The following is an 88049-nucleotide window of genomic DNA, read 5'->3' on the forward strand; positions in this document are numbered from 1 at the left end:
ACCGAAGCCCTTAACGAAGTGCGTCCGTTCCGCCGCCTGCACGGCATCGACCTCAAGAGCTACGAGTTCGGCAGCGTGTTCGTTGACCCGCCCCGCGCCGGCATGGACCCGGACACCTGCGAGTTGACCCGGCGCTTCGACAACATCCTGTACATCTCCTGCAATCCGGAGACCCTGGCAGCCAACATCGCCCAACTGCACGACACCCACCGCATCAGCCGGTGTGCGATGTTCGACCAGTTCCCGTGGACCCATCACATGGAATCCGGGGTGATGTTGACCCGGCGTTGATGGCAGCTGCCACGCACAAAAAAGCCGTCTTCACGACGGCTTTTTTGTGGGCACTTACACGACAACATCGACCTTGCGCGGGCGCCCGCCTTTCCTGCCGTTGGCCCGCGCGGCTTCAGACTTTGCGGCGCTGCTCTGGCGACCATTGCGCGAAGCGACGACCGAGGTCGCCATGGCCATCAGCGGCTTGCTCGCAGAAATCATCCCGGCGATAGACACATGCAGGTCCTTTCCTTCATGGCACAGTGCAGTCCCCGCATAGCCGACAGTCAGGCTGGCGTAGTCCTCCAGCTCAAAATCATCGAACTCCGGATAGTTGGCCACGGGCAACAGTACGCCGCTGCCATCTTCGAAGAGCACTGCCAGACAGGGAGCCAGGTAGGCAACCGCTGTCGCTTGCAGGCTATTTTTCCTACGTAACTCACCAAGTTCGATGGCCTTGTCCAGGCTACTTTCCGTTACGGGATTATCGGCCTGAACCTTGGCTTTTATCGTTTTCATAACTCGATCTCCACACCTTCCTGTGCACCGATCAGGGACAGCAATGTCTTGTTCGATTCAGGTACGTAGCAAGCCGATCCAATCATATTGGTCGTGCTGACAACCCTTTTCACCACAACGACTTCATTGCTTTGCCAGTCCCAGAGTTGATTATCAAGACAGGCCGTTTGTAGTTTTCGCCACCAGATGCCGCGGGCGCGTCGCAGATGGGCAGGTTGCTTGAGCGATTGGCGCAAACCCTCAAGCATCGCCAATGGTGGCCGACGCGATAGCGGAACGACATCCCAGAGTTCGACACCGTTGTGCCAAAAGCTGAACCTGAATCTTGCACTCCACGTACCCGCTTCCACATGCGCATGAGGCGGACAATGCTCGTCTCGCAACATGATCACTACCGACAGTCCTTTGAAACTGCATACCTTCATGCTAACCCATCCGTTAGGTTTTTAAATCCGAGAATCCGACATTCCCTGGAAAATCCGACCGCTGGCCTTGGCAGCCGAATCATTTCTTCTGTCCTCAGGCTAGCGTCCCGGCAATTCCCGGACCTGCGGAACACCACGCGAATTGGTAAGAAATCCTTTCTTTACAGCGCTGTCACCTGATAAATACTGATTCAGCTTCTTCATCTGATCCTTGGTGTAATCAATCATGCAGCGACAATTCGACGATCTTCAGTTGGGCAGCATCGAGCTTTTTTGCCTGGCCGCCGAGGCTGGCAGTTTTACTGCCGCGGCGCTGGTGGCAGGTGTCACGCCCGCTGCCGTGAGCCGATCGGTGTCGCGCATGGAAGAACGCCTGGGCGTGCGCCTGTTCGCGCGCACCACGCGTAGCGTGAAGCTCACTGACAGTGGTCGCCGTTATTACGAAGAATGTCGCCAGGCCCTTGCGCAACTGGTCGAGGCCCAGCGTGAGGTCATGGGCCAGCAGCAAGTGCCGTCCGGTACTTTGCGCATCAGTATTCCGACCACCTACGCGCATCATCGAATCCTGCCGCTGCTGCCTGAATTTCGGGCGCGCTATCCCGCGGTGAAAGTCGAATCGCATATCAGCAATCGCAACATCGATTTCGTCGGCGAAGGCTACGACATGGCGATTCGCGTGCGAGCCATCCCGGATTCCGGTCTGATCGCCCGACAGTTGGAGGATGCCGCCCTTGTGCTGATCGCCAGCCCTGATTACCTGAAACAGGCAGGCACTCCGCAAACCCTTGATGACCTCGAACACCACGAATGCATTCAGTATGAATTGCCCAGCAGCGGCCGGCGCATTGCCTGGTTGTTCAACGATGAAGGCGTGCCCCGTGAGATTCTGGCCGAGGGCAACCTCAGTTGTTCCGATGATGTACTGGGCGGGGTGACGCTAGCCAAACACGGGGCGGGGTTGTTTCAGACCTATCGTTTTATCGTGGAAAAGGAGCTGGCCGACGGTTCACTGGTGGAAGTGCTCAAGCCCTATGGCGGGCGCTCGCGACCATTCACCCTGCTGTACCCGCAAAGTCGACATGTACCGCTGCGCTTGAGGGCGTTCATTGATTTTCTGGTGGAGCATTTGCCGCGCTGAACACAGAAAGTGTCCGATCATCGCCCACAAACCGCCAGCGTACCCTCTCTTCAATTGACCGGATTAACTAGTTAGTACAATTTATCTCCACAGGCTGAAACCTGGCCGATTCCAACAATAAAAAGTGGAGAGATTCCGATGTCCCCTATCGTTCTGGTGCTCAACGGCCCGAACCTGAACCTGCTCGGCACCCGTGAACCGGCGACTTACGGCCACGAAACCCTGGCAGACATTTCGGCCCTGTGCGGACGAGCCGCCGATGAGTTCGGCCTGGCGGTGGAGTTTCGCCAGACCAACCATGAAGGCGAATTGCTCGACTGGATTCACGCGGCCCGCGGTCGCTGCACCGGGATCATCATCAATCCCGCCGCATGGACTCACACCTCGGTCGCCATCCGCGACGCCCTGGTCGCCAGCGAGCTGCCGGTCATCGAAGTCCACCTGTCCAACGTGCACGCCCGCGAGCCCTTCCGCCACCACTCGTTCGTATCCGCTATTGCAACGGCGGTGATGGCCGGTTTCGGCAGTCACGGCTATCGCCTGGCGCTGGAACACTTCAGTCATCGTTTGAAGGGGTGATCGCCGTGACTCAGAACAACGTGGTACTGGCCGGGCTGATCGGCGCCGGCATCCAGGCTTCCCGCACACCGGCCCTGCACGAGCATGAAGGCGATGCCCAAGGGCTGCGCTACCTCTATCGTCTGATTGACCTTGATCAGTTGAAACTCGACAGCAACGCCCTGCCCGACCTGTTGATGGCTGCCGAGCGCATGAACTTCACCGGCTTGAACATCACCTTTCCCTGCAAGCAGGCAATCATCCCGCTGCTGGACGAACTCTCACCGGAGGCCCGCGGTATCGGTGCGGTCAACACGGTGGTGCTCAAGGATGGCAAACGCATCGGCCACAACACCGATTGCCTGGGCTTTGCCGAAGGCTTCCGACGGGGTCTGAAAGGCGTTGCCGTTGAACGTGTCGTCCAGATGGGCGCTGGCGGCGCAGGGGCGGCGGTGGCCCACGCCCTGTTGAGCGAAGGCGTACAGCAACTGAGCATTTTTGACGTGGACATCCGCCGCGCCCAGGACCTGGCCGACAACCTCAATCAGCATTTCGGTGTCGCTCTGGCAGTGGCCGGGTATGACCTGCCAAGCGCCTTGGCCCAGGCTGACGGCCTGGTGAACACCACGCCGATGGGCATGAAAAAACTGCCGGGCATGCCGGTGCCGGTCGAGTTGCTTCGAGCCGAGTTGTGGGTGGCGGAGATCGTTTACTTCCCGCTGGAAACCGAACTGCTGCGCAATGCCCGCGCCCTCGGTTGCCGGACGCTGGACGGCGGCAACATGGCCGTGTTTCAGGCGGTGAAGGCATTCGAGTTGTTCAGCGGCGTGGTGCCGGATGCCCAGAGAATGCTTGAGCATTTCCAGGGCATGAATGACTGAAGATCAACAGATCGCAGCCTTCGGCAGCGCCTACAGATCAATGCGATGACGTAGGAGTTGCCGAAGGCTGCGATCTTTTCAAGCCTGCAAATAACGCAGCACCGACTCGCAAATCATCTCCCGATGACGCTGCTTGATGCGCTCATCCGGCAAGTCGATCTGAAAAATCTCACCCACGGTATGGCGGTTCGAGACGCGATAAAAGCAGAACGAACTGATCAGCAGATGCACATCCAGCGGCACCAGGCCGGTGCGGAATACACCCTCTTCAACGCCCCGACGCAGGATCACATCGAGGGAATCGAGAACGGTGTTGTTCATCGCCCTGATCGCATCGGAGCGCTTCACGTACTCGGCGTTGTGAATGTTCTCGATGCTGACGATGCGCACGAAATCGACGTTGCGATCGTGGTGATCGAATGTGAACTCAACCATCCGCCGAATCGCTTCCACCGGTGCCAGTTCAGTCAGGTGCAAACGGCTTTCAGTGCTGCGGATATCGCCGTAGAGTTTTTCCAGGACCTCGACGTAGAGCTGTTCCTTGCTGCCGAAGTAGTAGTAGATCATGCGCTTGGAGGTGTGGATGCGCTCGGCGATGGCATCGACGCGGGCCCCGGAAAGCCCCTGCTGGACGAATTCGACAATCGCCTCCTGCAGGATGTTTTCACGAGTCTTCTCCGGGTTGTTCTTGCGACTCTTGCGCGGCTCGGTACCGGGTTCTACGGAGACTGCGGGGAGTTCTGAAGTCATTGTCATTGCGGGCTCACGGCCATCACTGCACAGGCTGGCGATTATGGGCTGCGCGGCACGGTGAAGGAAGCCGCGTGGCCCACGTTTAATCCCGCGTTTACGAATTTCCTACAACTTGGCCTGACGGATGGCTCCGCTTCGGGATTTGGCCATGGCCGCCAGCCGCACCGCCACGTTGGCCGCGCCGTAGCCGGCATACCCGTTTTTGCGCTGGATGATTTCAAAGAAGAACCGCCCCTCGAACGGCTCGGTATACACGTGAAACAGCTCCCCGCCCTGGGCGTCGCGGTCGTACAACACGTTGTAGTAGGCCAGTTCGCTGAGGAACTCATCGTCGAAATCGAAGCGCGCCGCCAGATCATCGTAGTAGTTGAGCGGGATATCCAGCAGCGGCACGCCCGCCTCTTTTGCACGGCTGACCTGGGCAAAGATGTCATCACAATCAAAGGCGATGTGATGCACTCCGGAGCCGCGATAACTCGACAGCGCGTGTGAGATCGCGGTGTTGCGGTTCTCGGAAATGTTCAGCGGCAGGCGGATCGAACTGTCGCGACTGCGCAAGGCACGGCTCTTCACCAGACCATAAGGATCCGGCAGCACCACTTCATCGTCCGCCTCGAAATCCAGCAGGCTCTTGTAGAACAGCACCCAACTGTCGAGGCTGTCGGCCGGCAGCGCCATGGCCATGTGGTCAATGCGCTTGAGGCCGCCGCTGACCGGCGCTTGCGGGTACAGATTGAAGTCCGTGCCATAAACATCGGCGTGCTGATCCACCAGATAAATCAGGCTGCCATCCGGCGCACGCACCGCCGCCAGCTCCAGTTCGTTGGGACCGACCAGTCCGCGATAGGGCTGGCCCTTGTAGGCCACGGCGCGGGCCAGTGCGCTCGCGCTGTCCTTGACCCGCACGGCCGTAGCGCACAGCGAAGGGCCGTGGGCTTCGAAAAAGCTGTGGCCGAAGGAGTACGGTTCGGAGTTGAGGATCAGGTTGATATCGCCCTGACGCAGCAGGCTGACGCTCTTGGAGCGATGCTGCCCGGCCTTGACGAAACCCAGTCGCTCCAGCCAATGGGAGAGCTTGGCGCCGAGGCTTTCATCCACGGCGAATTCGAGAAACTCGATGCCGTTGTACTCGCTGGCCTTGGGTGTTTCGAACAGAATCTCAGGGCTGGCCATTGGCTTGGCTTCCTGAGCCAGACGCTCGCGGGTTTTCTCTTCCAGGTACAACAACGAGCGCAAGCCGTCGGCGGCATTGGCCCGTGGCGGCGCGGCGCGGAAGCCGTCGTTGAAGATCTCCAGCGACAATGGCCCGGTGTAGCCGCTCTGGATGATCGGCGCGAGGAACCCCGGCAAGTCGAACTCCCCCTGCCCCGGGAAGCATCGAAAATGCCGGCTCCACTCCAGCACGTCCATGGCCAGGATCGGCGCGTCGGCCATTTGCACGAAGAAAATCTTGTCGCCGGGAATCTCGGCGATAGCGCTCGGATCGCCCTTGAGCGACAGGGTGTGAAAGCTGTCCAGCAACACGCCGAGGCTTGGGTGATCGGCCTGACGCACGATGTTCCACACCTGTTGATACGTGTTCACATGCCGGCCCCAGGCCAGCGCTTCGTAACCGATGCGTAGACCACGGGCCCCGGCACGCTCAGCCAGCAGTCGCAAATCGTCGACCAGAATCTGTTCATCACCGATGGAGTCGGCCGAGGCGTTGCTGCATACCAGCACCAGGTCGGTGCCCAGTTCCTGCATCAGGTCGAGTTTGCGCTCGGCGCGTTCCAGGTTGCGCGACAACCGATCACGCCGGCAGCCTTCAAAATCACGGAAAGGTTGAAACAGGGTGATGGCGATCCCGAGATCGGCGCACATCTGTTTAATTTCCCGTGGGCTGCCGTCGTAGTAGAGAAGGTCGTTCTCGAAGATTTCCACACCGTCGAACCCGGCGGCGGCAATGGCTTCGAGTTTTTCCGGCAGGGTACCGCTCAAGGATACGGTGGCAATGGAACGCTGCATATTTCGACTCCCGGTAATGGGGACCATCTTGTTAGGGGGCATCGCACGCACGGATCCTTGTAGGAGCTGCCGAAGGCTGCGATCTTTTGATCTTGAAAAAGCAAAATCAAAAGATCGCAGCCTTCGGCAGCTCCTACAGGGGGTAGCGTTTGTCCTGGGTAAATTATTGGCTTGGCGATCCCGCACAGCAATTCAAAGTGTACTATCCGGTTAGTTTTGTGTTCGATTATCGAACAAAATGGTGGTTGGCGAATTGACGATTTTTTGTCCACTGCCCAACATCGACCCCACATTGAGTCCGGACTCGTAGCACCGGCCGCGATGTCCAAAACACCAAATAACAAATTCAAAAAACGGGTGGTACATATGCTTCCTTCCCAAAGCTCACGCATGGCTCCGGCCATGAGCGTCACTGCCGGTGGTATCGGCGACAAGATCCGCGGCGCCATGGCGGTCGGTAAAACCCGTTGGGGCATGCTGGCGCTGGTGTTTTTCGCCACTACCCTGAACTACATCGACCGCGCCGCACTGGGTGTGATGCAGCCCATCCTGGCCAAGGAAATGAGCTGGACGGCGATGGATTACGCCAACATCAACTTCTGGTTCCAGGTCGGTTACGCCATCGGCTTCGTGCTGCAAGGCCGCTTGATCGACCGGGTCGGCGTCAAGCGCGTGTTTTTCTGCGCCGTGTTGCTCTGGAGCCTGGCGACCGGCGCCCATGGCCTGGCCACTTCGGCGGCCGGCTTCATGGTCTGCCGTTTCATCCTCGGCCTGACCGAAGCCGCCAACTACCCGGCCTGCGTGAAAACCACCCGCCTGTGGTTCCCGGCCGGCGAGCGCGCCGTGGCCACCGGGATATTCAATGCCGGGACCAACGTCGGTGCGATGTTCACCCCTATGTTGCTGCCACTGATCCTCCACGCATGGGGCTGGCAGGCCGCGTTCCTGTGCATGTCGGCACTGGGCGGGATCTGGCTGGTGTGCTGGGCCTTGAAGTACTTCAACCCGGAAGAGCATCCGAGCGTCAAACAATCGGAACTGGACTACATCCAGAACGAAGTCGAGCCGGAACAAACCCGTGTGCCGTTCTCGAAGATCCTGCGCATGCGCGGCACCTGGGCCTTCGCCCTCGCCTACTCGATGACCGCGCCGGTGTTCTGGTTCTACCTGTACTGGCTGCCGCCGTTCCTCAATCAGCAATACAACCTGGGCATCAACGTCACCCAGATGGGTATCCCGCTGATCATCATCTACCTCACTGCCGACTTCGGCAGCGTCGGCGGCGGTATCCTCTCCTCGTTCCTGATCGGTCGCGGCGTCAATCCGATCAAGGCGCGGCTGATGTCCATGTTCCTGTTCGCCTGCTGCATCATCGGCGTCATCATGGCTGCCGGCTCCAGCAATCTGTGGGTCGCCGTAGCTGCCATCTCCTTGGCCATCGGCGCGCACCAGGCCTGGACCGCAAACATCTGGAGCCTGGTGATGGACTACACGCCCAAGCACATGATGAGTACGGTGTTCGGTTTCGGCGGCATGTGTGCGGCGATTGGCGGGATGTTCATGACCCAGTTGGTCGGCCATATCCTGACCGTCACCAACAACAACTACACCGTGCTGTTCACACTGATTCCGGCGATGTACTTCATTGCGCTGACCTGGATGTACTTCATGGCACCGCGCAAGATTCCGAAAGTAGAAGACTGATGTTCCCTCGGCGCAGGCCCGATCTCGGGTCTGCGCTTTTTTTTGCCTGCGTTTTACCGCAGCTTAGCGGCGGCTTTGCTGCCAGGCCGCTGCCAACCCGCTGCAGCAGATCACGGCAATGCCGAGCACGGTGGTCAGTGTCGGCGTGTGGGAAAACAGCAGCCAGCCCAGCAGGCCGGCGAAGATGATCTGGCAATAGCTGAACGGCGCCAGCAGCGCCGGTGCGGCGAGTCGGAACGCCTGGGTCAGGAACAGGTGCGCCGTCATCCCGCAGGCCCCCAGCGCCAGCATCATCGCGCCATGCACCAGGTTCGGCGTCTGCCAGAAGAACGGCACCAGCGCACTCATCACCAGCGTGTTGCACAAGCCTGCGAAGAAGTTGCTGGTGGTCGGGCTGTCGATCTCGCTGAGCTTGCGCGTCAGCAGTTGATAGAAGCAGAAAAACAACGCCGAGCAGAACGGCAGCAACACCGCCGGGGTAAACAGATCACCACCGGGGTGAACAATGATCAGTACCCCGCTGAAACCGAAAATCACCGCCAACCATTGCCCACGCGTCACCCGCTCGCCAAGCAGCGGTACCGACAATGCGGTGACCAGCACCGGAGCGAGGAAGTTGACCGACGTGGCCTCCGCCAACGGGATGTACATCAGCCCCGTGGTGAAAAACAGACTGGTGCCCAGCAGGCACAATGCCCGGATCAATTGCAGAAATGGCCGCTTGGTACGTAGCACTCGCAGCCCGGACTGCGGCAGGAAAATCCCGGCCATCAGCAAGGTGTGAACCACGTAACGCGCCCAGACCACCATGACAATGGGATAGAAACCGGAGAGGTATTTGGAAAAGGCGTCGTGGCTGGAAAACAGGAAAGTCGCGACAACGATCAGCAGGATCCCTTTGAAGGGCTGATTGACGCCGGAAAGCGGGGTACTGCTGGGCGACGTCAAGACAAAGTCCTTTTATGGGTTGAGGCGAGACATGAATAATTTAGAACCTGGTTCCATTTTATGAAATCTACGACTCAAGAAAGTGGGCGAATACCGCACACTGTTTATTCAAGCAGACTTCAGGTTCAACTGAACAACTCTGATGCCTGGCTCGCCAGTGAAAGCTCATCGGCATATTCCAACAAGGTCGGCGCCAATTCATGCAATCGCGCGCCGGGCATTCGCGCACTTGGCCCGGCAATACTGAGCACGCCGATGACCCGGCCATCCAGTGGATGACGCACCACGGAGGCAATCGCCGAGGTGCCCACCGCCGAACTTTCCTCGACCCAGGCATAACCCTGCTCCCGCGCCAGACGCAAGCGCTCCAGCAGTTCAATATTCGAACGCGGTGCATTAGGCCCGACGTCTTGAGGCAACTCGGTCCCTTGCCGCTCGACCAGCAACAGCGCCTCGGCATCGCTCATGCACGCCAGCCACGCGTGCCCGGAAGCCGTGTAGAACAAAGGCGCATCGCGCCCCATGTCCGGGTCGTAGCGCAGACCGGAACGGGCCCCCTGGGACTTGGCGATCCACACCTGGCGCTCCCCCTGGATCACCCCCAGACGCACCAGCTCACCGGTTTCCCCGGCCAGACGATCGAGCACCGGCTGGATGATATCCGCGCCGCTGCCGGACAAGTATCGAAAGCCCATGGCTACCAACTTGGTCGACAGGTGATAGCGCAGGTTGTCCGGATTCTGCCGCACGTACCCCAGGCGAATCAGTTCAGCGAGCAAACGATGAGTCGCGCTTTTAGGGATTTCCAGTTGCTCGGCCAACGTCTGCATCGGCAAACCCTGCGGTTCACCGGTCAGGCTTTCCAGCACGCTGAAGACACGTTCGATCTGACTGCCAGCCATGGTATGTCCCAAACAAAATTTGGCTGATTCTAGAAGAGAAGCCCCACGAAGCAAAATGTGGAACCAGTCGCTCAACCGGCAGTCTGACGACCGGACTGGCGCGGCTCCCACTTGGCAGCAACACTCATCGCACGGCTCGTGACCCGGAACAGAAGAGGATTCCCACATGCTATGGAAAAAAGGCCGACGCAGCGACAACGTGGTCGATGCCCGTGGTGATGATGTCGGCAGTGGCGGCGGCGGGATGCGCTTCGGCGGTGGCAAGGGCCTGAGCCTGACGGCGATCCTGCTGATCGTCGGCATCGGCTGGATCACCGGCCAGGATCCGCTGCAAATCCTCGGACAACTGACCGGGCAGATGGGCCAGCAATCGGCACCCGCCACCAACCAGAGCCGCAAGGCACCACCGGCCAATGACGAAGGCGCGGAGTTCGTGCGCTCGATCCTCGGCGACACTGAAGACACCTGGGGCGCGATATTCCAGCAGGCCGGCCGTCAGTACAAAGAACCGACCCTGGTGTTGTTCAGCAATCGCGTGAATTCGGCCTGCGGTCTGGCCACCTCCGCCACCGGGCCGTTCTATTGCCCGGCGGACCAGAAGGTCTATCTGGACATGGCGTTCTTCCAGGAAATGTCCCAACGTTTTTCCGCCGCGGGCGACTTCGCCCAGGCCTACGTCATCGCTCACGAAGTCGGACACCATGTGCAGACCCTGCTTGGAGTATCCGCAAAAATCCAGGCAGCCCGCCAACAAGGCCGGCAGATGGAAGGCGACGGCGGTTTACTGGTTCGTCAGGAACTGCAGGCCGATTGCCTGGCCGGTGTCTGGGCCAACAATGCGCAGAAGCGTCTGAACTGGCTGGAGCCGGGTGACATCGAAGAAGCACTGAACGCAGCGAACGCCATCGGTGACGATCGCTTGCAGCAACAAGGTCAGGGCCGCGTGGTCCCGGACTCGTTCACCCACGGTACGTCGGCGCAACGGGTGCGCTGGTTCAAAACCGGTTTCGCCCAAGGCCAGGTAAGCCAGTGCGATACCTTTGCGACGAAAAATCTGTAAATGAAGAAGTGGTTGTTAGTTGTTCTGTTTACTTGCGCAACGTCCCAGGCCGCCGAGCATGAGGTCAAGGAGCTCAGTCCCGGACGCCTGCTGTTGAAATCAGGTGAAATCGCGGTGGGCATCAGCCCCGCCCCGGCAAAAATCGAACGGGTGCTGATCATCCTCCACGGTCGCTTGCGCAACGCGCAAACCTATCTGCAGAGCGGTGAGCACTCGGCCGAACTGGCCGGGCAAAGCGCAACGACCCTGGTGATCGCCCCGCAATTCCTTAATGAAACCGATGTTGCGGCTCATCCGGTGGCCGACACCGTTTTGCGCTGGCAAGGCAATGAATGGATGGCCGGCGGCGAGTCCACGGCGCCGTTTCGGCTGAGCTCCTATGCGGCGCTCGACGAAATCATCGCTCGCTTGGGTGACCGCCAGCAGTTTCCGGATGTGAAGCAAATTGTCATCGCCGGTCACTCCGGTGGCGCGCAGGTGGTTCAGCGCTATGCAGTGCTCGGTCATGATCAGCCGGCCCTCGAGGCGGCCGGCGTACAGGTTCGATACGTGATTGCCAACCCGTCGTCCTACGCCTATTTCGATGAGCGCCGGCCCGTGGCGTTCAGCCACGCCGGTTGCCCGCAATTCAATCGCTGGAAGTATGGACTAGCGGATTTGCCCGCTTACGCCGAAGGACAAACGCCCACACAACTGCAGGAAAAGTACCTTAAGCGTGACATCGTTTACCTACTGGGCCAGCAGGACACCGACCCGAATCATCCGGCACTGGACAAGAGCTGTGAGGCCAGGGCGCAAGGACCGTATCGGTTGGCGCGGGGGCGTTTTTACTTTGATTATCTGAAGCGGCTGCAACCGCAAGGGTTGAAGCAGCAACTGATAGAAGTGCCCGGAGTCGGGCATAACGGGGACGGGATGTTTACGTCGTCGGAGGGGCAGAAGGCATTGTTTGGGCAGTAGGTGTTGCACTGTCTGATCTGACGCCTTCGCGGGCAAGCCCGCTCCCACAAGGTTCTCGGCAGTACACAATGTTCGTGTTCACTGAAGATCACTGTGGGAGCGGGCTTGCTCGCGAAGGCGTCAGATCAGCCAACCATTTCCTCAAGCCGACAGCATCTGCCGCAACTCGACACAATCCGCCGCATGCCAATCGGTCAATTCCGGCCACGGGTTATCCGGCAGGTTCACCAGCACCGTGCGCGCCCCCGCCGCCCGCCCGCAATCCAAATCAAAACGGTAATCACCGACCATCACCATCTCGCTTGCCGGCACCTTCCACGCTTCGGCCAGTTTCAGCAGCCCGCCCGGATGCGGTTTGGGCGGAGCATCATCGCGGCCCAATACATCTTCCAGCGCAAAGCAGTCGGCCAGGCCAATAGCCTCCAGCGTGACATGCGCCAGCTCCCGGGCATTGCGCGTGAGAATGCCCAGGCGATAACCGCGCCCGGCCAGCTCACGCACCAACTCCACCGCGCCCGGCGCCGGTTTCGAACCGAGGGCCAGGTCCCGTTCGTGCTCCAGCAGCCACGCATGCTTGGCAGCGGCTTCATCGGCCGGCAGGGCGGCGAGGTGGGTCAGGATGTCGGCTTCGGCAGGAATCGCCAAGGCTACGCGAATCGCGGCAAAGTCGTGCACGGCCACGGTCAGGGTGCCGTCCATGTCGAACACCCAGTGACGCAACTCGGCCAGGCTCACGCCCAATCCTTGCGGTGACGGATCAAGCCTTCCTGGGTGACCGAGGCCACCAGTTGCCCGGCGCGATTGAACACGCTGCCTCGGGAGAATCCGCGCGAGTTACCGGCCCAGGGGCTGTCCATCGCGTAGAGCAGCCAGTCATCGGCACGCAGATTCTGGTGGAACCACAGTGCGTGATCGAGGCTGGCGACCTGCATGTCCTTGTGCCAGACCGATTTGCCATGGGGCTGCATCGAAGTGACCAACAGACCGAAGTCCGATGCATAGGCGAGCAGGTATTTATGCAGCGCCGGCGAATCGGCCAAAGCCCCGTCGGCGCGGAACCAGACGTACTTGACCGGATCGGACGGCAGCGGGTTGTAGGGATCTTTTTCAGTCACCGGGCGGAATTCGATCGGCTTGGGGCACAACAGCTTTTCGCGCATTTTCTCGGGAATCAAGTGCGCGCGCTGCTGGGTCAGTTCCAGCTCCGAGGGCAGGTTTTCCGGGCCAACCACAACCGGCATTTTGCTCTGGTGCTCAAAGCCTTCCTCGTCGTACTGGAATGACGCACTGCACGTGAAGATCGGGTGGCCCTTCTGAATCGCCGTCACCCGGCGCGTGCTGAAACTGCCGCCGTCACGCACCCGGTCAACCTGATACACCACCGGCAACCCGGCATCACCCGGACGCAGGAAATAGCCGTGCATCGAATGCACATGGCGCGCCTCTTCTACCGTCTGACTCGCCGCCGACAGCGACTGGCCGAGTACCTGGCCACCGAACAGCTGACGAAAACCCAGGTCCTGGCTACGGCCGCGGAACAGGTTTTCTTCGATCGGTTCCAGGGTCAGCAAGTCGACCAGATCTTCCAACACTTGGCTCATTCAGACTCTCCTCACGCAAAACATTGCCGCGCAGTCTTGGCTGCAACGGTCGATTCAGTTTCCGGCCCGGGCCAGCATGGGGCCATTGTAAACGTCCGTGCCAGCTTATCCATGCAAGGTTTGCAGCCATTGTTCGCGGCTGATGCGATACAGAACATGCCGACTCAACGGATTATCGGCCTCGAGTCGCGGGTGATCGAAGTCATCCGCCGGGTCATGGTGCATGCCGATGGCCTGCATGACTTTCTCCGACGGCAGGTTGGTTTGCGTCGTGAAGGCCACCACCTCTTTCAGCGGCAAGCGGTCGAACCCGCAGCGCAGAGCGGTCCACGCCGCTTCACTGGCATATCCGAGGCCCCAGTGCTCGCGGGCCAGGCGCCAGCCGATTTCCGTCGCGGGAGTGAATGGCGCGTCGAATCCGACTACATTGAGCCCGGTAAACCCGATGAACTGGCCAGAATCCTTTCGCTGCAAGGCCCAGAGCCCATAACCATGCTCGGCGAAATGACCACGGATTCGCCCGATCAATGACGCACTTTCCAGGCGGCTCAAGGTGCCTGGAAAATAGCGCATCACCTGCGGATCGGCACACATCGCCGCAAAGTCCGCCAAATCTTCATCGCGCCACTGGCGCAACAGCAGCCGAGCGCTTTCAAGCTCCAGTATTGGCTCCATCGTGCCCCGCCCCTCCATTTCAATGTCGCCAGTCTACAACGCTGGTAGGATCCTTCTCTCATTCCTACATGAAATGACCATGCCACTGCCGCTGATTTATCACGAAGACTACAGTCCCGAGTTTCCGGCGGATCACCGCTTCCCCATGGACAAGTTTCGCCTGCTGCGCGATCACCTGGTGGACAGCGGCCTGACCCGTGACGTCGACTTGCTGCGCCCGGATCTGTGTCCGGCAGACATTCTCGCCCTCGCCCATGACCCTTCGTATATCGAACGCTACATGAGTGGCGAATTGTCCCGCGAAGACCAGCGCCGCCTCGGCCTGCCCTGGAGCGAAGCCCTGGCTCGGCGCACGGTGCGCGCAGTCGGCGGCTCGCTGCTGGCGGCCGAGCAGGCGCTGGAGCATGGCCTGGCCTGTCACCTGGCGGGCGGTACCCATCATGCGCACTACGACTACCCGGCCGGGTTCTGCATCTTCAATGACCTGGCGGTGATCAGCCACTACCTGCTGGAAAGTGGTCGGGTGAACCGGGTGCTGATCTTCGATTGCGACGTGCATCAAGGCGACGGGACCGCACGAATCCTGCACCACACGCCGGAAGCGATAACCGTTTCCCTACACTGCGAAAAGAACTTTCCTGCACGCAAAGCCGAAAGTGACTGGGACATTCCGCTGCCCAACGGCATGGGCGATGCCGACTACCTGAAGGTGGTGGACGATGCGCTCAACTACCTGCTGCCGCTCTACCAACCGGACCTGGTGCTGTATGACGCCGGGGTCGATGTGCACAAGGACGACGCCCTGGGTTATCTGAAGCTGACAGACGAAGGCGTCGCCGCCCGCGATGAAAGCGTGATGCGCCATTGCCTGGGCCGCGACATCCCTGTGGTCGGGGTGATCGGCGGCGGCTACAGCAAGGACCGCCAGGCCCTGGCCCGCCGCCACGGCATCCTCCATCACAGCGCGCAGCGCGTCTGGCAGTCATCAGGCTGTCACTGAGTTGTGGATGCTTTACCCACAATGCCTGTGGAGCTGCCTGTGGATAACCTGAGTGAAAGGGCCTGCAGCCCAGACGGCGTAAAGGCTACAGAGCGGTGGTTGTTTTTTAACCAGCACTGGCAAACACCACCGAACCCTGTGGGAGCGGGCTTGCCCGCGAAGGCGGTGCATCAGATTCATGGATTTCGACTGACACTCCGCTTTCGCGAGCAAGCCCGCTCCCACAGGGATTCTGGCTGGTAGAATGCCCGGCTTATCCCGCCAGACCGCAGTGCATCCCATGACTCAACCTTCACCAGCCCTCCTCCCTCACGTCGCCATCATCGGCGGTGGTCCTGCCGGTTTGATGGCCGCTGAAGTGCTGAGCCAGGCCGGGATCAAGGTCGACCTGTACGACGGCATGCCTTCGGTTGGACGAAAATTCCTCCTGGCCGGTGTCGGCGGCATGAACATCACTCACTCCGAAGCCTACCCGGCGTTTCTCTCGCGCTACGCCGAACGCGCCCCGCAAATCGCCCCACTGTTGCGCGGCTTCGGTGCCGATGCGTTGTGCCAGTGGATTCACAACCTGGGCATCGAAACCTTTATCGGCAGCTCCGGCCGGGTGTTCCCCACCGACATGAAAGCCGCTCCGCTTCTGCGCGCCTGGCTCAAGCGCCTGCGCGACAGCGGCGTAGTTATCCACACCCGCCACCGCTGGCTCGGCTGGGACGATCGTGGCGGTTTGCGCATCGACAGCCCGGACGGCGAAAAAACCGTTCAGGCCGATGCCACCCTGCTCGCCCTCGGTGGCGGCAGTTGGTCGCGACTGGGCTCGGACGGCGCCTGGATGCTGGCACTGGAGCAGCACGGCGTAGGACTGGCGCCGTTGCAACCGAGCAATTGCGGCTTCGAGGTGCAGGCCTGGAGCGAATTGATGGTCAGCAAATTCGCCGGCGCGCCGCTGAAAAATATCGCCATCGGTCTCAATGATGATGTGCCCCGGCTCGGCGAATGTGTGATCACTGCCACCGGGATCGAGGGCAGTTTGATCTACGCCCTGTCGGCGCCTATTCGCGAAGCGATCAATCAGCACGGTACGGCGACGATTCATCTGGACCTGTTACCGGGCCGGCCTGTGGATAAAGTGCTGGCGGCGTTGAGCAAACCGCGAGGTTCACGCTCGATGGCCAAGCACCTGCACAGTCAGTTGGGCATCGATGGGGTAAAAGCAGCGCTTTTGCGTGAACTGACCAGCGCCGATTGCTTTGCCGATATGGCCTTGCTGGCCAAGGCAATCAAGGCCTTGCCCCTGACACTGGTGAAAACCCGTCCACTGGACGAGGCTATCAGCAGCGCGGGCGGTGTGTTGTTCGAGGCGATGGATGAGCGCTTGATGCTCAAGCAAATGCCTGGCGTGTTTTGCGCCGGGGAAATGCTTGATTGGGAAGCGCCGACGGGCGGTTACCTGCTGACTGCGTGTTTTGCCAGTGGGCGAGCGGCTGGGTTGGGGATGGTGGAGTGGCTGAAGCGCCAGGCTTGAAGACCGAGGCGCGCCCTTCGCGAGCAAGCCCGCTCCCACAGGGGACTTGTGCACGACACAAATCCAGTGTGGGAGCGGGCTTGCTCGCGAAGGCGGCTTAATTAACGCTGCGTATCTTAAGGTTTGCGCTTACGCGGCCCGGTATTGAACACCGGCACCTTGCGCACTGGCTTGATCGAAGGCTCCGCCGGTGCAACCTCTCCGCTATCTACCCACTTGCCAAGATTGCGTTTACCACCGCCACCGCCGGAAGCCTTGGGCTTCTTCGGTTTTTTCGGTTTCTTGATCACCTGACCGCTGGCATCGGTGTCCGGCACGCGGTGCTCCGGTTCGAAGTCCGGCTCATTCTGACGCTTCAGCGTCTGGCGGGTCAGCATCTCGATCGCCGACAGCAGATTCACTTCATCGGCGCATACCAGGGAAATCGCCTCGCCGGTCGAGCCTGCGCGGCCGGTACGACCGATGCGGTGGATGTAGTCCTCGGCGACGATCGGCAAGTCGAAGTTGACCACCAGCGGCAAGTCTTCGATGTCCAGGCCACGGGCGGCCACGTCGGTGGCGACGAGGATCTGCACTTCACTCGCCTTGAAGCGGTCGAGCGCGCGTTGGCGGGTCGCCTGGGGTTTGTCGCCGTGGATGCCGTCGGCGTTGATGCCCAGGCCCTGGAGTTTTTCCACCAGCGCGTCCACGCCGTTGCGGGTCTTGGCGAACACCAGTACCTGCTTCCACTTGCCCTTGCGCATCAGGTGCACGAACAGTTCCGGCTTGCGCTTCTTGTCCACCGTCACGATCCATTGCTTGACCGTATTGGCCGCCACGTTGCGCGGGCTGACTTCGATGCTCAGCGGGTCATTGAGCATCTGCCCGGCCAGCAGGCGGATGTCATCGGAGAAGGTCGCGGAGAACAGCAGCGTCTGACGCTTCTTCGGCAGCGCGCGGTAAATGTTCGCCAGCTCCTCGGAAAAGCCCAGGTCGAGCATGCGGTCGGCTTCGTCCAGCACCAGGGTTTGCAACTGGTTGAACTTCAAAGCGTTCTGGCGGAACAGGTCGAGCAGACGGCCCGGGGTCGCCACCAGCAGGTCGACACCGCTGCGCAGCTTCATCATTTGCGGATTGATGCTGACGCCGCCGTACACCGCGTAAGTGCGCAACGGCAGGTTTTCGGCGTACTGGCGCACGGCTTCGTGAACCTGCTCGGCCAGTTCGCGGGTCGGTACCAGGATCAGCGCGCGGACCGAGTTGGCGGTGACTTTCGGCCCTTCCATGGCCAGCAGTTGCAAGAGCGGCAGGGCGAAACCGGCGGTCTTGCCGGTGCCGGTCTGGGCGGCGGCCATCAGGTCGCGACCGGCCAGCACCGCCGGAATGGCTTGCGCCTGAACCGGCGTCGGTGTCTGGTAGCCGAGCGTCTCGAGGGAGCGCAGCAAGGGTTCGATCAGGCCAAGGGTGGCGAAAGTCATGGGAATACCGTAGGAAAATTCAGCGCGGGTTGTTCAAAACAAGTGTGCAAAACAAGATGCAATGCCGCGCAGTTTACCCTAATTCACACGGGATTCTGTCGGCACAACCGTCACCCCAGGCTTAACCGGCGCCCGACGCCACTGCGGCAATCCGATCAGTACCACGGCGCTGATGATCACAGCCATCGCCAGGGCTTCTTCGATGCCGATGGTCTCGCCGACGAATACGATCCCCAGCAATACCGCCACCGCCGGATTGACGTAGGCATAACTGGTAGCTGCCGCCGGGCGCACGTGTTTCAACAGGTACATGTAGGCGTTGAAGGCGATGATCGAGCCGAACACGGTCAAGTACGCCAGGGCTGCCCAACCTTCGACGGGCGGCACCTGTTCCAGATGCTCACCGCTCACCGCGCTGCCGATCAGCAGCACGACGCCACCCACCAGCATTTCCACGGCACTGGCCATTGCCCCTTGTGGCAATGGCAAGTGTTTGCTCCATACCGAGCCGAACGCCCAGGTCGCCGCTGCAAAAACCAGCAACGCCGCGCCCAACGGGCTCGATTGCAGATTGGAGCCCAGGTTGAGCATGGCAATGCCGATCAGCCCGAGCACAATCCCGGCCCATTCAAGACGGGTATTACGTGCGCCCCAGAAATATCCGCACAGCAAGGTAAACAGCGGTACCGTCGCCACCGCCAAAGCCGCCACCCCGGAGGCCACGCCCGTGTGCTCGGCCACACTGACCGCACCGTTGCCACACGCCAGCAGCAAAATCCCGATGACCCCGGCGGCTTTCCACTGTGCCCAGGTCGGTGCCGGCGCCCCGCGCCAGCGCAGGAAGGCGTACATCAAGGTCCCGGCAATGACGAAACGGATGCCGGCGAGCAGCAGCGGTGGCCAATATTCCACACCGATACGAATCACCAGATAAGTCGAGCCCCAAATCACGTACAAGGCGAAAAAGGCAGCGATCAAAGGTAAGGGAAAGCGACGAAGGCCGGACATGGGGGCAGCTCACAGGCAAGGACAAGTGAACGGCTATTCTAGAAAGGCTGGTGACGGAAAATAAGTTACAAAACCTGTTTAAAGCGCCAGTACACTTTTCAAAACACGGAGTTCAGCGCTATAAACCGTGTTTTCGAAAGTCGACCACTTTCAGGAGTCGCACCATGGACAAATACGACCGCATGCTGCTCAGCGCCCTGCTGGAAAATGGTCGCGCGTCGTACGCCGACCTGGCGCGCAAGGTCAACCTGTCCGCCCCGGCGGTGGCCGAGCGCGTGGCCAAGCTTGAAGCCAATGGCGTGATCACCGGCTATCAGGCGAAGGTCGACATGGCCAAGCTCGGCCTGCCGATCCAGTGCGTGATCGAACTGCGCCTGAACCAGCACGGCAACCAGAAGGCCTACGACGACCTGATCAAAATCCCGCAATTGACCGAATGCCATCGGGTGACCGGCGATCCGTGCGTGATCATGCAAGCCGCGGTGGGCTCGATGCCGGAGCTGGAAGAACTGATCAACCGGATCGCCACGTTCGGGTTTAGCAAGACGTCGATCGTGTTGTCCAGTGCGATAGAGAAGCGGGTGCCGTTGGGGCATATCGAAGGCAACGGCAAATAACGCCCCCTGTAGGAGCTGTCGAGTGCAACGAGGCTGCGATCTTTTGATCTTGATCTTAAAAAATCAAAGTCAAAAGATCGCAGCCTCGTTGCACTCGACAGCTCCTACAGGGGATTTGTGGTGAATTCGGGATCAGCGATAGCGCTTGAGATGCTCACCCACCTTCGCCGCCGGGACCTTCTGCAACTTGCACAGCAAGTCATGGGACAGCTCGCGCAGGCCATGCTTCTGGAGCAACTCTTCCTCCAGGTGCGTCGTCAGGTTGGCCGCCATCTCGGCATCGGCCATGGCCCGGTGGGCCTTGCCGGTGTGCGGCAGGTTGGCAAACGTGGTGAGGGTGCCGAGTTTGTGGTTCGGCGCGGCGGGCATCAGGCGGCGGGCCAACAGCAGCGAACAGGCGAAGTTCTGCAAGCGGGTGCGCTTGATTCGCCCGAGTTCGAAGTCCCAGAATTTCTGGTCGAACGCCGCGTTATGCGCGAGCAAGGGTGTGGTGCCGACGAACTCATTCACTTCGTTCATCACCTGCTCCGCCGACGGTGCGGTGCGCAGCATGGCGTTGCTGATACCGGTGAGCTGCTCGATGAAAGCCGGGACGCGCACGCCGGCGTTCATCAGGCTTTGGTAACGCTCGACAATGCGCCCCTGTTCAAGGATCACCACGGCAATTTCCGTGGCCCGGCAGCTGCTGCTCGGGGAGATCCCGGTGGTTTCAAAGTCGATGACTGCGATGCGTTCCAAACCTGGTTCAACTCCGTAAAAATCAATTCTTGAGCAACAACGCGCCTTCGATCGGCACGTAGCGGCTGGCGGCGCGGATCAGCGAGTTGGCTGTCAGGCCCGGCACGCCGTAGGCCACGGCTTGCACGCCATGCTTGCTGATGATGCGTTCGAGCAGCATGTCGAAATCGCCATCGCCAGAGGCCAGCACGATCTCGTCGACATGGTCGGCGGCATCCATGATGTCGAGGGTGATGCCCACGTCCCAGTCACCCTTGGCCGAACCATCGCTGCGCTGGATGAACGGCTTGAGTTTCACGGTGAAACCGAGGTTACGCAGGATCTGCTGGAACTGCTGCTGTTTGCTGTCGCCACGGTCGATGGCGTAGGCATAGGCTTCGACAATCTCGCCCTGCTGGCTGATATCAGCCCACAGCGCGGCATAGTTGAAGTGGCAACCATAAGCCTGACGCACGGTGTAGTAGAGGTTCTGGACATCGGCGAACACTGCGATTTTTTTCACCGGCTTTCCTCAAGGCTGAATCAGGCACCAGGCCCGAAAGGTCGCCCAGTATGCCAGCCCAGAGGATGGTTCCGCGAATAATCGGCTATGTGGCGAGGGAGCTTGCCCCCTCGCCACTGGGTGTCAGACGAAGGAATCGTCGTCGCCGCCGAACAACGAGTCATCGCTGTAGTCAGCGTCGCTGAAGCCGCCCTGATCATTGCTCCAGGAATCATTGCCGGCCATGCGCTGGTCATCGCCCCAGCCATTGTTGCCCTGGTCATTGACCTGGGCCGGCTCTTCCTTGATGACTTCGACGACTTCCGGTTGCTGATTGTGATGGAACAGGCTGCTGATGCCTTGGGCCAGCATCACGCCACCCGCCACGCCAGCGGCAGTTTTCAGCGCACCACCGAGGAAACTGCTGCCGGCCGCTGCCGGTGCTTGCTGCTGCGGGGCATAGCCCTGTTGTGAAAAATTCTGTGGCGGGGCACCGAAGTTCTGCTGTGGCGCTTGCGAACCGAACGACGAGCGCCCCGGTTCACGCCAGCCACCGCTCGATGGCGCCGAGCTCTGGGTCGGTGCCGGTTGTGGATCACGGGAAGCGCCGCCAAAGATACTCGACAAAAAGCCACCGCCGCTCGACGCTGGAGCCGGGGTCGCCAGGGCCTTGGCCTGTTGCAGTTCGGCCTGCAATTGCTGGACTTGCCGGGTCAGTTGCTGGTTCTGCTCATCGAGGCTCTTGATCGCTGCCTCTTGCACCAGAATCGCCTGGGTCATGAAATATCCTGCCGCAGGCTGGCGCGTCAGGTGTTCCTTGATCCGCGCCTCGGCCTGGGCGTCGCGCGGGGCTGAGTCCGTTTCGGCCTGCTGCAGCCGGGAAAACAGTCCATCGATCAGGGTTTGTTCTTCGCTGTTCATGGCGACCTCGTAGATTGCCGGGAAAATCGTTGCCTTTATCCAACGAGGATAAGGTGCCCGACCTTAATGGAGGCTGAAACAAACTGTTTCAATGACCTTTACTGAACGTTTACGTTTGCGTCTCCCGGCACTTGATCGGTTAAAGTGGACCACTGCTTTCAATCTGCGATACCAACCGATGAATCCGTTAGATGTGCTGCGTGACTCCCTGTATTTCTTCAAGCGCAATCTGGGCCAGATCGTGCAGCTGTGCCTGCCGCTGGTCATTTTTGAGGCGCTGCTGCAACAAGTGGTCGACCACTCCACGGAGCCGGACAGTTTCCCCGGCATCAGCGTGATTGTCGGCTTGCTGGTGTACCCGCTGTACACCGCCGCGCTGATTCTGTTTCTCGACGCCCGCAGCCGGGGCGAATCGCCGCGCAACCGCGACCTGCTGGCGATGGCCGCGAGCCTGTGGCCACGCTTCGCCCTGCTGACGGCGCTCAATACCGTACTGATTCTGCTGGGCCTGTCGCTGTATTTCCTGCCGGGCATCTATCTGATGGTGACCCTGGCGTTTGGCGAATATCTGCTGGTGTTGCGCGGCATGGCGCCGCTGGCGGCCATGAAGGAAAGCCTGCGCATGACCCAAGGTCACTTCCTGCGCATCCTGCTGTGCATTCTGTGTGTGATGGGCCCGCTGTGGCTGCTCAAGGGGGCGACACTGGCGGTGTACCCTGAACCGCAGAACCCGGTGATCTCGTTGCTGATCGACAGCGCCCACAGTTTCCTGCAGCTGTTTACCAGCGTGGTGCTGTTCCGTTTGTTCATGCTGATCAACCCGTTGCCTGAGAGCAATGACAACTCGCTCTGACCTTGGGTGCGCCCATCGCTCTCGGGTATGCTCGGGAACAATTTTGCAACGCCAATAAGCCGAGCCATGACCCGTCTACTGCGCCACACCCTGCTGGGCCTGCTGATCGTGATCGGCCTGATCGCCGTGACGACCTACAGCCTGACCTGGCGCCCCGACGCCAAAGAGGAGTTGCCCGTCAGTTGCAGTCCCCAGGCACCCACCCTGGTTCCCGGGCAGGCACTGAAAGTGATGACCTGGAACGTCCAGTTCCTGGCCGGCAAGCGTTACGTGTTCTGGAATGACCTGGCCGCCGGTACCGACGAACGCCCCACAGCGGAAGACATGGCCTTCAGCCTCGACGAAGTGGCGCGGGTGATTCGCGACGAGCAACCGGACATCGTGCTGTTGCAGGAACTGGACGACGGCGCCAAGGCGAGCGATTACCAGCACCAGTTCAAACTGCTGCAGGAACGGCTCGCCGATTTGTACCCCTGCAACGTCAGCGCTTTCGACTGGAAGGCCGATTTCATCCCGGACCCGCATATCTTCGGCAGCGTCGGCCGGCAACTGGCAACCCTGAGCCGTTACCGGATCGAACATGCCCAGCGCCTGCAACTGCCCGTTGTCTCGGGCAATCTGCTCAGCCGCCAGTTCAAACCCAGAAACGCCTTGCTGGTGAGTTACTTGCCGTTGAGTGACGGTGGGCAGATGGCGGTGCTCAATACCCATCTGGAGCGTGCGACCCAAGCCGACAACACCTTGCAAAACCAGGTGAACGCCGTGGCCAGGACCCTCGATAAGCTCGAAGGCCGTGGCACGCCGTGGTTGATCGGTGGGGATTTCAACCTGTTGCCCCTGGGTCAGTATCGACGCCTGTCCGATGCGCAACGCGCACCCTACTCCGCCGACAGCCCGTTGCACCTGCTGTGGGACAAGTACCCGATGATCCCGACCAACAACGAAGCCAGCGGGATCGACCGCGACCGCTGGCTGACCCACTATCCGAACGACCCTGGGCTGAACGGCCCGGACCGGACCGTCGACTACCTGTTCTACAGTCCGCGGATCAAACGGGTGGAGGCCATGGTGCGGCAGGACGATACGTTGCGTATCTCCGATCACTTGCCGGTGATTGCGCGGTTCCTGTTGCCCGCTACGCCCTGACCCCGAATCAACACAAGACCTGTGGGAGCGAGCTTGCTCGCGATGACGTCGTGTCAGTCGACATCATTGTTGAATGACAAATCGCTATCGCGAGCAAGCTCGCTCCCACAGGGATGGTGCATCGGCTCGAATCAGGCTTAATGCACCTCCTCCAGATCATCATGCAGCAGCCCGAAGATCTCGCGCTTCATCTCGATGAAGGAGCGCTCCATGACCATGTCCAGGTTGCGCGGACGTTCGATCGGCACATCGAGGATCTGCTTGATCCGCCCCGGCCTGGCCCCCATGACGTAGACCCGGTCGCCGAGCAGAATCGCCTCGTCGATGTCGTGGGTCACGAACAACACGGTCTTCTTGCTGTTGCCCCACACCCGCAGCAACAACTGCTGCATTTGCAGACGCGTCTGGCTGTCGAGGGCGCCGAAGGGTTCGTCCATCAGCAGGATCTGCGGGTCGTTGGCCAAGGCGCGGGCAATGGCGACGCGCTGCATCATCCCGCCGGACAACTGCTTGGCGTAGTTGTCGGCAAAGCCGCTCAGGCCCACTTCATTGACGTAGTAGTCGACAATATCCTTGCGCTGCGCCGCCGGCATGCCGCGCCGCTTGAGGCCGAACTCGACGTTCTGCCGCACGGTCAGCCATGGGAACAGCGTGTAGCTCTGGAACACCATGCCGCGATCCGCGCCAGGGCCTTCCACCTGCTGGCCGCCGACGTAGATCTCCCCCGACGTCGGTTCCGCCAGGCCGGCGGTGAGGTACAGCAGGCTCGATTTGCCGCAACCCGACGGCCCCACCAGTACGGCAAATTGCTGGTCCGGCACCTCGAACGACACTTCTTCCAACGCGGTAAAGGTCCCGCCATCCGGCTTCTTGTAACGCAGGCTGACCTTGTCCACCTGCAGCCGAGGCGCGTTCACCGGGGCAGCCTGAGGGGCGACAAAACGATGAGTGGCGGCGGTTACTGAGCCCATGCGGTAATCCTCAGACGTAGGAAACGGAACAGTTGATCGGTGACCAGGCCCAGCAGGCCGATGATCGCGATAGCGAGGAAAATCACATCCACCTGGAAGCCGCGCATGGCCTTGAGGCTCAGGTAGCCCAGGCCACTGGAGGCGGCGACCAGTTCGGCCACCACCAGGTAAGTCCAGGCCCAGCCCATGGTCACCCGCAGGGTGTCGAGCACGCCTGGCAGCGAAGCCGGGGCGATCACATGCAGCACCGCGTCACGACGGTTCGAGCCGAGGGTGTAGGAGGCGTTGATCAGGTCCTTGGAGATGCCTTTGGACACGTCCGCGATCATCACCAATTGCTGGAAGAACACACCGAAAATGATCACCGAGACCCGCTGCTCCAGACCGATGCCGATCCACAGGATGAACAGCGGTACGAACGAAGTCACCGGCAGGTAGCGAATGAAATTGACCATCGGCTCCAGGAACGCCTGGACGATGCGGAAGCTGCCCATCAACAGCCCCAGCGGCACCGCCACCAGGGACGACACGATGAAGCCGACCATCACCACTTCGACGCTGGCCCACACGTGCTGGCCGAGAGTGCCGTCGCGCCCCAGGCGCACGGCGGCCTCGACCACCGCGCCCGGCGTCGGCAGGAACATGCCCGGCACCACACCGCCGTAGGACAACCCGGCCCACAGGCCGACCAACAGCACCCAGGCCAGGCCGCTCGCGCTCCAGATCACCGAGACCGGCAAACCGGTCTTGGGCGTGATGCAGCGGCTCAGCCACGAATTGCGCTTGAACATGCAGCCTCCTAGAGCGGGGTGACGAAACGGTTGTCGATCAGGTCGTCATTGCTGACGTTGTAGGGCTTGCCTTGCAGCTCGCTGGCGGTCTCGTTGGCCAGTTTGATCAGCGGTGCACTGTCACCCGGATTGCCCGGCGAACCCAGCAGCTTTTCGCTCATGGCCTGATCGTAGAAACGCACGCCCTGGGCGGCCGCTTCGAGCTCCTTCGGATCGGCCAGATACCCGCCGACACCCTTGGCCATGATCTTGTAGGCTTCCTGCGGATGATCCTTGGTGTACTGCACGGCTTTGTACAAACCGGCCACCAGCGCCTTGACGTCCTCCGGCTGTTTCTCGATGACGGTGCAGTTCAGCGCCACCACGTCGACGATCACCCCCGGTGTACTGCTGCTGTCGATCAGCACCTTGCCCTGCTGCTTGTCGCGCACCATCGACAGGTGCGGCTCCCAGGTCACGGCGGCGGGTACGCGACCGGCGATGAACGCGGTGGCGGCATCGTCGGCCGTCATGTTCTGCACGGTGATGTCGCTCATTTTCATGCCGTTCTTTTTCAGCAGATACGACAACCAGAACTGCGAGGTCGACCCTTCGTTGACCGCCACGGCCTTGCCTTTGAGCTCCTGCAGGCTCTTGACGTCCTTGCCTACCAGCACGCCGTCGCCACCATGGCTGTCGTCCAGCGCGGCCACGGCCTTGAAGCAGAATTGCGGACGGTACTTGAGCACCTCGTCGATGGTCGACGCCGAGCCGGACAACTCGCCGGACGCTTGTGCGGCCATGTACATCGCCGCTTCTTCGACCACCGGCAATTCGACGGTCAAACCGTTTTCCTTGAAGTAGCCCAGGTCCTGGGCCAGGTACAGGGTGCCGTAGCCGACCCAGGTGGTATGGCCGATGGACAGGGTGCCGGCCTGGGCGCTGGTGGCGACCGTCGCGGCGATGGCGGTGACCGCCAGTGGATGGACAACGCGCGTAAGCAAGGACTTGATCATGGAGCACTCCCAAAGCTGTTGATTTAGTTTTGTCATGGGCAGTACGGCGAGCCCTGAATCGGCTGCAACCTGTGGTCTCTGAGGGACCCTTCGGCGGGCAGCATTCGGCGGGCTGGCGAGATCGATGTTGGCTCAAGGGCGGGATTAGGAAAATGAGGAAATATGTGGATGCGAACGATGAAAAAACTCGTTAGCGCGCACCGCCAAAAGGCGGCAATGGCGAGGATGCACAAGCTCAGTGCAAGACATGAAAAATGTGTTGAATCGGCCATAGCATTCGCGGGCAAGCCCGCTCCCACAGGTTATGTGTCGTGCCCAAAACGTGCGGCCGACACAAATCCTGTGGGAGCGGGCTTGCCCGCGAAGAGGCCCGCTAGAGCACTACAAAGTCAGAGCCGGCCGTATTCCTGCGCCGTTCGATCCACCGCTTTCAAAGTCTTGGCGATCAGTTCGTCAATCTCCTCACGACTGGCAATCAACGCTGGCGCCATGATCATCCGCCCCAGTGTGGAGCGAATGATCACCCCCTCTTCAAAACCAATCGTACGGCAGCGCCACGCAATGTCGTTCTCGTTGGCAAAACGCTTGCGGCTGTTTTTGTCTTCGGCCAGCTGCAGCGCCGCGACCATGCCGGTACCCTGGATATCGCCCACCAACGGGTGCTTGCCGAACACTTCGCGCAAACACTGTTGCAGGTACGGGCCGATGTCGTCCTTGACCCGCGTCACGACGCCTTCATCGCGCAGGGCCTTGAGGTTGGCAATCGCCACCGCCGCCGCCACCGGGTGCCCGGAATAGGTCAGGCCGTGGGCAAACACACCGCCCTGCTCCACCAGCACCGAGGCTATTTTCTTCGACAGGATCAAGCCGCCCATGGGGATGTAACCCGAGGTCAGGCCCTTGGCGATGGACAGGGTGTCCGGCTCGAAACCGAAGTACTCGTGGGCGAACCATTCGCCGGTACGACCGAAGCCGCCGATCACTTCATCGGCACACAGCAGCACATCGTACTTGCGGCAGATGCGCTGGATTTCCGGCCAGTAACTTTCCGGCGGAAAGATCATCCCGCCGGCACCCTGGAAGGGTTCGGCGATGAAGCCTGCGACCTTGTCCGCACCCAGTTCGAGAATCTTCGCTTCCAGTTGCCGGGCCGCACGCAGACCGAATTCGGCTGGCGTCAGGTTGCCTTCGTGAGCGAAGAAGTACGGTTCGTCGATGTGCTCGATGTCCGGAATCATGCCGCCCATTTCGTGCATGAACTTCATGCCGCCCAGCGCCGTCGCAGCCAGGGTCGAACCGTGGTAGCCATTCCAGCGGCCGATCATGATCTTCTTCTCGGGTTTGCCGAGCACCTGCCAGTAACGCCGCACCGTGCGGATCAATACCTCGTTGGCCTCGGAGCCGGAGTTGGTGTAGATCGCGTGGCTGTAGTGACCCGGCAGCAGGCTGAACAGCAGCTCGGACAGCTCGATCACCTGCGGGTGGGTGGTGTGGAAAAACATGTTGTAGTACGGCAGCTGCTCCAGTTGCTGGCTCGCCGCGGCCGCCAGGTCCTTGCGCCCGTAACCGAGGTTGGTGCACCACAGCCCGGACATGCCGTCGAGGTAACGGCGGCCATCGTTGTCCCACAGGTGCAGGCGCTCGCCACGGACCATCACCCGTGGTCCCTCGTCATTGAGGGCTTTCTGATCGACGAACGCATGGATGTGGTGCGCAGCGTCAGCGGCCTGGTAGTCGCGGGTTTCACGTGGTGTGGTCATCGCCTGTTCTCCGTTTTGTTATCAGCGCAATTGAAACCAGGTGGTCTTCAACTGGGTGTATTTATCGAATGAATGCAGGGACAGGTCGCGGCCGAAACCGGACTGCTTGCCGCCGCCAAAAGGTACGGTCACGTCCAGTGCATCGACGCTGTTGACCGACACCGTGCCCGCTCGCAATTGTCGCGCCACGCGGTGGGCGCGGTTGAGGTCGTCGGTCCACAGCGAAGCCGCCAGGCCGTAGACGCTGTCGTTGGCCAGTTGCAACGCATGGGCCTCGTCGTCGAACGCGATGACGGCCAGAACCGGGCCGAATACTTCGTCACGAAACAGCGGCATGTCCGGCGTCACTCCGGTAAAGATCGTCGGCTGGATGAAGTTGTCGGAGCCATTGAAGATCGACTGCCGACCACCACAAACCTTGGTCGCACCTTGCTGCTCGGCCTGTTGGATGAACTTCATGATGTGCGCGGTCTGACGGCTGTCGACAATGGCACCGGCGGCGCTCGACGGGTCCAGCGGATCGCCCGGCAACCAGCGTTCAGCCTGGGCCTTGAGGCGTTCGACGAACGCGTCATGAATCGAGCGCTGTACCAGCAATCGCGAGTTGGCCGAGCAGACTTCACCCTGATTGAAAAAGATGCCGAACGCGGCTTTTTCGGCAGCCAGATCCAGGTCCTGACAATCGGCGAACACCAGGTTCGCGCTCTTGCCGCCGCACTCCAGCCACACCTGTTTCAGGTTCGACTGGGCTGAGTACTGCATGAAATATTTGCCGACCTCAGTGGAGCCGGTGAACACCAGGCAATCGACGTCCGGGTGCAGGCCGAGGGCCTTGCCGGTTTGCTCGCCCAGGCCCGGCAGTACGTTCAACACACCCGCAGGCACACCAGCCTCAAGCGCCAGCTCCGCCAGACGCAAGGCCGAAAACGGCGACTGCTCGGCCGGCTTGAGAATCACCGAGTTACCCGCGGCCAGGGCCGGGGCGAGTTTCCATGCGGCCATGTCCAACGGAAAATTCCACGGCACCACGGCAGCGACCACGCCGAGGGCTTCGCGGGTGATGGTCGCCAGCACGTTCTGCGCACTCGGTGCGACCTGATCGTAGAGTTTGTCGAGGCTCTCGGCGTACCAGCGGAACACCCCGGCGGCACCCGGCACATCAATGTTGTAGGCATCCGTGACGGGCTTGCCCATGTTCAGCGAATCGAGCAGCGCCAGTTCTTCACGGTTTTCGATGATCAGGTCGGCCAGACGCAGCAGCACTTGTTTACGTTCGGTCGGCGAACGTGCCGACCAGGTGCCGGCTTCAAACACTTGCCGCGCATTGCGTACCGCCGCGTTCACATCGTCCTCGCCACAGGCCGCGACATTGGCCAGGCATTGCCCGGTGGCGGGGTTGATCGCGGCGAAAGTCTGCCCCGATTGCGCCGCTCGGCGCTGGCCATCGATCACGGCCTGATCGGGAAACCGCAGGGAAGCGGCTTTGCGTTGCCAATACTCAAGCTCGAACACGTTCGGATGCTCCAGAGGACATTCTTGTGTATTGGATAGTCGCTCAGGCCCGAGCGGTGGAAAACCAGTAAAAATGTGTTCGCAGGCCAAGAAAAAACTACGTAGCCAATCTCCCTTCTGGCGCAGCATGTGGTTATTGTTCAACCACAACAAATCGCTACCCGAGCGGATAGGGGTGGCGCGCAAATTGCCTGGATGCCTGATTCGTTCTCCCCCGAGGTTTGCTGTGGCTGCCTACAATCTGCGTCAACTGAAATACTTCATCACCACCGTCGAGTGCGGCAGCGTCGCCGAGGCCTCGCGCAAGCTGTACATCGCCCAGCCGTCGATCTCCACGGCCATCAAAGGGCTGGAAGACAGCTTCGGTGTGCAACTGCTGATTCGCCATCACGCCCAGGGGGTGTCATTGACGCCCAGCGGTGCACGCTTCTACCGCAAGGCCCAGGAACTGCTGCGCATGGCCAAGGAGTTCGAACAGAACGCCCTGGCCGACAACGATGTGGTGTCCGGGCAGATCGATATCGGCTGCTTCGAAACCGTCGCACCGCTGTACCTGCCGCAATTGATCGCCGGGTTCTCGGCGTTGTACCCGGGGGTGGAAATCCGCATCCGCGACGGCGAGCAGCAAGAACTGGTACAGGGCCTGACCTCCGGCGCCTTCGATCTGGCAATCCTCTATGAGCATGATCTCGACGGCACCATCGCAACCGAACCCTTGATGCCGGCGCAACGGCCTTACGCGCTGCTGCCGGCCGATCACCGTTTTGCCCAGCAGGCACAAGTCTCACTGCGGGACCTGTGCCTGGAGCCGATGATTCTTTTGGACGTGCAGCCGAGCCGGACCTATTTCGTCAGCCTGTTCGAAGAGCTGGACCTGACCCCACGCATTGCCTTCAGCTCGCCATCGATCGAGATGGTGCGCGGCATGGTCGGACAAGGCTTTGGTTTCTCGATCCTGGTGACCAAACCACATTCGGAGTGCACCTACGACGGGCAGAAAGTGGTGTGCGTGGACATCGCCGAAGACGTCACCGGCTCCGGGCTGGTGGCGGCCTGGCTCAAGCGCGGGCAACTGACCAAACCGGCGCAACTGTTCGCCGACTATTGCCGCGAACAACTCACTGCGAAATCCGAACAATCACACCGCCCTCTGTAGGAGCTGCCGCAGGCTGCGATTTTTTGCTCTTGAAAAAATCAAAATCAAGATCAAGAGATCGCAGCCTGCGGCAGCTCCTACGTAATCGCGATGCGATTACCGCCTCGGTTTGATCCGCGCAGTCGCTTCGGCCACCAGCGGATCATCCGGCCAGTAATGCTTCGGATAACGCCCCTTCAAATCCTTCTTCACTTCGGCGTAGGTGCTGCGCCAGAAGTTCGCCAGGTCCTGCGTCACCTGCACCGGCCGCCGCGCCGGGGACAGCAGGTGCAGCTTGACCACTTGCCGCCCTCCGGCGATGCGCGGGGTTTCGGCCAGGCCGAACAACTCCTGCAGTCGCACCGCCAGAATCGGCGGCTGTTCGCTGTAGTCCAGGCGAATCGACGAGCCCGACGGCACGCTCAAATGATGCGGCGCCAACTCGTCCAGCCGCTGCGGCAGCGGCCACGGCAGCAGGTTGTGGACGATGCTCGACAGGTCCAGATTGGCGAAGTGACTGAGACGCGACACTTTGCCCAGATACGGCATCAGCCAGTGTTCCAGGCCTTTGAGCAACGCCGCATCGCTGACATCCGGCCATTCGCTCTCGCCTTTGCCGGCGAGGTCCAGTTGCCGCAACAACGCCACTCGTGCCTGCCACTGACGCAGCTCCGGCGTCCATGGCAACAGCTCCAGGCCTTTGCGCCGTACCAGATTCACCAGCGCCTGGCTGCGGGCGCTTTCGTCGAGGCCGGTGAGCGGTTCACGGCTGAGGATCAATTCGCCAACCTTGCGCTGACGCTCGGCCCGCAGCACGCCTTCGCGCTCATCCCAATCCAGTTGATCGACGCAACGCACCTGTTCGGCCAGCACTGAGTCGAACAGCGCCGGATCGAAATCCGTCGCCAGATAAATCCGCTCTTCGCGTTGCCCCTGACGACTGCCCAGATCCGCGATCACCAGCCACGGCTGCTTCATCAGGCTATCGGCCTCGGCGAACAGCGCGGCACGTCCGTTAGCCAAGCGATACTCCGCGCCACCGGCGCGCCGTTGCTGGGCGACGCGGTCGGGATAGGCCAGCGCCAGCAACGCACCGAGCCAGCGCGGATGATCAGGATCGCTGACCGGCTCCGAGGCTTTGCCGCGCAAGTAACCACGGTATTGCCGCGCCAGTTGCCGTGCGCGTTGCACGCCACCCTGTGCGCCACGTGCGGCGCGTTCTTCGCCAGACAGCAATACCAGTCGGCTGTGCAAGTCCGCCCCGGCGCCGCGCAGGATATCGCGTTCACCGAGCAGTGCGGCGACGTCGCAAGCCATTTCCGCCAGCCCCAGCGCCTGGCCGCGCAACAGCAAATGCGCGATACGCGGATGGACCGGCAGTTCGGCCATGGCCTGGCCGTGACGGGTCAGTGCTTCACCGTCCAGTGCACCCAGGCGTTCGAGCAAATCCTGAGCCTGTGCATAAGCGGCGGCCGGTGGCACGTCAAGCCACACCAGTTGCCCGGGCGTAACTCCCCAGCGCGCCAATTGCAGGGCCAGCCCGGCAAGGTCCGCCGAGAGGATTTCCGCGCTGCCATAAGCCGCCAGTTGCTCGTGCTGGTCCTGGGACCACAGGCGATAACAAACACCGGGTTCCAGACGCCCGGCCCGGCCCGCACGCTGGGTCGCACTGGCCTTGGAAATGCGCTGGGTGTCGAGACGGGTCATGCCGCTGCCCGGGTCGAAACGCGGCACCCGCGCCAGCCCGGCATCGATCACCACGCGCACGCCGTCGATGGTCAAACTGGTTTCGGCGATGTTGGTGGCCAGCACCACTTTGCGCTTGCCCGGCGGCGCCGGATCGATCGCCGCCCGTTGTGCTGTCAGGTCCAGTTCACCGTGCAACGGACACAACAGAACCTGTGGGTTGTCACCCAAGGCATCGGCCAATTGCTGATGCACGCGGCGGATTTCCGCTTGCCCCGGCAGAAACACCAGCACGCTGCCGGTCTCGTCGTTCAAGGCTTCAAGGATGGTCTGCACCAGGCGCGGCTCGATGAATTCACCGGCCTGGAACGGCCGACCCCAGCGCATCGTCACCGGGTACATGCGCCCTTCGCTGCGCAGGATCGGTGCGTCGTCGAGTAACCCAGCCAAACGTTCGCCTTCAAGCGTGGCGGACATCAAGAGGATTTTCAGCGGCTGGTCGTCACGGAACAGTTCGCGACCATTGAGGCTCAGGGCCAAGGCCAGGTCAGCATCGAGGCTACGCTCGTGGAATTCGTCGAAGATCAGCAGGCCAACACCTTCGAGCGCCGGGTCATCCTGCAGGCGCCGGGTGAGGATGCCTTCGGTGACCACTTCGATTCGGGTATTGGGGCCGACCTTGCTGTCGAGGCGAATGCGATAGCCCACGGTTTCACCGACCTTTTCCCCCAGCTCACTGGCCAGCCGCTCCGCCGCTGCGCGTGCGGCCAAGCGGCGGGGTTCGAGCATAAGGATGGTCTGCCCGGCGAGCCACGGCTCGTTGAGCAGGGCCAAAGGTACGCGGGTGGTTTTACCGGCGCCGGGCGGTGCTTCGAGCACGGCTTCGTGGCGTGCAGCGAGGGCTTCACGCAGGGCGGGTAAAACTTCATCGATTGGCAAAGAAATCATGCTGGCTCCCAAACAGAGGGCCGAGTATAACGGCGAACTGCAAGGCGTTCGTCAGGGTCTTAATTCATACCGACGACGTTTCGTTTCGAGATTACCCAGGAGATTTCATATGCGTGCTCCCTTTCGCCTGATTGGCGGCGTTCTGGTCGCAACCTTGCTGACTCAAGTGACCGCCTGCGGGTCGATTTTCTACCCCGACCGCCGTGGCCAGATCGAAGGCAAGATCGACCCGGCCATCGCCGCGCTCGATGCCGTGGGCCTGCTGTTCTACATCATCCCCGGCCTGATCGCGTTTGCCGTGGACTTCGCCACCGGCGCGATTTATTTCGAACCGGGCAAGACCGCCCAGGTCGATCCGCAAAAACTCAAGGACGCCATCGGCCCCGACGGCCAGGTCGATAACCGCAAGTTGCAGACTATTCTGGAAAACGAGCTGGGCCGCAGCTTCCCGCTGGACGATCCACGCCTGATCCAGAGCAAAGGCAGCGCCCAGCAACTGGCGATGTTCGGCCTGCAACCGGCCGCGTAATCCCTACACGCGAAAGGACTCTTCAAGGAACGATGGCCACTATGACCTCCAGCTCCGAACACGCCCGCCTGCTGCGGCTGGCGACCCGTGCCTCGGTGGCGGTGGCGTGCACATTGATTGTCGCCAAAGCCATCGCCTGGTGGCTGAGCGGCTCGGTGAGCATGCTCGCCGGGCTCACCGACTCGACACTCGACGGTGTCACGTCATTGCTCAACCTGCTGGCGGTGCATTACGCCCTGCGCCCAGCCGACAATGATCATCGCTACGGGCACGGCAAGGCCGAATCATTGGCGGGCATGGCCCAGGCGTTGTTCATCGGCGGCAGTGCGGTACTGATTGCGTTGCAGGCCTATGATCGGCTCAAACACCCCGAACCGGTCGGCGCGCCGTGGATCAGTATCGGCGTGATTGTGTTGTCCCTCGTACTGACCCTGGCGTTGTTGATGTTTCAACATCGGGTGGTCAAGGCCACCGGCTCCAACGCGGTGCGCGCCGACTCCCTGCACTACCGCTCGGACCTGCTGCTCAACGGCAGCATTCTGATCGCGCTGGTGTTGGCCGGGTTTGGCCTGCATCAGGTCGACCCCTGGTTCGGTCTGGGAATCGCCGCCTACATTCTGTGGAGCGCAGTGCAGATCGCCCGGGAGAGCTTTGCGGTATTGATGGATGAAGAACTGCCGCCGGAGGTCAGCCAGCACATGCTGGAATTGGCGTGCAGCGTGCCCGGCGTTCTGGGTGCCCATGACCTGCGCACGCGAATCTCCGGCAACCAGTGGTTTGTACAGTTGCATCTGGAGCTGCCGGGGGAACTGACGCTGTCAGTCGCCCACGGCATCAGCGATCAGGCGGCCGCCGCCATTCACACCGCCTACCCGCGAGCTGAAGTGCTGGTGCACGCAGACCCGCAGGAAGTGGTGAAAACCGCTCGGGCTCAGTAGTTCACCTGATAACCACGACTGCTCAGGCAACTGCCCTGGGCCTGTCGGTAGGCTTGCACCACCGACGGGGCTGGCTGGTAGGTGGCAGTGCGTGGATCGAAACCACTCTGCTGCACCGCGTATTGATAACACTCGTAACCATCGCGACTGACCTGCTCCGGCGACTGGCCGTTGGCCGGGTACGCTTCCACGTCATATCCATTGCTGGCGGCCGGTGGCGGCGACTGCGGCTGGCCAACCGGCGGCTCGACCACGACATAATCCCGGGTGCTCTCCTCATAGGCGTAATACGAACCGGCCGCGAGGAACAGCAGGGCCCCACCGATCCACACCTGCTCGGCATAATCTGGAAGGTAGCTGACGCGAATCCCGCGTGGTGGCTCTACCACCTCATAACGCGGACCCAGCGGGCGATACCAGTAGCCACCGGAATAGTAGTAATCCATGCCACGGTAAGGCACGCGGAAGTTACGTTCGGGGAAGCGGTCGATCACCTGGCCAGGGCGATACCTGGGACCTGGCCCCCAGCCGTTACCGTGTCCGCTCGGGCGTCCGTCCCAGTGATTGTCATTGGTCGGCGCACCGATATAGCCCTTCCAGCGCTGATTGTAATCGTTGCGATGCGGTTGATCCTGATAGTCACCGCGCCGCGGCGGCTGGGTCTGGCGCACGGTGTCGGGGCGCGGCTGAATCGGCATGTCAGTGGCCGGTGCCTGCGGTGGTGGCGGCGGTGAGCGAACCGGGCTGTTGAAATCAGGCGCTGGAGGGGGCTGCCTCTGGCTATTGTTCTGATGTTGATTCTGGCCGTTGTGCTCGTACTGGCGGCTGTCGTTGTTCTGCGCACGCGGCGGGTTCTGTGGCGGGCCGTTCTGCGGGCGTGGCTGGTTGTTGCCACCATGGCCCTGACCACCCCCCTGGTGACCACCCTGATGCCCATCCTGACCGTGCTGCCCGCCATCATGGCCACGGTTTTGCTGCTCATCGGCCAGCGATTGCGCAGTGACACTGACACACAGCAAACCAACACCGGCCAAACGCCAGATGCGCGATTTCATGCTTATCCTCATTGCGGGTTAGGGCCTGTACGTAAGACTGGGAAAGCAGTGGCCGGTTCTGCGACAGGTTATTAGTCACGCAACTTATTTATTGAGGCCAGGAGGGTCAAATTCCACGCAAGAAAAAGGGGAGACCCGTCGGCCTCCCCTTGGAGAACTTCGTCCTGGCTCAACGCTTGTGGCGCCGGCTCACCTCACGCCGTCTTCTGGACAGTGTGTAGCTCGGGGGCCGGCACATCCCCGGTGGGGGTGGCGACCGCGGCGGGCCTGATTGGGCGAGCCGCACTGGACTGTTTGTCCGAGCAGTGATTCTGGTGATAAGAATAGGCCGTGAGCGCCGACAGAGGATTGCGAAGATTGCTCAATTAAACATCACTTGCGCAATTTTTAACCCCGGATACATAATCTGCCGCAATAGTTACGACAAAGGACTGATTGATGAGCAAGCTCGATCGTTACGACCTGAGTATTTTGGCGGAATTGCAGCGCGACGCCCGCATCTCCAACCAGGAGTTGGCCGAGCGCATCGGTCTGTCGCCTTCGCCGTGTTCGCGGCGGGTCAAGCAACTGGAAGACGACGGCTACATTTCCCGTCAGGTCGCCCTGCTCGACCGCAAAATGCTCGGCCTGAGCCTGACGGCCTACGTGCTGATCGGTATGGACCGTCATACGCCGGAACGTTTCGAGAACTTCGAAGCGGCCATTCGCACCTTGCCCCAAGTGCTCGAATGCAGCCTGGTGACCGGGATGGATGCCGACTATCAACTCAAGGTCGTGGTGCCGGACATGGATCACTACCAGAAACTGCTGCTCGGGCATCTGACCCGGATTGAAGGCGTGACCAGCGTGCGTTCGAGTTTTGTGTTGAACCAGGTGCTCAACAGCACCGAACTGCCGTTGACTCATCTGCGCAGTTAAAACGCCCCACTCTGTAGGAGCTGCCGAAGGCTGCGATCTTTTGATCTTGATTTTTTAAGATCAAAAGATCGCAGCCTTCGGCAGCTCCTACAAGGGCGGGTCGGGCGACGAATGACTGCGACACACCGACGCAGGTCAATACTGCACGCAGCCAGCGAGGCGTATAATCTTCGCGCCCTTTTAGCCTCGCCCGCGCTGGAGATGTTCGATGGATCCTGCAGTCTTTGAAGAGTGGATGATGACCGGTCTGGTCACGATCCTGATCATTTTCATGGGTTTCATCGTCTGGGATCTGGCGAAGAAGTCCAAGGCCGGGCGCTTTGGCTCGTTCATCCTGTTCTTCGTCCTGGGCCTGGGCGTGGCCGCGTTCATCATCAAGAGCGTGGTGATCGGCCTGATCGAATCCGGCGCCTTATAAGCGCGCCGGTACTTCTTTCCACTGGCCCTGATCGAGCCCTTCGATCGTCCAGTCACCGATTCTGACCCGCACCAGGCGCAAGGTTGGCAAACCGACCGCAGCGGTCATGCGCCGCACCTGCCGGTTGCGCCCTTCGCGAATCACCAACTCCAGCCAACTGGTCGGCACGCTTTTGCGAAAGCGCACCGGCGGATTGCGCGGCCATAGCTCGGGCTCGTCCAGCTGCCGCGCCTCGGCGGGCAAGGTCATGCCGTCATTCAATTCGACGCCGTCACGCAGGCGCTGCAATTGCTCGGCGCTCGGCTCGCCTTCGACCTGTACCCAATAGGTCTTGGCCAGTTTGTGCTTCGGGTCCGCGATTCGCGCCTGAAGCTGGCCGTCGTTGGTCAGCAGCAACAAGCCTTCGCTGTCGCGATCCAGCCGTCCGGCCGGATAGATCCCCGGTACATCGATGTAGTCCTTGAGCGTCGCGCGCCCTTCGCCGTCACTGAATTGCGTCAGCACATCGAAAGGTTTGTTGAACAGGATCAGCTTCGGCTCGGCCGGCGGAGCCTTGGCGACACGGCGCGGGGCTGCAGGCAAGGGTTTCGTGCCAGGGCGGCGGGAAACGGGACGTTGAGGAGGACGAGACATGAGAAAGGAAACATCTAACGGTCAGGGCTGCCAATGCTAGTGCCCCAACCGTCAAATGACCATGACAACCGTTAGCGGAACGGCGGCTCGTCGAAGCTGCGCAGTTTGCGCGAGTGCAGTGAGTTGAGCTCGGTGCGCAACAGATCCACCGCTTCGATACCGATCTTCAAGTGCTGGCTGACCGCGCGCTCATAGAAGGCGTTGGCCGAGCCCGGCAACTTGATTTCGCTGTGCAGCGGTTTGTCCGAGACGCAAAGCAACGTGCCGTACGGCACCCGCAAACGATAACCCTGGGCGGCGATGGTGCCACTTTCCATGTCCACCGCCACGGCGCGGGACAGGTTGATCAGCGGCCTTTCCTGCGCCCAGCGCAGCTCCCAGTTGCGGTCGTCGTAGGTCAGCACGGTGCCGGTGCGCAGGCGTTTTTTCAGTTCGTCGCCCTTCTCACCGGTGATGTTGGCCGCCGCTTGCTGAAGCGCGAGTTGCACTTCGGCCAGGGCCGGAATCGGAATGTTCGGCGGCACGACCCGGTCGAGAATGCCGTCGCGGCGCATGTAGGCGTGGGCCAGCACGTAGTCGCCAATCGTCTGCGACTGACGCAGGCCGCCGCAGTGGCCGATCATCAGCCAGCAATGCGGGCGCAGAACGGCGAGGTGGTCGGTGATGTTCTTGGCGTTGGAAGGGCCGACACCGATGTTGATCAGGGTCACGCCATGGCCGTCACTGGCGATCAGGTGATAGGCCGGCATCTGGTAACGGTGCCAGACCACGCCAGCGGCAATCGCCGACGCTTCGCCGTGATCCATGCTCTTTTCGATGATCACGTTACCCGGCAGCACCATGCGCACGAAGCGCGGGTCCTGGCGCAATTGTTCCAGGCCGTGGACGATGAACTGGTCGACATAGCGGTGGTAGTTGGTCAGCAGAATCCACGGCTGCACATGGCGCCAGTCGCTGCCGGTGTAATGCACCAGTCGGCGCAGGGAGAAATCCACCCGTGCGGCATCGAACAGCGCCAGGGGCAGCGGATCGGTGTTTTCCCAGTCGTACAAACCGTCGGCAATGCCGTCGGTCGCGGCCGACAGGTCGGTACTCGGGAACACCCGCGCCAGCACGGCGGCGGTGACGCCGGAGCCTCCCAGTTCATCGCCCTGCTCGACCACATACGGATACGGGATGTTCTGCTGGCTGACACCGACTTCCACCGTCACGGTGAAGTCGTGCATCAACGGAACCAGTTGTTCCAGCAGGTACTTACGGAAAGCCGACGGATGGGTGACGGTGACGCTGTAGGTGCCCGGCAGCTGGACCTTGGCATAGGCACGGGTGGTCTGCGGGACTTCGCCCTGGCAGTGGTAGGTCAGACGCAGCTCGGGATAACGGAACAACGCCCGCTGCTCGGCATCAGGCTCGACGCGGTCCTTGAGGTAACGCTTGAGCGCCTGACTCAGCGCGGTGGTAGCACGATTGTGCAAGAGTGCGAGCCGATCCACGGCTTGCTCGGCGGTTTGAACGACAATAAAAGCTTCGGTCACGATCAGCATCCTGTGTTCTGACTTGCAGACCTTCATCTTGCCTGCATCGTCGCTTCACGGGAACAGCCAAAAAAGATCGCAGCCTGCGGCAGCTCCTACAAGGACTCGTCGTGCACTTGTAGGAGCTGCCGAAGGCTGCGATCTTCCAACCAATCAGAACCCTTGCGGGGTCGATCGGGCGACAATCGCTTCCACGTCCAGGCCGCGTGGCAACGCGCCGTACACTCGGCCACCACCGTCCAGGCGACTGGCGATGAAGGCATCACTGACCACCGAATTCCCGGCTTCCAGCAGCAACTTGGCCTGCAATCCCAAGGCAATGTCTTCGGTCAGTTGCCGGGCGCGGTACTGAATGTCGCTGGTGTCCTTGAAAGCGGCCTGCAATTGCTGGATGTGCGCGGCAAGGCGCTTGTCGCCATGGCCATCGCCCAACTCGCTGAACAGTGCATCGAGCACGCCCGGTTCTTTTGACAGGGCACGCAGCACGTCCAGGCACTGCACGTTGCCGGAACCTTCCCAGGTCGAATTCACCGGCGCCTCGCGGTAAAGCCGCGGCAGAATGCTGTCTTCGACATAACCCGCACCGCCCATGCATTCGGCCGCTTCGTTGATCATGGCCGGCGCCCGCTTGCAGATCCAGTACTTGCCCACCGCCGTTACCAACCGGGCGAACCTGGCTTCCTGCGAATCGTCCAGATGATCCAGCGCCCGGCCCATGCGCAGGCTCAAGGCCAGGGCGGCCTCGCTTTCCAGCGCCAGGTCCGCCAGCACGTTCTGCATCAACGGTTGCTCGCTGAGCAATTTGCCGCCGACCGAACGATGAGCACAATGATGGCTGGCCTGGGTCAACGCCTGACGCATCAGCGAACTGGAACCGACCATGCAATCGAAGCGGGTCATGGCGACCATCTCGATGATCGTCGGAACGCCACGCCCCTCTTCACCGATCATCCACGCCAGTGCGCCGCGAAACTCCACTTCGCTCGAAGCGTTGGAGCAATTGCCGAGCTTGTTCTTCAGGCGCTGGATGTAGAACTGATTGCGTGTGTCGTCCGGGCGATGGCGCGGCAGCAGGAAACAGGTCAGGCCCTTGTCGGTCTGCGCCAGTGTCAGGAAGGCGTCGCACATCGGCGCCGAGCAAAACCATTTGTGCCCCACCAACTCATAGGCCTGGCCCGGACCGCTGGCTCCAACCGGATACGCCTTGGTGGTATTGGCCCGCACATCGGTGCCACCCTGTTTCTCGGTCATGGCCATGCCGATGGTGACCCCGGCCTTGTGGGCCATGCCGACGTTGCGCGGGTCGTATTCGGTAGCGAGGATTTTCGGCAACCACTTTTGCGCCAGGTCCGGCTGCAGACGCATGGCCGGAACGCTGGCGAAGGTCATGGTCAACGGGCAGCCACTGCCGGCTTCGGCCTGGCTGTGCAGATACGACATGCTGGCGCGGGCCACATGAGCGCCGTCCTGCGGGTGCGCCCAGGGCAACGAGGTCAGGCCGTGCTCGACTGCCGTGCGCATCAGTTGGTGATAGGCCGGATGAAATTCCACCAGATCGATGCGATGACCAAAGCGGTCATGACTGTTGAACACCGGCTTGTTCTGATTGGCGAGGAACCCGGCTTCCATCAGCGGGCCACCGGCCAGTGCGCCGTAAGCGTCGATCCGCGATTCGGCCCAACCGGCCCCGAACCGCCGCGACCATTCCTGTAACGGCAAGTCGATGCGGTAGAGGTTGGCGCCGTCCAGTGACGGTGGCTGGTTGGTGACTTCGTGGGTTTCGGCAAACTGATGCAGGTTCATGACTGGGCTCCTTTGGTCGGCCAAGGGACTTCAGTTAAGCACCGCCCCTCAGTCGAACAAAGTGTCATATCCGCCTAACTGTCGGCGCTTTCGCCCTGTTGCGAGCAGAGCACCCGACGGTAGAGCGCGGCCTGCAAGTCTTCGAATTTTACCGGTTTGCTCAAGTAATCGATCAATGCGCCGGTCGGGCAGCGTTGACGGTCCCCCCCCAGGGCGATCATGAACAACGGCAGCTCGGCATAGCCCGGCAACGCGCGGATCTGGCAGCACAGCGACTCACCGTCCTGACGCGGCAACTGACAATCGACCAGCACCGCGTCAAACACTTCGCGTTGCAGGAGATCGAGCGCGACATCGGCTCCGTCGGCCGTACGCACGCGAAAACCCAGCTTGAGCAACATGCCGCGCATCACCAACTGGCTGATGCTGTTGTCATCCACCAACAGCACCGCACAATCCTGCGGCAGGCGCAGACGCGGAAAATCCCGGGGCATCAAGGGTGCCAGGGGGCGTTCGGCCACCGACAGCCCGACTTCCACATCCAGCTGAAACCGGCTGCCGCGTCCTGGCTCGGATCGATGCGTCAGGCGCCCACCGAGCAATTCGACCAACTGCCGGCAAATCGCCAGGCCAACACCCAGGCCACCGTATTCACGGGTCATCGAGCCGTCGAGCTGGAAGAACCGTTGATACATCGTGGCCTCTCCCAGATCGGTGAAGCCAATGCCCGTATCGATCACCGCGAAGGTCAACGCCAGCCGGTCGGGTTCAACGGCCTTGCCGGTCACCCGCAAGGCCAGGCCGCCGACCCGGGTGAACTTGATGGCGTTGTCCAGCAGACACTCCAGGCATTGCGCGATCTTGGTGTTGTCGCCGTGCAAGCGATCCGGCACGCCGGATGCGACGTCGACCTTGAAGTCCAGCGACTTGCTCGAAGCGTTGCCCTCGAACTGCGTGCGCAGTGCCTCGACCATGCGGCGCAAGCTGAAAGTGTCGGCCGAGGTCTGGAGTTTGCCGGCCTGCAGTTCGGTGAGGGTCAGGATACCGTTGACCATGCGCATCATGTCCCGCGCCGACCCCGAAGCCGTCTGCTGATACTGCTCAAGCTCCGGGTCCATTTCGACCGTCTGCATCAATTCCAGCGAACCGATCACACCGTTCATGGGCGTGCGCAGTTCGTGGGTCAGGGTGGCCAGAAATTCGTCCTTGAGCTTGTTACTGCGCGCCAGTTGCTGGTTGAGGATTTCAAGCTTCTGGCCGGCGTCGAATAGTGTCTGCGCCTGCTGCTCGCGCATGTCGTTAATGCGGTCGGCCAGTGCCAGGGACAACAACGCCACTTCGATGGCCGAGCCGATCTGACTGGAATACATGGTCAGGAACACGTTTGGCAGGTATCCCAGCACCATCAACGTATTGACGATACCGCCGAGCAAAAACGCCGACCAGGCAATGATGAAATACCGCGCGACGCGCAGCCCCCGCAGCCAGGCAAAGATCCCGGCGGCAAAAATCACCACCGTGAACGTCAGCGCCAGGGCCGTGGCCAGACGCAACGCCAGGGCGTAGCTGGTCATCAAAGACAGGCCGACCACCAGCGCACCGAAGGCAACCAACGCCAGCAACAAGCGGTCGAGCCAACGACTGTGGGTAGCCATTTGCAGGAAACTGCGGGCGAACTGACTGCCGAACAACCCCGCGCAGCCGATGAAAAACGGCGTCGCGGCGTTGGCCCACCAAGGGTTGTCCGGCCAGAAATACTGCACTGCCGCGCCGTTGACCGACAGCTGGTACAAGCCGAACGAGGCGATATAGAAGATGTAGTAGAGGTAGCTGGTATCGCGCACGCTGAGGTAGATGAACAGGTTGTAGACCAGCATCCCCAGCAACACGCCATAGATCAGCCCCAGTACGTAGAGGCGCACGGGCTGCTCTTCGAGGTAGGCGGTGCTCGACCACAAGGTAACCGGTGCCTGGATCGAGCCTTCGCTTTGCAAGCGCAGGAACAGGGTTTCGGCCTGGTCGGCTTTGAACGTCAGGTCGAACAGATAGTTGTTCTGACGAATCTCGCGGCTGGCGAAGGGCAAGGCATCGCCGGTCTGCCTGACCAACTGATAGTTGCCGGCCGCATCGGGCAAATAGAGATCGAGATGATCGAGGGGTGGATAGGCCAGTTCCAGCAACCAGGTCCGTTGCGCCGCCGGGTCGGTCGGTCGGTAATGCAGGTCGATTTTCAGCCAGAACACCGAGCGCGAGTAACCAGCGTTGAGTGTGTCTTTGTTGTGCGCCTTGAAGTTGCCGGCCGCCGCTTGCGCGCGGATATCCGCGATGGTCGCCTGACCACCCGCGTCCTCATAGACCTGCAGGGTTCGGCCCAAGGGGAGGCTTTGAGTAAACTCATCGAACTCGACGGCGCCTGCCAGGAGGGGCAAACACAACAGCAACATCAGCAAATAGCGCATTGAAGCCCCAGCGTGGCCTGTCCGGTTCTGTCAGGAAGCCCCCCATTCCTTTTGAGCAGACGTAAAACCGGTATCACCTGTTATTGGTTTGGATCCACTCTAGCATAGCCGTTGATGGCCATTAAACACCATTGAAATCTTTCATGAAAAGGCTCTAGGACGGGCGTTCCGGCGAAGGTTTTTTTGAGATAGAGCTGTTTGTTTTGGGCAAAAAATCAAAAGATCGCAACCTTCGGCAGCTCCTACAGGTTTGCGTCGATCCGCCCTTCTTGCAGGAGCTGGCGAAGGCTGCGATCTTTTGCCTTTTTCTGCGCCTCACACCGAAGTGCACGCACACCCGAAAAACGTTGTTTGGTGGTAAGCTCGCGCACCATGAATATCTACAGCTCTCGCCCCGTTGTCCTCTGTCTCTCCGGCCACGACCCAAGTGGTGGCGCCGGCTTGCAGGCAGATATCGAAGCCCTGCTCGCTCAGGGTTGCCATGCGGCTCCGGCCGTCACCGCCCTGACCGTGCAAGACACCGTCAATGTCACTGACTTCCGCGTCCTCGACCGTGAGTGGGTACTGGCCCAGGCCAATGCCGTGCTCAACGATTCCGAAGTCGCGGCGGTCAAACTGGGCATGCTCGGTTCCCTGGAAATGGTCGACACCGTGGTCGAACTGCTTTCGGCGCACCCGCATTTGCCAGTGGTCTGCGACCCGGTGCTGCGTGCCGGCGGCGGCGGACGCCTGGGCAAGGACGAAGTCGGCTACGCCATGCGCGAACGCCTGCTGCCCTTGTCGATCATTGCCACTCCCAACCTTCCCGAAGCCCGGATCCTCGCCGAACTGCCCGAAGGCACCGCGGACGAATGCGCTGAAAAACTCCTGCCGTTCGTCAAACACCTGCTGATCACCGGCGGCCATGGCGACGAAACCGAAATCCACAATCGCCTGTACAGCCGCGACGGCCTGCGCGAAACCTTTACCTGCCAGCGCCTGCCCGGCAGTTATCACGGTTCCGGCTGCACCCTGGCGAGCGCGCTGGCCGGTCGTCTGGCCCAGGGTGAAAACCTCGCCAGCGCCGTGCAGACCGCGCTTAACTACACATGGCGCACCCTGCGTGACGCCGAGCAGCTGGGCAAAGGCCAGTTTGTGCCGCGCCGCCTGCCGCTGGATTTCTGTTCGTAACTTCCATTTGTAATGCGGTGAGGCTTGTCCGATGAAACTACGTGGCCTGTACGCCATTACCGACAGCCATTTGCTGGACGGTAAGTTGCTCAAGTACGTGGAGGCGGCGCTGGAAGGCGGCGTCACCTTGCTGCAGTACCGCGACAAAAGCAGCGACGAGGCCCGCCGCCTGCGTGAGGCCGAAGCCTTGCGCGAACTGTGCGAACGCTACAAGACCCATCTGATCATCAACGATGATGCCGAACTGGCCGCGCGCCTCAATGTGGGCGTGCACCTGGGCCAGACCGATGGCCCGCTGACTCCGGCCCGTGCACTGCTCGGGCGTCAGGCGATCATCGGTTCAACCTGCCACGCGCAGCTCGAACTGGCCGAACAGGCGGCCAAAGAAGGTGCTAGTTATGTTGCCTTCGGCCGCTTCTTCAACTCCAACACCAAACCCGGCGCACCGACCTGCAGCCTCGAACTGCTCGACCAGGCGCGCAAGCAACTGCACTTGCCTATCTGCGCGATCGGCGGCATCACCCTGGACAACGCCGCTCCGCTGGTGGCCCATGGGGTCGATCTGCTGGCCGTGGTGCATGGCCTGTTCGGCGCCGAGAGCACGGCCGAAGTCACCCGCCGTGCCCGCGCCTTTAACGAATTACTTAAAATCTGAGAACCCGATCATGTCTCGTTCCGAAACGCTGTTTGCCAATGCCCAGAAACACATTCCCGGTGGCGTGAACTCGCCGGTTCGCGCGTTCAAGAGCGTCGGCGGCACGCCGCTGTTCTTCAAGCATGCCGAAGGCGCCTACGTCACCGACGAAGACAACAAGCGCTATGTGGATTACGTCGGTTCGTGGGGCCCGATGATCCTCGGCCACAGCCACCCGGACGTGCTGGACGCGGTGCGCAAGCAGCTGGAGCACGGCCTGTCCTACGGCGCGCCGACCGAGATGGAAACGCAGATGGCCGACCTGGTCTGCTCTCTCGTGCCGTCGATGGAAATGGTGCGCATGGTCAGCTCCGGCACCGAAGCGACCATGAGCGCCATTCGCCTGGCCCGCGGCTTCACCGGTCGCGACAGCATCATCAAGTTCGAAGGCTGCTACCACGGTCACTCCGACAGCCTGCTGGTCAAGGCCGGCTCGGGCGCATTGACCCAGGGCGTACCGAGTTCGGCCGGCGTACCGGCAGCGTTCGCCAAACACACCCTGACCCTGCCGTTCAACGACATCGACGCCGTTGAAGCCATGCTCGCCGAAGTCGGCCAGGACGCGGCCTGCATCATCGTCGAGCCAGTGGCCGGCAACATGAACTGCGTGCCGCCGGCACCGGGTTTCCTCGAAGGCCTGCGGACCCTGTGCGACAAGCACGGCGTGGTGCTGATTTTCGACGAAGTGATGACCGGTTTCCGTGTCGCCCTCGGCGGTGCCCAGGCGTACTACGGCGTGACGCCGGACCTGACCACCTTCGGCAAGATCATCGGTGGCGGCATGCCGGTCGGCTGTTTCGGCGGCAAGCGTGAAATCATGCAGCGCATCGCCCCGCTGGGCCCGGTCTACCAGGCCGGCACGCTGTCGGGCAACCCGCTGGCGATGGCCGCCGGCCTGACAACCCTGCGCCTGATCAGCCGTCCGGGCTTCCACGCCGAGCTGACCGACTACACCACTCGCCTGCTCGACGGCCTGCAACAGCGCGCCGATGCGGCGGGCATTCCGTTCGTGACCACACAAGCCGGCGGCATGTTCGGCCTGTACTTCAGCGGCGCCGACGACATCGTGACTTTTGATGACGTGATGGCCAGTGACGCCGCCCTGTTCGGCCGCTTCTTCCACCTGATGCTCGAAGGTGGCGTGTACCTGGCACCGAGTGCCTTCGAAGCCGGTTTTACTTCGATCGCCCACGGCGAAGCCGAACTGAAACTGACCCTGGACGCCGCCGAGCGTGCCTTCGCAGCCTTGAAATAACGCTGTAGCGCTGACGTTGGCCATTGCCAGCGTCAGCTTTCACCTACACGCCCACCTTCATTCCTACACTTTCAGCAAAAATCCTCCGCAAAACGGGAGATATATTTCCCGCGCAGCAGAAAAACGAGTAAAGACTTTGTAAGGTTGGCCCTGCTTATTTCATAATGCGCGCTTATTGGATCCCTCGATGGGTCCGCGCGCCCTTCAGAGGTAAGTCGATTCCCATGAACCGCACCGGCCGCACCCTTGCACTGGGCTGCCTGTTGCTTCTTCAGCCCCTGCTCGCGCACGCACAAGCAGGCGGCAACTCGTTGTTGATCCCAGCGATGGGTCGCTGCACCCTCAATACCCAGCCGCAAGACCTGGAACAGGCGATCGCCGCCTGCCGGAAAGCGTCGGATGAAGGGGATGCGCAAGCGCAATACGAGTTGGGTGAGTTCTACTACGAAGGCAAAAACGCACCGCGCGATCTCAATCAAGCCCTGAGCTATTTCGAAAAGGCCTCGCTGCAAGGCCACGCCCAGGCGCAATTCAAGCTCGGCACCATGTTCTTCCACGGCGAAGGCGTACCGGCCAATAACGTTCAGGCGTATATCCTGCTGAAGATGGCGGCGGTCAACGGTGCCGAAGATGCACTGGACACCGCTGACGAAGTCACCGAAAAAATGCCCCGCGAAGAACTGGAGCTTGCCACCCAGGTGCTCGGGCAAATTTTCCGTAAATATTTGATGGAACTGCAGAGCGCTGACGGGCGTACGCCTTTCGCGCCGCTTCCCTGATTTTTGCGTTGATCTGACTGGCCCCATCGCGAGCAAGCTCGCTCCCACAGATGACCGAGTTTTCTCATGGAAATACGGTCAAATGTGGGAGCGAGCTTGCTCGCGATAGGGGCGACTCGATCTTGAGGCTTACTTCTCAGGCATCGGCATCGGAAACGGCATGACATTGCCGACCGCGCCGCGGGCTTCGCTGATTTTCGGTGTCCCCAGACGCTCGACTTCGTCGATACGCACGATCGAATGCATCGGCACAAAACTGCGCACCACGCCTTCGAACTGAGCCTTGAGCTTTTCTTCACTCGGATCGACGACCACTTGCGTGCGCTCGCCAAAGACGAACTCTTCCACTTCCAGAAAGCCCCACAGATCACTTTGATAGATCTGCTTGGCGTACATTTCGAACACCTGGCCCTGGTTGAGGAAAATCACCTTGTAGATTGGAGCTTCACGTTTGGTCATGGTGGGCGGGTAACACATCGAGGGATAAAAAAGAGGGCGCAAACTATAGCATAGCCGCCGGACGCGCAGCGGTAGGAACCTGGGTTCATGTTCCCTATAATGCGCGGTTCTTTGAATCACGTGATGACTCTATCCATGGCCAAGAAGCTTTACATCGAAACCCACGGTTGCCAGATGAACGAGTACGACAGCTCGCGCATGGTCGATCTGCTGGGCGAACACCAGGCCCTGGAAGTCACCGCGCGCGCTGAAGACGCCGATGTCATCCTGCTCAACACCTGCTCGATCCGCGAACGTGCGCAGGACCGCGTCTACTCCCAGCTCGGGCGCTGGCGCGAACTGAAGCTGGCCAACCCGGAGATGGTGATCGCCGTCGGCGGTTGCGTGGCCAGCCAGGAAGGCGCGGCCATCCGCGATCGCGCGCCGTACGTCGACGTGGTGTTCGGCCCGCAAACCCTGCACCGCCTGCCGGAAATGATCGACGCCGCGCGCATCAGCAAGCTGCCGCAAGTCGACGTCTCGTTCCCGGAAATCGAAAAGTTCGACCATTTGCCCGAGCCGCGCATCGACGGCCCGAGCGCTTACGTGTCGGTGATGGAAGGCTGCAGCAAGTACTGCACGTTCTGCGTGGTGCCCTACACCCGCGGCGAAGAAGTCAGCCGGCCGTTCGACGACGTGATTGCCGAGATCATTCACCTGGCCGAAAACGGCGTGCGCGAAGTGACACTGCTGGGGCAGAACGTCAACGGTTATCGCGGCCTCACCCATGACGGGCGTCTGGCGGATCTGGCCGAGCTGATCCGCGTGGTTGCCGCCGTCGATGGCATCGACCGCATCCGCTACACCACGTCGCATCCGCTGGAGTTCTCCGACAGCCTGATCCAGGCCCACGCCGATGTGCCGGAACTGGTCAAGCACCTGCACCTGCCAGTGCAGTCGGGCTCGGACCGCATCCTCGCCGCGATGAAGCGCAACCACACCGCGCTGGAATACAAATCCAAACTGCGCAAGCTGCGCGCCGCCGTGCCGGGGATCTGCATCAGCTCGGACTTCATCGTCGGCTTCCCGGGCGAGACCGAGAAAGACTTCGAGCAAACCATGAAGCTGATTGCCGACGTCGGCTTCGACTTTTCCTACTCGTTCGTCTATAGCCAACGCCCGGGAACTCCGGCCGCCGACCTGGCCGATGACACCCCTGAAGAGCTGAAAAAAGAGCGTCTGAATGCCCTGCAGCATCGCTTGAACCAGCAAGGTTTCGAGATCAGCCGACAAATGGTCGGTTCGATCCAGCGGATCCTGGTGACCGATTACTCGAAAAAAGACCCGGGCGAGCTGCAAGGCCGGACCGAGAATAACCGTATCGTCAACTTCCGCTGCGACAATCCGACCCTGATCGGCCAGTTCGCGGACGTGCACATCGATGCCGCGCAGCCGCATTCGCTGCGGGGTTCGCTGATCCAGTAACACCAAAAGATCGCAGCCTTCGGCAGCTCCTACAAGAATGCATCGCCATGTAGGAGCTGCCGAAGGCTGCGATCCTGGCGGTCTCGAAGATTAGAAATTTTAAGAGCTTTCGCACCCGCGCCACTGGCGTTATCCTTGATTTCATCTCAATTGCCCCAGGGCGGCTAAATACGACCTTGAACGCACCCATAGAACCACATCGTTTCATCCTCGAGCCTTTTGAAGCTCGCCGCTTCGCCAATCTGTGCGGGCAATTCGACGAGCATTTGCGCTTGATCGAACAACGCCTGACCATCGAGATCCGCAATCGCGGCAACCAGTTCGAGCTGATCGGCGAGCCCAAACACACCACCTCCGCGGAAAACCTACTGCGCCGCCTGTACCGGGAAACCAAGGGTACCGAGCTGTCGCCGGACATGGTGCACCTGTTCCTGCAGGAGTCTGCCGTGGAACAGTTGGACAACCACTCCCCCGCCGAACCGTCCGTGGCGCTGCGCACCAAAAAAGGCATGATTCGCCCCCGCGGCTTGAATCAGCTGCGCTATGTGAAGGAGATCCTCGGTAACGACATCAACTTCGGCATCGGCCCGGCCGGTACCGGCAAGACCTATCTGGCCGTCGCCTGCGCGGTGGATGCACTGGAGCGCGAGCAGATTCGCCGCATTCTGCTGGTGCGCCCGGCGGTCGAAGCGGGTGAAAAACTCGGCTTCCTGCCAGGCGACCTGTCGCAGAAAATCGACCCGTACCTGCGCCCGCTCTACGACGCACTCTACGAAATGCTCGGCTTCGAATACGTCGCCAAGCTGATCGAGCGCCAGGTGATCGAAGTCGCGCCGCTGGCTTACATGCGCGGCCGTACGCTGAACAACAGCTTCATCATTCTTGACGAAAGCCAGAACACCACGGTCGAGCAAATGAAGATGTTCCTGACCCGGATCGGCTTCGGCTCCACGGCCGTCATCACCGGGGACATCACCCAGGTCGACCTGCCACGCGGCACCAAGTCCGGCCTGCACCATGTGATTGAAGTGCTCAAGGAAGTGCCGGGGATCAGCTTCACCCATTTCCAGCCCAAGGACGTCGTGCGCCATCCGCTGGTACAGCGCATCGTTGAGGCCTACGAGCGCTTCGAAACCCGTGCGGCCGATGATGCAGCCGCCAAGGATAGCCGCCGCGATGCTTGAGCTTGACCTGCAAATCGCTACCCAAGCCCCCGCCCCCAGCGAAGCCGAGTTCCGCCAGTGGTGCGAACTGGCTTTGCGCCAGCGCAGCGCCGACTCGGAAATGACCATTCGCCTGGTCGACGAAGCCGAAGGACGCGAGCTGAACCACACCTGGCGGCAAAAGGATTACGCAACTAACGTCTTGTCATTCCCGGCCGATGTGCCGGATGAGTTCCTCGACATCCCGCTGCTGGGCGATCTGGTGATCTGCGTGGCGGTGGTCGAGCGTGAGGCCCTGGATCAAGGCAAGGAGCTCAAGGCACATTGGGCACACCTGGTGATTCACGGCTGCTTGCATCTGCTTGGTTACGACCATATTGATGACGACGAAGCCGAAGAGATGGAAGCACTGGAACGAACGTTGCTTGCAGAACTGGGCTTTCCCGATCCGTACGCGGACGACGAAACCGATTTATCCCCCACAGAAACAACAAAGGATTCAGAGTAATCGCTATGAGCGAAGATCGATCGAGCAACGGGCAGAAGTCATGGCTGGGTAAGCTCACCCAGGCTTTTGCCCACGAGCCGAAAAACCGCCAGGAGCTTTTGGAGCTGCTGCGCGATGCACACCAGAACAAACTGTTGGACAGCGAAGCGCTGGCCATCGTCGAAGGCGCCATCCAGGTGGCTGACCTGCAGGTGCGGGACATCATGGTCCCGCGCTCGCAAATGGTCAGCATCAAGGCGAACCAGACACCCCGCGAGTTCCTGCCTGCCGTGGTCGACTCGGCCCACTCGCGCTACCCGGTCATCGGCGAAAGCCACGATGACGTGATGGGCGTGTTGCTGGCCAAGGACCTGCTGCCGTTGATCCTCAAGGAGAACGGCGACAGCTTCAACATCAAGGATCTGCTGCGTCCGGCCACCTTCGTGCCGGAATCCAAGCGCCTTAACGTGCTGTTGCGCGAGTTTCGCGCCAACCACAATCACATGGCCATCGTCATTGACGAGTACGGTGGCGTGGCAGGCCTGGTCACCATCGAAGACGTGCTGGAACAAATCGTCGGCGACATCGAAGACGAACACGATGTCGAAGAGGACAGCTACATCAAGCCGCTGCCGAGCGGTGATTTCCTGATCAAGGCCCTGACGCCGATCGAGAACTTCAACGAGTTTTTCGACAGCGAGTTCTCCGACGATGAATTCGACACCGTTGGCGGTCTGGTGATGAGTGCGTTCGGGCATCTGCCAAAACGTAACGAAATCACTGAAATCGGCCCATACCGCTTCCGCATCCTGAACGCCGACAGCCGTCGGATTCACTTGCTTCGCCTGACGCCCATTGCTCGCTAAGGATTGAAATGCGCTGGACAACCCGCCCCGGCTGGCCCGGTAACCTGCTGGCCGTGGCGGCCGGTGCAATCACCACCCTGGCCCTGGCGCCGTTCGATATCTGGCCACTGGCATTGCTCGCCGTCGGCCTGTTCTATGCCGGCCTGCGCGAACTGAGCCCACGTCAAGCCTTGGGGCGCGGCTGGTGTTTCGGTTTCGGCCTGTTCGGTGCCGGCACCAGCTGGATCTACTACAGCATTCACCATTTCGGCGGCGCCTCGGTGTTGCTCGCCGGTTTCCTGATGCTGCTGTTCACGGCGGCGATTGCCTGGTTCTTTGCCCTGCCCGCCTGGATTTGGGCGCGCTGGCTGCGCCGCAATGAGGCGCCGCTGGCCGACGCCCTGGCCTTCGCTGCGCTGTGGGTCGCCCAGGAAGCCTTCCGCGGCTGGTTCCTCACCGGCTTCCCGTGGCTGTATTCCGGTTACAGCCAGCTCGACGGCCCGCTGGCCGGGCTCGCGCCCCTCGGCGGGATGTGGCTGATTTCCTTTACCCTGGCACTGACAGCGGCGTTGATCTACAACGGCTTGCGCCTGGTTCGCACGGGACGCAAGGGCTTCATCGCTGCCGGTGTATTGCTGCTGGTCGGCCCATGGCTGGTCGGCATGGCGCTCAAGCACCACGCCTGGACCAGCCCTTCGGGCCCGCCACTGAGCGTCGCCGCCATTCAGGGCAACATCGAACAAAGCATGAAGTGGGATCCGGCGCAGCTCAACGCGCAGTTGGCGCTGTACCGCGACATGAGCTTCAGCTCCAAACGCGTCGATTTGCTCATCTGGCCGGAAACGGCGATCCCGGTGCTCAAGGAGTCCGCCGAGGGCTACCTGAACATGATGGGCAACTTCGCGGCCGAACGTAAATCGGCGTTGATCACCGGCGTCCCGGTCCGCATGGAGGTACGCCACGAGAAGCGTTTCTTCAATGGCATCACCGTGACCGGTGAAGGCGACGGCACTTATCTGAAGCAAAAACTGGTGCCCTTTGGTGAATATGTTCCCTTGCAGGACATCCTGCGCGGACTGATCGCCTTCTTCGATCTGCCAATGTCGGACTTCGCTCGCGGCCCGGCTGACCAGCCGCTGCTGCAAGCCAAGGGTTATCAGATCGCGCCGTTCATCTGCTATGAGGTGGTTTATCCGGAGTTCGCCGCCAGCCTTGCCGCCCGCAGCGACCTGTTGCTGACCATCAGCAACGACACCTGGTTCGGCACCTCCATTGGCCCGTTGCAACACCTGCAGATGGCACAGATGCGCGCGCTGGAAGCCGGCCGCTGGATGATCCGTGCCACCAACAACGGCGTGTCCGGCCTGATCAACCCGTTCGGCCAGATTACCGATCAGATCCCGCAGTTCGAACGCGGCATCCTGTATGGCGAAGTGGTGCCGATGCACAACCTGACGCCGTACCTGGAATGGCGCTCATGGCCATTGCTCATTCTCTGCGTGTTGTTGTTTGGCTGGGCGCTGATTGCCAGCCGGATGGCCAAGACCGTATAGAAAAAGATCGCAGCCTGCGGCAGCTCCTACATTTGGAATGCAATCCCCTGTAGGAGCTGCCGCAGGCTGCGATCTTTTGATCTCTATCGGTAAAACAACGAATAACCGACCTGCCCCACCGCCTCGTTCATCAACTGCCCGTTCTGCCAGATCGCCTTGAACTCCGGCATCCAGCCCCCCAGCGGCCGCGCGTTGTCGCCGCCCAGAAACCCTACCGGCGCCGGCACCACCTCAAAACCGGCCTTGCGGAAACTCCAGACCGCCCGTGGCATATGCCAGGCCTGAGTCACGAGCACCACACGCTTGATGCCCTGGGGAAGCAGCACCTCGGCGCTGAACTGCGCATTTTCCCAGGTCGTGCGGCTGCGCCCTTCCTGCCAGCGCACGCTCAAGCCAAAATCGTCACGCAAGGCGTCAGCCATCATCTGCGCCTCGCTGGGCGGCGTGCCGTAATGCAAGCCGCCGCTGGTCAGTACCGGCAACCCGGAAGCCTTGGCCAACCGCGCGGCAAAGCGCTGACGTTCCAGACCGACACCCGTGGGCTGGTCGGCGCCCCAGGCCACGTCACCGCGCTCGCGCCCCGAACCGAGGACCACGATCGCGTCCGCACGCTGCCCCAGGACTGCCCACTCACTGCGGGCAAGCGGCGGCTCCCGCTCGAGCAGACTGGCACTCCATTGCACAACCACCGGCAGGCTCATCAGCCAGAAACCACCCAGGCCCAGACCAAAGCACACACCGGCAAGCCTCGGCCTTGAGCGGCGCAACCACCAGGCAAGCAAAAGCAGCAGCAATAGAATGCCGGGCGGCAAAAGAAGTTGTTTTACGAAATAACGGAACGGCATCGAGCATCTCCTGGAGATGCCCGAAGCCTAAGTGGGTTGGCGCAATGCGACAATCAATATGGAAGGACTATGCTTCAAAAATTCAAGGAGCATGGCACCGTGCCCTATTTGAACTGCAAAGACCGGACCTTTACCGCGTCTCTGCCGGGAACCTTGTCCTTGAGCCAGATGATCTTGGCTGAACGTGGTGCGTCGAGTTGCTTTACCGCTTCTGACAAGCATCCGTGCGTCTCACGTTCACTGCGATCCAGATACGCCTTGACCAGTGCAAACTCTGCGGGGCTCAGGCCACGCAGTTCCAGCTCCAGAGGGCGTTCGTCGCGCAACCGGCCAGCGGTCCTTGCCGCTTCCAGGGCCAAGGCCAACCGATCGATCAGCCTTTCGTACAGCTCCGGTTTTGTAGCTTTTTGCTGTGACTCAACCATCCCTCACCTCATTGGAAGATATGACCTACTCCCCAGTTAGAGCTTAGCTTCCATGAACAAACCGGCTGAACGCCGCGACCAACGGCCCTCGCAGCGGTTTTCGCAGGACGTGTGGCAGCAATCAGGGTTTCCCTCGGTAGAGCGCGGTCATGTATGCTACGGCGCTTCCTGTAACTCCACTTCCAGCTCGGCTGGACACCGAAAACGCCAATGAGGCGGCTTCAACGTCCAGCGTTGCATTGAAGAGGATTAGGCCACCCCTATTCAGTTCAAAAGTAGCCATGCACGAACAATATCAGCCCCGTGAAATCGAAGCCGCCGCCCAGTCGTTCTGGGACGAGCAAAAGTCCTTTGAAGTCAGTGAACAGCCAGGCAAGGAGACTTACTACTGCCTGTCGATGTTCCCTTACCCCAGCGGCAAGCTACACATGGGGCACGTGCGCAACTACACCATCGGCGACGTGATCTCCCGCTACCAGCGCATGCAGGGCAAGAACGTTCTGCAACCGATGGGTTGGGACGCCTTCGGCATGCCGGCGGAAAACGCCGCGATGAAGAACAACGTAGCGCCCGCCAAATGGACCTACGAAAACATCGCCTACATGAAAAGCCAGCTGCGCAGCCTGGGCCTGGCGGTGGACTGGTCGCGCGAAGTGACCACCTGCAAGCCCGATTACTACCGCTGGGAACAATGGCTGTTCACTCGCCTGTTCGAAAAAGGTGTGATCTACAAGAAAAGCGGCACCGTGAACTGGGACCCGGTCGACCAGACCGTCCTGGCCAACGAACAGGTGATCGACGGTCGCGGCTGGCGTTCGGGCGCGCTGATCGAGAAGCGCGAAATCCCGATGTACTACTTCAAGATCACCGCCTACGCGGATGAACTGCTGGAGAGCCTCGACGAACTGACCGGCTGGCCTGAACAGGTCAAGACCATGCAGCGCAACTGGATCGGCAAATCTCGCGGCATGGAAGTGCAGTTCCCGTACAACGTCGACTCCATCGGCGAAACCGGTGCACTGAAAGTCTTCACCACTCGTCCGGACACTTTAATGGGCGCGACTTACGTCGCCGTGGCCGCCGAGCACCACCTGGCCACCCTGGCCGCCCGGAACAATCCCGAGCTGCAAGCGTTCATCGCTGAATGCAAGGGCGGCAGCGTGGCTGAAGCCGACGTCGCCACCCAGGAGAAAAAAGGCCTGCCGACCGGTCTGTTCGTCGAACACCCGCTGACCGGCGAAAAGCTGCCGGTCTGGGTCGCCAACTATGTGCTGATGCATTACGGCGATGGCGCGGTGATGGCGGTTCCGGCCCACGACGAGCGCGATTTCGAATTCGCCCACAAATACAACCTGCCGGTCAAATCGGTCGTGCGCACCAGTTCCGGTGAGACCAACCCCGCGCCATGGCAAGATGCCTACGGCGAGCACGGCACCCTGATCAATTCCGGCGAGTTCGACGGCCTCGACTTCGCGGGCGCCTTCGACGCCATCGAAGTCGCGCTGATCAAGAAAGAACTGGGCGCCTCGCGTACCCAGTTCCGCCTGCGCGACTGGGGCATCAGTCGTCAGCGCTACTGGGGCTGCCCGATCCCGATCATCCACTGCACCACCTGCGGTGACGTGCCGGTACCGGAAGATCAACTGCCGGTCGTGCTGCCCGAAGACGTGGTGCCGGATGGCGCCGGTTCGCCACTGGCGCGCATGCCCGAGTTCTACGAGTGCACCTGCCCTAAATGCGGCGCGCCGGCCAAGCGTGAAACCGACACCATGGACACCTTCGTCGAGTCCTCGTGGTACTACGCCCGCTACGCCTCGCCACACTTTGAAGGCGGCCTGGTGGAAAAATCGGCGGCCGACCACTGGCTGCCGGTTGACCAGTACATCGGCGGTATCGAACACGCGATTCTTCACCTGCTGTACGCGCGCTTCTTCCACAAGCTGATGCGCGACGAAGGCCTGGTGAGCTCCAACGAGCCGTTCAAGAATCTGCTGACCCAGGGCATGGTGATCGCCGAGACCTACTATCGCCGCGAAGCCAATGGCGCCTACACCTGGTTCAACCCGGCGGACGTCGAGCTCGAGCGCGACAGCAAGGCCAAGGTTATCAGCGCCAAATTGAAAGCGGACGGACTGCCGGTGGAAATCGGCGGCACCGAGAAGATGGCCAAGTCGAAGAACAACGGCGTCGACCCACAGTCGATGATTGACCAGTTCGGTGCAGACACCTGCCGCCTGTTCATGATGTTCGCCTCGCCACCTGACATGAGCGCGGAATGGTCCGACTCCGGCGTAGAGGGCTCGCACCGATTCCTCAAGCGCGTCTGGCGCCTGGCTCAAGCGCACGTCACTCAGGGCCTGCCGGGCAAACTGGACGTCGCCAGCCTGAATGACGAGCAGAAAGCCGTTCGTCGCTCGATCCACCTGGCCATCAAGCAGGCCAGCCAGGACGTCGGCCAGAACCACAAATTCAACACCGCCATCGCCCAGGTGATGACGCTGATGAACGTGCTGGAGAAAGCCGCACAAGGCACCGAACAGGATCGCGCGCTGGTTCAGGAAGGCCTGGAAACCGTGACCCTGCTGCTCGCCCCGATCACGCCGCACATCAGCCACGAGCTGTGGCATCGACTGGGCCACGCTGATCCTGTGATCGACGCCGGCTGGCCGGTAGTGGATGACAGCGCTTTGGTACAGGACAGCCTGCAACTGGTGATTCAGGTCAATGGCAAGCTGCGTGGTCACATCGACATGCCGGCCAGTGCCAGCCGTGAAGAAGTCGAAGCCGCCGCCCGTGCCAACGAGAACGTCCTGCGCTTCGTCGACGGTCTGACCATTCGTAAAGTGATCGTAGTGCCCGGGAAACTGGTCAATATCGTCGCCAGCTAATTGGATCAGGCGCCAGGTGAGCCTGGCGCCGAGTAAAACCTTTCGGGCCGCTTGATCGGCCCACATGGTTTCAAGGGGAGCAACAAGATGATCAAACGCAATCTGCTGGTGATGGGCCTCGCGGTTCTGCTGAGCGCCTGCGGTTTCCAGCTGCGCGGCACCGGCACCAACCAACTGGCGATCAAGGAACTCGACCTGAGCGCCCGTAACGCTTATGGCGAAACCGTGACCCAGTTGCGTCGGGTACTGGAAGGTAGCGGCGTCAAAGTCTATACCGGCGCACCGTACAAACTGGTGCTGACCAATGAGCAGGAAAGCCAGCGCATCCTCAGCTACGCAGGCGCCAGCAGTACCGGCGAGTACCAGATCACCACCGTGCTGAGCTACGACATCCGTGGTCGCGGTGATCTGCCATTGTTGAGCGACAAGCTTGAAGTGCAGAAAGTCTTTATGCACGACGGCAGCAACCTGGTGGGGTCCGACCAGGAAGCCCAAACAGCCCGTGCAGAAGGCCGCCGGGAACTGGTTCAACGCATGATGCTGCGTCTGGAACAACTGAGCCCGGACCAACTGGACAAATTGCAGCAAACTGCCGAAGCCAAGGCCAAGGCTGACGCCGCGGCACTGGAAGCGGCAAAAAAGGCTGAAGCGGAAACCCCGCGTCAGTCGCCTGTCGAACTGCCGCAGCAGTAAGACTTACGGGGCGCTCAGGTGCCCCGTTCGCCCTCTCTTATGAAGCTCGCCCCCGCCCAACTCGCCAAACACCTGCAAGGCGCCCTTGCGCCCGTCTACATCATCAGCGGCGATGATCCGCTGCTGTGTCAGGAAGCGGCCGACGCCATCCGTACTGCTGCCCGTCAGCAGGGATTCGATGAACGCCAGGTGTTTGCCGCCGACGCCAATTTCGACTGGGGGACCTTGCTGCAAGCCGGTGCCAGCATGTCGTTGTTCGCCGAAAAGCGCCTGCTGGAGCTGCGCCTGCCTTCCGGCAAGCCTGGCGACAAAGGTGCTGCCGCGCTTATCGAGTATTGCTCGCGCCCGGCTGACGACACCGTGCTGCTGATCAGCTTGCCGAAACTCGATGGCAGCGCACAGAAAACCAAGTGGGGCAAAGCGCTGGTCGAAGGACAGCAGACCCAGTTCGTACAGATCTGGCCAGTCGATGTCGCCCAGTTGCCCAGCTGGATCCGCCAACGCCTGTCCCAGGCCGGGCTATCCGCCAGCCAGGACGCTGTTGAGCTGATCGCAGCACGGGTCGAGGGCAACCTGCTGGCCGCCGCCCAGGAAATCGAAAAGCTCAAACTGATGGCCGAAGGGGGGCAGATCACCGTTGAAACCGTGCAGGCAGCGGTGGCCGACAGTGCGCGCTTCGACGTCTTTGGCCTGACCGATGCGGTGCTCAATGGTGAAGCGGCCCACGCGTTGCGCATGCTCGAAGGCTTGCGCGGCGAAGGCGTCGAGCCACCGGTGATTCTCTGGGCCCTGGCCCGGGAGCTGCGCCTGCTGGCTAATATTTCCCTGCAATACAGCCAGGGGACGCCGCTGGACAAGGCCTTCAGCCAGGCCAAACCTCCGGTCTGGGACAAACGTAAACCGTTGATGAGCAAAGCCCTGCAACGCTACTCGGCACAACGCTGGGCGCAACTGCTGCTGGAAGCGCAACGCATCGACGCGCAGATCAAGGGCCAGGCGGCGGGTTCGCCGTGGATGAGCTTGAGCCGGTTGACGTTGTTGATGGCCGGTCAGAGATTGTCGTTGCCCGCCGAATAAATCAAAAGATCGCAGCCTGCGGCAGCTCCTACAAGGGATCGCATTCTCATGTAGGAGCTGCCGCAGGCTGCGATCTTTTGATCTTCCGTCCTACAAACCCCGCTTCCATCTGCCCTATAGACATAACCCCGACTTCGGCAGATTATTTCCCCCGCAACACCCACCTACCCGTGAGACCCGATCATGAGCAAAAAGCCATCGAAGCATGGCCCCAACAAGGCCAAATCCATCATCGCCCAGCCATTGTTCCGCAGCCGCCAGGAACGTCCAGCCAAGGGCAAGGGTAGTTACCGCCGCGAAGCCTTCCAGTCTGACAACTGGGAGGCTTCTTACTTTCTGGCTGCGTAAAGCAGAACACCCCTTCAACATGTTAAGGTCTGTACCTGATTCGTACTCCCTGGACCCGTGCATGCCCTTTTGTCTTCCCCGTCGTTGGCACCTACGCCAATTGATCGCTGCCTCCAGCCTTGTTTTGCTTGTCGCCTGTGCGGAAAAACCGACCGCAGCCGACGCTCAGCCGCTTCAGACGCTTCCTGTCGCCACCGCCCCGGCGGTTGTTCCGCCTGTGGTTCCGACGGGTGAGAACCTCGACATCCAGCCAACCCAGACCTTTGCCGAATGGCAGGCAGGTTTCCGCAAGGATGCCCTGGCCGCGGGTATTCGCGCCGATCTGTTTGATCGCGCTTTCGCCAATGTCAGCTTCGACCCCAGTGTGATTCGTGCCGACCGCAGCCAACCGGAATTCGCAAAGCCGGTGTGGGAATACCTCGATGGCGCCTTGTCGCCGCTGCGGGTACGTAAAGGCCAGTCGCTGATCAACCAGTACGCGGACATCCTGCAAAGCATCGAGCAGCGTTACGGCGTTGATCGTCAGGCGCTGGTGGCCGTATGGGGCATGGAAAGCAACTTTGGCCAGTTCCAGGGCAACAAGTCGGTGATCAACTCACTGGCGACCCTGGCCTACGAAGGCCGTCGCCCCGGTTTCGCCCACGCGCAATTGATTGCCGCCCTGCAAATCCTGCAACAAGGCGATATCGAGCCCGAGAAGATGCTGGGATCCTGGGCCGGCGCCATGGGCCAGACCCAGTTCATCCCGACCACCTACAACACCCATGCCGTGGACTTCGATGGTGACGGGCGTCGCGATATCTGGAGCAGCTCGGCCGATGCCCTGGCGTCTACCGCGCACTACCTGCAGAGTTCTGGCTGGCAGAGAGGCCAGCCATGGGGCTTTGAAGTCCAGCTGCCAAGCGGGTTCAACTACCTGCTGGCCGACGGCACGATTCGCAAGAGCGTCGCTGAATGGCGGCAACTGGGCATTACCCTGCCCAACGGTGGCCAGGTCCCGGCCGGCTCCGAGCAATTGTCCGCAGCCCTGCTGCTGCCGGCCGGTTACCGTGGCCCGGCGTTCCTGGTGCTCGATAACTTCCGGGCGATCCTCAAGTACAACAACTCGTCGTCCTACGCCCTGGGCGTGAGCCTGTTGTCTGAACGCTTCAATGGGGGGGGCTTAATCAGTGGCACGTGGCCAAAGGATGACTTGCCGCTGAGCCGCACCGAGCGGATCGAGCTGCAAAACCTGCTGAGCGCGCAAAACTACGATGCCGGCACCGCCGACGGGATCATTGGCGCGAACACCCGCAAGGCGATCCGCAGTGCCCAGCAGTCGTTTGGCTGGCCAGCGGATGGGTATCCGACGCACAAGTTGCTGGAAGGGTTGCGTAACCGCTAAAAGCAAAAGATCGCAGCCTGCGACAGCTCCTACAGGTGCCGCGGGCTGCGATCTTTTCGATATGCTCGCGGCTTACCTGATTACTACATCCTGCTCCAACATCAATTCCTTATTCCCCGCATCCAGCCTGACCAACGCCCCCATGGGCAGCGTCAGATTCGGGTCGCAATGCCCGCTTCGCCACCCGGACAACACCGGAATCCTCAATGGCGCGAAGGTCTGTTTGAGCAACCTGTCCAGCGCGGCCACCTCCACCCCCGCCACATCCCCGACCAACACGCCGCGCAGCTTTTGCAACGTGCCCGCCAGCCGCAGATGGGTCAGCAACCGGTCGATGCGATACAACGGCTCGTTGATGTCCTCGATCAACAGAATGACGCCCTCGGCATCAATCTCGTAGGGCGTGCCCATGGTCGCGGCGATCATGGCCAGATTGCCTCCGAGCAAGCGCCCTTGAGCGACGCCCGGCTCGATCGTGGTCAGCGGGTAGGCCACCGGATGCGCCAGCACCGAGCCCGCCCTCACCTGCCCGCGGAGCATGTTGAAAAAGGAAGACTCCGTTGGTATTTGCTTGCCACCCAGCAGGTCGGCGTTGAGCAATGGACCATGAAATGTCACGAAGCCGGCATAACGACTGATCGCCAAATGCAGGGCCGTGATGTCGCTGTAGCCGATGAATGGCTTGGCGTTGTCGCGCAGCAATTGGAAATCGATGCGATCAAGCAGCCGGGGCGTGCCGTAACCTCCGCGCAGACAGATGATGGCATCGACCTCACGATCCGCGAACGCAGCGTGCAGGTCATTGAGCCGCACGTCGTCGCTGCCGGCCAGGTAGCCATCTTTCTCGTAGACCCCGGGAAACACTTTCAGTGAGAAACCTCGGGCACACATCCATTGCACCGCCTTGTCGGTGTCCAGCGTCGCGGGACCGGCGGGTGCGATAACGCCGATCCTGCCTTCCGACGGCAGTGCCGGGACGGGAGCATGAGGGCAAAGGGTGTGGGTCGGTCGAGCGGTCATCCGTGAATCTCCCTGGGTGAGAACTTCAGCACACAGTAGTCAGGAACGGGGACAAACTGAAGAGGGTCAGTCGCCCCGCAGGTTGCAGGAAAAAGCGGCCAGCGCCGTAGGCCAGGCAAAAAAACGCCCGCAAGGCTGAATACCGTGCGGGCGTTTTTCATTTCCGTGCGCAGATCAGGACGACATCAGCTCGGCCTTGACCAGCTTGGCCTGCTCGTCGGCGTGATACGAGGAGCGCACCAACGGACCCGAGGCAACGTTCTTGAAGCCCATCTTGTAACCTTCCTCGGCGAACCAGGCGAAGGTGTCCGGGTGCACGAAGCGTTGCACCGGCAAGTGGCTGCGGGACGGTTGCAGGTACTGGCCCAGGGTCAGCATGTCGATGTCGTGCTCGCGCATGCGCTTCATGACTTCGATGACTTCTTCGTCGGTCTCACCCAGGCCCAGCATCAAGCCGGATTTGGTCGGAATGTGCGGCATCATCTGCTTGAAGCGTTGCAGCAGGGTCAGCGACCACTGGTAGTCCGAACCCGGACGCGCAGCCTTGTACAGGCGCGGCACGGTTTCCAGGTTGTGGTTGAACACATCCGGCGGCTCGGCGGCAGTGATTTCCAGGGCGATGTCCATGCGGCCACGGTAGTCCGGAACCAGTGTTTCGAGCTGCACGTTCGGCGACAGCTTGCGGATTTCGCGGATGCAGTCGGCAAAGTGCTGGGCGCCACCGTCGCGCAGGTCGTCGCGGTCCACCGAGGTGATCACCACGTACTTCAGGCGCAGGTCGGCAATGGCGATGGCCAGGCTTTCCGGTTCATTGACGTCCAGTGGCTTCGGACGGCCGTGGCCGACGTCGCAGAACGGGCAACGACGGGTGCAGATGTCACCCATGATCATGAAGGTCGCGGTGCCGCCCGAGAAGCACTCGCCCAGGTTCGGGCAGGACGCTTCTTCGCACACGCTGTGCAGCTTGTGCTTGCGCAGCAGGGCCTTGATGCGGTCGACTTCCGGCGAAACCGGGATGCGCACACGAATCCAGTCCGGCTTCTTCGGCAGTTCGGTGGTCGGAATGATCTTCACCGGGATGCGTGCAACCTTTTCGGCGCCGCGCAGCTTGACGCCGGCTTCAACCTTGGGACGCGGGGCCGGGCGCTCGGTGACATCGAGCGTCGGGATCATGGTTTGCACTGCATCAGTAGTCATATCAGTCGATTCCGCCCGTGAGGGTCGTCTGCTCAGCATAGTCGAGGTGTTTGACGAGCTGCGCGCGCAGCCGGGCACTTACCTCGGCAAATTCAATCGATCCTGCGTGATCGCTCAGCTGGGTCATCGCCAGCCCGGCGTAGCCGCAGGGATTAATCCGTCGAAACGGTTCCAGGTTCATGTCCACGTTCAAGGCCAGGCCATGAAAGGAACAGCCATGGCGGATCCGCAGACCCAGGGAGGCGATTTTCGCCCCGTCGACGTAGACACCCGGTGCATCGGGCTTGGCCGCGGCGGTGACACCGTAACTGGCCAGCAGCTCGATCAGGCATTGCTCCATCCGGCTGACCAGATCGCGCACGCCAAACCCGAGCCTGCGTACGTCCAGCAGCAGATAAGCCACCAACTGGCCGGGGCCGTGGTAGGTCACCTGCCCTCCACGGTCGACCTGCACCACCGGAATGTCGCCGGGAAGCAGCAGGTGTTCGGCCTTGCCTGCCTGGCCCTGGGTGAACACCGCCGGGTGTTCCACCAGCCAGACCTCGTCGGCGACATCGGTGCCGCGTTCGTTGGTAAAGCGTTGCATGGCATGCCAGACCGGCTCGTAAGCCATCTGGCCGAGCTCGCGAAAGCCCAGCGTGCCGGACATCACAGCACCATGTGCACGAAACCGGTGGCCCGCAGTTCGCTGTTGATGTTGTACAGCTGGTCCTGGTCGGTCGCGACGATGTGCAACTGAATGGTGGTGTATTTGCCGTTGCTGCTCTGGCGCTCGTCAACACGCTCATCGTTGATCTTGGCGTGCTTGCGGACGATGTCGATGATCTTGTCCTTATTGCCCACGCCGGTGTCGCTGATCACCTTGACAGGATAATCAGTGGCAGGGAATTCGATCTTTGGCGCCTTTACTTCGGTATCGGTCATGGCGTAACGGCCTCGTAAGCGTAAGCCGTGGCGACGGCAAGGCCCCGCGCCGGATCAGCACGGAGCCTTGCAGGAGCACACTATCAGTTGAACAAGCCGTAGAAGAATAGACGGATGCTATCCCACATGCGACGGAAGATACCACCCTCTTCGACGCCATCCAGAGCGATCAGGTCGGCGCTGTGCACCACCTTGTCTTCCAGTTTGACTTCGACTTTACCGATCACGTCGCCCTTGGCGATTGGCGCAACCAGTTGCGGGTTCATGGTCATGCTGGCAGCGAGCTTTTTCAGCTGGCCTTTTGGCAGGGTCATGGTCAGGTCTTCAGCCAGACCGGCCTTGACCTGGTTGGTGGCGCCTTTCCAGACCGGAGCCTGAGCCAGCTCGGTACCCTTCTGGTAGAAGGTCTGGGTTTCGAAGAAACGGAAACCGTAGGTCAGCAGCTTCTGGGTTTCGGCGGCACGGGCCACTTCGCTGTTGGTGCCGAACACCACGGCGATCAGGCGCATGCCATCACGTACGGCCGAGGACACCATGCAGTAGCCGGCTTCGTCGGTGTGGCCGGTCTTCAGGCCGTCGACAGTCTTGTCGCGCCACAGCAGCAGGTTACGGTTGGGTTGCTTGATGCCATTCCAGAAGAACTCTTTCTGCGAGTAGATCGCGTAGTGAGCCGGGTCTTCGTGGATGATCGCGCGTGCCAGCACAGCCATGTCGTGAGCCGACGAATAGTGCTCAGGGTTCGGCAGGCCGGTCGGGTTCATGAAATGGGTATTGGTCATGCCCAGATCGGCGACTGTCTTGTTCATCAGGTCGGCGAAGGCGTCTTCGCTGCCGGCGATGTGCTCGGAGAGCGCGACGCTGGCGTCGTTGCCCGACTGGATGATGATGCCGTGCAGCAGGTCGCTGACAGTGACTTGCGAACCCACCTTGATGAACATCCGCGAACCACCGGTACGCCAGGCGTTTTCGCTGACGGTCACCGGGTCGTTTTCACCGATCTGGCCACGACGGATTTCCAGGGTCGCAATGTACGCGGTCATCAGCTTGGTCAGGCTTGCCGGGGGCAGACGCTGGTCACCGTTGTTCTCGACCAGCACGTTGCCGCTGCTGGCATCCATGAGCACGTAGGCCTTGGCGGCCAATTGTGGTGGCGACGGCATCATCTCGGCCGCGAAAGCGGCAGGTGAGAGGAGCAGCGGGACTAACAGGAACAGGCGTTTGGCAAAGGTGGTGATGTTCATCCGTCTCTCGAAATCGCTAATGGAAACTGCCCAAGGGCAAAACTAATCAGATGACTTTCTAACGAGTCATCGCGTGTTCAGTTGCTCACTCTGTAACCCTTGCCGGGCTTTTGTTCTTCAACGAGCCAACAACCTGATTCACCCCCCAATCGCTGGTGAATCGTCAATCAAGTTCTACGTATTGCTTACTCCGTGACCACACTTGGCGAACCAAGGTTGGCCAGGCGCACACTGTTCTGCACCTGGGCAATTTCACCCGGAGAACCGATCGGCCCCAGGCGAACCCGGTGCAGGGTCTGCTGATTGCGCACGATCGAGCTGATGAACACCGGAGCGCTCACCATCCCGCTGAGCTTCGATCTCAGGAGTTCTGCAGCGTCCGGGTTGGCGAACGCGCCCACCTGCAGATACTGGCCAGAGGCTGGTACAGAAGCGTTTTTTTTTGCATCGAGCTGAACCGGCACTACCGCAGCGGCGTGTTGCTGCGGCGGTGGTGTCCATTGCTCGACGGTGCCGGCCGAGGCCGTGATCACCGGGGCGCTATTCTGCGCGACTTTCGGTTCGTTGAGCATTAATGGTGCCGGACGGCCTTTGGCCGCCCAATACGCCTGTGGATCGATGCCTTCGACCTTGACCCGCGCCGTGCCGGTTTCGGCGTAACCGAGTTTCTTCGCGGCAGCATAGGACAAGTCGATGATCCGGTCCGAGTAGAACGGACCGCGGTCGTTGACTCGCAGGATCACGCTCTTGTTGTTGTCCAGGTTGGTCACCCGGACGTAACTCGGCAGTGGCAATGTCTTGTGCGCGGCACTCATGCCGTACAGGTCATACACTTCGCCGTTGGCGGTGTTCTGACCGTGGAACTTGGTGCCGTACCAGGACGCCGTACCCGACTGCACGTAGGTCTTGGATTCCTGCAACGGGAAGTAAGTCTTCCCCAGCACGGTGTATGGGTTGGCCTTGTACGGGCCGGTGTGCAGGGTCGGCGTGGCGTCCGGGATACGCGACACATCGACGTCCCACCATGGCGCACCATCCTTGTGGGCTCGGTTGATGTCCAGTCCCGGCGTCGCGCGTACGGCGGTGGTGGACTTCTGGGCCGGTGCGCGGCTGGTCGAACAACTGGCGACCAGCACTGCCAGCGCGGCGAATGCCATCAGCTTCAGGGGTTTATTGATAGGCAATGCCCGCATTACTTGACGCCCCGTGCTTGGACCAGCTGTTCAGACAGTTGATGTACGGCCATGGCGTACATCACGCTGCGGTTATATCGCGTGATCGCGTAAAAATTCTTCAGGCCCATCCAGTACTCGGGGCCATTGTCGCCTTCCAGGCGGAAAGCAGTAACCGGCATATCATCGCGCAGCGCATCATGACTTGACCACCCCAGGGCTCGCAACTCCCCGACGGTTTTCGTCGGTTCGATGCCTGCGGTCAAACCTTCGTCAACCTGATCGCCACGGACATCGGCGCGGCTCACCACCGGTTCGCCGGCGACCCAGCCATGACGCTTGAAGTAACTGGCGACACTGCCAATGGCATCGTCCGGGTTGGTCCAGATGTTGATATGCCCATCACCGTCGAAATCCACCGCGTAGGCGCGGAAACTGCTCGGCATGAATTGCGGCAAGCCCATTGCGCCAGCGTAGGAGCCTTTGAGCGTCAACGGATCGACCTGCTCTTCGCGGGCCAGCAGCAGGAACTCACGCAACTCCTTGCGGAAAAACTCGGCACGGGGAGGATAGTCGAAACCCAGCGTCGACAAGGCATCGATCACCCGGAAATTTCCGGTATTTCGGCCGAAAAAGGTTTCAACGCCGATGATCGAGACAATGACCTGGGCCGGCACGCCGTATTCCTGCTCGGCACGGGCCAGCACCGCTTCGTGCTGACGCCAGAAGTCCACCCCACGGGCTATGCGCGCGTCGGTGATGAACATCGGGCGATACTCGCTCCACTGCTTGACCCGTTCGGCGGGTTTCGAGATGGCGTCCAGAATCGACTGCTTACGCTCGGCTTCGCGGAACACGCCCATCAATTGTTCGCCGGCGAAACCGTAGTCACGGGTCATTTCACCGACGAATTCGGCCACCTGGGGTGAGCCTTCGTAGTCGCCGGCCAACGCTTCCTGCACGCTGCCAAGGATGCTTACCAGGCCGACCCATGGCGCAAATCGAGTCGCCCAGCCACGCATTACTTGCATTGAAAATTTCACCTTATTCAAACCTGCGCGATCCACTTGCGATGGGTATGGATCGACATCAAAACCCCAAACGCTGACAGCAGCGTCACCAGCGAAGTTCCTCCGTAGCTAATGAACGGCAACGGCACCCCCACCACCGGCAACAGGCCACTGACCATACCGATGTTGACGAAAACATAAACAAAAAACGTCATGGTCAGGCTGCCCGCGAGCAGCTTGCCGAATAATGTCTGCGCCTGGGCGGTAATCACCAGGCCACGCCCGATCAATAGCAGGTAGATCAGCAGCAGCGCGCAGATCCCTACCAGGCCGAACTCTTCACCCAATACCGCAATGATGAAGTCGGTATGGCTTTCCGGCAGGAAGTCCAGGTGCGACTGGGTACCCAGCAACCAACCCTTGCCGAACACACCGCCGGAGCCGATGGCGGCCTTGGACTGGATGATGTTCCAGCCCGTACCGAGCGGATCGCTCTCCGGGTCGAGGAATGTCAGGATTCGCTGCTTCTGGTAGTCGTGCATGATGAAGAACCACATGGCAACCGCCACGGGCACGGCGGCAGCCAGCACGCTGAGGATCCAGCGCCAGCGCAAGCCCCCCATGAACAGCACGAAAGCGCCGCCGGCCAGGATCAGCAGCGAAGTGCCGAGGTCCGGTTGCCGCACGATGAGAATGAACGGGATGCCGATCAGCATCAGACTGATGCCGACATGCTTGAGCTGCGGCGGCAAGGTGCGCTTGGACAGATACCAGGCGATGGTTGCCGGCATCAGGATCTTCATGAACTCCGAAGGTTGGAAGCGAATCACGCCGGGAATATTGATCCAGCGCGTGGCGCCCATGGCGTTGTGCCCCATGACATCCACCACGACCAGCAAGAGCACGCCGATCACATAGCCGACCGGCACCCAGCGGGCCATGAAGCGCGGCTCGAACTGAGCGATGACGATCATCGACACCAGGCCGATGCCGAACGAAGTGGCCTGTTTGGCCAGCAGGTCCCAACTCTTGCCACTGGCCGAATACAGCACGAACAGACTGCCGGCAGCCAGGGTCAGCAGCAAAATCAGCAACACGCCATCGATGTGCATGCGTTGCAGCAGCGTCGCGCGACGACGCATCACATCCTCACTGGAGAGCATGCGATCAAAATTATTCATCACGGGCCGTGGCCTCCGCGCTAGTAGGGCTGGCGTATTCGGCTTTGAGACGGCCGTCCTGGTCCAGCAGCCAGGCGTCCATCACCTGACGCACCACGGGCGCTGCGACGCCGGAGCCGGACTCACCGTTCTCGACCATCACCGACACCACGATTTGCGGGTCGTCCGCCGGCGCGAAGCCAACGAACAAGGCGTGGTCTCGATGGCGCTCCTGAACCTTGGAGCGGTCGTATTTCTCGCCCTGCTTGATCGCGACCACCTGGGCCGTACCACTCTTGCCGGCAATCCGGTATTGCGCACCGATCGAAGCCTTGCGCGCCGTACCGCGGGCGCCGTGCATGACCTGCTGCATGCCGTGGTTGACCTTGGTCCAGTCGGAAGGATCGCGCAGGATGATGTCCGGCATCGGGTTCTCATCCACCGGCTTCTCGCCTTCGATGGTCTTGGCCAGGTGCGGACGGTTCCAGATGCCTTTGTTGGCGACCAGCGCCGTGGCCTGGGCCAATTGCAGCGGGGTCGACTGCATGTAGCCCTGGCCGATCCCGAGGATCAGCGTTTCCCCCGGGAACCACGCCTGGCGGCGGGTCGCACGCTTCCATTCGCGGGTCGGCATCAGGCCTGGCGATTCCTCGAACATGTCCAGAGAGACCTTCTGGCCGATGCCGAACTTGCTCAGGTACGACGACAACCGATCGATTCCCAGCTTGTGGGCCAGGTCGTAGAAGTAGGTGTCGTTGGAACGCATGATCGCCGTGTCGAGATCGACAAAGCCGTCGCCCGTACGGTTCCAGTTACGGTACTTGTGGTCGTAGTTGGGCAACATGTAGTAACCGGGGTCGAACACACGGGTCGACGCCGTCACCACGCCGGAGTCCAGGCCGGCAATCGCCACCGCAGGCTTGATGGTCGAGCCCGGCGGGTACAGACCGCGCAGTACGCGGTTGAACAGCGGCCGGTCGATGGAATCGCGCAGCTCGGAATAGGCCTTGGAGCTGATGCCGGTGACGAACAGGTTCGGATCGAAACTCGGCTGGCTGACCATTGCCAGCACCTCGCCGGTTTTCGGGTTCAGGGCCACCACCGCACCACGACGACCGCCGAGCGCGGCTTCGGCGGCTTCCTGCAATTTGATGTCCAGGCTCAGGACGATGTCCTTGCCGGAAACCGGTTCGGTACGCTTGAGCACCCGCAATACGCGGCCCCGGGCATTGGTCTCGACTTCCTCGTAACCCACCTGACCGTGCAGTTCCGGCTCGTAGAAACGCTCGATGCCGGTTTTGCCGATCTGATGGGTGCCGCTGTAGCTGACCGGGTCCAGCGTCTTGAGCTCTTTCTCGTTGATCCGCCCCATGTAACCCACCGAGTGCGCAAAGTGCGCGCCCTGGGGATAGTGGCGAACCAATTGCGCGACCACTTCTACCCCGGGCAGGCGGAACTGGTTCACTGCGATTCGCGCGATCTGCTCTTCAGTCAGCTCGAACAGGATCGGCACCGGCTCGAACGGCCGACGTCCCTGGCGCATGCGTTTCTCGAAGACCACCCGGTCCTCGGGCGTCAGTTCCAGCACTTCGACGATCACGTCGAGCACCTGCTGCCAGTCGCCGGATCGCTCGCGGGTCATGCTCAGGCTGAAGCTGGGCCGGTTATCGGCGATCACCACGCCATTGCGGTCGAAAATCAAGCCACGGGTCGGCGGAATCGGCTGCACATGGACGCGGTTGTTTTCCGACAGGGTCGAGTGATACTCGTACTGGATCACCTGCAGGAAATACAGGCGCGCAATCAGCACGCCGATCAGCGCCACCACTGCAATGGCCCCGAACACGACGCGGCCACGCACCAGACGGGCGTCTTTTTCGTGGTCCTTGATGCGGATCGGCTGGGTCATGGGAGCGCAGAACTACTTGTGGTAAGGGTGACCGGACAGCACGGTCCAGGCACGGTACAACTGTTCGCCGATCAGAATCCGCACCAGCGGGTGCGGCAAGGTCAGCGGCGACAACGACCAGCGCTGGTCCGCCCGGGCACAGACTTCCGGCGCCAGCCCTTCGGGGCCGCCAACCATGAAGTTGACGGTGCGCGAATCCAGCCGCCAACGATCGAGTTCGACCGCCAGCTGCTCGGTGCTCCAGGGTTTGCCATGGACTTCGAGGGTGACAACGCGCTCGTTCGGCCCGACCTTGGCCAGCATGGCTTCGCCTTCCTGACGGATGAAACGGGCCACGTCGGCGTTCTTGCCACGGGTATTGAGCGGTATTTCCACCAGTTCCAGCGCCAGCTCGGATGGAAGACGCTTGGCATATTCATGCCAGCCTTCTTCCACCCACTTGGGCATGCGTGAACCGACGGCGATCAGTCGCAGTCGCACAGCGGTCCCTTATTCCTGGTCTTTATTGAGCTTGTTGAAGTGCTCGTGACCAACTTCAGGGCTGTGGTGCTTGCCATCGGCCGCACGGCTCTGCTCGGCACCTTTCCACAGGCGTTCCAGGTCGTAGAACTGACGGGCGTTGGAGGTCATCATGTGAACGATCACGTCGTCCATGTCCAGCAGCACCCAGTCGCTGTCGCCCTTGCCTTCTTCACCCAGCGGCTTGATGCCCAGGGCTTTGACGGCCTCGCGAACCTTGTCCAGCATCGCGCCGATCTGGCGGTTGGAGGTACCGGTGGCGATGATCATGTAGTCAGTGATGCTCTGCTTGTCGCGAACATCAATCACCAGCACGTCCTGGGCCTTGACGTCTTCCAGGGCGGCTACGGCGATCTTGACCAGCTCGTCGCCTTTAGGCGGCTCGGCGGCGAGGACCTTTTCCGGCAGCGGGGCGCTCTTGAATGTGCCTTTGCGTTTTACTTTGCTTTCGTTGTTGCTCGTCATATAAAACTCGTTTTGCTCGTTTGTTCGGGCGCTTCAATACACGTTGTTGCCACGTGCCTTGAGGCACTCCTATTCAGTTCGACGCACGGTAGAGCCCGTGCGCATCGATGTAGGCCAGGACCGCGTCGGGCACCAGGTAACGTACCGACTTACCGCTGGCCAGCAGTTGACGGATCTGGGTGGCGGATACCGCGAGCGGTGTCTGCCAGACGAATGCAATCTGTCCGCTCGGCCCTTTGAGGGCCAGCGGGTCGCTCACCGAGCGCGCTGCCAGCAGGTTGCGCAAGGCATCCGGCGGTTCGCTGTCGGCATCCGGGCGTTGCAACACCAGGATATGGCAATGCTGGAGCAACTCTTCCCAGCGGTGCCAAGTGGGCAGGCCGCAAAAAGCGTCCCAGCCCAAAAGCAGAAAAACCTGGTCGGATACGGCCAGTTCGGCGCGCATCAGTTCCAGGGTATCAATGGTGTAGGACGGTTTGTCCCGCTGCAATTCGCGGGCGTCCACCACCAACGGCGCCACACCGGCCACCGCGCACTCGACCATCGCCAGACGGTCTTTTGCCGACACCTGCGGCTTGTCCCGATGGGGCGGCCTGGCACTGGGTGTCAGGCGCAGCTCATCGAGTGCCAGGGTTTCGGCGACTTCCAGTGCACCGCGCAAATGGCCGATGTGCACCGGGTCGAACGTTCCGCCCAGCACGCCAATGCGGCGAGGCACTGGCTCGCTGACGGTGACCGGGGCTGACGGGTCGAAGTCGCCCAAGTCAGACCGACTCCTGTCCGCGCAGCTGCCCGTCGCCAACCACGATGTACTTCTCGCAGGTCAGCCCTTCGAGGCCCACCGGGCCACGGGCGTGCAGCTTATCAGTAGAAATGCCGATCTCGGCACCCAATCCGTATTCGAAGCCATCGGCGAAGCATGTGGGGGTGTTGATCATCACCGACGACGAGTCGACTTCAGCCACGAAACGCCGGGTGTCGCCCTGGTGTTCGCTGACAATCGAATCGGTATGGTGAGAGCCGTAACGGTTGATGTGCTCGATGGCCTGCTCCAGGCCGTCGACCACGCGAATCGACAGAATCGGCGCCAGGTACTCGGTACTCCAGTCTTCCTCGGTGGCCGGCACGGCATCGATGATCGCCCGGGTGCGCTCGCAACCGCGCAGCTCGACGCCTTTTTCGCGGAACTGGGCGGCCATCGCCGGCAGGAAATCCTTGGCGACGGTTTGATCCACCAGCAGCGTTTCCATGGCACCGCAGATGCCATAACGGTAAGTCTTGGCGTTAAACGCGATGCGCTGGGCCTTGGCCAGGTCGGCGTGTTCACTCACGTAAACGTGGCAGATGCCGTCCAGGTGCTTGATCACTGGTACGCGGGCGTCACGGCTGACGCGTTCGATCAGGCCACGGCCGCCGCGGGGCACGATGACATCGACGTATTCAGGCATGGTGATCAGCGCGCCGACGGCAGCACGATCCGTGGTTTCGACCACTTGCACCACAGCGGCGGGCAGATCGGCCTCGGCCAGGCCGCGTTGGATGCAGGCGGCGATGGCACGATTGGAATGAATGGCCTCGGAACCGCCACGCAGGATGGTCGCGTTGCCGGACTTCAGGCACAGGCTGGCGGCATCGATGGTCACGTTCGGCCGCGACTCGTAGATGATTCCGATCACGCCCAGTGGCACGCGCATCTTGCCGACCTGAATACCGGACGGACGGAAACTCATGTCGCGGATCGCGCCGACCGGGTCCGGCAGGGCCGCCACCTGGCGCAGGCCGACGATCATGCCGTCGATACGCGCCGGGGTCAGTGCCAGACGTTCAAGGAGGGCCGCCTCCAGACCATTGGCGCGACCGGCGGCCAGATCCAGCTCATTGGCCGCCGTCAGCTCGGCGCGGGCAGCGTCCAGCGCATTGGCGGCGGCCTGCAGGGCGCGGTTTTTCTGCGCGGTGCTGGCACGGCCGATCACGCGGGAAGCTTCGCGGGCAGCGCGACCCAAGCGGGTCATGTAGTCAAGAACGGACTCAGTCATGGTCTGGCGTGGTCTTTGATAAGGTCTTGGTAAAGAGTAAAGCGGCAGATTATAGCTGTCGCGTCCCGGGACTAACAGCGGTGACGGGCGGATGGTCGAAATGGAGGGGTATTTGCCGACGTTCAGCCGGGATTAAGCTGCAAATTGTTATCATCACGACTCATTCAGCCCTGACAAATGCCGGCCATCATGTCCAATCTGACTGTTCGAGCGTCCGCCATGAGCCTGCCCGCGGGCCTCCCGGACGCGTTTTTCGACCGTGACGCACAAATTCTGGCCCGGGACTTACTGGGCAAAGTCATTCGCCATCGAGTGGGCGACCTGTGGCTCAGCGCCCGGATCATCGAGACCGAAGCCTATTACTGCGCGGAAAAAGGCAGCCACGCGTCCCTCGGCTACACAGAAAAGCGTAAGGCTTTGTTTCTGGATGGCGGCCACATCTATATGTATTACGCCCGGGGTGGCGATTCTCTCAATTTCAGCGCCCAAGGGCCCGGCAACGCCGTGCTGATCAAGTCCGCCTATCCGTGGGTCGATGAACTGAGCGGGCCGGCCAGCCTGGCACAGATGCTGTTGAACAATCCCGATGCCCAGGGCCACCCTCGCCCATCGCAAAAGCTCTGCGCCGGGCAAACCTTGCTCTGCAAGGCGCTGGGCCTGAAAGTGCCGGTGTGGGACGCCAAACGCTTCGACCATGAAGTGCTGCTGGTAGAGCACGTCGGCCAGACGCCCGCCCATATCATCCAGACCACGCGTTTGGGCATCCCCCACGGACGCGATGAACACCTGATGTACCGTTTCGTCGACGGAGCCTACGCGGCTTACTGCACGCGCAACCCGCTGCGTCGGGGGCAAGTCGAAGGTCGCGATTATTTTGTGCTGTCCTGACTTACCCGAACTTGAAGTAAAAGTGAGTTTCTGTGGGAGCGGGCTTGCCCGCGAAGGCGGAGTGTCAGGCGACATCAATATCGACTGAATGGGCCTATTCGCGGGCAAGCCCGCTCCCACAGGGTTCGGCGCCGTTACGAAAATTTGCGTTTGCCCACCAAGGGCCAATTGAATTCAATGGAGTGGTTTATATGGGCCAATGGCTCGATAGCGTGACCGGTTGGTTGACGGTCAACCCGCAATGGCTGGCGGCAGCAATATTTCTGGTGGCCTTTGTGGAATGCCTGGCAATTGCCGGCCTGATCGTCCCCGGCACGGTTTTACTGTTCACCGTCGCCGTACTGGCCGGCAGCGGAGCGTTGCCACTGAGTGAAACCTTGCTGCTGGGCTTTCTCGCCGGCGTGTTAGGCGATGTCGTTTCGTACTTCCTTGGACGGCACTTTCATCAGAATATCCGGCGCCTGCCCGGTTTGCGCCATCACCCGGAGTGGATTGCCGGGGCAGAGGCCTATTTCCAGCGCTATGGCATCGCCAGCCTGCTGGTCGGGCGTTTTATCGGGCCATTACGGCCGATGTTACCCATGGTTGCTGGCATGTGTGACATGCCCTTCCCACGCTTCATCGCCGTCAGCCTGTTGGCCGGTGCGGGGTGGTCGGTGGCTTATCTGATGCCCGGCTGGGCCACGGGCGCAGCAATCCGCTTGCCATTGCCCGAAGGCTTCTGGTTCCAGGCCGGGGTTGTTGTCGGCAGCATTGCTCTGATGATCGGCTTGAGCGCGACCAGCAGCCTGCGCCGGCATCGTCGCGCGACGCTGTTCATTACCGGGATGAGTCTTTTGATTCTGGCGGGGTTGTTTATCGGATATTCGCACCTGTCCGCACTCGATCAAGGCGTGATGACGCTGGTGCAGGAGCATCGTAAACCGTTGCTGGATGAAGTGGCGGTGGTCTTCACGCTGATCGGCGAATTCCGCAACATGTTGTTGTTCAGTGCGCTGCTGACCGGTTTGCTGTTGCTGACGCGTCAATGGCGGCACGCGATTTTCGCGGGCAGCACACTGCTCTTCACGGCACTGGCCAATACCGCGACCAAGTACTTTTTCGCCCGCTTGCGCCCCGAAGTGTTGAGCGACCCGCTCACCAGCTACAGCATGCCCAGCGGCCACGCGTCAGGGTCTTTCGCGCTGTTCCTCACCCTCGCCGTTCTGGCCGGCCGCGGGCAACCGCCCCGGATGCGCCTGACCTGGTTATTGGTGGGATGCCTGCCAGCGACGGCTATTGCGCTGTCGCGGGTATACCTCGGTGCGCATTGGCCGACAGATGTATTGGCTGGCGCAATGCTGGCGGCGTGTGTCTGTGCGGCCAGCCTGTGGCTGATCCAGCGCAAGGAACCGCTCAACGCCTTGCCGCCCAAGGTCTGGTGGCTGGTGCTCCCAGCCTTGGTAGCATTGTTCGGGTTCTTCGTGTTGCGGCATTTGCCGCATACGATGTTGCGATATGCGTACTAGATAAAGCAAAAGATCCCAGCCCTCAGTCGCACCTGTATGAGCATTCACTCTGTAGAAGCGACCAAAGGCTGCGATCTTTTCAATAATGCCAGGCAAACAACTTCTGGGCGGACAACCCTATCACAGCAGTGATATCAGGAAGCGCACCGACATCAAGTAACAGCCCAACCTGACAGATTACATTGAGTCTTAGCCGCCGATCGGGAAACTTGGCAAGTTCTCGCCATCAACAGCACGATACGTCATTAAACCCACTTCGATTTGCTTTGCAATTTTGCCAGCAAGGGCAATATTGTTTTCAAGTTTCCAACGAATCTCAGTAAACTTGACCATTGCCTCCCCGGCATAATCATCCCAGAGCCGCTGCTCAAAACTATCGCGTGCAACATTCGAAGGCGAACGTCGCGCCAGGATCAGCGCAGTCGCCACACTCACCGCCGAATCCGCCGCAAACTCAACTTCGCCACCCGGTGTACTTCCGTTAATATACCGCAACATGGACCGAGTAAAGCAAAAACCCCACAACGCACGCTCATCGTCAGTTAAATCTTTCATCAAATATTCCCTTATATATGCAATACCTGCCTCATGCAGGCGAAGCAAATATAACCACCTCAACTTTATCAATCAACACAAAACCCATCCATAACTTATTATAAGTCAATACAAAGACCCACAAAACAAACCGACCACCGCAAAAGCAACCGACCAAAAAATTCAAGAACAAACCAAATAACAGCACTCAACCGAACAACCGCCGACTTTCCATGATTAATCAGGCAAACAACTCACCCTGCAACTCATCCAACAATGCCTGAATCGCATCCAATCGTTGTTGCGGATCATCAAGTTGCAACAGGTCAATCTTGTCCAGTTCGGCGAAAGGCAACAGGTACGCCAACTGATTGGCCAGTGACTGTTGCCCGGTCGCTTCCGTGCCCATGTTCAAGGCTTCGACCATCGGGTGCTCCGCCAGGGCCTTGAGCAACGCCACCAGGTCGGCATCCTCATCCTGCAGCGGTTGCTCCGGCTCGTCTTCCAGCCACTCGACCTCGGCGACGGTCAACTGATCCCGCTGCACTTCGGTACGCAAAACGTGAAAGCGCCGACCACCCTGGACCCGAATCCCCAGCAGGCCGTTGTCCTGCTGTTTGAAATCGGTGATCAGCGCCTCACAGCCCACCAACGCGTAGCCGGCCGGGGCGATTCCGACTTCCTCACCATCGAGGATGCACACCACGCCGAACCCGCCACCCTGCTTCATGCAGCGGCCGATCATGTCCAGATAGCGCGCTTCGAAGATTTGCAAGTCGAGGATGCAACCTGGGAACAGCACTGTGTTCAACGGAAAAAGCGGCAGACTCATAAACATTTCCTTACACGACCATCGACACCGCCAGCGGCAGGAAAACCGCCGTGGCCACACCCATCAGGCTCATCGCCAGCGCCGCGAAGGCGCCGCACTCTTCACTTTCCTGCAGTGCCACCGACGTACCGACCGCGTGGGCCGTCATGCCCAGTGCCATACCCCTGGCTTCCGGGCTGTGCACACCGAGGCGAGTCAACAGGGCCGGGCCGAAAATCGCCCCGATCACCCCGGTAATCAGGACGAACACCGCTGCCAGCGCCGCGACCCCACCGATCTGTTCGGCCACCAGCATCGCAATCGGCGACGTCACCGACTTCGGTGCCATGGTCATCAGGATCATGTGCTCGGCACCGAACCACCAGCCCAACAACACGCCCATACCCGTGGCCACCACCCCGCCTATCACCAGCGTAGTAAATATCGGCCAGAACAACTGCCGAATCCGTCGCAGGTTCAGATAAAGCGGTACCGCCAGCGCAACAGTGGCCGGACCGAGCAGGATGCTCAGGATCTCGGTGCTCTTGCGGTACTCGGCGTAAGTCAGGCCGCAACCCACCAGCACACCGATCACCAGCAACATGGAGACCAGCACCGGCTGCAAAAAGATCCAGCGGGTTTTCTCGAATGCCGCAAGGACGAGTTGATAGGCGCCGAGGGTGATACCGATGCCGAATAATGGATGGTGAATCACCGAGGCCCAGGCGCCGTGCCAGTCGAAGATCATGGGTTGTCCTCGGAGTGCGCGTGAGGCTTGACCATGCGCTGCATCAGCACCCCGGCGAAGGCCATCGAAAGCAACAGCGACAACACCAGCGCACCGACGATGGCCCAGAAGTCCGCCGCGATGTCAGCGGCATACACCATCACGCCCACGGCCGGCGGCACCAGCAGCAGAGGCAGGTAGCGCAGCAGACTGCCGGCCGCCAGGTTCAGTGGCTCGCCGACCTGTCCGCGGCAGATGAGGTACACCAGCAACAGCAGCAACCCCACAATCGGCCCCGGCAGCACAGGCAGAAACAAATGATTGATCGCCGTGCCGAGCAATTGGAAAAGCACCAGCCACGTCAGGCCCCGTAACAACATCAAAGATCTCCCGCAAAATCCGTCACCCGCATTGGCTTGGCATTATAAGCATGCTCGCGCTATAGACCGGCATTCGCCAAAAGCATGGCCAGTTGACCGCGACGTTCAGCCATGTTGATCTAAAGTGGTAAGCCGGGAGGTCAAATCCCCCCCAACTCAAAACTATAAAACCGATGAACCCAAGGAGAGTCTCAATGCCCTATGTTCCAGTTGCAGAGCTCAAAGATTATGTCGGCAAGGAACTTGGACGTTCCGAATGGCTCACCATCGATCAGGACCGCATCAACCTGTTCGCCGAAGCCACAGGGGATTTTCAGTTCATCCACGTCGACCCGGTCAAGGCCGCGCAAACGCCTTTTGGCAGTACTATCGCTCACGGCTTTCTGTCGTTGTCGCTGATTCCGAAGTTGATGGAAGACATCCTCGTCATGCCCGAAGGCTTGAAGATGGTGGTCAACTACGGCCTCGACAGCGTGCGCTTCATCCAGCCGGTCAAGGTCAATTCACGGGTGCGGCTGAAGGTCGACCTGACCGAAGTCATCGAGAAGAAACCCGGCCAATGGCTGCTCAAGGCCACTACCACCCTGGAAATCGAAGGTTCGGACAAACCGGCGTATATCGCCGAACCCCTGTCCCTGTGCTTCGTGTAAACCTTCCGGGATGCGAAGCAGCTCCTGCTGTTTCGCGCCCTCTTGCGGTACCTCGCCCTATATAAGGACACATGGCTGCGGCATACTCCTTCGCCTAATTGCCTGGAATCCGCTATGCGCCCACTTGCACTCCTTGCCCTGACCCTGATGCTCACCGCTTGCGGCGACGGCGAATCTCCTTTGCCCCCCGACGCACGCCTGCCGGACGGCGGACGCTATCGCGGTGACCTGGTCAATGGCTTGCTGCAAGGCAAGGGTCGCATCGACTACCCGAACGGCAGCTGGTACGCCGGCGAATTCGACAAAGGCCAGTGGCAGGGCCAGGGTGAATGGCACGGCAGCAATGGCGAAGTCTATCGCGGGCAGTTCAATCAGGGACTGTTCGACGGCCAGGGAGCACTGACCACCAACGCCAACAGCTACAGTGGCGGCTTCAAGGCTGGCCGCCGCGACGGCGAAGGCACGCTCAAAGAAAACGGCATGAGTTACCGCGGTGAATTCAAGGCCGATCAATACGCTGGGCTGGGTCGCCTCGAACTCGAAGACGGCAGTTCCTATCAGGGCCAATTCGCCCACGGCAAACCCAACGGCGAGGGCCAGCGCGGTGACGGCAACGGCAATCAGTTCACCGGGCACTTTGTCGACGGCCAACTGGAAGGCAACGGCACGTTCAACAGCGCCGATGGCGACATCTATGTCGGTAGCTTCAAGAACAATCAACTGCACGGCAAAGGCCGCTACGAAAACGCCGACGGCGATGTGTGGCTGGGTCAGTTCAAGGAAGGCTCGCTGAACGGCAAGGGCGAGCTGATCGGCACTGACGGCAGCCACTACATCGGCCACTTCAACGACTGGCGCTTTTCCGGCCAGGGCCGGCTGAACCTCGCAGACGGCAGCTTTTATACCGGCCAGTTCGACAACGACAGTTACCAAGGGCGTGGCACGCTGGTGCTGACCGACGGCACCGTGCTCAGCGGCACCTGGATCAATGGCCAGCGTGTGCGCGACGCCGAGGGCAAACTGTTGCCTGACACACTCGAGCTCGGCCTGCTGGCACAGGGGCACTTGCTAGACGCTGCGCTGGCCAACATTCCGCCCTCCACCCCGGCAGTGGAGCTGTATTCGTTGACCCTGGGCGGCGATGGCAAGCAAAGCGTGTTTCTGCGCGAATCCGACTACGTCGCCAATATGCTCTCCACCCGCTTCGGCGCCTTCGGCCAGATCCGCCTGGTGAACCATCGTGACCACCTCGCCGACCGCCCGATGGCTACCCGGGAGAACCTGCGTCGCGCGGCCCTGGCGCTGGCCGAACGCAGCGGTCCGGAAGACCTGATTTTCATCTACCTGACCAGCCATGGCACCAGCGAACACGAACTGGTACTGGACCAGCCGCGCATGGAACTGGCCGATCTGCCAGCCGACGAATTGGCCGCTGTTCTCGCCCCGCTGAAAAACCGCGACAAGGTCATCGTGATTTCGTCCTGCTACTCCGGCGGTTTCATCCCCGCTCTCAAGGATGAACGGACCCTGATCATGACGGCCTCGCGGGCTGACCGCGTCTCCTTCGGCTGCTCGGAGGAGGCCAACTTCACCTACTTCGGCGATGCCCTGTTCGTCCAGGCCCTGAACCAGACCGATGATCTGGAACAAGCCTTCAAACGGGCCAAGGCCACTGTCGCCGAGCGTGAGCTGGCGGACGGCTTCGAAGCATCCGAACCACAGATCTGGGCACCGAAAACCGTCCTTTCGCACTGGCAACTATTGCGCAAACAACAGGCACGAAAAGCGTTGCAAAGTGCATCCATGCAAAGCAAGGATGCAAACAGCAACTAAGCTGAACAGTATCAAGGGAGAAACACTATGTACTTGACGCCTCAGCATGTGCTGCTCGCCGGAGCCACCGGTTTGACGGGTGAACACCTGCTCGATCGCTTGCTCAGCGAGCCAACGATTACTCGGGTCTTGGCCCCCTCGCGCCGGCCACTGGCCAAACACCCGCACCTGGAAAACCCGGTCGGCGACCCGACGGCGTTCCTGCCACAACTGAACGGGCGGGTCGATATCGCCTATTGCTGCCTGGGCACCACGATCAAGCAAGCCGGCTCGGAGCAGGCGTTTCGCGCAGTGGACCTGGACATGGTGGTGGCATTCGCCAAGCGCGCACGGGAGATGGGCGCACGGCACCTGATCGTGATCAGTGCCCTGGGAGCCGATCGCCGATCCTCGATTTTCTACAACCGGGTCAAAGGCGAGATGGAGTACGCGTTGCGCGCGCAAGACTGGCCGCAGCTGACTATTTGCCGCCCTTCGCTGTTGCTGGGTGATCGCATTGAGCCGCGCCTGGCCGAGAAAGTCGCCGGCCCCTTGTCACGCCTGATCCCCGGTAAATACCACGGCATCGAAGCCTGCCAACTCGCCCGCGCCATGTGGCGTCTTGCGCTCGAAGAACAGGATGGCGTGCGGATTGTCGAGTCGGATGAGTTGCGCAAACTCGGCAAATAATCCGCGGACCTGTGGCGAGGGGGCTTGCCCCCGTTCGACTGCGTAGCAGTCGTAAATAGGGAACTCGCGGTGTATCAGAAAAATGGAGATCGCCGGTTTTCGGGCTGCTCCGCAGCCCAACGGGGGCAAGCCCCCTCGCCACAAAAACGCGCTACACCTACAACCCACCCGTTGCCTGAAAACTCACCCCGATCACCGTCAACACCGACAACGGCAACAGCAGTGTGTCGAGCAACGCACTGGCCGGCAGATCAACACCCGGATAGCTCGGCGCTTGCGCGCCGAAGCGGTCCATCGCGCAACAACCGCCATTCATCGCATACAAATCCAACCGCGTCCCGGCGTACACCACCGGCGCCCCCGGCTTGGCCGCATCGAGGGTGCGCACCGTGGCGCATCCGGCCAATTGCAGCGCCAGCACCATCACCATCACCATCACCAGCAGCTTATTCATCGCTGGTCAGATGATGCTCGCCCCAACGCGGCAGCATGTCCTGAGGAATATTCAGCAGGTTAAGGATCCGTGCCACGACGAAATCGATCAGGTCGTCGATGGTTTGGGGCTGATGATAAAAGCCCGGTGATGCCGGCAGGATTGTCACGCCCATGTTCGACAACTTGAGCATGTGCTCCAGGTGAATGCTCGAATACGGCGCCTCGCGAGGCACGATAATCAGCTGGCGACGCTCTTTGAGCGTCACATCGGCAGCACGCTCGATCAGGTTGTTGCAGGCACCGGTAGCGATGGCCGACAAGGTGCCAGTGGAGCACGGCACCACCACCATCGCCGCTGGCGCGCCGGAGCCCGAGGCCACCGGCGACATCCAGTCTTCCCTGCCGTACACACGAATCTGCCCGGCGACGGCCCCAGTGTATTCAGTGAGAAACGCCTGCATCATCTGCGGTTTGGAGGGCAGCGTGACGTCAGTTTCGGTCGCCATCACCAACTGCGCGGCCCTGGAAATCAGGAAGTGCACTTCACGATCTTCCCGCACCAGGCAGTCGAGCAGGCGTAAACCGTATTGGGCGCCTGAAGCGCCGGTCATCGCCAGGGTGATGCGGTCCGGGCCGTTGTTCATTTGAGTGCCTCGGCCAACTTGCCGTGAAGGCCGCCGAAGCCGCCGTTGCTCATGATAACCACGTGAGTGCCGGGTTGGGCCTGGCTCTTCACACGATCGATGATGCCCTCAAGGGAATCGCTGACAATCGACGGCACAGTGCACAGTGCCGCGGTGCCCGCCAGGTCCCAGCCGAGGTTGGCGGGTGCGTACCAGATCACCTGATCGGCATCGACCACGCTTTCCGGCAATCCGTCACGGTGCGCGCCAAGCTTCATGGAGTTGGAGCGTGGCTCGATGATCGCGATCAACGGTGCATCGGCGATGCGCTTGCGCAGGCCGTCCAGCGTGGTGGCGATGGCGGTCGGGTGGTGAGCGAAGTCATCATAGATGGTGATGCCACGGACTTCCGCGACTTTCTCCATGCGGCGTTTCACGCTCTTGAAGGCGCTCAACGCGGCGATGCCCATGGATGGCACCACACCGACGTGGCGTGCAGCGGCCAAAGTGGCCAATGCATTGGCGACGTTGTGCTGGCCAGTCATGTCCCATTCGACCACACCCTGGGTGACGCCTTCGAACATCACTTCGAACTTCGAACCATCTTCACTGAGCAGTTTGACCTGCCACTGACCGCCGGCACCGGTAGTCTGCACTGGGGTCCAGCAACCCATCTCGATGACTCGCTGCAACGCCGGCTCAGTGGTCGGATGAATCACCAGGCCTTCGCTCGGGATGGTCCGCACCAGGTGATGGAACTGCCGTTCGATGGCCGGCAGGTCCGGGAAGATGTCCGCGTGATCGAACTCAAGGTTGTTCAGGATTGCCGTGCGCGGACGGTAATGTACGAACTTGGAGCGCTTGTCGAAGAACGCACTGTCGTACTCGTCGGCTTCGATGACGAAGAAGGGGGTATCACCCAGGCGCGCGGACACCGAGAAGTTTTGCGGTACGCCGCCGATCAGGAAGCCCGGGGCCATGCCTGCATGCTCCAGCACCCAGGCCAGCATGCTGCTGGTGGTGGTCTTGCCGTGCGTACCGGCAACGGCCAGCACCCAACGACCTTGCAGCACGTGATCCGCCAGCCATTGCGGGCCGGACACATAAGGCAGGCCTTTGTTCAGCACATACTCCACGGCTGGGTTGCCCCGCGACATGGCGTTGCCGATCACCACCAGATCGGGGGCCGGATCAAGTTGCGCCGGGTCATAGCCTTGTGTCAACTCGATGCCCTGGGCTTGCAGTTGAGTACTCATCGGCGGATAGACGTTGGCATCGGAGCCGGTCACGTGATGGCCCAGCTCTTTGGCCAGAACCGCCATTGACCCCATGAAAGTGCCGCAGATACCAAGAATATGAATGTGCATAGTCGACCTCGTAAAACTTGGTCGCAGGTTAGCTTAGGGAGGGGAAAATCGCACCTGATGTTTCAGATCTGAAGACGCCTTCGCGAGCAAGCCCGCTCCCACATTTTGCTCGGAGGTGTTCACACAGTTGTGTTCACTATAGAACCAAGGTGGGAGCGGGCTTGCTCGCGAATGGCCGCGACCCGGTTTACCGGGCAATACCGTGTTTACGCAGCTTGCGATACAGGGTATTGCGACTGACCCCAAGCTGCTCCGCCGTATGCGTCATATGCCAGCGCGTCTGCTCCAGCGCACTGAGTAACGCCAGCCGCTCGGCATCCTCCAGCGGATGCTCCGATGGTTCTTCGAGAGCCTGAGCCACCGCCGGCCTGGCCGAACGAATCATGGCCGGCAAATCTTCCAGACCGATCCGTCCGTCCTCACACAGGGCTGCCAGCGTACGCAACACATTTCGCAACTGGCGCACGTTGCCTGGCCAGGCAAATCCCAATAAAGCCTCGCGTGCCGGCCCGTCAATCACCACCGATTCTCCGCCCGCCTCTTCGGCCAGTAAAAAATCGAGCAACTGCGATTTGTCACTGCGATCACGCAAAGCCGGCAGCGCGACTTCCAGCCCGTTGAGGCGGTAATACAAATCCTCGCGGAAACTGCCGTCCTGCACGCGATCCAGCAAATTACGGTGGGTGGCACTGATGATCCGCACGTTAACCGCTTCCGGCTCGCCACCGATCGGCACCACCTGCCGGTCCTCAAGCACCCTGAGCAATCGCGTCTGCAGGGCCAGTGGCATGTCACCGATTTCATCAAGGAACAAGGTGCCGCCGTCGGCCTGTTGCAACTTGCCACGCATGCCTTCCTTGCGTGCGCCGGTGAAGCTGCCGCCACGGTAACCGAACAGCTCGCTTTCGATCAGGCTCTCGGGAATGGCCGCGCAATTGAGGGCGACGAAGGCTTTTTCCGCCCGCTGGCTGGCGTGGTGCACCGCTTTGGCGAAGGCCTCCTTGCCGGACCCGGTTTCGCCGTTGATCAGCAGCGGCACGTCGCGCTCGTACACGCGCAAGGCTTTGCGAAAGTCCGCCTGCAAGGTCACATCATCCAGGCAAATACCGGACAGGCGCGGTGCCGGTGCAGCCTTGGGAGCAGGCTCCATCGGAATCGGCAGTGACCGCCGCGCCTCGCCGCGCAATACCGCGAACAACCTGCGACCATCACGGGTACGCAATGGCCAACTGGCCGCGGCATTGATACTCGCCCGCCCCAGCAACTCATCGAGCGAGCAATCGAAAAACGCCTCCACCGGTTTACCCAGCAAGCCGCCGCGGATGTGTCCCAGCAGGTTCAGCGCACTCTGATTGACTGCACAGATACGCCCTTCTCCGTCGAACGCCAGCAGCCCTTCGCTGAACAAACCGACGGATTCGGCCTGCAAGTGAAAACGCAGCAGCCATTGGTTGTCGAAGCAGCGCAGGAAGTAGCAGCTCTCGATCATCTTCGCCGACAGATTGACCAGCGCCATGGTGTGGAACTGACTTTGCCGCGACACATCGCGCCGCGCCGACGACACGTCGAGCACCGCCAGCAATTCGCCATGGGGATCGAAGACCGGGCTCGCCGAGCAGGTCAGGCCGGTGTGGCGGCCACGAAAGTGTTCGTCCTGATGGATGGTCAGCGACTGACGTTCCACCAGGCAGGTGCCGATGCCGTTTGTGCCTTCGCAGGCCTCGCTCCAGTCGGCGCCGAGCCAGAGCCCGGCACGCTCGAAAATCTGTCGTTCGGCAGGCGCGGTGACGCAATTGAGGATCACTCCGCGAGCGTCGGTCAGCAGCACTGCATGGCCGGCACCGGAGAGTTGCTGGTGCAGGCTGGTCATTTCATTGCCAGCGATGTGCAGCACTTGCTGCAAGCGTTCGCGACTTTCGAGGACACGACCGTGTTCCAGCACCGGCGGTGCGATGCTCAGGGCCGGGTCGAGGTGATAGTCCTCAAGGCAGCGCAGCCAGGAGCGGGCGATGGACGGATCACTGCCAGGGCCATGCAGGGGAGCCTTGCCCTGAGTGACGGTCAGGACCTGCTGGGCATGGCGACTCAAATGGTTGTCGGGCATTTCTTATTGTTCTCCCCCCGAAAGGTTTACACGCTCCCTGTAGGAGCTGCCACAGGCTGCGAGCTTTTGACTTTGATTTTTTCAAGATCAAAAGATCGCAGCCTGCGGCAGCTCCTACAGGGGTGATGCAGCGTCAGTCCTTGTGATTGCCCGAGCATCCTCCAGCCGAGCCTGCATTGCAATGCCTGCAAGACCGCTCGGTCACAGGCTGCGCCAGAAACGGTACAAAGTGTCACGCCAGCTGTACCGAAAGCGTCACAGGCGCACTCCATCCGTCCGACAAAAAATGCGCAAGGCCTTGATTTGCCTGAGCTGCAACGCACTGGCCCGCCCCTTGCTCTACGCTTATAGCAAGCGCACATGCGCGACTCCCTATAAGCACAAAAGCAAGGAGAGACCACCATGCGTTACGCTCACCCCGGTACTGAAGGCGCTATCGTTTCGTTCAAAGCCAAATACGGTAACTACATCGGCGGCGAGTTCGTCGCGCCTGTCAAAGGTCAGTACTTCACCAATACCTCGCCAGTGAATGGCCAACCGATTGCCGAATTCCCCCGCTCCACGGCCGAAGACATCGACAAGGCCCTGGACGCTGCCCACGCAGCCGCCGATGCCTGGGGCGCCACGTCCGCCCAGGCGCGCTCGTTGGTGCTGCTGAAAATCGCCGACCGCATCGAACAGAACCTGGAACTGCTGGCAATCACCGAATCCTGGGACAACGGCAAAGCCGTGCGCGAAACCCTCAACGCCGACATCCCGCTGGCCGCCGACCATTTCCGCTACTTCGCCGGCTGCATCCGAGCCCAGGAAGGCAGCGCTGCCGAAATCGACGGCAACACCGTGGCCTATCACATCCATGAACCCCTCGGCGTGGTCGGCCAGATCATCCCGTGGAACTTCCCGATCCTGATGGCCGCCTGGAAACTCGCTCCAGCCCTGGCTGCCGGCAACTGCGTGGTGCTCAAACCCGCCGAGCAAACCCCGCTGGGCATCACCGTGCTGGTCGAACTGATCGGCGACCTGCTGCCACCGGGCGTGCTGAACATCGTGCAAGGCTTCGGCAAAGAAGCCGGCGAAGCCCTGGCCACCAGCAAACGCATCGCCA

Annotated in this window: 86 protein-coding genes (1 of these 86 only partly in view); 37 read left to right on the forward strand and 49 right to left on the reverse strand. The window is 61.0% G+C overall.

Going from position 1 to position 88049, the window contains the following annotated elements; translation table 11 throughout:
* Window positions 1–291 carry the 3' portion of a tRNA (uridine(54)-C5)-methyltransferase TrmA gene (gene trmA / locus C9422_RS19660; protein WP_116581838.1) on the forward strand. Its footprint begins 789 nt before the window's first position, so 291 of the gene's 1080 nt are visible here — the last part of the coding sequence; the start codon falls outside the window, past its left edge; it ends in the stop codon at window positions 289–291.
* Window positions 292–345: 54 nt separating this feature from the next.
* Here trmA and C9422_RS19665 read toward each other — a convergent pair whose 3' ends face one another.
* Together C9422_RS19665 and C9422_RS19670 are read right to left on the reverse strand one after the other, a co-directional pair.
* Complete coding sequence (locus tag C9422_RS19665; protein ID WP_116581839.1) at window positions 346–792, reverse strand: DUF2442 domain-containing protein; 447 nt, start codon at window positions 790–792, stop codon at window positions 346–348.
* Entirely contained in the window at window positions 789–1217 is a 429-nt protein-coding gene (locus C9422_RS19670) for a DUF4160 domain-containing protein (RefSeq protein ID WP_116581840.1), read from the reverse strand. The genes C9422_RS19665 and C9422_RS19670 overlap by 4 nt, the downstream gene beginning before the upstream one ends.
* 226 nt (window positions 1218–1443) lie before the next feature.
* On the opposite strand from C9422_RS19670, the gene C9422_RS19675 reads away from it, so the two are divergent.
* The 3 genes from C9422_RS19675 (at window position 1444) to C9422_RS19685 (ending at window position 3794) form a co-directional block, all read left to right on the forward strand.
* Window positions 1444–2355: a LysR family transcriptional regulator gene (locus C9422_RS19675; RefSeq protein WP_104451373.1), complete on the forward strand. Its 912-nt coding sequence runs from the start codon at window positions 1444–1446 to the stop codon at window positions 2353–2355.
* A gap of 138 nt (window positions 2356–2493) precedes the next feature.
* Complete coding sequence (gene aroQ / locus C9422_RS19680) at window positions 2494–2934, forward strand: type II 3-dehydroquinate dehydratase (RefSeq protein WP_116581841.1); 441 nt, start codon at window positions 2494–2496, stop codon at window positions 2932–2934.
* A 5-nt stretch (window positions 2935–2939) separates the two neighbouring features.
* Window positions 2940–3794 carry a shikimate dehydrogenase gene (locus C9422_RS19685; protein ID WP_116581887.1) on the forward strand — a complete coding sequence of 285 codons (855 nt, stop codon included), beginning with the start codon at window positions 2940–2942 and terminating at the stop codon, window positions 3792–3794.
* Between the two features lie 78 nt (window positions 3795–3872).
* Here C9422_RS19685 and C9422_RS19690 read toward each other — a convergent pair whose 3' ends face one another.
* On the reverse strand, window positions 3873–4550 hold the full coding sequence (locus tag C9422_RS19690) for a TetR/AcrR family transcriptional regulator (protein WP_116581842.1): 678 nt from the start codon (window positions 4548–4550) through the stop codon (window positions 3873–3875).
* Window positions 4551–4652: 102 nt separating this feature from the next.
* A complete protein-coding gene (quiC, locus tag C9422_RS19695; RefSeq protein WP_116581843.1) occupies window positions 4653–6554 on the reverse strand; it encodes a 3-dehydroshikimate dehydratase QuiC in 1902 nt (633 codons plus the stop codon).
* A 366-nt stretch (window positions 6555–6920) separates the two neighbouring features.
* On the opposite strand from quiC, the gene C9422_RS19700 reads away from it, so the two are divergent.
* Entirely contained in the window at window positions 6921–8258 is a 1338-nt protein-coding gene (locus C9422_RS19700; protein WP_116581888.1) for an MFS transporter, read from the forward strand.
* 63 nt (window positions 8259–8321) lie between these two features.
* Here the strand turns inward: C9422_RS19700 and C9422_RS19705 are convergent, their stop codons facing one another.
* Together C9422_RS19705 and C9422_RS19710 are read right to left on the reverse strand one after the other, a co-directional pair.
* On the reverse strand, window positions 8322–9206 hold the full coding sequence (locus C9422_RS19705; protein ID WP_116581844.1) for a DMT family transporter: 885 nt from the start codon (window positions 9204–9206) through the stop codon (window positions 8322–8324).
* Window positions 9207–9331: 125 nt separating this feature from the next.
* On the reverse strand, window positions 9332–10108 hold the full coding sequence (locus tag C9422_RS19710) for an IclR family transcriptional regulator (protein ID WP_116581845.1): 777 nt from the start codon (window positions 10106–10108) through the stop codon (window positions 9332–9334).
* A gap of 166 nt (window positions 10109–10274) precedes the next feature.
* Between C9422_RS19710 and C9422_RS19715 the strand changes: the two genes are divergently transcribed.
* On the forward strand, window positions 10275–11168 hold the full coding sequence (locus tag C9422_RS19715) for a neutral zinc metallopeptidase (protein WP_007975791.1): 894 nt from the start codon (window positions 10275–10277) through the stop codon (window positions 11166–11168).
* On the forward strand, window positions 11169–12128 hold the full coding sequence (locus tag C9422_RS19720; protein ID WP_116581846.1) for an alpha/beta hydrolase: 960 nt from the start codon (window positions 11169–11171) through the stop codon (window positions 12126–12128).
* Window positions 12129–12269: 141 nt separating this feature from the next.
* On the opposite strand, the gene C9422_RS19725 is transcribed toward C9422_RS19720, so the two are convergent.
* From C9422_RS19725 to C9422_RS19735, 3 genes are all read right to left on the reverse strand, one after another.
* Window positions 12270–12863 carry an HAD family hydrolase gene (locus C9422_RS19725; RefSeq protein ID WP_116581847.1) on the reverse strand — a complete coding sequence of 198 codons (594 nt, stop codon included), beginning with the start codon at window positions 12861–12863 and terminating at the stop codon, window positions 12270–12272.
* Window positions 12860–13729, reverse strand: a complete 870-nt coding sequence (gene tesB / locus C9422_RS19730; protein WP_007975794.1) for an acyl-CoA thioesterase II — start codon at window positions 13727–13729, stop codon at window positions 12860–12862. Before tesB ends, C9422_RS19725 begins: the two co-directional genes overlap by 4 nt.
* A gap of 105 nt (window positions 13730–13834) precedes the next feature.
* Window positions 13835–14404 (reverse strand): GNAT family N-acetyltransferase, encoded by a 570-nt coding sequence (locus tag C9422_RS19735; RefSeq protein WP_116581848.1) that lies wholly within the window; start codon window positions 14402–14404, stop codon window positions 13835–13837.
* A 79-nt stretch (window positions 14405–14483) separates the two neighbouring features.
* On the opposite strand from C9422_RS19735, the gene C9422_RS19740 reads away from it, so the two are divergent.
* Window positions 14484–15404, forward strand: a complete 921-nt coding sequence (locus C9422_RS19740) for a histone deacetylase (RefSeq protein ID WP_116581849.1) — start codon at window positions 14484–14486, stop codon at window positions 15402–15404.
* Between the two features lie 280 nt (window positions 15405–15684).
* Window positions 15685–16926, forward strand: coding sequence for a TIGR03862 family flavoprotein (locus tag C9422_RS19745; RefSeq protein WP_116581850.1), 1242 nt, complete (start codon window positions 15685–15687; stop codon window positions 16924–16926).
* Between the two features lie 116 nt (window positions 16927–17042).
* Here the strand turns inward: C9422_RS19745 and C9422_RS19750 are convergent, their stop codons facing one another.
* Both C9422_RS19750 and yedA read right to left on the reverse strand, forming a co-directional pair.
* Window positions 17043–18383, reverse strand: a complete 1341-nt coding sequence (locus C9422_RS19750) for a DEAD/DEAH box helicase (protein ID WP_007975800.1) — start codon at window positions 18381–18383, stop codon at window positions 17043–17045.
* 78 nt (window positions 18384–18461) lie between these two features.
* Window positions 18462–19391 (reverse strand): drug/metabolite exporter YedA, encoded by a 930-nt coding sequence (gene yedA / locus C9422_RS19755; protein WP_116581851.1) that lies wholly within the window; start codon window positions 19389–19391, stop codon window positions 18462–18464.
* A 164-nt stretch (window positions 19392–19555) separates the two neighbouring features.
* Between yedA and C9422_RS19760 the strand changes: the two genes are divergently transcribed.
* A complete protein-coding gene (locus tag C9422_RS19760) occupies window positions 19556–20008 on the forward strand; it encodes an Lrp/AsnC family transcriptional regulator (RefSeq protein WP_116581852.1) in 453 nt (150 codons plus the stop codon).
* Between the two features lie 132 nt (window positions 20009–20140).
* Here C9422_RS19760 and C9422_RS19765 read toward each other — a convergent pair whose 3' ends face one another.
* From C9422_RS19765 to C9422_RS19775, 3 genes are all read right to left on the reverse strand, one after another.
* A complete protein-coding gene (locus tag C9422_RS19765) occupies window positions 20141–20746 on the reverse strand; it encodes a PolC-type DNA polymerase III (RefSeq protein ID WP_116581853.1) in 606 nt (201 codons plus the stop codon).
* 22 nt (window positions 20747–20768) lie between these two features.
* Window positions 20769–21248, reverse strand: coding sequence for an NYN domain-containing protein (locus C9422_RS19770; RefSeq protein ID WP_007975807.1), 480 nt, complete (start codon window positions 21246–21248; stop codon window positions 20769–20771).
* Between the two features lie 123 nt (window positions 21249–21371).
* Entirely contained in the window at window positions 21372–22148 is a 777-nt protein-coding gene (locus tag C9422_RS19775; protein ID WP_116581854.1) for a DUF2076 domain-containing protein, read from the reverse strand.
* Between the two features lie 178 nt (window positions 22149–22326).
* On the opposite strand from C9422_RS19775, the gene C9422_RS19780 reads away from it, so the two are divergent.
* Window positions 22327–23001 (forward strand): YciC family protein, encoded by a 675-nt coding sequence (locus C9422_RS19780; RefSeq protein ID WP_007975811.1) that lies wholly within the window; start codon window positions 22327–22329, stop codon window positions 22999–23001.
* A 66-nt stretch (window positions 23002–23067) separates the two neighbouring features.
* Window positions 23068–24147 (forward strand): endonuclease/exonuclease/phosphatase family protein, encoded by a 1080-nt coding sequence (locus C9422_RS19785; protein WP_116581855.1) that lies wholly within the window; start codon window positions 23068–23070, stop codon window positions 24145–24147.
* A 137-nt stretch (window positions 24148–24284) separates the two neighbouring features.
* Here C9422_RS19785 and C9422_RS19795 read toward each other — a convergent pair whose 3' ends face one another.
* The 5 genes from C9422_RS19795 to C9422_RS19815 form a co-directional block, all read right to left on the reverse strand.
* Window positions 24285–25118 (reverse strand): ABC transporter ATP-binding protein, encoded by an 834-nt coding sequence (locus C9422_RS19795; RefSeq protein ID WP_007975815.1) that lies wholly within the window; start codon window positions 25116–25118, stop codon window positions 24285–24287.
* Window positions 25106–25909, reverse strand: a complete 804-nt coding sequence (locus tag C9422_RS19800) for an ABC transporter permease (RefSeq protein ID WP_007975817.1) — start codon at window positions 25907–25909, stop codon at window positions 25106–25108. Before C9422_RS19800 ends, C9422_RS19795 begins: the two co-directional genes overlap by 13 nt.
* An 8-nt stretch (window positions 25910–25917) precedes the next feature.
* A complete protein-coding gene (locus tag C9422_RS19805) occupies window positions 25918–26904 on the reverse strand; it encodes an ABC transporter substrate-binding protein (protein WP_116581856.1) in 987 nt (328 codons plus the stop codon).
* A gap of 389 nt (window positions 26905–27293) precedes the next feature.
* Complete coding sequence (locus C9422_RS19810) at window positions 27294–28664, reverse strand: aspartate aminotransferase family protein (RefSeq protein WP_116581857.1); 1371 nt, start codon at window positions 28662–28664, stop codon at window positions 27294–27296.
* Window positions 28665–28685: 21 nt separating this feature from the next.
* Window positions 28686–30176: an aldehyde dehydrogenase gene (locus C9422_RS19815; RefSeq protein WP_116581858.1), complete on the reverse strand. Its 1491-nt coding sequence runs from the start codon at window positions 30174–30176 to the stop codon at window positions 28686–28688.
* A 226-nt stretch (window positions 30177–30402) separates the two neighbouring features.
* Between C9422_RS19815 and C9422_RS19820 the strand changes: the two genes are divergently transcribed.
* Window positions 30403–31332 (forward strand): LysR substrate-binding domain-containing protein, encoded by a 930-nt coding sequence (locus C9422_RS19820; protein ID WP_116581859.1) that lies wholly within the window; start codon window positions 30403–30405, stop codon window positions 31330–31332.
* A gap of 96 nt (window positions 31333–31428) precedes the next feature.
* On the opposite strand, the gene hrpB is transcribed toward C9422_RS19820, so the two are convergent.
* Entirely contained in the window at window positions 31429–33945 is a 2517-nt protein-coding gene (hrpB, locus tag C9422_RS19825) for an ATP-dependent helicase HrpB (protein WP_116581860.1), read from the reverse strand.
* 109 nt (window positions 33946–34054) lie between these two features.
* Here hrpB and C9422_RS19830 point away from each other — a divergent pair, with 109 nt between their 5' ends.
* Both C9422_RS19830 and C9422_RS19835 read left to right on the forward strand, forming a co-directional pair.
* Entirely contained in the window at window positions 34055–34474 is a 420-nt protein-coding gene (locus C9422_RS19830) for a polyribonucleotide nucleotidyltransferase (protein WP_116581861.1), read from the forward strand.
* A gap of 41 nt (window positions 34475–34515) precedes the next feature.
* Window positions 34516–35412: a cation diffusion facilitator family transporter gene (locus C9422_RS19835; RefSeq protein WP_116581862.1), complete on the forward strand. Its 897-nt coding sequence runs from the start codon at window positions 34516–34518 to the stop codon at window positions 35410–35412.
* Here the strand turns inward: C9422_RS19835 and C9422_RS19840 are convergent.
* The gene (locus tag C9422_RS19840) at window positions 35406–36467 is read right to left on the reverse strand and encodes a DUF6515 family protein (protein WP_116581863.1); all 1062 of its coding nucleotides are present in this window, start codon (window positions 36465–36467) and stop codon (window positions 35406–35408) included. The genes C9422_RS19835 and C9422_RS19840 overlap by 7 nt on opposite strands.
* A gap of 438 nt (window positions 36468–36905) precedes the next feature.
* Between C9422_RS19840 and C9422_RS19845 the strand changes: the two genes are divergently transcribed.
* Both C9422_RS19845 and C9422_RS19850 read left to right on the forward strand, forming a co-directional pair.
* Window positions 36906–37385 carry an Lrp/AsnC family transcriptional regulator gene (locus C9422_RS19845; protein WP_007937367.1) on the forward strand — a complete coding sequence of 160 codons (480 nt, stop codon included), beginning with the start codon at window positions 36906–36908 and terminating at the stop codon, window positions 37383–37385.
* A 208-nt stretch (window positions 37386–37593) separates the two neighbouring features.
* Window positions 37594–37803 carry a DUF2788 domain-containing protein gene (locus C9422_RS19850; RefSeq protein ID WP_007975837.1) on the forward strand — a complete coding sequence of 70 codons (210 nt, stop codon included), beginning with the start codon at window positions 37594–37596 and terminating at the stop codon, window positions 37801–37803.
* Here the strand turns inward: C9422_RS19850 and C9422_RS19855 are convergent.
* The 4 genes from C9422_RS19855 to C9422_RS19870 form a co-directional block, all read right to left on the reverse strand.
* A complete protein-coding gene (locus C9422_RS19855) occupies window positions 37798–38436 on the reverse strand; it encodes a pseudouridine synthase (protein ID WP_116581864.1) in 639 nt (212 codons plus the stop codon). The two genes, C9422_RS19850 and C9422_RS19855, sit on opposite strands and share 6 nt — an antisense overlap.
* A gap of 71 nt (window positions 38437–38507) precedes the next feature.
* A complete protein-coding gene (amn, locus tag C9422_RS19860; protein ID WP_177323533.1) occupies window positions 38508–40007 on the reverse strand; it encodes an AMP nucleosidase in 1500 nt (499 codons plus the stop codon).
* A 117-nt stretch (window positions 40008–40124) separates the two neighbouring features.
* Window positions 40125–41774, reverse strand: a complete 1650-nt coding sequence (locus tag C9422_RS19865; protein WP_095965706.1) for an acyl-CoA dehydrogenase family protein — start codon at window positions 41772–41774, stop codon at window positions 40125–40127.
* Window positions 41775–41848: 74 nt separating this feature from the next.
* Entirely contained in the window at window positions 41849–44233 is a 2385-nt protein-coding gene (locus C9422_RS19870) for a hybrid sensor histidine kinase/response regulator (RefSeq protein WP_116581865.1), read from the reverse strand.
* Window positions 44234–44605: 372 nt separating this feature from the next.
* Between C9422_RS19870 and C9422_RS19875 the strand changes: the two genes are divergently transcribed.
* The 4 genes from C9422_RS19875 to C9422_RS19890 all read left to right on the forward strand — a co-directional run bounded on the left by C9422_RS19875 (window position 44606) and on the right by C9422_RS19890 (window position 48131).
* A complete protein-coding gene (locus C9422_RS19875; protein ID WP_057713171.1) occupies window positions 44606–45403 on the forward strand; it encodes a hydroxymethylpyrimidine/phosphomethylpyrimidine kinase in 798 nt (265 codons plus the stop codon).
* A gap of 31 nt (window positions 45404–45434) precedes the next feature.
* Window positions 45435–46058: a thiamine phosphate synthase gene (gene thiE, locus C9422_RS19880; RefSeq protein ID WP_116581866.1), complete on the forward strand. Its 624-nt coding sequence runs from the start codon at window positions 45435–45437 to the stop codon at window positions 46056–46058.
* A 10-nt stretch (window positions 46059–46068) separates the two neighbouring features.
* A complete protein-coding gene (gene hemL, locus C9422_RS19885; protein WP_116581867.1) occupies window positions 46069–47352 on the forward strand; it encodes a glutamate-1-semialdehyde 2,1-aminomutase in 1284 nt (427 codons plus the stop codon).
* 224 nt (window positions 47353–47576) lie between these two features.
* Window positions 47577–48131 (forward strand): tetratricopeptide repeat protein, encoded by a 555-nt coding sequence (locus C9422_RS19890; protein ID WP_116581868.1) that lies wholly within the window; start codon window positions 47577–47579, stop codon window positions 48129–48131.
* Between the two features lie 129 nt (window positions 48132–48260).
* Here C9422_RS19890 and C9422_RS19895 read toward each other — a convergent pair whose 3' ends face one another.
* A complete protein-coding gene (locus C9422_RS19895; RefSeq protein WP_003185742.1) occupies window positions 48261–48590 on the reverse strand; it encodes a DUF1820 family protein in 330 nt (109 codons plus the stop codon).
* A 135-nt stretch (window positions 48591–48725) separates the two neighbouring features.
* Between C9422_RS19895 and miaB the strand changes: the two genes are divergently transcribed.
* From miaB to lnt, 5 genes are all read left to right on the forward strand, one after another.
* Complete coding sequence (gene miaB / locus C9422_RS19900; RefSeq protein ID WP_116581869.1) at window positions 48726–50054, forward strand: tRNA (N6-isopentenyl adenosine(37)-C2)-methylthiotransferase MiaB; 1329 nt, start codon at window positions 48726–48728, stop codon at window positions 50052–50054.
* A 176-nt stretch (window positions 50055–50230) separates the two neighbouring features.
* Entirely contained in the window at window positions 50231–51238 is a 1008-nt protein-coding gene (locus C9422_RS19905; protein ID WP_015096962.1) for a PhoH family protein, read from the forward strand.
* Window positions 51231–51725: an rRNA maturation RNase YbeY gene (ybeY, locus tag C9422_RS19910; RefSeq protein ID WP_116581870.1), complete on the forward strand. Its 495-nt coding sequence runs from the start codon at window positions 51231–51233 to the stop codon at window positions 51723–51725. Before C9422_RS19905 ends, ybeY begins: the two co-directional genes overlap by 8 nt.
* A 5-nt stretch (window positions 51726–51730) precedes the next feature.
* The gene (locus tag C9422_RS19915; RefSeq protein WP_007975860.1) at window positions 51731–52570 is read left to right on the forward strand and encodes an HlyC/CorC family transporter; all 840 of its coding nucleotides are present in this window, start codon (window positions 51731–51733) and stop codon (window positions 52568–52570) included.
* Between the two features lie 8 nt (window positions 52571–52578).
* Window positions 52579–54102 (forward strand): apolipoprotein N-acyltransferase, encoded by a 1524-nt coding sequence (gene lnt / locus C9422_RS19920; protein WP_104451339.1) that lies wholly within the window; start codon window positions 52579–52581, stop codon window positions 54100–54102.
* Between the two features lie 83 nt (window positions 54103–54185).
* Here the strand turns inward: lnt and C9422_RS19925 are convergent, their stop codons facing one another.
* Both C9422_RS19925 and C9422_RS19930 read right to left on the reverse strand, forming a co-directional pair.
* The gene (locus C9422_RS19925) at window positions 54186–54947 is read right to left on the reverse strand and encodes a YdcF family protein (RefSeq protein WP_116581871.1); all 762 of its coding nucleotides are present in this window, start codon (window positions 54945–54947) and stop codon (window positions 54186–54188) included.
* A gap of 104 nt (window positions 54948–55051) precedes the next feature.
* Entirely contained in the window at window positions 55052–55372 is a 321-nt protein-coding gene (locus C9422_RS19930; RefSeq protein WP_015096967.1) for a hypothetical protein, read from the reverse strand.
* 281 nt (window positions 55373–55653) lie between these two features.
* On the opposite strand from C9422_RS19930, the gene leuS reads away from it, so the two are divergent.
* The 5 genes from leuS (at window position 55654) to C9422_RS19955 (ending at window position 61762) form a co-directional block, all read left to right on the forward strand.
* The gene (gene leuS, locus C9422_RS19935; protein WP_116581872.1) at window positions 55654–58260 is read left to right on the forward strand and encodes a leucine--tRNA ligase; all 2607 of its coding nucleotides are present in this window, start codon (window positions 55654–55656) and stop codon (window positions 58258–58260) included.
* Between the two features lie 87 nt (window positions 58261–58347).
* On the forward strand, window positions 58348–58953 hold the full coding sequence (gene lptE / locus C9422_RS19940) for an LPS assembly lipoprotein LptE (RefSeq protein ID WP_116581889.1): 606 nt from the start codon (window positions 58348–58350) through the stop codon (window positions 58951–58953).
* 39 nt (window positions 58954–58992) lie between these two features.
* Window positions 58993–60030, forward strand: coding sequence for a DNA polymerase III subunit delta (gene holA / locus C9422_RS19945; protein WP_007975871.1), 1038 nt, complete (start codon window positions 58993–58995; stop codon window positions 60028–60030).
* A gap of 183 nt (window positions 60031–60213) precedes the next feature.
* A complete protein-coding gene (arfA, locus tag C9422_RS19950; protein ID WP_007975872.1) occupies window positions 60214–60378 on the forward strand; it encodes an alternative ribosome rescue factor ArfA in 165 nt (54 codons plus the stop codon).
* A 61-nt stretch (window positions 60379–60439) separates the two neighbouring features.
* Complete coding sequence (locus C9422_RS19955; protein ID WP_116581873.1) at window positions 60440–61762, forward strand: lytic murein transglycosylase; 1323 nt, start codon at window positions 60440–60442, stop codon at window positions 61760–61762.
* A 72-nt stretch (window positions 61763–61834) separates the two neighbouring features.
* Here the strand turns inward: C9422_RS19955 and C9422_RS19960 are convergent, their stop codons facing one another.
* The 13 genes from C9422_RS19960 to C9422_RS20020 all read right to left on the reverse strand — a co-directional run bounded on the left by C9422_RS19960 (window position 61835) and on the right by C9422_RS20020 (window position 74415).
* The gene (locus tag C9422_RS19960) at window positions 61835–62782 is read right to left on the reverse strand and encodes an LD-carboxypeptidase (protein WP_116581874.1); all 948 of its coding nucleotides are present in this window, start codon (window positions 62780–62782) and stop codon (window positions 61835–61837) included.
* A 174-nt stretch (window positions 62783–62956) separates the two neighbouring features.
* On the reverse strand, window positions 62957–63955 hold the full coding sequence (gene lipA, locus C9422_RS19965) for a lipoyl synthase (RefSeq protein WP_162130289.1): 999 nt from the start codon (window positions 63953–63955) through the stop codon (window positions 62957–62959).
* Window positions 63956–63980: 25 nt separating this feature from the next.
* Window positions 63981–64628 carry a lipoyl(octanoyl) transferase LipB gene (gene lipB / locus C9422_RS19970; protein WP_007975880.1) on the reverse strand — a complete coding sequence of 216 codons (648 nt, stop codon included), beginning with the start codon at window positions 64626–64628 and terminating at the stop codon, window positions 63981–63983.
* A complete protein-coding gene (locus tag C9422_RS19975; RefSeq protein ID WP_056855803.1) occupies window positions 64628–64903 on the reverse strand; it encodes a DUF493 domain-containing protein in 276 nt (91 codons plus the stop codon). The genes lipB and C9422_RS19975 overlap by 1 nt, the downstream gene beginning before the upstream one ends.
* 83 nt (window positions 64904–64986) lie before the next feature.
* On the reverse strand, window positions 64987–66144 hold the full coding sequence (locus C9422_RS19980; RefSeq protein ID WP_007975884.1) for a D-alanyl-D-alanine carboxypeptidase family protein: 1158 nt from the start codon (window positions 66142–66144) through the stop codon (window positions 64987–64989).
* A 185-nt stretch (window positions 66145–66329) separates the two neighbouring features.
* Window positions 66330–67337 (reverse strand): septal ring lytic transglycosylase RlpA family protein, encoded by a 1008-nt coding sequence (locus C9422_RS19985; RefSeq protein WP_007975887.1) that lies wholly within the window; start codon window positions 67335–67337, stop codon window positions 66330–66332.
* A complete protein-coding gene (gene mltB, locus C9422_RS19990; protein WP_104451328.1) occupies window positions 67337–68347 on the reverse strand; it encodes a lytic murein transglycosylase B in 1011 nt (336 codons plus the stop codon). Before mltB ends, C9422_RS19985 begins: the two co-directional genes overlap by 1 nt.
* A 17-nt stretch (window positions 68348–68364) precedes the next feature.
* Complete coding sequence (gene rodA / locus C9422_RS19995) at window positions 68365–69468, reverse strand: rod shape-determining protein RodA (RefSeq protein ID WP_050549215.1); 1104 nt, start codon at window positions 69466–69468, stop codon at window positions 68365–68367.
* A gap of 31 nt (window positions 69469–69499) precedes the next feature.
* The gene (gene mrdA, locus C9422_RS20000) at window positions 69500–71395 is read right to left on the reverse strand and encodes a penicillin-binding protein 2 (protein WP_007975894.1); all 1896 of its coding nucleotides are present in this window, start codon (window positions 71393–71395) and stop codon (window positions 69500–69502) included.
* A gap of 12 nt (window positions 71396–71407) precedes the next feature.
* Entirely contained in the window at window positions 71408–71875 is a 468-nt protein-coding gene (rlmH, locus tag C9422_RS20005) for a 23S rRNA (pseudouridine(1915)-N(3))-methyltransferase RlmH (protein ID WP_007937439.1), read from the reverse strand.
* Window positions 71876–71884: 9 nt separating this feature from the next.
* Window positions 71885–72379 (reverse strand): ribosome silencing factor, encoded by a 495-nt coding sequence (gene rsfS / locus C9422_RS20010; protein WP_007975896.1) that lies wholly within the window; start codon window positions 72377–72379, stop codon window positions 71885–71887.
* A 73-nt stretch (window positions 72380–72452) separates the two neighbouring features.
* On the reverse strand, window positions 72453–73097 hold the full coding sequence (gene nadD, locus C9422_RS20015) for a nicotinate-nucleotide adenylyltransferase (protein ID WP_165824803.1): 645 nt from the start codon (window positions 73095–73097) through the stop codon (window positions 72453–72455).
* Window positions 73098–73143: 46 nt separating this feature from the next.
* Window positions 73144–74415 carry a glutamate-5-semialdehyde dehydrogenase gene (locus C9422_RS20020; protein ID WP_116581876.1) on the reverse strand — a complete coding sequence of 424 codons (1272 nt, stop codon included), beginning with the start codon at window positions 74413–74415 and terminating at the stop codon, window positions 73144–73146.
* A 177-nt stretch (window positions 74416–74592) separates the two neighbouring features.
* Between C9422_RS20020 and C9422_RS20025 the strand changes: the two genes are divergently transcribed.
* Together C9422_RS20025 and C9422_RS20035 are read left to right on the forward strand one after the other, a co-directional pair.
* Window positions 74593–75303, forward strand: coding sequence for a DNA-3-methyladenine glycosylase (locus C9422_RS20025; protein ID WP_177323534.1), 711 nt, complete (start codon window positions 74593–74595; stop codon window positions 75301–75303).
* A gap of 191 nt (window positions 75304–75494) precedes the next feature.
* Window positions 75495–76811 carry a bifunctional DedA family/phosphatase PAP2 family protein gene (locus C9422_RS20035; protein ID WP_007975904.1) on the forward strand — a complete coding sequence of 439 codons (1317 nt, stop codon included), beginning with the start codon at window positions 75495–75497 and terminating at the stop codon, window positions 76809–76811.
* Window positions 76812–77000: 189 nt separating this feature from the next.
* Here C9422_RS20035 and C9422_RS20040 read toward each other — a convergent pair whose 3' ends face one another.
* The 4 genes from C9422_RS20040 to C9422_RS20055 form a co-directional block, all read right to left on the reverse strand.
* Window positions 77001–77366, reverse strand: a complete 366-nt coding sequence (locus C9422_RS20040) for a hypothetical protein (RefSeq protein WP_116581877.1) — start codon at window positions 77364–77366, stop codon at window positions 77001–77003.
* A 220-nt stretch (window positions 77367–77586) separates the two neighbouring features.
* Window positions 77587–78177, reverse strand: coding sequence for an LON peptidase substrate-binding domain-containing protein (locus C9422_RS20045; protein ID WP_007998442.1), 591 nt, complete (start codon window positions 78175–78177; stop codon window positions 77587–77589).
* Between the two features lie 10 nt (window positions 78178–78187).
* Window positions 78188–78904: an LrgB family protein gene (locus C9422_RS20050; protein WP_007975911.1), complete on the reverse strand. Its 717-nt coding sequence runs from the start codon at window positions 78902–78904 to the stop codon at window positions 78188–78190.
* Complete coding sequence (locus C9422_RS20055; RefSeq protein ID WP_116581878.1) at window positions 78901–79263, reverse strand: CidA/LrgA family protein; 363 nt, start codon at window positions 79261–79263, stop codon at window positions 78901–78903. The genes C9422_RS20050 and C9422_RS20055 overlap by 4 nt, the downstream gene beginning before the upstream one ends.
* Window positions 79264–79457: 194 nt before the next feature.
* Here C9422_RS20055 and C9422_RS20060 point away from each other — a divergent pair, with 194 nt between their 5' ends.
* The 3 genes from C9422_RS20060 to C9422_RS20070 all read left to right on the forward strand — a co-directional run bounded on the left by C9422_RS20060 (window position 79458) and on the right by C9422_RS20070 (window position 82415).
* Window positions 79458–79913, forward strand: a complete 456-nt coding sequence (locus C9422_RS20060; protein WP_008001099.1) for a MaoC family dehydratase — start codon at window positions 79458–79460, stop codon at window positions 79911–79913.
* A 114-nt stretch (window positions 79914–80027) separates the two neighbouring features.
* Window positions 80028–81746, forward strand: coding sequence for a C13 family peptidase (locus tag C9422_RS20065; protein ID WP_116581879.1), 1719 nt, complete (start codon window positions 80028–80030; stop codon window positions 81744–81746).
* Window positions 81747–81773: 27 nt separating this feature from the next.
* Window positions 81774–82415 carry an oxidoreductase gene (locus C9422_RS20070; RefSeq protein ID WP_007979721.1) on the forward strand — a complete coding sequence of 214 codons (642 nt, stop codon included), beginning with the start codon at window positions 81774–81776 and terminating at the stop codon, window positions 82413–82415.
* A 157-nt stretch (window positions 82416–82572) separates the two neighbouring features.
* Here C9422_RS20070 and C9422_RS20080 read toward each other — a convergent pair whose 3' ends face one another.
* From C9422_RS20080 to C9422_RS20095, 4 genes are all read right to left on the reverse strand, one after another.
* Window positions 82573–82869 (reverse strand): YceK/YidQ family lipoprotein, encoded by a 297-nt coding sequence (locus C9422_RS20080; protein ID WP_116581880.1) that lies wholly within the window; start codon window positions 82867–82869, stop codon window positions 82573–82575.
* Entirely contained in the window at window positions 82862–83494 is a 633-nt protein-coding gene (gene ubiX, locus C9422_RS20085) for a flavin prenyltransferase UbiX (RefSeq protein WP_116581881.1), read from the reverse strand. Before ubiX ends, C9422_RS20080 begins: the two co-directional genes overlap by 8 nt.
* Window positions 83491–84840, reverse strand: a complete 1350-nt coding sequence (gene mpl / locus C9422_RS20090; protein WP_116581882.1) for a UDP-N-acetylmuramate:L-alanyl-gamma-D-glutamyl-meso-diaminopimelate ligase — start codon at window positions 84838–84840, stop codon at window positions 83491–83493. The genes ubiX and mpl overlap by 4 nt, the downstream gene beginning before the upstream one ends.
* Before the next feature lie 187 nt (window positions 84841–85027).
* The gene (locus tag C9422_RS20095) at window positions 85028–86944 is read right to left on the reverse strand and encodes a sigma-54-dependent Fis family transcriptional regulator (protein ID WP_116581883.1); all 1917 of its coding nucleotides are present in this window, start codon (window positions 86942–86944) and stop codon (window positions 85028–85030) included.
* Window positions 86945–87346: 402 nt separating this feature from the next.
* Here C9422_RS20095 and C9422_RS20100 point away from each other — a divergent pair.
* Window positions 87347–88049, forward strand: a 703-nt coding sequence (locus tag C9422_RS20100) for an aldehyde dehydrogenase family protein (RefSeq protein WP_116581884.1), incomplete at its 3' end; no start/stop codon positions are given.

The sequence above is a fragment of the Pseudomonas sp. B1(2018) genome (assembly GCF_003097365.1).
GTDB classification, from domain to species: Bacteria; Pseudomonadota; Gammaproteobacteria; order Pseudomonadales; family Pseudomonadaceae; genus Aquipseudomonas; species Aquipseudomonas laurylsulfatiphila.

Bases quoted from the DNA above. Each gene is read 5' to 3' on its own strand.
- C9422_RS19665 (WP_116581839.1), bottom strand. From the start codon at position 792: ATGAAAACGATAAAAGCCAAGGTTCAGGCCGATAATCCCGTAACGGAA.
- C9422_RS19670 (WP_116581840.1), bottom strand. From the start codon at position 1,217: ATGAAGGTATGCAGTTTCAAAGGACTGTCGGTAGTGATCATGTTGCGA.
- C9422_RS19675 (WP_104451373.1), top strand. From the start codon at position 1,444: ATGCAGCGACAATTCGACGATCTTCAGTTGGGCAGCATCGAGCTTTTT.
- aroQ (WP_116581841.1), top strand. From the start codon at position 2,494: ATGTCCCCTATCGTTCTGGTGCTCAACGGCCCGAACCTGAACCTGCTC.
- C9422_RS19690 (WP_116581842.1), bottom strand. From the start codon at position 4,550: ATGACAATGACTTCAGAACTCCCCGCAGTCTCCGTAGAACCCGGTACC.
- quiC (WP_116581843.1), bottom strand. From the start codon at position 6,554: ATGCAGCGTTCCATTGCCACCGTATCCTTGAGCGGTACCCTGCCGGAA.
- C9422_RS19700 (WP_116581888.1), top strand. From the start codon at position 6,921: ATGCTTCCTTCCCAAAGCTCACGCATGGCTCCGGCCATGAGCGTCACT.
- C9422_RS19710 (WP_116581845.1), bottom strand. From the start codon at position 10,108: ATGGCTGGCAGTCAGATCGAACGTGTCTTCAGCGTGCTGGAAAGCCTG.
- C9422_RS19715 (WP_007975791.1), top strand. From the start codon at position 10,275: ATGCTATGGAAAAAAGGCCGACGCAGCGACAACGTGGTCGATGCCCGT.
- C9422_RS19720 (WP_116581846.1), top strand. From the start codon at position 11,169: ATGAAGAAGTGGTTGTTAGTTGTTCTGTTTACTTGCGCAACGTCCCAG.
- tesB (WP_007975794.1), bottom strand. From the start codon at position 13,729: ATGAGCCAAGTGTTGGAAGATCTGGTCGACTTGCTGACCCTGGAACCG.
- C9422_RS19735 (WP_116581848.1), bottom strand. From the start codon at position 14,404: ATGGAGCCAATACTGGAGCTTGAAAGCGCTCGGCTGCTGTTGCGCCAG.
- C9422_RS19740 (WP_116581849.1), top strand. From the start codon at position 14,484: ATGCCACTGCCGCTGATTTATCACGAAGACTACAGTCCCGAGTTTCCG.
- C9422_RS19745 (WP_116581850.1), top strand. From the start codon at position 15,685: ATGACTCAACCTTCACCAGCCCTCCTCCCTCACGTCGCCATCATCGGC.
- C9422_RS19750 (WP_007975800.1), bottom strand. From the start codon at position 18,383: ATGACTTTCGCCACCCTTGGCCTGATCGAACCCTTGCTGCGCTCCCTC.
- yedA (WP_116581851.1), bottom strand. From the start codon at position 19,391: ATGTCCGGCCTTCGTCGCTTTCCCTTACCTTTGATCGCTGCCTTTTTC.
- C9422_RS19760 (WP_116581852.1), top strand. From the start codon at position 19,556: ATGGACAAATACGACCGCATGCTGCTCAGCGCCCTGCTGGAAAATGGT.
- C9422_RS19775 (WP_116581854.1), bottom strand. From the start codon at position 22,148: ATGAACAGCGAAGAACAAACCCTGATCGATGGACTGTTTTCCCGGCTG.
- C9422_RS19780 (WP_007975811.1), top strand. From the start codon at position 22,327: ATGAATCCGTTAGATGTGCTGCGTGACTCCCTGTATTTCTTCAAGCGC.
- C9422_RS19785 (WP_116581855.1), top strand. From the start codon at position 23,068: ATGACCCGTCTACTGCGCCACACCCTGCTGGGCCTGCTGATCGTGATC.
- C9422_RS19795 (WP_007975815.1), bottom strand. From the start codon at position 25,118: ATGGGCTCAGTAACCGCCGCCACTCATCGTTTTGTCGCCCCTCAGGCT.
- C9422_RS19800 (WP_007975817.1), bottom strand. From the start codon at position 25,909: ATGTTCAAGCGCAATTCGTGGCTGAGCCGCTGCATCACGCCCAAGACC.
- C9422_RS19805 (WP_116581856.1), bottom strand. From the start codon at position 26,904: ATGATCAAGTCCTTGCTTACGCGCGTTGTCCATCCACTGGCGGTCACC.
- C9422_RS19810 (WP_116581857.1), bottom strand. From the start codon at position 28,664: ATGACCACACCACGTGAAACCCGCGACTACCAGGCCGCTGACGCTGCG.
- hrpB (WP_116581860.1), bottom strand. From the start codon at position 33,945: ATGATTTCTTTGCCAATCGATGAAGTTTTACCCGCCCTGCGTGAAGCC.
- C9422_RS19830 (WP_116581861.1), top strand. From the start codon at position 34,055: ATGCGTGCTCCCTTTCGCCTGATTGGCGGCGTTCTGGTCGCAACCTTG.
- C9422_RS19835 (WP_116581862.1), top strand. From the start codon at position 34,516: ATGACCTCCAGCTCCGAACACGCCCGCCTGCTGCGGCTGGCGACCCGT.
- C9422_RS19840 (WP_116581863.1), bottom strand. From the start codon at position 36,467: ATGAAATCGCGCATCTGGCGTTTGGCCGGTGTTGGTTTGCTGTGTGTC.
- C9422_RS19845 (WP_007937367.1), top strand. From the start codon at position 36,906: ATGAGCAAGCTCGATCGTTACGACCTGAGTATTTTGGCGGAATTGCAG.
- C9422_RS19850 (WP_007975837.1), top strand. From the start codon at position 37,594: ATGGATCCTGCAGTCTTTGAAGAGTGGATGATGACCGGTCTGGTCACG.
- C9422_RS19855 (WP_116581864.1), bottom strand. From the start codon at position 38,436: ATGTCTCGTCCTCCTCAACGTCCCGTTTCCCGCCGCCCTGGCACGAAA.
- amn (WP_177323533.1), bottom strand. From the start codon at position 40,007: ATGAAGGTCTGCAAGTCAGAACACAGGATGCTGATCGTGACCGAAGCT.
- C9422_RS19865 (WP_095965706.1), bottom strand. From the start codon at position 41,774: ATGAACCTGCATCAGTTTGCCGAAACCCACGAAGTCACCAACCAGCCA.
- C9422_RS19870 (WP_116581865.1), bottom strand. From the start codon at position 44,233: ATGCGCTATTTGCTGATGTTGCTGTTGTGTTTGCCCCTCCTGGCAGGC.
- C9422_RS19875 (WP_057713171.1), top strand. From the start codon at position 44,606: ATGAATATCTACAGCTCTCGCCCCGTTGTCCTCTGTCTCTCCGGCCAC.
- thiE (WP_116581866.1), top strand. From the start codon at position 45,435: ATGAAACTACGTGGCCTGTACGCCATTACCGACAGCCATTTGCTGGAC.
- hemL (WP_116581867.1), top strand. From the start codon at position 46,069: ATGTCTCGTTCCGAAACGCTGTTTGCCAATGCCCAGAAACACATTCCC.
- C9422_RS19890 (WP_116581868.1), top strand. From the start codon at position 47,577: ATGAACCGCACCGGCCGCACCCTTGCACTGGGCTGCCTGTTGCTTCTT.
- C9422_RS19895 (WP_003185742.1), bottom strand. From the start codon at position 48,590: ATGACCAAACGTGAAGCTCCAATCTACAAGGTGATTTTCCTCAACCAG.
- miaB (WP_116581869.1), top strand. From the start codon at position 48,726: ATGGCCAAGAAGCTTTACATCGAAACCCACGGTTGCCAGATGAACGAG.
- ybeY (WP_116581870.1), top strand. From the start codon at position 51,231: ATGCTTGAGCTTGACCTGCAAATCGCTACCCAAGCCCCCGCCCCCAGC.
- C9422_RS19915 (WP_007975860.1), top strand. From the start codon at position 51,731: ATGAGCGAAGATCGATCGAGCAACGGGCAGAAGTCATGGCTGGGTAAG.
- lnt (WP_104451339.1), top strand. From the start codon at position 52,579: ATGCGCTGGACAACCCGCCCCGGCTGGCCCGGTAACCTGCTGGCCGTG.
- C9422_RS19925 (WP_116581871.1), bottom strand. From the start codon at position 54,947: ATGCCGTTCCGTTATTTCGTAAAACAACTTCTTTTGCCGCCCGGCATT.
- C9422_RS19930 (WP_015096967.1), bottom strand. From the start codon at position 55,372: ATGGTTGAGTCACAGCAAAAAGCTACAAAACCGGAGCTGTACGAAAGG.
- leuS (WP_116581872.1), top strand. From the start codon at position 55,654: ATGCACGAACAATATCAGCCCCGTGAAATCGAAGCCGCCGCCCAGTCG.
- lptE (WP_116581889.1), top strand. From the start codon at position 58,348: ATGATCAAACGCAATCTGCTGGTGATGGGCCTCGCGGTTCTGCTGAGC.
- holA (WP_007975871.1), top strand. From the start codon at position 58,993: ATGAAGCTCGCCCCCGCCCAACTCGCCAAACACCTGCAAGGCGCCCTT.
- arfA (WP_007975872.1), top strand. From the start codon at position 60,214: ATGAGCAAAAAGCCATCGAAGCATGGCCCCAACAAGGCCAAATCCATC.
- C9422_RS19955 (WP_116581873.1), top strand. From the start codon at position 60,440: ATGCCCTTTTGTCTTCCCCGTCGTTGGCACCTACGCCAATTGATCGCT.
- C9422_RS19960 (WP_116581874.1), bottom strand. From the start codon at position 62,782: ATGACCGCTCGACCGACCCACACCCTTTGCCCTCATGCTCCCGTCCCG.
- lipA (WP_162130289.1), bottom strand. From the start codon at position 63,955: ATGATCCCGACGCTCGATGTCACCGAGCGCCCGGCCCCGCGTCCCAAG.
- lipB (WP_007975880.1), bottom strand. From the start codon at position 64,628: ATGTCCGGCACGCTGGGCTTTCGCGAGCTCGGCCAGATGGCTTACGAG.
- C9422_RS19975 (WP_056855803.1), bottom strand. From the start codon at position 64,903: ATGACCGATACCGAAGTAAAGGCGCCAAAGATCGAATTCCCTGCCACT.
- C9422_RS19980 (WP_007975884.1), bottom strand. From the start codon at position 66,144: ATGAACATCACCACCTTTGCCAAACGCCTGTTCCTGTTAGTCCCGCTG.
- C9422_RS19985 (WP_007975887.1), bottom strand. From the start codon at position 67,337: ATGCGGGCATTGCCTATCAATAAACCCCTGAAGCTGATGGCATTCGCC.
- mltB (WP_104451328.1), bottom strand. From the start codon at position 68,347: ATGCAAGTAATGCGTGGCTGGGCGACTCGATTTGCGCCATGGGTCGGC.
- rodA (WP_050549215.1), bottom strand. From the start codon at position 69,468: ATGCGTCGTCGCGCGACGCTGCTGCAACGCATGCACATCGATGGCGTG.
- mrdA (WP_007975894.1), bottom strand. From the start codon at position 71,395: ATGACCCAGCCGATCCGCATCAAGGACCACGAAAAAGACGCCCGTCTG.
- rsfS (WP_007975896.1), bottom strand. From the start codon at position 72,379: ATGACGAGCAACAACGAAAGCAAAGTAAAACGCAAAGGCACATTCAAG.
- C9422_RS20020 (WP_116581876.1), bottom strand. From the start codon at position 74,415: ATGACTGAGTCCGTTCTTGACTACATGACCCGCTTGGGTCGCGCTGCC.
- C9422_RS20025 (WP_177323534.1), top strand. From the start codon at position 74,593: ATGCCGGCCATCATGTCCAATCTGACTGTTCGAGCGTCCGCCATGAGC.
- C9422_RS20035 (WP_007975904.1), top strand. From the start codon at position 75,495: ATGGGCCAATGGCTCGATAGCGTGACCGGTTGGTTGACGGTCAACCCG.
- C9422_RS20040 (WP_116581877.1), bottom strand. From the start codon at position 77,366: ATGAAAGATTTAACTGACGATGAGCGTGCGTTGTGGGGTTTTTGCTTT.
- C9422_RS20045 (WP_007998442.1), bottom strand. From the start codon at position 78,177: ATGAGTCTGCCGCTTTTTCCGTTGAACACAGTGCTGTTCCCAGGTTGC.
- C9422_RS20050 (WP_007975911.1), bottom strand. From the start codon at position 78,904: ATGATCTTCGACTGGCACGGCGCCTGGGCCTCGGTGATTCACCATCCA.
- C9422_RS20055 (WP_116581878.1), bottom strand. From the start codon at position 79,263: ATGTTGTTACGGGGCCTGACGTGGCTGGTGCTTTTCCAATTGCTCGGC.
- C9422_RS20060 (WP_008001099.1), top strand. From the start codon at position 79,458: ATGCCCTATGTTCCAGTTGCAGAGCTCAAAGATTATGTCGGCAAGGAA.
- C9422_RS20065 (WP_116581879.1), top strand. From the start codon at position 80,028: ATGCGCCCACTTGCACTCCTTGCCCTGACCCTGATGCTCACCGCTTGC.
- C9422_RS20070 (WP_007979721.1), top strand. From the start codon at position 81,774: ATGTACTTGACGCCTCAGCATGTGCTGCTCGCCGGAGCCACCGGTTTG.
- C9422_RS20080 (WP_116581880.1), bottom strand. From the start codon at position 82,869: ATGAATAAGCTGCTGGTGATGGTGATGGTGATGGTGCTGGCGCTGCAA.
- ubiX (WP_116581881.1), bottom strand. From the start codon at position 83,494: ATGAACAACGGCCCGGACCGCATCACCCTGGCGATGACCGGCGCTTCA.
- mpl (WP_116581882.1), bottom strand. From the start codon at position 84,840: ATGCACATTCATATTCTTGGTATCTGCGGCACTTTCATGGGGTCAATG.
- C9422_RS20095 (WP_116581883.1), bottom strand. From the start codon at position 86,944: ATGCCCGACAACCATTTGAGTCGCCATGCCCAGCAGGTCCTGACCGTC.